Source organism: Flavobacterium sp. LPB0248 (assembly GCF_013388355.1).
Taxonomy (GTDB): Bacteria; Bacteroidota; Bacteroidia; order Flavobacteriales; family Flavobacteriaceae; genus Flavobacterium.
This window is the reverse complement of sequence record NZ_CP058246.1, coordinates 1268571-1383913: the sequence shown is the minus strand read 5'-3', so window position 1 is coordinate 1383913 and position 115343 is coordinate 1268571. Positions and strand designations below refer to the sequence as shown.

The window sequence follows — 115343 nt, the reverse complement described above, 5'->3', positions numbered from 1 at the left end:
ATTGCGCCTGCAGTTCAAGCGTTAAAAGTGATTACCGCTGAAGAGATTTTAAAAAAAGAGACATTAATTAGCAAAAAACAAGATTTAGCTCAAGCTCATGGTTTTATTGAGAATGACGGTTACATTTCAATAGAAAGTAAAAATTATTCAAAAGCAATAAACTCAGATGCTGTAAAATGGACTATAATTCCAAATCTTGGTAAAACAGATTCGGGAATAACAATAAAACCTTCAAATATTCAGCCAATTGAAATCTCGGAACAGTCTCCAAGATTAGAATACAACGTTCATTTTTTTAGTAAAGGAAAGATAAAAGTAAATGCCTATTTTTCGCCAACAATTAATTTTAAAAAAGGAGACGGCTTGAAATATGGAATTGGCTTTGATAATGAAAAACCGCAAATAATGAACCTCAACTCAGATTCTTCGGAAAAAGCTTGGGCAGAATCTGTTGCGAATAATATTAAGATAATAAGCTCAACGCATGAAATCGAAAAAGCAGGGAATCATGTTTTGAAAATTTATGCAATTGATCCTGCTGTAGTGCTTCAAAAAATTGTAATTGAAACCGAAGAAGGGAAAGTTTTGCAGTCGTATTTGGGACCGCCAGAGAGTTTTAGGAAGGAATGACAAAACTAAACGAATAAAAAACGATTAACTATTTAAACCAAAAGATATGAAATGTATTAAACCTTATTTATTTGCCGTCACGGTTTTGCTGACTGTCAGCTGTACTTCGCAAAAAGAAACTACTTCATTAAAAGATGCTTACAAAGATGATTTTTACATTGGAACTGCTTTAAGCGCGAATCAAATCGAACAAAAAGACAAAAAAGAAGATTCTTTGATTCGAAAAGAATTTAATGCCATTACAGCAGAAAACATCATGAAATCGATGTACATGCATCCGCAAAAAGACAAATATGATTTTACTTTGTCTGATAAATTTGTGGCGTATGGAGAAAAGAATAAAATGTTTATTCACGGACATACTTTGATTTGGCATAGTCAATTGGCACCTTGGATGGAAAAGATTGCCGACAGTACAGAAATGAAAGCGTTTATGCAAGATCATATTACGACGATAGTTTCTAAATACAAAGGCAGAATCAACTCTTGGGATGTTGTAAATGAAGCGTTGAATGAGGATGGAACTTTAAGACAATCTGTTTTTTTTAAAACACTTGGAGAAAAATATCTGGTGGATGCCTTTAAATTAGCTGCAAAAGCAGATCCTAAAGCAGAATTGTATTACAATGATTACAATATTGAAGAACCTGCAAAAAGGGCAGGAGCAATTGCCTTAATTAAGAAAATAAAGGCTGAAGGCGGAAAAGTAGACGGCGTTGGGATTCAAGGACACTGGAGATTGCAAAGTCCATCAATTGAAGAAATTGAGAAAAGCATTTTGGAATATTCAGCATTAGGAATCAAAGTAGCTTTTACAGAATTAGATATTACTGTTTTACCAAATCCGTGGGACTTAAAAGGAGCAGATGTAAATCAGAAATTTGAAGGAAATCCTAAAATGAATCCATATCCAGAAAAATTGCCAGATTCCATTCAAAACAAGCTCGCAGAACGTTACGAATCGATTTTTAAGCTATTTTTAAAACATAAAGACAAAATCAGTCGTGTGACTTTTTGGGGCGTTTATGATGGGCAATCTTGGTTAAATGACTGGCCAATAAAAGGAAGAACCAATTATCCGCTTCCGTTTGACAAAGATTTAAAACACAAACCAGCTTATGATAGTATCTTAAAGTTGAAAGAAACTAAAGAATAAGTACTAAAAAAGCGTAAGTTTTGAGAAAATAACCAACAATCGGTTGTGATATGAAAAATAACTTAAATAAAGTAAACTAAATTTGCATAATATGTTTTTTTGTCTAATTTTACACAACCGATTGTTTTGGATAAAACCAACACAATATTGTCATTTCGACGAAGGAGAAATCACACTAGAAACTCCACACAGAATGTCGTCAATCTTTGTCGATTCTCGCGTGTGATTTCTCCTTCGTCGAAATGACAAAAAAAGAACCTAACTAGCTATCTAAAATGACCACAAACCCACCAATGACTAAAATTTCACAAAAACTATCCATTAAAGAAAAAATTGGATACAGTTTAGGAGATCTTGCTGCCAATCTCGTTTTTCAGACTTTGATGACGTATCTGGCGTATTTCTACACCGACATTTACGGATTATCACCAACAGATTCGTCGATCATTATGCTGATTGTTGGATTAGTAGCCGCTTTTATTTTTAATCCGATCATTGGGGTTTTGGCAGACAGAACAAGTACCAAATGGGGAAAATTCAGACCCTGGATTTTATTAACTGCAATTCCGCTTGGAGTAGTGGCGCTATTAGCATTTTCAACACCTGATTTCTCCTATAAAGGAAAAGTAATTTATGCGGTTATCACCTATACTTTGCTGTTGCTTTTTTATGCCGGAAACAATCTGCCGTATTCTGCTTTAAGCGGTGTTATTACAGGCGATATGAAAGAACGAAACAGTATGTCGTCCTATCGTTTTGTGGCGGTTATGTTTGCCCAGTTTTTTGTTCAGGTTTTTATGCTTGGTATTATCAAAAGTGCGGGAAACGGAGATAAAGCTATCGGAATCGAAAAAGTAATGACTGCGCTGGCCATTATTGGAACAATCATGCTTTTAATTACGTTTTTAACTACAAAAGAAAGAATCATTCCGAAACCAGAACAAAAGTCAAGCGTAAAAGAAGATTTAAGCGATTTAATCAAAAATAGACCTTGGTTAATTATGCTTTCGCTAACGACTTTGGTTTTTGTGACTTTAGCGATGAAAGGTGGTTCGTATGTATATTATTTTGAGAATTATGTTGATAAAGAGCAATTAGCCATTTTTATTCAGCCTATTCTAGATACTTTATCCAATATCGGATTGAATCATTTTGGAAATGATCCTGTTTCAGCAGGTTTTGGTTTATTCAACGCAGGCGGAATTATCTTTATGATTGTAGGCATTACACTTTCTAAAAATCTGGCAGACAAATACGGAAAAAGAAATGTTTTTGGGGTGTTTTTATTCATTTCGACTTTATTCATTATTGCATTCTATTTTTATCCACCAACATCAATTAGTCTGATGTTTTTCTCTCAAATTCTACACGGATTTTTCTACGGAATCACAATCCCGATTCTTTGGGCAATGATTGCCGATGTAGCCGATTATTCAGAATGGTTAAATAACCGCCGTGCAACTGCAATTATATTCTCGGCAATGATGGTTGGGCTAAAAACGGGATTAAGTGTTGGAGGTGCTTTGACCACTTTATTTTTAGGTTATTTCCACTATGTTCCAAATGCGCCTGAACAGTCTCAAACTGCCATAAACGGAATCAAATTACTAGTGAGTATTTTCCCTGCAATCCCTTTTTTAATTGGAGCTGGAATGCTGTTTTTCTATAAAATCAATAAAGAAATGGAAGTGCAAATTGAAACAGAACTAAAAGAAAGAAGAACTTAATTATTTAAACAAAATATAACTATGCCTGAAGATAGCATTGAACACATTAATTTTGAGGAAATTAATGACCTGGCGATTTCAAAGCCTTTAGTATCCCATATGTACACAGCCGATCCTTCGGCACATGTATTCAACGGAAAAATTTACATTTATCCATCTCATGATATTGATGCTGGAATTCCGTTTAATGACAATGGAGATCATTTCGGAATGGAAGATTACCATGTTTTTTCTATGGAAGATATTGCATCAGAAGTAGTTGATAATGGTGTTGCGTTGCATGTAAATGACGTTGCTTGGGCTGAAAAGCAAATGTGGGCACCTGATGCAGCTCATAAAAACGGAAAGTATTATTTGTATTTTCCAGCTAAACGCGCCAATGGAATTTTCCAGATTGGTGTTGCCATTTCAGATTCGCCAGTTGGACCTTTTGTTCCTGAAAAAGAAGCAATAAAAGGAAGTTACAGCATTGATCCAGCCGTTTTTGAAGATGAAGATGGCAAACATTATATTTATTTTGGAGGAATATGGGGCGGACAGCTTCAGAAGTACCGTAATAATCAGTACGATCAAAATAACGAAGAACCTTTGGCAGAAGAAAAAGCTTTAGGGCCAATCGTAGCTTTGTTAAGAGACGATATGCTTGAATTCGCCGAAGAACCGAAAGAAATTAAAATTTTGGATGAAAACGGAAATGAGATTCTTGCAGGCGATAACGATCGTCGTTTTTTCGAAGCTTCGTGGGTTCATAAGTATAACGGAAAATATTATTTCTCGTATTCAACAGGAGATACCCATTTTATCTGTTATGGTATTGGAGATAACCCTTATGGGCCGTTTACGTATCAGGGAAGAATTCTGAATCCTGTAGTAGGCTGGACATCGCATCATTCAATTTGCGAAGTAGAAGGCGAGTGGTATTTGTTTTATCACGATTCGAGTTTGTCAAAAGGAGTAACGCATCTGCGAAGCATGAAAGTAACCAAAATTGATTATCTAGAAGACGGTTCGATTATCACGATTGATCCATACGGAATAAGAAGATTATTTGAATAAGATATGAAAAGAAAAACAGGTTTAAAAATTGTTACAGCAGTCATTTTGATGAGTGCATTTTCTTCATGTAAAAAAATTTCACAAAAATCACAATCGGTTGTGTATTCCGATTATGCTTCTTTTGATTGGTTTGATTACAGAGGAAATGACGATGCATATCAAAATCTAACAAAATCTGATGTCGATTATTTAAATCCTGTTTTAGCTGGTTTTTATCCTGATCCTACGATTTGCAGAGTGGAGGAAAAGTTTTATCTCGTCAATTCTTCTTTCTGCTATTTTCCGGGATTGCCCATTTTTGAAAGTACCGATTTAGTGCATTGGAAACAAATTGGAAACATCATTGATCGCCGTGAACAGGCCGATTTTGGAAACTCTCGTTTGTCTGGCGGAATGTACGCGCCAACAATTCGCTATAACAAAGGAAGATTTTATGTGATTTGCACTAACGTAAGCGGAGTTGGTAATTTTATTGTTACCGCTAAAAATCCTGCAGGACCTTGGTCAAACCCGATTGTACTTCCAGATGTTAACGGAATCGATCCGGACATTTTTTTTGATGAAGATGGAAAAGTTTATATTACGCATAACGGCCCTCCGCCAAATAATATTTCGCTTCATGATGGCCATCGTGCTATTTATATGCTGGAATACGATTTGGAAAAACAAAAAACCACAACAAGTCCCAAATTAGTTATTAACGGCGGAACCGATATGTCTAAGAAACCAGTATGGATTGAAGGCCCGCATGTGATTAAAAAGAACGGATTTTATTATCTGCTTTGCGCACAAGGAGGAACAGGTTTTAACCATTCTGAAGTAATTTTTAGAAGTAAAAATATTTATGGCCCATACGAAAGTTATGTCAACAATCCCATTTTGACGCAGACGCCTTTAGATCCGAATCGTAAAAATTTGGTTTCGACAACGGGTCATGCTGATTTTGTAGAACTTCCAAACGGAGATTGGTGGTCAGTGTTTTTAGGATGCCGACCATACGAAGGAGATTTCTACAATATGGGAAGAGAAACCTTTATGATGCCTGTAGAATGGAAAAACGATTGGCCAGAAATTGTCGGTGGAAATGAACCAATTCCGATGATTCATAAACGCCCAAATCTTCCGCTTTCTAAAGAAAAAATAGAGCCATTGAATGGGAATTTTGTTTCGAAAGACGATTTTGACTCGAGTAAATTAGATCTTAAATGGAGTTTTATCAGAACGCCAAAGGAAAAATGGTGTGATTTGATTAATGGAAATTTACTAATTAAACCAAGACCAGAATCGATTCATGCCGAAACGAATTTTTCTTTTATTGGAAGAAGACAGCAACATTTAAAATTTGAAGCTTCAGTAAAGTTTGAATTCAATCCAAAAGATAATTTACAGGTGGCAGGTTTAACCGCTTTTCAAAACGAAAAACATTATTTTTTAATTGGAAAGCGAATGAATGCTGATCATAAATTGGAAGTTTTTGTAGAAAGAACAGCAGATAAAATCAATAATGGGAAATCGGAAATTATTGCGAAAAAAGAACTTTTAGATTCTGGTAAACCATTGTTTGTAAAGATTGAAGGAAACGGAAGATGGTATAGCTTTTATTATAAAACGACAGAAAAACAAGATTGGATTTTATTGATAAAAGATGTTGATGGGGTTATTTTGAGTACAAAAGAAGCAGGAGGTTTTGTAGGAACGTATTTAGGGATGTATGCTTCGAGTGAGCATTTTTAGAGGTAAAGTTTTAGGCTTAGTTTTTTACGCCTAGTTTGTCATCCTGACGAAGGAAGGATCACACTCGGGATTCGACAAAGATTGGCGACACTCTGTGCGGAGTTTCTAGTGTGATCCTTCCTTCGTCAGGATGACAAAACTGTGGATGAACTTTTAACGTTCTTTACGGAGTTGCTTGCGAAGTCCCAGAGGGACGAAATATTTATAGAAGGTTTGTTTTGCAGATTTACAAAAGCCCCAGCGGGGCAATATATTATTATGACAAATGTGTCGCTCCGCTGGAGCTTTTAATCTGTAGCGATTGGAATTTTCTATAAATATTCCGCTCTTCCAGAGCTTAAAAAAAATAACATAATTCATTTGAAAAATAATTTTTTATAAAAGATTTTTAGCTACTTTAGCATAACAGAACGGAACAGAACGGTATGCTAAAAGAAGAAGAAAAATTTGAGTTTATAATTAATCACGATAGTGATATTCCGAAGTACCAGCAGTTGGTTGACGGAATTACGAATGCTATTGCCGAGAATATTTTACAGAAGGGAGATTTGCTTCCGTCGGTGAATGTAATCTGCAAGACGTATCAGCTTTCGAGAGACACGGTTTTTAAGGCTTATACGATTTTAAAAGACCAGAATACAATTGATTCTGTACCCAATAAAGGCTATTATGTGGCAGGCGAAACGAGAAAAGTGCTTTTGGTTTTGGATACGTTTAAGGCTTATAAAGAGGTTTTGTACCATTCGTTTGTGAATAATCTGCCAGATAATGTGATTACAGATGTGCAGTTTCATCATTATAATATTGATGTTTTTAAAACGATCATCAATAACGGAATCGGGAAGTATTACAAGTATGTAGTCATGAATTTTGATCATAAGGATATCGCTCCGGCTTTGTCTGCAATTTCAAAAGATAAATTGCTTTTGATTGACTGGAATATTCAGGCAAAAAAGACAAATAATTATGTTTTTCAGGATTTCGGAAAAGCGTTTTACGAGTCATTGACAGAAGCAGCCGATTTGTTTAAAAAGTATAAAAAGATACAATTTGTATATCCGGATTTTACGAATCATCCGTGGGAAACGGTGGAATATTTTAAAAAATTCTGTGCCGATTTTGGTTTTGAATATGAAGTGATTACAGATCCAAAAAAGTTCAATATTGAGAAAGGAATTGCTTATATCAGTGTAAGCGACAGGATTTTAGGACACTTTTTAGAACAGTGCAAAGAAAAGGATTTTGAACCTGGGAAAGATGTTGGATTTTTATCCTACAACGAAACCCCAATGAAGAAATTTATATACAAAGGAATTTCGGTTGTATCAACTGATTTTAAAGAAATGGGAACCAAAGCAGCGGCATTTATTACGCGTGACGAAGAAACGAAGTGTTATGTGCCGACAAAATTAATAATAAGAGAATCATTGTAGTATGTATTATATCGGATATGATATTGGAAGTTCTTCTGTCAAGGCAGCCTTGGTAGAAGCAGAAACAGGCAAAAAAGTAATCGTTTTGAATGAACCGCAGAACGAAATGGAAATCCTTTCGATTCACCCAGACTGGGCAGAGCAAGACCCTGAAATCTGGTGGCAGCACATTTGTACAGCGACTAAAAGAGCGATTAAAGAATCAAATATAGACGCTTCTAAAATTCAAGGAATTGGTATTTCGTACCAAATGCATGGATTGGTGATTGTGGATGAAGCTGGAAAGGCGCTCAGAAATTCAATTATCTGGTGCGACAGCCGTGCAGTTGAAATTGGAAATAAGGCTTTCGCCGAAATTGGAGAAGAAAAATGCATGTCGCATTTATTGAATTCGCCAGGAAATTTTACCGCTTCAAAGCTAAAATGGGTGAAAGAAAACGAGCCTGAAGTTTACAATAAAATCGCTAAATACATGCTTCCGGGAGATTATATCGCTTTGAAATTAACGGGTGAAGTAACGACTACCAAAAATGGTTTGTCTGAAGGAATGCTTTGGGATTATAAAGAAAATAAAGTAGCCGACTGGCTTTTAGAATATTACGGAATCGACAAATCATTGACGCCAAAAATCGTCGAAAATTTTACAAATCAAGGAATTGTTACAGAAAAAGCTTCTGCTGAATCTGGTCTTCCAGCAGGAATTCCGATTGTGTACAGAGCAGGAGATCAGCCTAATAATGCTTTATCTCTGAATGTTTTGAATCCGGGAGAAGTGGCTGCGACTGGCGGAACTTCGGGAGTGTTTTATGCCGTTAGCGAAATGTCTTCGGGAAAAAGCACAAGAGTAAACAATTTTGTTCACGTAAACTACGAAGTGGAAACACCAAGAGTGGGTAAACTTTTAAATATTAACGGAGCAGGAATTCAGTACAGATGGCTTCGTAATAATATGGGGAATGAAAGTTATGAGGTAATGAACGAAAAAGCTTCAAATGTTGAGGTTGGATCAGAAGGCGTAGTAGTCATTCCGTTTGGGAATGGTGCTGAGCGTATGTTCAATAATAAAACCATCGGAACACACTTTTTAAACCTCAACTTAAATATTCACAACAGCGCACATTTGTTTAGAGCTTCTCTTGAAGGAATTGCGTTTTCGTTTGTGTATGGAATGGAATGTTTGAAAGATGATAATGCTACGATTAATGTGATTAGAGCTGGAAATGACAATCTTTTCCGTTCGGAGATTTTCTCTAATACCGTGGCAACTTTAATTGGTCACGAAATCGAAATTTACAATACAACTGGAGCGGTTGGTGCGGCGAGAGCGGTTGGTTTAAAAGACGGTGATTACAGCAAGTTTGGAGCTAATGTTAGCGACAACGATCACGTAATGACGTTTTTACCACTTCATAACAAAGAACCTTACGAGACGGCTTATAAAAAATGGAAACAAGAATTAGAATTAATATTAACAAATAAATAAAAAAATCAAATGATAGTTTTAGGAGATAAAGAATACTACAAAGGTATCGGCCAAATTAAATTTGAAGGGGCAGCATCTGATAATCCGTTGGCATTTAAATATTACAATCCAGACCAAATTGTAGCTGGAAAAACAATGCGTGAGCACTTTAAATTTGCAATCGCTTACTGGCATACTTTCTGCGGACAAGGTAGCGATCCATTCGGACCAGGAACACAACAATTTGCTTGGGATGCTTCATCAGATCCGTATCAAGCAGCAAAAGATAAGGCAGATGCTGCTTTTGAATTTATTAGCAAAATGGGATTCGATTATTTTTGTTTCCACGATTACGATTTGATTGCTGAAGGAGCAACTTTCGCAGAATCAGAAAAACGTTTGGCTTTTATTACAGATTATTTAAAACAGAAAAAAGCAGACTCTGGAATTAAATTGCTTTGGGGAACTTCAAACTGTTTCTCAAATCCAAGATTCATGAACGGAGCGGCTACAAATCCAGATTTTAATGTAGTAGCAAGAGCTGGTGGACAAGTAAAATTAGCTTTGGATGCAACTATCGCTTTAGGCGGAGAAAACTATGTATTCTGGGGTGGTAGAGAAGGTTATATGTCTTTATTAAACACAGATATGGGAAGAGAATTAGACCACATGGCGCAATTCTTGGCAATGTCTAGAGACTATGCAAGATCTCAAGGTTTTAAAGGAACTTTCTTTATCGAGCCAAAACCAATGGAGCCATCTAAACACCAATACGATTTTGACTCGGCTACAGCAATCGGATTCTTAAAAAATTATGGTTTAGATAAAGATTTCAAAATCAATATCGAAGTAAACCACGCTACATTGGCACAACATACTTTCCAACACGAATTGGAAGTGGCTGCAAAAGCAGGAATGTTAGGAAGTATCGATGCAAATAGAGGAGATTACCAAAACGGATGGGATACAGACCAATTTCCAAATAATATCCAAGAAACTACTGAAGCAATGTTGGTTTTCTTAAAAGCTGGCGGATTGCAAGGTGGTGGAGTTAACTTTGATGCAAAAATTAGAAGAAACTCTACAGACTTAGAAGATGTTTTCTTAGCACACATTGGTGGAGCTGATACTTTTGCAAGAGCTTTATTGACTGCTGATAAAATCATCACTTCTTCTCCTTACGAAAAATTAAGAAAAGAAAGATATAGCTCATTCGATTCTGGAAAAGGAAAAGACTTTGCTGATGGAAAATTAAATCTTAAAGATCTTTATACTATCGCTCACGAAAATGGAGAATTGAATCTTCAAAGCGGTAAACAAGAATTGTTTGAAAATATCATCAATCAATATATTTAATTGATTTAGATTTTAAATATTCAACCTAACAGATTTCTAAAATCTGTTAGGTTTCTTAAAAAATTTAGTGAGACAAAAAATCTAGAAAAAGTTTAAATTTTTAAACATGATAGTTATAGAACGTTAAAATGTTTAAAAATGTTTTTTTAGATAAAAACTTCGAAAATGTGTATTAAGATTATGGCTTTTTTACATTGAGATTAACGAAAAATAGATTGAAGGTTTAGTTACTATTTTTTAAAAATTGAAAAGAATAAAAGTCAGTTTGATAAAATAATAAGTGAGTTTTTTTTATTGAAGGTTTTTTGAAGAGCAGAATCAATCGAAATGCACATTTTTCACTCACTAGAATTTGGACACACTGCAGTGTGTCTCTACTAATTTATCTACACAAAGAAAAAAACGTACAGTTTTGTCATTTCGACGAAGGAGAAATCTCCGTAAGTAGCTCCACAAAGTAAATAACTAATCTTTGTCGAGTTTCTCGCGAAGATTTCTCCTTCGTCGAAATGACAAACTATGCGGTTCATTCGATGATAAAGAATTATTTATAACAACTAATAAACCAAAAAACTTATGAAATTTTTTATTGACACTGCTAATCTTCAAGACATTGAAGAAGCGCAGGCTTTAGGCGTTTTAGATGGTGTAACTACCAATCCGTCTTTAATGGCAAAAGAAGGTATTACAGGAAAAGCAAACATCCTGAAACATTATCTTGACATTTGTAATATCGTAGATGGCGATGTTTCGGCTGAGGTTATTTCGACTGATTTTGAAGGAATGATAAGAGAAGGAGAAGAATTAGCCGCCTTACATCCTCAGATTGTCGTGAAACTGCCAATGATTGGTGATGGTGTAAAGGCCTGCAAATATTTTTCTTCAAAAGGAATCCGTACCAATGTAACTTTGGTGTTTTCTGCTGGTCAGGCGTTATTGGCAGCAAAAGCTGGAGCGACTTACGTTTCTCCATTTTTAGGGCGTTTAGATGACGTTTCAACAGACGGAATGCATTTAATTGCTGAAATTAGAGAAATCTACGATAATTACCATTATCAGACTCAAATCCTTTCAGCTTCTGTAAGGCATACCATGCATATTGTTAATTGTGCCAAGGTAGGGTCAGATGTTATGACTGGACCGCTTTCTGCAATAAAAGGGCTGCTGAAACACCCTTTAACTGATATTGGTTTAAAGCAATTTGTAGAAGACGCAAAAAAGATGAATTTATAATCTTTTCATTTCCATTTTTATAGTTTTTAAACTCTCTTCCAGCTATTTGGAGGGGAGTTTTTTTATGTAATAAAAGCAACCGATTGTCTCTGCTTTTTATTTTGTAAGAAATATAAGCTTTTGGTTCTGGTGTGGTGACTTTCAGATTATAATATTTTTTAAGTCCCGTTTTATAAGGGATAACAAAAGATCTAATTTAGGAGGAATTTTTATACAGTCACTACAACGTTTTAGTGTTTCTTTAAAAAAACTTATATTTTAACATTTTATATTTTTTTTAAGATTTTGAATCAAACGATTTATTATCTCTAACGTTTTCGTAATATTAAACACTGTTTTTGTTAATTATTCAATATTTTATAATTATTTACGTGTATAATTCTTTTTTTGAGTGTATTTTTTTTGAAATTGATAAAAAAAATTAACGCAACCGATTGTGTGTTGTTGTTTTTTGCATATATTTGTTTTGACTATAAGTTGTTATTTGTTAGAAATGTTAAAATAAAAATGGATAGCAAAGTCAATCAAAACGAAAACTAACTAAACCAACTATTAACTCATTAAACCAATTATTTATGACTAACTTTTTAATTACTAAAAGCAGATCTAAATACTTTAAGAATCTGGGGATCTTAATCCTGATGATGGTATTTTCTGCTTCGGTAAATGCGCAAATTACTGTTACAGGTACTGTATCTGATGGTAGCGGACCAATACCAGGTGTCAATATTATTGTAAAAGGAACCAAAACAAGTACGGTATCAAATTTTGACGGGACGTACACGCTTCAAGCTATTCCCAATAATAGCATTTTGGTTTTTAGTTTTATTGGATATAAACCGCACGAAGTTGCAGTGAACAATAAAACTAAAATTGATGCTGTACTGGAAGAGAACTTAAATGACTTAAAAGAAGTTGTTGTTATTGGATACGGAACCGCAAAAAGAGCAGATTTAACAGGAGCTATTTCTTCTATATCTAGTGCAGCAGTAACGCAATCTGTTTCTACAACTATAGATCAGGTATTACAAGGCCGTGCGGCAGGGGTGCAGATACAACAAAATAGCGGTACTCCTGGAGGAAGCTCTTCGGTACGTATTCGTGGTATAAGCTCTATTACAGGTTCTAATGAGCCAATTTATGTAATTGATGGTGTGATTATAGATGGTAATTCAGGTTCTTTAAATACAAATCCGCTTTCAGGAATTAACCCTAATGATATTGCTTCTATCGATATTTTGAAAGATGCGTCTGCAACGGCTATTTATGGTTCTAGAGCGGCAAATGGAGTAATTATGGTGACTACCAAAACGGGTAGAAAAGGAGATTTGACTTTAAATTTTGACACTTATGTAGGATGGCAGCAAATGCCAAAAGAATTGCAGGTGCTTAATTTAAGAGAGTACGGAACACTTAAAAATACTCGTGCTGATTTAGGAATCGTTCAAAGAGACCCTTATTTTATTCGTCCTGATTTATTGGGAGAAGGAACAAACTGGCAAGACGAATTATTTCAAACCGGTTTAATTCAGAACTATAATCTATCTGCTTCTGGCGGTTCGGACACTACAACTTATGCATTAGGAATGTCTTACTTTGATCAGGAAGGAACAATTATTGGTTCTTCTTTTGATCGTATGACAATTCGTGCAGTTGTTGACTCGCAAGTAAAAAAATGGATGAAAGTTGGAGTAAACTTAAATGCTTACAAAACCAATCAGGTAACTACAGTTAATGATGATTCGGTAATTTTAACCGCTTTAAAACAGACACCAAACGTAGCAGCTCGAAATGCTGATGGAACTTTTGACGGACCAGATACAACAGAATTTGTTCAGACAAATCCATTGGGAATTGCAATGCTGAAAGACAATCATGGAAAAGACTATGGAATTAGAGGAAATGTGTATGCAGAAATTGGTTTTACAAAAGATTTAAAACTTAAAACCCAGTATTCTATAGATTATGGTTTCGGGAATAGATATACTTTTAATCCATCATATACTTTTGGAGCATTATCAAATGAAGTTAGAGAAGGATCAAGAACAAAATCTACTAGCGAAAACTGGATTTGGACTAACACTTTGACTTATAATAAAATGTTTGGGAAACATAATGTTAATGCATTAGTAGCCCAAGAGTTTCAAGAGCAAAACTGGGAAAATCTTTATGGTTACCGTTCAGGTTATTTAACAAACGGAGCTACAGATTTAAACGCTGGAGATCCAACAACGGCTAGAAATTCAAATGCAAGTTCTACAAAATCGCTTAGTTCTTATTTTGCAAGAGCAACGTATACATTTGATGATAGATATATCCTAACAGGGACAATCAGAAGAGATGGATCTTCGCAATTTGCTGAAGGCAATAAATGGGATTGGTTTCCATCTGCTTCTTTAGCATGGAAAGTTTCAAACGAATCATTTTTAAAAGACAATCAAACTATTAGTAATCTGAAATTACGTGCAGGATGGGGAGTAACAGGTAATTCAAGCGTACCAAATAATGCTTATACTTCTGTTTATGGAACTTCTGCAACCAATTGGGGAAGCGGACAAATTGCAACTAATACAGCAAATCCAGACCTTAAATGGGAAAAATCAAACCAGACTAATATTGGTTTAGACATCGGACTTCTAGACAATAGAATTGAGATTACAACAGATGTTTACTATAAAAGAACAGATGATTTATTACTAAGATTATCACTTCCTGCTTATGTAGGTACAACGGGTCAGGGAGCTACATCACCGCCTTTTGCTAATATCGGATCTCTTGAAAACAAAGGTTTCGAGTTTACGATAAACACCATAAACATGCAGAGAAAAGATTTTCTTTGGAAATCAAATTTCAATATCTCTATGAACAGATTTAAAGTATTGAAATTAAATTCAGAATCGGGTGTCTATGACCAGACATTGCAGCAAGGTTCTGATGTAACAGTGGTTACTCGTACTGCAGTTGGACAGCCATTAGGACAATTTTACGGTTATAAAGTAATTGGACGTTTTGAAAAAGCAACAGATTTTTATTATAAAGATGCTAATGGAGTGGTAAAACCAACCGCATTGCCAGAAGGAATGGCAATTGGAGAAAATGGAGTTTGGATTGGAGATTACATGTTTGAAGATGTAAATAAAGATGGTGTAATCAACGAAAAAGATGCTGGATATATTGGAAATCCTAACCCAGATTTCACTTTCGGTTTCAATAATAGTTTCTCATTCAAAGGATTTGATGTGAGCATTTTATTCACAGGTTCTTACGGAAACGATGTTTTAAACTACCAAAGACGTTGGTTAGAAAATCCTCGTGAGAATACTAACTTGTTGAAATCAGCTTTGGGATACGCACAATTAGAATTAATCGATCCGAATGGACCAAACGATTATCGTAACGTTCAAATTGTTGGCGGAGATCCTTACATGCCTAGAATCGCGGCTTCATCTGCGGCTTCAGCTTCAAATTATCGTTTAAGCAACAGATTTGTAGAAGATGGATCTTATGTAAGACTTAAAAATATTTCGATTGGTTATAATCTTCCAAAGGATTTGTATTCTAAATACGGAATTTCAAACATCAAAGTATATTCAAACATGCAGAATGTTTTAACCTTTACTAAATATAAAGGATATGATCCTGAAGTAGGTGCAATGTATCAAAACCAGCTTTTAAATGGTATCGATAACGGACGTTATCCTTCGCCTATGGTAACTACACTTGGATTAACTGTTAATTTCTAAAAACCGCACAATGAAAACAAAGAAAATATTTTACACGGCTTTAATTATTGCATTGCCATTTGTTTGGACGAGTTGCAGCGACATTTTAGACGTTGAACCAAATGATGTAATTACAAAAGAGAATTTTTATAAAACGGAATCTGATTTTCAGGCCGCAACAGGACCTTTATACAACAAAGTTTGGTTCGATTTTAATGATAAATTCTATTACGGATTAGGAGATGGACGTGCCGCAAACATGTACGCACCTTTCTCAGATTACGTTTATCCGTTTACAGATTTAACAGAAACGGGATTAACAGGACCTTTGGTTTCGGCTTGGGCATCTTTGTATAATGTGATTCAGCAATCTAATAATGTGATTATTGGAATTTCTGGAAGTTCGATGAACGCAACTGTTAAAAACAAATATATTGCCGAAGCTCGTTTTATGAGAGGAACGGCATATTGGTATTTGGCTTCGTTATGGGGAGATGTTATCATTTCAACAGATCCGAGCGAATTGGTAAAAAATCCAATTGTAAACAAAAATCCAATGAAAGATGTTTACGAATTTTCTATGCGTGATTTAGAATTTGCGGCCAAATATCTCCCAGAAACAGCAGGACAAGCTGGACGTTTAACAAAATATAGTGCATACGGAATGTTGTCTCGTGTTTACTTATCGTTTTCGGGAGTTAGCGACAATCCAAACAGCGGAACGCGCAATCAGGAATATCTAGATTTAGCTAAAAAAGCAGCAGAAAAAGTAATGAGTTCTGGGCCTTACAGTTTAATGGCAAATTATGAAGATTTATTCATGATTGACAATAACAATAATACAGAATCGATGTTTGCGCTTCAATGGGTTCCTAATGGAGATTATGGAGTAAACAATACCCAGCAAGCCTATTTTGCATTAGGTTCTGATATTACAGGAGACGATGCAGCTTGGGGATATTGGACAAGAGCTTCTTATAATGTTTTACAAGAATATGAATCAAAAGATCTTCGCCGTAGAGCAACTTTTATGGGAGATAATGACCATTATGCCGAAATCAATAAAGCAAACGGCGGTTATACTGTAGATCACAGTGCTGATTTCTTAACGATTAAAAAAGGTGTTGTAGGTTCTACCAAAGATAATTCTAAAATTACCCGTATGAATTCTGCTTTAAATACGTACATGTTACGTCTAGCAGAAGTATATCTGAACTATGCAGAAGCAGCTTTAGGAAACAATGCTTCAACTGCAGATGCAACAGCGATTTCGGTTGTAAATAGACTTCGCACACGTGCAGGTTTAGATCCAAAAACAATATTGACTTATGCTGATATTATTCACGAAAGAAGAGTTGAATTGTGTATGGAAGGACAATATTGGTACGACTTAGTTAGAAGAGCTTACTACAAACAACAAGAAGTAATCAATTATATAACAGGACAAAACAGAGGAACAGTAACTCCAATTTTGTACGACACAGCAACAAATACAGTTACGGTTGACGCTTCAAAAGCAACAAGTCCGAGAGCAATTGGTGTAATCGATGCAACAATTTTCACACTTCCATATCCAGAATCTGAATTGGTTCAGAATCCGTTATTGAGAGAAAATCCAGTTCCGTATCAATTTACAGAAGAGAAAATAAAAGACTTATTCTAGTTTCAGAAATAAAAAACTAAAAGACATAAATATGAAATATATTTTAACTAAAAAATATTGGGCACCAATTGCACTGTTAAGCATGATGGTTTTCGGTATGCTGTTTACTTCTTGCGACAACAACGATTCAGAAGGAAGCACAATTACAATTACAAAAGTGTTTTTAGAAGACGTAAATTCATCTGTGCCAGACAGAGAAGTAACTTTTGCCCGTTTAGGACAGCTATTGCGTATAGAAGGTTCTGGATTTTCAGGATTGAAGAAAGTTTATATAAACGGATATTCAACTTACTTTAATGTAGTTTTTGTTTCTAATAATTCGATGCTGGTAAGCGTTTCTGCAGATACCCCGATTTTAGATGCAGATCCGTCAGTGCGAAATACAATTCGATTTGTAAATGACAATAGCGAATTTACTTTTCCTTTTGAAATTAGAGCAGGGAGACCAGAAATTACGAGAATTTCAAATACAATGCCTAATGCAGGAGAAAAAATTACAGTTTATGGAAGTGGCTTAACGGAAGTAAGCAAAGTAGTTTTCCCGGGCAATGTTGAGGTTACAACTGGAATTGTTTCAGATGAAGAAGGAGAATCATTTACAGTTGTGGTTCCAAATGGAGTTTCGGATAATGGAGGTTCAATATTCGTACAAGGATCAAATGGAGGAGTATATTCTCCAGCGTACTTTAACTGTAAAAGAGCTATTATTTTAGATTTTGACGGAAGAGGACAACATAGTTTCTGGGGAACACCACCAGCAACCGGTATGATTTTAGGAACTGATTTGGAATCGGCTTCAATTGGCGCAGGAAATCTTTCTCAAGGTAAATACGTACCTCATCGTCCATCTCGTCTTACTTCAATTGCGGCAGCTACAGGAAGAGCAACAGAAGTTTGGACAGGAGGAACAGGTGTTGATAACTGGAGAGCTCAATTTACTCCTTTTATTCCTGCAACCACACCGTTGGATAAAGTAGCATTTCAGTTTGATATCTATGTGCCAGATGCATGGAAAGATTCAGGATATTTAAAAATATGTACAATTAATAATTTCAACGCAGGAGCATGGTCTGGAGGAGTGTATAATTATATTCCTTGGTTAGTTGATGGAAAATCTGTCGCTTTCCAGACTACAGGATGGGTAACGATTACTATTCCTTTAAACAAGTTTTATCAATGGTCTAAAGAAGCCTCAACATTTGAAACTGTTTTAGCTTATCGTGAAGCCGCAACATTTCAGAACTTTGGTATTTGGTTCGAAAATTTGGATGTAAAAATGAAAGATGTACTAGGAAACACAAGTGAAGAAGAATTTCCTTCAAAAGCAACTTCTGTAAAAGTGTACACAGACAACTGGAGAATTGTGCCATTAGACGCACCAGTTTATAATGATTTCCCTAACTAAAAAATGACCAAAATGAAATATATAAAGATATTACCTGTAATTGCTTCATCATTGTTGTTATTCGCTTCTTGCGATGACAACTTGATGGAGTGGGGAAAAGACCCAGAACATGGCGAAGTAACTGGAGCTGAGCTTCCGCTGGCTTTAGTAGAGAAAATAAGCCGTTACGAACCATTAAAAAACTATTCGGATTTTTCATTAGGAAACGGAATCGGAATCAGTTTATACATGAGTGACCCAGTTTATAGAAAAATTGTAAACGAAAACTTTGATGAAGTTACACCAGGTTACGAAATGAAGCATGGAGCGATGGTAAATGCCAAAGGAGAAATTGATTTTGCCAATGTAGATGCTTTTATCGCTGCAACAAAAAGCGCGGGATTAAAAGTTTTTGGACACACTTTAGTTTGGCATTCCAACCAAAATGCAAGTTATCTAAACGGTATTATTGCCCCAACAGTGATTCCAGGTTCAAGCGGAACAAATGTTTTGGATATTGCAGGTTTAAAAAGCGGTTCATTTACAAACTGGTCAAAAGGAAATCAAGGTCAGGGAATTACAGTTGTTGATAACGCCGGTTTAGCCGCAAATTCTAAAGCTGTTCAATTGATTTCCTCAACATCGTCAACCAATTATTGGGATCTGCAATTAACATCTCCTGCGGTATCTGTTGTGACGGACCATAACTACGAAGTTTCTTTCTACATCAAATCAGATAAGACTGGTAAAGGGCGTATTTCTTTTGCTGGGCTTAAAAATGCTTATCCTTGGATTAATTGGGATGGTACAAGTACAGCAGAAGCATTTGCTACCACTTCGCAATGGAAACAAATTAAATTTAAATTAAATGCCAGTGATTTTGCAGTTGGAAGTAATAGCTTAAAATTAAGTTTTGATTTAGGACCTATTCCAAATGTAACCTATCTTATTGATGTTAATACACTTGCAGTTGTAGATCTTGATGCTTCTGCAGGACCAGTAAATCTAATTGCCAACGGAAATTTTAATTCAGGTATTACAGGCTGGAGTAAAGCCAATGGAGCAACAGATGCTTTAAGTGCAGGAACAGGAGCTTCAAATGTTTATGAAGGAAGTGGATCAATGAAAGTAGTAAACGCTACATCTGATGCTTCAAACCAATGGAAAACTCAAATTCAGACCACTTTTACTTCTGCATTGGTAGCAGGAAAAAATTACACCATTTCTTATATGATTCGTTCTGAAGCTAATGGTTCTGTAAGATGTTCAACAACACCATCAGGAGTAGCAAGTTATCAGACAGATCAAGCAACGACGACGACATGGAAACAGATTGAATGGAAAATTACAGCAAAAGGTGGTGAGACAGGTTTTGGTTTTGATTTAGGAGGAACCGCAGGAACCTATTATATCGACAATGTTTTAGTATCTGATGGATCATCTACGGGCAATGTGCCAACAGCTCCAATTACAATTGAAAAAACAGATGCTGAGAAAACCAAAATTATTAGCGATGCCATGACCGATTGGATTTCTAAAATGATGACACACTACAAAACAAGCGTTTTCTCTTGGGATGTAGTAAACGAACCAATGAAAGAAGACGGAACACTTAGAGATGGAAGCGAAGGCGATACTGCAACAGACTATTTTTCTTGGGTAAAATATCTAGGAAAAGACTACGCTGTAAAAGCATTCAAACTAGCACGCCAATACGGAAATACAAGCGATAAACTTTTCATAAACGATTATAACCTAGAATCTAGATTAGACAAATGTGATGGAATAATCGAATATGTAAAATATATTGAAAGCCAAGGCGCTCAAGTAGACGGAATTGGAACGCAGATGCATATTGGATTAACAACAGACAAAGACAAAATTGCTCAGATGTTCCAAAAACTGGCAGCGTCAGGAAAACTAATTAAAATTTCTGAATTAGACGTAAGATTAGGTACAGCTACGCCAACAGTTGCGCAACAAGCATCTCAAGCAGAAATGTATCAATATGTTATTGATATGTACAAAAAATATATTCCCGCGGCACAACAGTATGGAATTACAATTTGGGGAGTTTCAGACAATTCTAAAGAACACGAATACTGGCTTCCAAACGAATCTCCAAATCTTTGGGATGCAAATTATGTTCGTAAACATGCCTACAAAGGCGCAGCAGACGGACTTGCAGGAAAAGATGTGAGTTTAGGTTTCTCAGGAGAATTAGTAAAACCTTAAATATTTAATTAGTAATTATCCATAGTGCAAATCTGTAAAAATGGTTTGTACTATGGATTATTTATTTTCTTAATCTTACAGCTCAAGATCTATACGAGCAAAAAACAAATCGAAATGGCTTTTACTCATAAAACAAATCGAATCAGTTTTTTTATAAAAAACAGCTTCCTTCTGATGGCTTTACTGACGATCCAGTCTGGTTTTTGTCAAAACATACCCCATCTTCAGAAAAAAGGAAACAAAACACAATTAATTGTAAACGAAAAATCATTTTTGATTCGTGGAGGAGAACTTGGAAACTCTTCTGCCACAAGTATGGAAAGCATGGAAACCATTTGGCCAAAATTGGTAGACATGAACCTCAACATCGTTCTTACGCCTGTTTATTGGGAATTGATAGAACCAGAAGAAGGTAAATTTGATTTTCAGTTAGTAGATGATTTAATTCTTCGTGCAAGAAAAGAGAATTTAAAACTTGTTTTTCTGTGGTTCGGATCTTGGAAAAACAGTATGTCAAGCCATGCTCCAGCATGGATAAAACTCAATCAAAAAAAATATCCTAGAGTTAAAGACGATAGCAACAAAAGTCATGAGATCTTAACGCCTTTTAGCGAAAACAATCTTCAAGCCGATTTAAATGCTTTCAAAAAATTGATGGCTCACGTTAAAGATTTCGATCAAAAAGAACAAACCGTAATCATGATTCAGGTTGAGAATGAAATCGGAATGCTGCCAACTGCACGTGATTATCATCCTTTAGCAAATGAAGCTTTCAAAAAAGAAGTTCCAAAAGAATTGTTGCAATACCTTCAAAAAAACAAAGAAAAACTCGTTCCCGAATTTTCAGAAATCTGGAAGAAAAACGGATACAAAACAAAAGGAAACTGGGAAGAAGTTTTTGGAAAAGGACTTCATACCGATGAAATTTTTATGGCTTGGTATTTCTCAAAATTCACTAACATAATCGCCAAAGCAGGAAAAGATATTTATCCGATTCCGATGTTTGTAAACGCGGCTCTAAATGCACCAGAAAAAAAACCGGGACAATACCCAAGCGCTGGACCTTTGCCACATATTATGGATGTGTGGAAAGCGGCTGGAAATGCGATCGATTTTTTAGCGCCAGATTTTTATAATCCGTCGTTTAAACAATGGAACGATTTATTTACCCGTCAAGGTGATCCGTTATTTATTCCAGAGCATCGTTTTGATGAAACCGCGCCTTTTAAAGGTTTATATGCTATCGGACATTATGAGGCGATTGGGTTTTCACCATTTTCTATAGAATCTGTTGCCGATGCCAAAAAAGAACCTTTAGGAAAAATATATGATTTAGTGCAACAGTTAACCCCAACAATTGAAGCCAATAAAGGACAAGGGAAAATTGACGGTGTTTTGTTAGACAAAGAAAACAATACGCAAATCATTAAAATGGGCGATTACGAATTCACTTTCAAACATGATTATACCTTAAATTGGTCTGATGGAGCAAAAGCTGAAACTTGGCCAATGTCTAGTGCGATTATTATAGAAATTGCCAAAGATGAATTTTACATTTCAGGATCAGGAATTGTAGTTACTTTTAAACCATTAAAAGGAAATGTAAATGCTGGAATTTTAAAAACCGATCAAGGCAAGTTTGAAAATGAAAAATGGAAAACCATCAGACATTTTAACGGAGATCAAACCCATCAAGGCAGACATTTAAGAATATCAGTTGGAGATTACGAAATTCAAAAAATAAAATTATATACTTATGAATAGGTTTTTTTCGCCGCGAATTCACGAATTTTTTTTTAAATCTTTGTCTGTAGAGTAATTCAATTATACAAATTAATTTGTGTAATTGAAGATAATTAAAACACAAAGATAAGAATTAGAAAAATTCGTGAATTCGTGGCTAAAAAAAATAAAACAGATTATAATGAAAAAAATAATATTAGCATTTCTAATAACTTTTAGCATCAATGCGCAAATAAAACTTCCGCGATTGATAAGCGACGGAATGATATTGCAGCGCGATACAAAAGTTAATATTTGGGGTTGGGCGTCGCCAAACGAAAAAGTCGAAATCGAATTTAATCGTAAAACATATAAAACCACAACGGCTCAAGACGGAAAATGGTCGATTCAGCTTCCATCTCAAAAAGCAGGCGGACCTTTCGAAATGACTTTAAAAGCGTCCAACACAATTGTCTTGAAAAATATCCTTTTTGGTGATGTTTGGTTGTGTTCTGGCCAATCGAATATGGAATTGCCGATGGATCGCTTAAAAGACAAATACAAAGAAGCAATCGCAAAATCTGAAAATTCAAACATTAGACAATTTTTGGTTCCCGATGAATATTATTTCGAAAAAGAAAGAAACGATTTTTCATCTGGTTCTTGGGTCGAAGCAAATCCTGTAAACGTTTTACAGTTTACTGGAGTTGGCTATTTCTTTGCTTTAGAAATATACGAAAAGTATAAAATTCCAATTGGGTTAATCAATAGCGCTTTGGGCGGTTCTCCAGCAGAATCTTGGATTAGCGAAGAAAGCATTAAAAAATTTCCCGAGTATTATGAAGAATATTTAAAATTTAAAGACGGAAAACTCGAAAAACAAATCGACGAAAATGACCGAAAAGTAAGTTCAGAATGGTATAAAAAACTGAATGAAACCGATCTTGGACTGAAAGAGAAATGGAGGAATTCTGTTGAAACTTCAGATTGGAAAGTAATGAACATTCCAGGTTATTGGGCCGATGGAGAACTTGGAAAAACAAACGGTTCGGTTTGGTTTAAAAAAGATTTTGTTCTGGAAAAAGTAAAAGAAAATCAGGCAAAATTGATTCTAGGAAGAATTGTAGATGCCGATTCAGTTTTTGTAAACGGAAATTTTGTTGGAACAACTTCATATCAATATCCGCCAAGAATTTATTCTTTTAATGCAAATGTTTTAAAAGAAGGTAAAAACGAGATTACAGTTCGCATCATTAATAACTCGGGCAGAGGAGGTTTTGTAACCGATAAACCTTATGAACTGATTATTGGTGATAATACAATTGACTTAAAAGGAAATTGGAAATACAAATTAGGTTCAAAAATGGAACCGCTTCCTGGACAAACTTTCGTGCGCTGGAAACCGGTTGGACTTTACAATGCGATGATTGCACCTTTGAAAAATTACCCAATAAAAGGCGTTTTATGGTATCAAGGCGAAGCCAATACCAAAAAGCCTTTGGAATATGGACCTTTGATGGAAACTCTAATAACAAATTGGCGAGCACAATGGAAACAGGAAAATTTACCCTTTTTACTAGTGCAGCTTCCAAATTTTATGGATCCAAAAACAGAGCCTTCAGAAAGCAGTTGGGCAGCTTTGAGACAGCAGCAGTTAAATACGTTGAAAGTTCCGAACACAGGATTAGCCATAACCATAGATTTAGGCGAATGGAACGATATTCATCCATTAAATAAATATGATGTCGGAAGAAGATTAGCGCTTCAGGCAAAGAAGTTGGTTTATGGTGATAAAAACGTAACAGCTTCAGGTCCGCTTTTTCAATCGATGAAACAAAATGGAAACAAATTGGTTTTAAGTTTTTCGAATGTTGGATCTGGCTTCATGATTAAAAAAGAAAATGAATTAAAAGAATTCGCTATCGCGGGAACTGACGGAAAGTTTGTATGGGCAAAAGCGATTATTGAAGGTGACAAAATCGTAGTTTGGAATGACTCGGTTGCAAATCCTGTAAAAGTTTGTTACGCTTGGGCAGATAACCCTTCTGAAGCTAATTTATACAATAAAGAAGACTTACCAGCTTCGCCTTTTGAAGCAGAGTTGAAGTAGATTTTATTCATTTTATAGCAGTTTTTGTCATTCCGAGGAACGAGGAATCACACTCGATAATCGCCAAAGATTGGCGAATCGCTTGGCGGTGTTACTTGTGTGATTCCTCGTTCCTCGGAATGACAAACTCTTCGAATATCTCAAAGAAAATTTTTAATTAACATTTAAATTTTCTACGAGCATTTTCAAAAAAGCCGTAACCGCTTTTTTCTCATATACTTCCTTCAAAGAAATAAGCATCGCAGTTCGTGTCATATTTTTGCCTTGAATTGGAATGGCGTACAAATCTTTCTCGTTTTCAATAGTGGTTTTAGTCAAAATAGTATGCCATTTTCCTGTTTTAATCAATTCTAGTAATGTCGGAATATCGTTTATTTCAATCGTGACATTTGGGTGTAAATTACTTTTTTCAAAAGCTTTATTGATAAATTGTGTTGTGCTGAAACCACTCGACGGAAGTGCAAGAGGCAAAGAACTTGCCTCATCTAGAGAAATACTTTTTTTATAAGTTAAAGGCGTCTCTGATGCTGTAACCAAAGCCATTGGCGAAGTAAACAATTCGAGATATTTAAAATGCGCTTCGGCAGCAATTTCTTCAAAAGTCAGAATTACATCAAGTTCAAAATGATTCAATTTCTGAATTAATTCCTGCGAAGTTCCAAACACAATTTCGAATTGAATTTTAGGATATTCCGAACTAAACAAAATTAAAGCTTTTGTCACCACATGACGTAATGCATACGTTACGCCAATTGCTACTTTTCCCGTTTCCAGATTATTTAAGTCTTTTAGTAATTCCAATCCGTCAGAAGCTTTGTTGACAGATTGTTGGGCATAAACGGCAAACAGATCTCCAGCTTCGGTAAGCGTAATTCTTTTCCCGATTCGGTTAAAAAGCGGAACCTGCAATTCGTCTTCCAGTTGTTTAATTTGCTGCGATAATGTGCTTTGACTAATGTAAAGTGCCGAAGCCGCTTCGGTAAAATTCAGTAATTCTTTTGCTTTGAGGAAATATTTTAGCTGTCGGAGTTCCATTTCTAAATCGGTTTTATCGATTGATTTTATCGAAAAATAAGGTTTTACAAATATAGAAATTCTTAAGAACTTTGTCATGTTGCAAAATTAAAGCAGAAACAAAATGGAAATTATAGCATTACAAGAAGGAAATTATGTTGCCAATTCTAAAAAAGAATTTAAACTTTTGTCAGACGGATCAAACGATTCAGGTTTAAAAATGGCCATTCAGCCTTTTGTGATTATCACCGATAATGATGTTGTTTTATTAGATTTCGGATTAGGATTTGTCAATAATGGCGTTCCTTTTATTTATGAAATTTTACGAAAAAACAATATCGAACCTCAACAGATAACAAAAGTTTTGGTTTCGCATTTGCATAAAGATCATATTGAAGGAATTGGTTATTTTGAAAACGGAAATCTGGTTCAGAATTTTCCAAACGCAACGATTTATATTCAAAAACGTGAAATAGATTTTGCTTTAGAACAAATCAATAATCCGTCTTACGTTCCTGAAATATTGAATCAGCTCGAAAAACTTCCAAATGTGGAATTATTAAATGCTGACAGCGGACAAATTACCGATGAAATTTTCTATGAAGTTTCTGCTGGACATACCCAATTTCACCAAGTTTTTTGGATCAAAGCCGATGACGAAATTGTTTTTTATGGAGCCGACGATTTACCGCAAAAAATATATTGGTCAATGCATGTTGCCTACAAAACCGACTTTGACGGAAAACGTGCTAGAGAATCTCGTAAAAAATGGGAACAGCAGGCAAAAGATGAAAACTGGAAAGTGCTTTTTTATCACGATATGAAAGAGCCAATTCTAGAATTTATCGAAGAAGAAATGAAATACGTATCATAAATAGAAGATTTGAAATCAATTCCGGTTTTAAAACAATAAAAAGAAAAGTCAGATTAAATAAACTAATCTGACTTTTCTTTTTAGAAAATATTAAAATTGAGACTGAAAAGGAATTATCTCAGTTTAAGATCGTAACGTTCATCACGAAATGTTTTTCCCCATTGATTTACTTCTGTTGATTCAGTAAGTTCAAAACCAGCCATTTTATACATTTCAAGCGCTTTATCTTGCATACTAGTTGTTAGCAGAAATACATTTTTGAATTTTTGCTCTTTACAGAAATCTACTGCATCAGTCAATAATTTTTTACCGATTCCAAGTCCTCTAAAAGATGGATCAAGAAGAAACCATCTTAATTGCGCTTCATTTTCTGGCTGATGCTGAATAGCAATACAGCCAACAATTTTGTTATTATATTCCGCCATCCAAATACGATCCTTTTCTGGCGAATAATTTTCTAAGAAATGATAAAAAGTCTTGATCACATACTTTTCAAATTCATTAGAAAAATTCGATTCATTACCATAAATAAATCCATGTAGATAAATAATATAGCCAATATCACCAGGATTAATTTCATGACGATATGTAATATCACTTCGAAGCGGTTTATTTTCAGACAATAAGTTTTTTACCGTATGCATCGAATTAATCAGATTCTCTTTTTCGAAGAAATTCAGATTTTCGATTTTATCTTCAATCTGCTGATCTACTTTTTTATTTAACGAATGTAACAATGCTTTTCCTGAATCGCTAAGCTCAATGTTAAAAGCACGTTTATCATCTACAGAAGCAATTTTTGAAATAAGATTTTCTTTTAAAAAACGCTTTAAAATTCGGCTAACATATCCTTTATCGAGATTAAGGATTTCAGTAATGTTTTGTGCCGTAATAGTTTTGCTTTCGCTGATTTCGTACAGAATACGTACTTCAGTCAATGAATAATCACTTTCCAGATAATGCTGGCTTAAAATATCTAAGTGAGAAGTATAGAATCGGTTAAAACTTCTAATTTTTGAAGTTGTAGTATTCATGATTTGTAATAATGTATTGTTGAGGTACAAATATATAAAATTAGTTGCTTTTGTCAACTAAATTTGATTTTTTTATTTTTTGAGAATGAAATTTTGAAAAGAATAAACTCATTTTAATGCATTCCCATTAATTATTTGTTAAGCGCTTTTTTCACTCAATTCTGCTTTTTATAGGAGAAAGATTGTTATACCAAACAAAGTATTTCATTTTTTACGCGAAACAGTACAAACACTTATTTTTCAGTTTGCTTTTGACTTCAAATGTTAATAATATGTTTCGCTTTTGAGTGGTTTTATTAATGTAAACGTAACCTAATCGACCTACCCTCAGCTTTAATTTTGGAGACATATAAGAAGAAACCAATACTTTATATATGCCATTTTTTAAACAGCACGATCATTATCAAGAGGAAATCAGAAAAAGTGTTTTGACTTACACTTTTGATTTGATTATTCATACCAAAATAATGTATCATGTATAAAAAGTTTACAGACGAAGAACTTGTTGAATTATTAAAATCGGGCAAGGATAAAGCTTTTGATGAACTTTATTTTAGATATCGAGATCTGCTTGTTCGGTTTGTATATCTCCGAATGAAATCGATTGCTGTTTCAGAAGAAATTGTGCAAGAAGTTTTTACCTCTATATGGGAAAGACGCAAAACAATTGTGATCCAGAAAAGTTTTGCGGCGTACATCTACACTTCGGTTCGCTACATGACTTTAGATTACATCAAATCGCACGAAGTTACCGATCAATACATTCAGGAGGTTCTAGATAAAAATACTGCTTCGCAAACCAGTTATAATGCTATTGAAGATTTTATCTATTATGATGAATTGAAAAAAGCGGTTGACGAAGCGGCATCGTTACTTCCTAAAAAATCAAAAGAGGTTTTTATTCTTAGCCGTGTAAAACATTACACCAATAAAGAAATTGCCGAAGAATTGAATGTTTCAATCGAAACCGTAAAATACCATATTACGTATGCGCTCAAATTTATGCGTACGCATTTGGGCGAATTCAATTAAAAGTAAACTTCAGATTAAGAATACAGCTTTTTTCTTAACAGAAGCGTAACCTTTTGCGCCTACCTAAAATTACAATTCCCAAGACATACTATTAAAGACATAAAGAAATTATAATGCCTGAAAATTCAAATAACGAAATCAAAAATTTTTTAGAAGGAAAGTACTCTCCGAAAGGACAAGAAATGTGGAACAAATGGTACGATCGTACTGATGATTTTTTTGATAATATGGAAGTGGTTCAATCTGACCGCTCAAAACTGAAAAAAGAATTAAGACAAATAAAGAATACGAATAAAGTTATTTCTCTTTCATACAAAAACTGGGCTGTTGCGGCTTCTTTGGTTTTCCTAGCCGGATTATCAGTGTTTTTTTACTCAATATCAAATACTGTTGAAAACAAGCAATTTACAGTAAAACTAGGCGAACATGCTCAGATAAAATTAAGTGATGGAACAAAAATCTGGCTAAATGCAGGAAGTGTACTTAAATATCCAAAAGAATTTAAAGGCGATACCAGAGAAGTGTATTTAAGCGGAGAAGCTTTTTTTGATGTAGCCAAAGACAAAAAACATCCTTTTATTATTCATACCAATAAAATGGATACCAAAGTTCTCGGAACCAGTTTTAATGTTCAAGCGTATCCAGATCAAACGACGCAAGAAGTTTCGGTTGCAACCGGAAGAGTAAACGTGAAATCGACTGTAACAGACGAGAATGTATATGTAACTCCAGGACAGAAAGTGGTTTTTAAATCGCAAAACAACAAGCTTCAAGCTTTTAAAGATGTTCCGTTGAATACCATTTCGCTATGGCGAAAAAATATTATGGTTTTTGAAGAAACACCTCTTTCTGAAGTTGTAGCCACAATCAATCGTAATTATAATGTAGCGATTGAAGTCAAAAACAAGAGTTTAAACGATTTAAAGATTAGTGCTTATTTTAAAGAACTACCTGCCGATCAGGTAATTGGATTGGTGTGCAATATCGTTAATGCCCAATACAAAATAGATTCTGGGGTTTACAAAATCGAATAATTCTTTAAACAACAAAAATAAAACTACGTAGCAAACTATAAACAAAACAATTACACTAAATCTAAAAACTATGAATGAAAAGCAAATGCGGTATGCCAGCATAAGGACAATAGGGACAAAATTATTCCTATTTATGACTTTGTTTTTTGCCGCACTAACAGTAAAAGCTGGGAATGTTGACATTAACAAAAGAGTGACTTTAAAAGTTGATAATGAGAGTATAAAAAATATATTTCAAAAAATTGAAAATCAGGTTGATGTGCATTTTATGTACGAAAGCAGCCAAGTAAATGCCAATCAGAAATTAAGTTTAAAACTGAATAACGTAACATTAGAGCAGGCGCTGGATAAAATTTGCGGAAATGCTCTTAGATATGAGATTGTGAGCAACAACATTGTAATCAAGAAAAATCAGAAAGTTGCTTCTGCCGATCAGAATAAAATTATGGTTTCGGGAACTGTTTTTGGCGGAGATGATAATATGCCTTTACCAGGAGTTGGAATTAAAGATAAAGGTTCAGACGCAGCAACAGCAACAGATTTTGACGGAACATTCAAATTAGAAGTAAATGCTTCAGAAGCGACACTTGTTTTTTCTTACGTGGGTTATCTAACACAAGAAGTAAAAGTTACTAGTTCGCAAAACATCACGGTAAAATTAGCAGCCGACGTAAAACAGCTTCAAGAAGTTGTAGTTATGGGTTACGGAAGTGTGAAAAAAAATGAAGTTTTAGGAGCGGTTGGTTCTGTTTCTATGAAGGAAACTTCAAGCAGAACATACAACAATGCAGCCGAATTGTTGCAAGGAACGGTTGCCGGAGTTACGGTAATTAATGATGGTGGTGATCCGACTGCGGCTCCAACAATCAACATTCGTGGTATTGGATCTTTAAACGCTGAAACGCCTTTAATCGTTTTAGACGGAATTATTTACAGTGGTTCTTTAAATACTATAAATCCAAATGATATTGCATCGATAAACGTTTTAAAAGATGCGGCTTCTGCAGCAATTTATGGTGCAAGAGCTTCTGGAGGGGTAATTTTAATTACTTCTAAAAAAGGGGTTTCAGATAAAATTAATGTGAATGTAAACTACCAAGGAGGTTTTCAGAATGTTGCAAAAAAATTACAAGTTTTAAACGCTGCAGAATATGCTGATGCTATGAATTTAGCAAGAGATAATGCTGGTTTGCCAAGAATTCCTGCTTTTGATCCTGCATTTGAACCAACAGCTAGAACAACAAAAACCAACTGGATGGATGAAATTTTCCGTACAGGAGAAATTCAAGATTTGTCGCTTTCTGTTAACGGAAAAACAGAAAAATCTAATTTCTTTCTTTCTGGAAGTTATAGAAAAAACGAAGGTATTTTGCTAAATACGTATGGAGAACGTTATACGGTAAGAGCAAATTCTTCTTTCAAATTGGCAGATAATTTCACAATTGGAGAAAATATTTCATACTCATTAACAGATGGACAGACTGCCAATACTTCAAGTTCGTATACAGGAGCAATTCAAGCAGCAATTTTGTATCCGCCAAATGCAACAATTTATAGAGAAGATGGTTCAGGTCAGTTTGGCGGTGTTCCAGAAAAATATATTGGTTCTTATGGAGACGTTATCAATCCGGTAGCGTATTTGAAAAGATTAGACAATAAAAATCCTATTTCAACAATTTTGATTAATCCGTACGCAGAATGGGAAATTGTTCCAGGATTAAAAGTGAAATCGAACTGGGGTTACACTAGAATTCAAGATAATGCGTCAGATTTTACAGTAAAAGTTACAGAGCCAGGGAAAATCTTCGATTTCAACAGATTGACGCTAAAAAATATAACTACTACAGATTTATTGAGCGAGCAGACTATTTCTTATGAGAAATCATTCGGAAAACATAATCTGAAAGCTTTGGCTGGATATACGTATCAAGAAACAAAAAGAGACTTTTATACCATTGAAGGAACTGGTTTTGACAACGAAGATCCATCACAGCGTTATTTATTAAATGCAAAATTAATTCAGCAGACCGCAGCAGGAAGATCAGATGAAATTATTTCTTCTTATGTAGGGAGAATTAATTACGATTTCAGTCAGAAATATTTAATCTCTGGAATTGTTCGTCGTGACGGAACTTCAAAATTATTAGAAAATAATCGATGGAAAGTGTATCCTTCTGTTTCTGCAGGTTGGTTAATTTCTGAAGAAAATTTCATGAAAGGTATCGAGCCAATCATCAGCAACTTAAAACTTCGTGCAAGCTGGGGACAAATTGGAAACTTAGGAAACCTTGGGCCATATCAATTTAGTGTGCCTTTGGTACAAACTCAGGCTTTAATTGGAGCAGTGCCATCAATTAATTATGGTTATGCTGAAAGCGAATTGTCAAACCCGAATTTAAAATGGGAAAGTTCTGAGCAGACTAATATTGGTTTAGACTTCACGATGCTAAATAATAGCTTGGTTGGATCTGTTGATGCTTATGTAAAGAAAAACAAAGATATGTTGGTTCGTGACCAATTGCCAGGAGTTTCTGGAACACCACAAGGAAGAATTGTAAACTCAGGAGATGTTGAAAATAAAGGAATTGAGGTGAGTTTAACGTACCAAAAAACTCGCGGAGAATTTAAATTTGATGTTACGGCAAACGCTGGATTTTTAAGCAATAGAATTGTTTCTATTAAAGACGATTTGAATTCATTAGAACCACTTGGTTTAAGCAGAGTTCGTAGTTTGCCATTAGCTAATATTTATCAGGTTGGAAGTCCAGTTGGAGCATTCTACGGATATCAGACAAACGGATTATTCCAAAGTAATGATGAGGTGAAAGCGTATGTAAACAAAGATGGTGTAATGTATCAGCCAAACGCGGTTGCTGGAGATATTAAATTTAAAGATGAAAATGGAGACGGCGTAATCAACAATAGCGATAGAGTAGTGTTAGGAAGTCCTTTTCCAAAAACAACGTATAGTTTGAATGCCAATTTCAGATACAAAGGATTTGATATGAACATCTTTTTTAACGGAGCTGCAGGAAACAGCGTTTTCAATGCGGTAAAACATACAGGTTTAAATGCTTCTTTCCCAGGTTACAATTTATTGTCTGAATCTAAAGAAGCTTGGTCTCCAACAAACACCAATACTAATGTTCCTGTTCTTTCCTCAACAGATAACAATAACAACTTCGGACGTATTTCTGATTTGTTTATTGAAGATGCTTCTTTCTTAAGATTGAAAAACGTTTCGATTGGTTATACCGTTAAAGAAAGCTGGTTGAACGGAAAAGCGAAACTGAGATTCTTTATTTCGGGACAAAACTTATTTACGATTACTAATTATTCTGGAATGGATCCTGAAGTTGGACTTAAAAACTTCGGTATGGATTTAGGACGTTATCCGCTTTCTCGTATTTACATGACAGGTGTTAACGCAACTTTTTAAAAAATAAAAAACAATTAAAATGAAAAAAATAAGTCTTTTATTATTGAGTTTTGTGCTTTTGGTAAGCACTTCGGCTTGCGAAAGCGAACTTGATGTTGTGCCGCAAGGAGCTCCTTCGAGCGGGAATTTCTGGAAAACACCAGCAGATGCAAAAGCAGGAGTAAATGCAATTTACGCTTTATATTCTGATGATAATATGTACGGTCGTGGTTTCTTTTGGCTGAATAATGCCAGCGATGATATTGGGACTAAACCAAGACAAAATGCAGAAAGAATTAAAAATTTTATTGTAGACGGATCAGAATCGGATACTAAAGATATCTGGAGAATTCACTACGAAATTATGAAACGCTGTAATGATGTGATTCGTAATATTCCAAATATTGCATTGGATGACAAAACAAAAAATGGAATGTTGGGAGAAGCTTATTTTAATCATGCTGTTATGCATTTAGAATTAGCATACCATTATGGAGACGATCGTGCAGGAATTCCGATTCAGGACAGAGAAAATCCAACAAATGTTTATGTGCCTCGCGCCAAAAATGTAGCCGAAAACTACGCTTACATTGCTGCAGATTTAATCAAAGCAGCAGATTTGTTGCCTTATTTTGATCAGCTTACACCAGACAATTACGGACGCGCACACAAAACTGCCGCTTGGGCTTATTTGGTTCGTACCTACTTGTATGCAAAAGATTGGGACAATGCCATCAAATATGCAAACATGATCGTGGCTAGCGGAAAACACAAGTTATTAGACAATTTTGAAGATGTATTTAAAATTAGCAACAACTGGTCTTCAGAATATATCTGGTCTGTAACTTCAAGTGCTGAGAATACTTCTTTAGGTTCTATTTTTCCTGGAGTTTGTTTAGAAGATAAAGGTTGGGGAGTTTACAATGGTTGGGGAAATTTCTATCCGACAAAAGAATTATTTGATACCTATGTGCCAAACGACAAAAGACGTAGTGCTACGATTTTACAAAAAGGAGACAAATTTGTTTACTTCGGAGAGACCGTAACTTTTAATGAAGGAAATCACGTAGTAAGTTCAAGTAATAGAACTGGTTATCAATTTAAAAAATATATGGAGCCATTCAGTTATCCAAAAACAACATCGGGCGGAGTAGATATTCGTTATGTAAATGCGAATGGAGACAAGCCTTCAACAGCTTTAAATGTTCCTCTTTTACGTTATGCTGATGTGATTTTGATGTTAGCGGAAGCGAAATTAATGAAAGGGCAAAATGCAGATACAGAAATCAATATGATTCGTCACCGTGCAGGTCTTACAGATATTTCTGGAGCTACAATGGTCGATTTAAAAAGAGAAAGAAGATGTGAGTTGGCAGGGGAGTGGACAGACCGCCATTTTGATTTAGTGCGTTGGGGAGATGCAAAAGAAACGTACGCGAAACCATTGCACCATTATAACGGAAGTGTTATTTATCCTGCTCGTAATTTCAATCCTGCAATTCATCATGTTTGGCCAATACCGCCAGATGAAATCGCAGTAAGCAAAGGAGCTTTGACTCAAAACCAAGGCTGGTAATACGTAATTTCATTGTGTTTTTTTAGTTTTTTACACTGCAGTCTTGGTCAGGAGACTGCAGTTGTAAAAAAGCAAAGCTTGTCATTCCGAGGAATAGCAAGTTGTACGCATTCACACAATCTTTGTCTAGTTACTTACGAAGATTTGCTTCGTCTGTTCGCTATAGCTCGAGTCTCCTCCGTCGAAATGACAAGATTACTTTTTACTATGTGTATTTAGACAAGTGAAACGCCTTTATGCATAAAGAAAAGCTATGTTTCTATGTGTTAAAAAATAAATAGCATAAACCAAATTCTAATAAAGTTGCCTACAGCTTTAAAAGAATAAAAATCATTTTCGATGAAAAAAATAATCACCCTTTTTTGCCTTCAATTTTGCTTGTTCGTTCAAGCGCAAGAATACAGTTCTTCAAATATTCATTCTCATAACGATTACGAAAGTAAGTTGCCATTTTATGGAGCTTATTCTAACGAAACGGGCGTTATAGAAGCCGATGTTTTTTTAGTAAATAATGAATTGTTTGTGGCACACACTTCTAAAGAAATTGCTTCTCACAATACGCTAAAGAGTATGTATTTGGAACCGCTTTCTAACAAATTAAAAACGTTGGAAGGAAAAGCGTATCCGAGTAATAAACCATTGATTTTAATGATTGATATTAAGTCTGATGCCGATTCGACTCTAAAAGCAATTACACAACAATTAAAAACTTTTCCAGATATTATTTCGAATAAAAACATAAAAGTGGTTATTTCTGGAAACAGACCTTTGCCGTCACTTTGGAGAGAATATCCAGATTTTATTTATTTTGATGGAAGATTGAATGAAAATTATACTTCAGATCAATTGGCGAGAGTTGAAATGATTAGCGAAGACTTGCATGAAATCACAGTTTGGAACGGAAAAGGTGTTTTGACGCAGCCAGATTCTGAAAAAATTCAGGCAATTATCAAAAAAGTCCACGATCAAAACAAAAAAGTGAGATTCTGGGCTACGCAAGATAACGTGAATACGTATATGACTTTAATGAATTTAAAAGTTGATTTTATAGGAACGGATAAAGTAGACGAACTAACTCAATTTATAAATAACATTAAAACGACATTTTACCAGAATACAGAATTTCACCAAGCTTATGTTCCTAAAAATGTTTTCAAGAATAAACGCCCAAAAAACGTTATTCTCTTAATTGGAGACGGAATGGGATTAGCGCAAATTTATTCTGGTTATACGGCAAACAAAGGCCAATTGAGTTTGTTCAATATTCCAACTCAAGGATTCTCGATTACAAAAGCTTCAGATAGTTATATTACAGATTCTGCGGCAGGAGCAACAGCAATGGCAACGGGACATAAAACCAATAACCGTTTTATAAGTGTCGATGAACAAGGGGGACTGCTTCAAACCATTGCAGAACAATTGGCAAAGAAAAACTATAAAACGGCCATTATTTCTGCTGGAAATATTACAGATGCAACTCCAGCTGCATTTTATGCGCATCAGCCAGAAAGAAGTTTTAGCGAACCAATTGCGAACGATTTTCTTTCGAATTCCTCAGATATTTTAATTGGAGGAGGGCAGAAAGAATTTATTTCCAGAAAAGACGGTAAAGATTTGTCTAAAACTTTAATCGAAAAAGGATATACTTTCTCAGATAAATTCTCGACTTTAGATACCATTAAAAACAGCAAATTTGTTGTTTTAGAAGATGCAGCCGTTGTTTCTATGAAAAATGGGAGAGGAGATTTTCTAACAAAATCTTTAGCGAAAGCGACAAGCACTTTTTCGAAAACAAAAAATCCGTTCTTTATTATGGCCGAAGGCGCTCAAATTGATTACGGCGGACACCAGAATAATGTAGAATATGTTGTGAGAGAAATGCTTGATTTTGACAAATTGGTTGGCCAAGCAATGGAATTTGTAGATAAAAATCCGGAAACTTTGTTAATCGTAACGGCAGATCACGAAACGGGCGGATTATCATTAATTGACGGAAGCATTGAAAAAGGTTACGTTCACGGAAGTTTCAGTACAAACGATCATACAGCAATTCCAGTTCCTGTTTTTACCTACGGACCAGGTTCTGAAAAATTCATGGGAGTTTATCAGAATACAGCGATTTATAACAACATTATGGAGTTGATTGGAGGAAAATGATTTTTTAAATAAATTCAAATTAAAGGAGCTTTTTAAAAGGGAGCTCCTTTTTTAATTATAGAAATATGTCGCTCCTCTGGAGCTTTTTATTTTGTGTTTTGAATCTTAACTATAAATATTTTGCTCTTCCAGAGCTTGAAAGTGTTTTGAAAAAGTCCCAGCGGGACGAAATATTTATAGAAAAAGAATTACGGTTTAAGAAGGAGCCCCAGCGGGGCGAAATATATTATTTCGGCTAATTTTAAACGTTACATTTTATTTGTTTTCCTTTCAACAAATTAATGCTAACTGTTGCCGTATCGGCATCTGGAAATCGTTTAAAAATTGATTTATCCGGAAATAATCCAGCTTCTGCAGCAATTGCATTAAAAACATCAATTTCAACAATATATTGATCCGAAAAACCATGTGTGGCATCATAAGCTGTTGCTGGAGTTCGACCTAAATTATGGGTAGTAAGTTTCGGACTTATTGTGTGAAGTTCAATTAGAAGTAAACCAAATTTATGTACATACGGTGACCACTTTTGTAAATGTTCTAAAAGATTGTCTTCAACAAGATTATTGCTAATTCTTTTTCCTCTGTAAGCAAATGCACCAGTTGAGGTACTGACTCTGTTTGGATTAATATGTTTAGGATCTTGCCAGATTCTGTTGTGGTCTAAAAAAGTCCTCACATTTAGAAGATCTTTCAAATCAATATTATAGTTTTCTTTCAGATCTTCAGCCAGTAAATCGGGACGGCCAATATCTCCCCAAATTACTTTTGCCCAAATATCTGCATTGATCAGATTGGCTCGAGTTACTTTCAACGCGGTTTGATTGTAATCTACTCCAACCAAAAATAACGGATATTCATCAAGCATTTTTCCACGTAAAGTTTGTCTGTCGATTACCTCGAAAATATGCTGTAGAAAAGCGCCATTTCCGCATCCCATATCTAGAATTCCTTTTGGCTGTTCTTCAATAGGAAGATTAAAAAGCTTGATCAGAATTTCATCGACTACTTTAAAGTAAGTGTCGTGAGCGCCACCGCTTCCCCAAACGTTCATTTCGCGATCTACATGAAGTTCGTTTTCACCTTCGGCAGTTCTTAAAACATTTGGATCGCCAAAAATCAATTCTTCGATTTTGGCAAAAGTTGGCAGATAAGAAACTGTAACGCCATAAGCACTGGCTCTTTTAGCAAAGAACAAACCTGTTTCGGTAAACTGATAATTGCCATTTTTTTCTAGAAACCAACCTAGGTGAACAAAAAAATCTAATATTTTTTTAAAATTTTCGGGCGATTTATGAAATTCTTCGGGTCTAAAAGAAATTTCCATAAAATATTTATGAAACATTCCGTTCATTGCAAGACGAACTATTGTTGGTCCGATGAGATAACCTTCGATATGCTTTAAAATCTGTTCCTGAATACTGTTTTTCAGTGGATCTTTTGAAGGTTCAATTCCGTATCGCTTTTTATATTTTTCAAAAATAATATTGAGTTTTTCAAAAGGAACATCTTCAAACAAACGAGGATGAAACCGAATCGACAACTGAAGCAAATTCACAACATCTTCGTAGAGATAAAATAATGAAAAAGCTATTTCTGTTTTTTCATTCATTGAAATTGTGATTTCCTGTGTTTTGTTATCGACTTCATAATCTAGAAAACCCTGAGAAGCCACAACCCGTAAACCTACGTTCAGATAACCTTCATTGGCTTTAAAAGCAGAGGTGATCTCAGATAATTTGAGCTTTTCTTTGTTTAATATAAATTCTAAAACAGATTTGTTTTTGAATGCCATGGCCACAGGAGCAGTAACTAATCCGTCGAGATGCCTAAAAATGGAACTTAAAAGTTGTGATTTATCGGTCATAATACACAGAATGAAGATTAGTTTAAAAATAGTGAATTTTTTCTTAGTTAGGATGGAAGAATTATCTGGATGAAATTATCGTCTTACTGAGGTAATTTTGAAGTCGTGTTTTTTATATGATGTTTCTTTAGCTCTAAGTATAAAGCATAAAAAAACCTCAATATTATTATTGAGGTTTTAAATTTTACCAAGAAATATTTACTCTTAGTTTTCGACGCATTTTTTAAGCGCAGAAGAGATTGTTATTTGATGTTTTTAGATTAGTTCATTTTTCATGCATTTCAATTTTTTCGAATTCTAATAATTTGTTTATTAATTGGTAATACTCTGGATAGGTAGTTTTTACATGTTCATAAAAATTATCTGCAATATCTTTTTTGTATTTATCAATAAGTAGATGGAAGTATCCTGCTTCTGATGCTAATTTGTAGTGTGGATCTATAATTGTACCAATAGACATTTTTAATTTATCAGCGATGACAGCCCAAAAATATTGTTCCCATATAACGCACAGTTTATGAAGAGGAACAATAGATTTGAACTTCTTTTCATTATGTTCCACAAACCTAAATACAGAATCGCAGTAAAGCTTATTAAATTCAAGATTGTTGCAACCATAAATTCCAAGGTTTACGGCTTGTTTTTTATCGTGGTAACCAATAGGTAAATCAGTTCCAAGATCTTCTATCAATTCAATATAAGGCATATAGGTTTTATGATAAGCGTCTATATGAAATGGTTCAAAATTCTGGACATACAAGTCATTATTTACCAGTTTTTGAGATAAAGGTTCAAATAAAATAACATCTAAATCAACATGTAAAAAAGGCTCTTCTTGAATACTGTAAGCTTTTATTTTGCCGAGTGCCCATGAACCCTTATCATATTTTTGCAATTCATCAAGATCAGTTCTTATTGATTCAAAAGGTAGCCCCAATTTTTCTATCCAAACCTTACTTGCGCTGTCGGTAATCATTTCCACTCTTCCATAATGTTTATAGCTATTGAGAACAGACATTACCATGGAAGACAACATGAATTGAGCATTAAACCAATTACCTGGTTTTTTTAATCCGTTACCGGTATCCCAATAACTATAAACTATTTTCATTTACTTTATATGAATAATTATACTATATTGTGGTCCACTAGATGTTACGGTTGCTCGGAGACTACTTCCTGTACTTGAAAAATACCCATTTGTACTAAGGTACCCTCCTGTCATATAAAAATAATTTGATGAGGTTAAACCAACTGTGGGTGTATATAGATCTAGAATAAATGTACCATTAGAAAATATAAGATTAGTATATGTGGTACTGAAATTAAAACTAGCTCCATTGGCAAGTGTAGGAAGGGTAATATTAGCAACCGTAGTCCCGTTGGCTTTAATTGTCATGTATGTTGCACTAATTGTGCGTCCTGTATCATTCCATATAACACCAGTGTTTACAGTACCTCCTCCACTAGATCCTCCTCCAGAAGATGCTGCTGTATGATTGTAACCTCGGAATTCAGACATTGAATGAGGTGCTGTACCATTAGGTTTACTTGGTGAATTGGTATTAATAGTGCTAATTTCACCTACTGATGCTTTATACAAGGAAATTGATGCGCCATTTAATCTTGGTTTTCCAAGTTCATTGGTTATCTGATCCAATGATATTGATCCGCTTGATGGTAATGCCATTATAGATTTAAGTTTAGATGTTTAAAGATAAGTTTCAATTTTTTATCCTGTTCTTCAATTTGGGTCTGTTGTTTTTTAATTGCTTCAAATAATACAGCAACAGCATTTTGATATTTTACAGCTTTTGTTCCGTCTTCGCGTGTAAGAACCAATTCTGGGAAATTTTCTTCAAGTTCTTGAGCAATAAATCCAACATTATCTTTTTGATCGTTATCAATTCTGTCGTATACAACTCCTCTTGAAGCTTGAATTCTTTCGATAACATTTTCAATAGGTCTAATATTTTCTTTAAATCTAGCATCAGAAAAAGCAGTAACATCTCCAGTAACTGTTAAAGAAGCACCAGTGATTGCTCCAGAGAATGCAGAATAAGCAGAGTAATTACTGTCTGTTAAGACAGTTTTCCAAGAAGTCCAACCAGTATTTCCGCTAGCGGTGGTGTTACCTCTAAATTTCATTCCACTGCCATCTCTCGAAATCGTTAATTGCTGTCTGCCATCACTTGAAGCCATATGTAATGTTGATGTATAGCTATACCCAGAAGAAGGTGTTTCTTCTCTAACAATAGTTGAAAAGCTACCTGGTAGATTATCAATTTGAAAACCTCCTTGATACGGAAACCCTGTAGAATTTCCATTTAAATTTCCAACAAAAGTAGGAGCAGTTACAGTTCCTGTAAATGTTGGAGAAACCAGTGGTGCTTTTGAAGAATCAGCAATAGTAATATTTGCAGAACCATCAAATGAAACGCCATTAATAGTTCTCGGTGTTTGCAATCTAGTAGCTGTAGCGGCATTTCCTCCTATACTGAACGTTTGTGAGATACCTGTTAACCCTGAGCCGTCTCCAGTAATTGTTCCTGATGTCCAGATTCCATCGCCAATAGCAGATTTTGGAGAGCCATTACTGCACCAAACCATTTGATGTCCGCTAGCCATTGTTCCTCCAGTGGTATTATTTGTATGCTTATACGCAAGACCATAGAGAGTGCCAAAATTTGAACCATCAACAGAGCTTCGATAAGCTGTTCCGATAGACCAAATTGATTGTGTTTTTGTTGAATCGTAAGTACCAAAAATACCTTCTGAGCGATCAGTACCAGGAAATATAATATCTCCGCTCATTGTTCCGCCAGCTAGTGGTAATTTTGTTGAATCAGCGATTGTAATATTTGCAGAACCATTAAATGATACTCCGTTAATTGTTCTAGCGGTCTGTAAAGAGGTTGCTGTTGAAGCATTCCCTGTTAAAGCTCCAGAAAAAGTTGGTGCAGTAACTGTTCCTGTAAATGTAGGAGAGGCAAGGGGAGCCTTTAAAGCATCATTTCCATTTAATTTATTAATAGCTGTTAAAATTGAATCGGTCGCAAGGATGGTACCCGTTGTTGAGCTATATCCAGTCAATACTGAAGCAATTGATCTTGCGTTTGAAAAATATAAATTGCTAGATTCAGGAACATTCGCTGTGGTGAGAGGCTGCCAAGTTTTATCTCCTCTCCAATATTGAGAAGTTGTACCCGCAGTAATACTGCTTTCTTTTGTTGAATCAGTAATCGTAATATTTGTTGAACCATCAAAAGAAACACCATTAATTGTTCTAGCAGTTGTTAATTTCGTAGCTGATAAAACATTTTTGGCGGTATCTGCGGTATTGTCAACACTTGCCAAACCAACATCTGCTTTAGCCAATGCTACCACACCTGTTTTACCTGCAACACTGTCTACGGCACCACTGGTAATATAGATATATGAAGATCCTCCCCAACGATATGTTTTGTTTGAATCTTTTGCAATGTATATTTTCCCACTTTCTCCAGTTGCAGGAAAACTAGCCAAGTTTGTAAATTCTAATACATCATCAACATAGCTTGGTAATTGAGAAGTTGGAATAATTCCGCTGGCATCAAGAGTTGCAACTCCATTGGCAATGCCTTTTTCACTAGAAGCAATTCTTGTGGTAGAATCAGCAGCATTGATTGTAATATTTGCTGACCCGTCAAAAGAAACACCATTTATGGTTCTTGCAGTTGCCAATTTTGAAGCAGAAGAAGCATTTCCAGTTAATGTTCCTACAAATGTTGGAGCTGTTACAGATCCTGTAAATATAGGAGATGCTAAAGGAGCTTTTAGATCATCATTTCCATTAAGTTTATTTATGGCAGATAAGATAGTATCTGTTGCTGAAATTGTTCCAGATGCAGAGCTATAGCCAGTTAATGTTGAAGCAATTGAACGAGCATTAGAAAAGTACAAATTAGTAGATTCGGGAACATTAGCAGTATTTAAATTCTGCCATGTTTTATCTCCTCGCCAGTAATGTGTGGTAGCACCAGCGGTAATGCTGTTTTCTTTAGATGTATCAGTAATTGTAATATTTGCTGATCCGTCAAAAGAAACGCCATTGATTGTTCTAGCGGTTGTTAATTTAGTGGCTGATAAAACATTTTTGGCAGCATCTGTTGTATTGTCAACATTTGCCAAACCAACATCTGCTTTAGCTAATGTTACAACGCCTGTTTTACCCGCAACACTGTCTACAGCCCCGCTAGTAATATAAATATATGAAGATGCTCCCCAACGATATGTTTTATTGGTATCTTTTGCGATATAGATTTTTCCTGTTTCACCAGTTGCAGGAAAACTTGTTAAGTTTGTAAATTCTAATACATCATCAACATAACTTGGCAATTGAGAAGTTGGAATAATTCCACTGGCATCAAGAGTTGCCACTCCGTTTGCTGCGCCTTTTTCGCTAGAGGCAATTCTAGCAGTAGAATCGGTAGCATTTATTGTAATATTTGCCGATCCGTCAAAAGAAACTCCATTGATTGCTCTAGCAGTTGTGAGTTTTGTAGCAGATAAAACATTTTTGGTAGTATCTGCTGTATCGTTCACATTTCTTAAGCCAACAGCTGATTTGTCAAGAGTTTGCCAAGTTTTATCTCCTCTAAAGTATTGAGAATTTGTACCTGCAGCTAATGACGGCTCTTTTGAGTTTAATTGAGCTTGAATACTTGAAGTTGCATCGTTGAAAGCCTGTTGGTCTGCCGATTGAAATTTTCTGTTTGCCGTTTCTGTAATTTGATCTGCAGTATAATTTCCAGTTCCAGGCTGTCCGCCATCGACAGATCCCGCGTAATTGTAAGTGATGCTTACCCAAAAGTCTTCACCAACAATCATTTCATCAAGTATTTCTAATGAAGTAGAGGTGTTCATTCGATATTGTAATGGTGCACCAGGAGTACCGTTTAAGGTAATACCATCTACAACTACAGCTAAAACATTTAATGCCGGTTCTGATAAAGTAAATATTTTTGAACCTGTAAATTCAAAATTTTCTTTTCGAAATTTATTTGCACCTAACCCTAATTCACTAGCACTATTAAATGTTAGTTCACCTTTTTCATTAGTAATTAAGATTTTGTTAGGGTCATTTGTTTCTAAGTCGGATACTCTTATCCTGTTATGATTTGTATACATTTGAATTGATTGAAATTAATAATTTTACTTGTTTTCGAAAAAATAAAATAGGCTCTAAGTTTTAACTAACGGTTTGAATAGCGTACTGTATCCATCCATTTGCTGTTTTTTCATATATTAATGCTCCAGAAGCGATATTAAGGCAAGGCACTTTAAATCCAGTTTCTGCTGAAGGATATGCTGTATTTAGCTGAGAATTATTTAATGCTGTAGTTGTAGTATTGTTTATCGTATTATCAATATCTCCAGCAACTTGATAAAAATGATTAAAAGAACCATTGAATACTTTTACTAATCCCTGTTTCTTAATATTGATTGTGTTGCTATTTGCTTTGCTGTAAAAAGAAACTAATGGATCTGGTGAAGAGATTGTAACAGGAAATTGTGAATTATTAAAAACTTCAAAATTAAACTCTGAAATATCTTCAAGTTTGATTGAAATTGGTATTGGCGCCGAAACAATAAGTGTTTTTCCTAAATCCTCTTCTGTAACATTGTAAACACCTTCTTCGGTATTGTAGTCAGTAATATGTTTGTATCTTGTTTTAAGTACAAATCCTCTAGTTGCCAAAGTATTTAGAGTTGCATAAAGCGGGTCCATGCTTTCATATTCTATCCCTTTTTGCTGGGTGTCATTAAAAATAGTCTTGTCATAAAAAAAAGAGAAACCTCTTGCGAGACCATTTCCGTAGTAATTAAAAATACCTAATTCCAAGACAGGAAACTGGTAAAAGTCTGAATAATTATAGTTATTGATTGAAAAACCAGCCCTAGAAGAGTTTTGATAAACGGAAAAATAATTATCCCAAAATCCATTTGAGTTTGAGGCTTGGATGATTTCGCTCATTGAAGGAACAGTCTTTTCTGATGGCTCTTTTATAGCCAATAGATTGCTGTCATTTAAGGTTGGGATTAGACCTTTTCCTATGTTGATTAATTCTATAATATGTAAAATTTCTGCATTATAAGGTAATTCCATATTTTTTATTTATTAGATTAAATGTTTCTTTTTTCTTTTTTTTCCGGTCCTCCTCATCCAGAAACATTACCGAATTTTCTTTGTTGTTGTAAAGTTTTTGAGTGTACACTTCTTTAATTTTTAATTTGTTAAAAAAGCAGTTGTAGCCAAAATCTAAATCTTGGTTTGCTTGAAGTTTTTCATCAAAAAAAACTTTAGTTTTACTTTTTTTTATTTTAAAAAGTGTACTTGAGAAGAGCGGGTATTTGAAGGTTTTGGGTTTACGTTTTATATGACTAATAAAAGTGATAATCTCATTGTCATTAAAACTTTCTTGTAGTAAATCATAAGTCAAAATTTGCACGTCGTCATCACTAAAGATAGCTTCATTTTGATCCGAATTATAAAATAGTTTTAGAAGTTTGTTTCTGGCAACAGATGCATTGATAACCTCAGAATTGATGTAGTTAATGTTTGGATGTGAAATTTTATACTTTTCATTATTCATCCATAGAATTACTATTTTATAGTCTAGTTTTAAATAATAGTGGATTAGGTTTTTAAAACTATGAACCCGACTTAAACGGTTGTCAAACCAGCTAATTATATAAACATTCATGTCATTTTAACTCGAATAAATATCTCGAAAAACAACAATATTTGTTTTGCTGTCGGTGTCTAAAATTGTTTTTTCTTCATCGGGTAAACTTGAAAAATATTCATTAAGCATATCGGCTGTAATTTCTGATGATTCACCAACATTCAGATTATTGATGTTAATGTAAATGTTCCTTACGAAATTGTTTTGATCAGAAGTTCCATTTCCAGGGTTATTTCCTAATGCATTGTCAATACCTTGGAGATGGCCTTTTAAATCATTGCTTGTCGCAGTGTAATTTGTGGCTTCTCGTTTTACATTAATATTTTCTTTACTATGTTTAATAAGTTTTGTCATTTTTTATATTGTTTAAATTGAACTGTGATTACTTTTATGAAGCGGTAAATGTATAGGCATTACTGTTTGGCGACGTATTCCCAACAGCGTCTACAGATCTTACGGTCCATGAATTATATCCTGTAAAAATCCAAGCACCATATAAGGTTATAGTGGTCGCAGAAGTCACTGTTTGCTGAACATTACTAGAGTAAATTTTATAAGAAACGGGACTTGAAGGATCTGTTACAGCATTCCAGTTTAAAGTAAGTGCTCTTTGCGGGTTGTTAAATATTCCCGTTAATGTAGGAGCTGGAGGGGCTGTAGTGTCAGAAATTACATATTGATACACATTGGAAAATATTGACGGATTAATTGCGTCTTGTATTTGGTACCAAGTCGTTACTGAAGGAATTCCAACATTTCTGGGTGAAATAGATGAATTAGTATCATTTGACCAAGGTCCGTTTGCAGAGACTGTGCTTTTTTTAACAGTTACAGCGGAAGTTGAGTATCCTGTTCCGTTTAAGGTAAAATAAAGATACCCAGAACTATAACTAGTAATAGTTATCGAGGGAGGTATTGTGGAATGATTGTAATTGTAAAATTCACTTATGCTATGGGGAGCAGTGCCGTTAGGTTTTGCACTGCTTGCCACATTGATATTTGTTGTGGATAATGTAGTAAGAGAAGCATTTGTTGAAGGTATGGTTTTTTCAGTGCAAATGTTGCCTAGTGATAATGAACCGTTAGAATTTAAAGCCATTACGTATTTATTTTGGTTAATAAATAATCTATTTGAGCTTGCTGTTCTTTTATAGCTTCAACTAATAAAGGCACTAGTTTAGCATAATTGACAGTTAAGTAGTTTTCGCCAGATTTAGAAACTTCATTTCCTTCTTCTGTAATTTCTCTATCAAATGGTGCAGTAGTCACCACTTCTGGTAAAATTGCTTTTACTTCTTGAGCAGAAAGACCAATTTGCAGATCTGTAGACTTATAGCCAAAACTTTTTGCCAAACTATTATTTTTATAATAAAAACCATTTAAAGTTTTAATTTTATCAATGGCATTGGTGATATTAGCCTTTCTGGTTTTTAATCTTTCATCAGAATAATAAGCTATTACATCTCCAGTTGCTGCAATATTGTTATTAACTAAAAGTTGCTTATTTCCATAAATTTCTACGTTTGTAGTGTTCTGCATCCAAATTCCTCCACCAAAGGTAGAATTATACCAACCAGAAGAGCCTCCAGACCTAAACCATCCATCACACGAGAATGAGTTGGCAACTCCAGCGTCAAATCCAGCCGCAAATCTTGATCCAGTGACAGCTCCAGAAGTCCAAATACCTGAACCAATAGCTGTTTTAGTAGTTCCTGCTTCCATTACCAATAATTGATGGCTAAGTCCAGCTATTGACTGACCGCCAACATTAGGATGTGTCCAAGCAAGCCCGTAACAATTATTAGTGCTGGTTCCATCTGCAGATAATTTATAGGCATCGCCCATAGCATAAATTCCCTGATAACGCGTTGAAGAATAGACGCCAACAACACCATTACCATAGTTGTCATCAATATATAGATTGCCATTTGCTCGATCTGTTCGATCAGAAATTCTTGATGAGTCTACTCTAAGACCGTAAGTATTTGCTCCATTCCACCCCATTAAAGAAGGATAAGTAGGAGACCAAGGAATTTGAGCATTGGAATTATTTACAGATGTGCTCGAAGGTGATACTGATGCTGAAGCGTCAAAAATAGTATGGCCAGCACCATAATTATTCCAGTTCATCTGGTTGGCTATTGTTGCAGTGTTGGCGTTTCCAGATAATGACCCAACAAAGTTTGATCCAGTAAATACTCCTGTTGCGCTAATACTTGCAATATTTGAACTTTCAGAACGAAATATCCATCCTCGATTAGTAGCACCTGCCATGGTAAAATAAGTTGCCCAATCTCCACTAACTGATCCATGTCCACCATAATTTGATGTTGTTGCAAACATTAAACCATAAGAAGGCATACTATTTGTCGCGCCAGCGTATAAAGAAAGACCTTGCCCATTTCCTGTAGTTTGAGCCACGCCTAATGCAGAACTTGTAGTTAGACCTGATGTTAAGAAATCGCCATTAGAGGCAAAAATAAATTTTGAACCTGCATTTGTCGCATTTCCAAAATGAATTCCAATTGAATCTGCTCCATTTTGACCGGCCGATCCCTGGAAATAACTTAATCCGTATCCGTCAGCATCTCCAAATGACCAGATTCTGTTTCGATTATTTACTGCATAATTAGTAGTTTGAAAACCAAGACCAGAGCTAACAATTCCAGAAAATGATGAGTAAGTTGCATAATTGCCATCTGTTATAAATCTTCCCCAGTCCCCCCAAGTATTTACATCTCCATTATGTGTTCTAAATCTAACATCTGCTATTCCTGATCCGTAGTTTGAATTTAATTGTAAGCTATAACCACCAGATCCAAAATGTATTAATTGGCCACTCAAAGGGCAATTATTTGAGTATGAAAATCCAGATTTGTTTTCTCCAATAGTATTGGCATCATATCCAGGTGCATTTACCCAGCCATCATACCATCTGTTTGTTGCAGTTGTTGCTAATCCTAAAGAGTTTATAAAATTTGCAGGGGTATAATATCTCAAATATTGATCATCAGATGCATAAATTCTATTGATAGGCGTAGCTCCACTATCTCCAGAAACAGTATTGATCCATCCTGCCTGGATATAGCCATTGCCATCTGTTCTCACAATTTTATTCGGTTCATTGTTTGTTGATGAATGAACGGCTAATCCTCCTGCAGTATTTGCATTTCCAGTTACATTGATAGTCCATGTTCCTGAAGCTCCCGAACCTGTCGTAGAAGCTTTAGAATTTAATTGTGTCTGAATCGAGCTTGTCGCGTCATTAAATGTTTGTTGACTTGCAGACTGAAATTTTCTTGATGCTGTTTCAGTAATTTGATCTGCATTGTAATCACCAGCTTGAGCCGTAACCGCGCCATTTCTTCCAAAAACTTTTGTTACTTCACTAGTAGGAGATAATAATTCCTGCCAATCATTTAAAATCGCTGAATTTGAACCTTTTAAAATGAATGATTTACTTAAATCGGTTCTTACGGCAATGTCTCCAGTTTCTGCAGTTAATGCTAACATAGCTGCTTGAGATGCTACAACAAAAGTATCATTTACTGTAATGGCAGGAAGTTGAGAAGAGATTAATTTTCCGTCTGCTCCTAAACCAGCATAACCATTAGCAGTATTTTTATTTGAAGAATTTTCAGGAGTAAATGCTAAAGAGGCTTGTTTTGCATTCCAATTTGATTTTTCGGTATCAGAAACAAATCGATTTTCTGAATCTTGCGCAATGATATTTGGTGAATGGGTAGCGGGGTGCACATAGTTTGAAAGCGTCCCCAATCGGGTAATTTCATTATCAGAAATTAAACTTTTACCAGCAACTTTGTCAACTTTGTTGCTCTGCAATGTTTTACCCATTTCTGCAGTTAAAGCTTTTGTGCTTCCTCCTGTTGTAAGATCATTTACTAATATTGTACTTAAAGAATTTTGAACTGCTTCAATTGCGTCACCTAATTTCTGGAGCGTATTTAAATCGATATTATCAGAAACAAGTAACTCATTTGCATCATTAATTAAGTCTTTTAAAACTTTTCCTTGTCTTGCATCCAGAGCTTTACCTGGAACAATGTAATCAAGGGAGTTGTAACTAATTTCGTTTATATCACTGAATTCTAATTCACCATTGTTGTTGGTCTTTAAAATTTTGTTTTGTTCATTTTTTTCTAAGTCAGCGACTTTGATTCTGTTATAGTTTGTGGCCATTTTTTAATTGTTAATTGTAAGTTATTTAAAACCGTTCTGTGTGAGTGATATACACGTAAATCCAAATTCCACATTCATTTTCTTTGACTAAAAAAAATTTTTGATGGTCAATTAAGAAATGTTTTTCTGTAGAATTTGGATTAAATACTTATGCGACTCTTATAGGAAAGAACAATTTTTAGTTGTCAAGTTGACATTCCACTTTAATAATCATTTGCCAGAGGCTGTTTGTAGTTATGAGTTAAAATTCCATTTGCAAAAAAGGTGTGAAATGGATTTAATGTCATTGGATAGATATTTCGTTTTTCTAAATTGATTGTTACAGCAGTAACTGGAATAATTTCTTTATCGATCGTATACAAATTATCTCCAATTAGAATGTCTCCCAAAGGAATAAATTTCCAATAACCATTACGCTGAACTAACTGTAGGTGAGTGGGAGTGGCCTCAAACAAACCATCGTTCACAATAATTGTTTTATGGGCAACTTTATGAGAGAGTTTTGTTATTGGAGAAGTAATTCTATTTTCAGATAAGTGATCACAAGACCATTTGTATAACTCTTCAGCATTATTGGTATCATTAAGGGTTTCAATTTCAGAGGAAAGCAATAGTTGATCAAGAGTCAGTTCTTCAATTGCTTTTCTTGTGCCATCAGGCAATGTGATTAGAGTACCTTCAACGAGACATCCACTACTTCCACCGCCGCCGCCAGTTGGTGGTGTGTAAGTAACTTCACATGTTCCTGCATTGTTTGCGTGAGTCTGTACGTTGGCAGCTAGCCAAGCATCGGCTTGGGCATTGGCGTCTGCAAGACTTATGGTAGAAAAAAATAGATTTGCATCGGCGGTAAGTGTCACGATGCTGCCACTGTATCCAGGTCCGCAGTTATTTTTTTTGGCGCTTAGTCTTTTTTCTACGCTATAATATCTTACGCTAGGAGCGCAAGTGGTAGTATCTAAAACGGGTGCAATATAATCTGGATCTGTAACTACATTTGGTTTTGTTGGCTGTCCTGTCGGGCTTCCGTCATCAACATAGTATAATTCTAGTGCCGCAAAAGATTTATATCCTGTATTTCCCATATTTTTTTTGGTTTTTAATATTTAATTACGATTCGCCCTGTAGACGAATCTTTAATGTAAGTGATGTATCCGAGATTAGTTACAGCTTCAATGTTTTTAGCCAAATTGGTCCCTTGAATTGGTACCTTTTTAGAAAAGTTCTTTTGATCAACTAGAGTTCCGCCAACATTAATGATGTCATAACCTGATTTTTGCATTGTGCCACCGAAATAAGTAACTATTTCTACATCTATATTTCCTGTTTGGACAGTTCTATACCATGAGCCAGCCATTCTTATTTGAACAGTACTTAAAGTAGGGTAGTCTCGTGTTATTTTACTAAAATTCACAAGGCAACTTTCTACACCATTTGCTTGTGTATTATCACCAGCCCACATAATATAAGAATCTGCTGCTAGGGCATTTGTTGGAATTTCGTTATTAAACCCGTGACCCCATCCCATCCATTTATTATCTAAAGAGGTTCCTGAATTAATAATTCCAGTATAAGTGTCAAAATCTTGTCCTGCTCCGAGTGCCCATTTATATCTAATGACCATGTAGTTGAAAGGAGATAGTGTTACATCGGGTTCAACAACACAGGAAGGATTTACTCCTCTCCAAGCTGTGATTCTGCAAGATCCAGCGTTATTAGCATAGGCCTGAACGTTTGCTGCCAACCATTCATCGGCTTTTGCATTGGCATCTTCGACACTAATGTTGGATACAAACTGATTTGCATTTGCGTTAAGCGTGACGGAAGTACCCATGACTCCAGCAGCGCAATCATTTTTTGCCGCAGTCAATGACCTGGCTATATTGTAATATTCCATACTTTGTTTATAATTGATTATGATTTGTCTCAACTTAGCGAAGGTTTGCTTGAAGCAATAACTAAGTTTGATGAGGTAAAAAAGACACTTTTACACATTTTTTAATCTCACTTTTTATAATTTAATTTCGTGCTGTAAATTGAATTTTGTAAAAAAGCAATAATTAAATAAAGCAGATTGTCTAGAAGTATGTAGACGGAGAATGCGATAAAGGAGTATTAAAGCCAATAGGAACCACGCCAAATAGGCTGATAAATTTGTGGTTCCTAAATAACTATTTAAAAATTATGACAAAGAATTATTCTTGTTCTTGTTTTACAATTTCGCCAGTTTCAATGTTCACGCGAATATCTCCGTGTTCATCCTTAATAGCTTTTTCCAATTCGTTGAAGTTTTGTTGCTGAACGGCAATCTGACTTAAGATATCTGCTTTTTGAAACTCGTATTGAATAGATAATTCTCCCAACGATAATCTTGCCTTATCCATAAAGACATTAAAGTCTTGTAGTTTTTTTAATTGCTCTGCTTTGATTGTTTTTGCTTCTTCTTTATTGATTGTTACGTTTTCCATTTTTTTTATTATTTAGTTTTTTGTTTTTATTAAAATTGTTAGAAATATGAATGTTATGCTACGATTCCTCCATCGGTAATTGACCAATTGTTTGGGGTTCCAGTAAGAATTGTTCTGGCTGCTGCACTAGCAGAGGTATATTTAGCGGAACCAAAAGAAATATTTAACGAAGGTTTTACAGGTCTTGAACTCCAACCATTATAGATAGCGTCTAAACTGGCCGATGAAAAAAAGGAGGGTGCATTTGGCATAAAATATGAAAAATTAGTTACATTACTAATGTTCCAATTTCCTATGTTTTGGTTAAATGCTGTAGCTCTACTAAACATAGAACCCATATTTGTCACGTTTGAAGTATTCCAATTTCCTATATTTTGATTGAATGACACGGCATCACTAAACATAGCATTCATATTTGTTACAGAAGATACATTCCAAGATCCAATATTTTGGTTGAATGTCGAAGCGCCACTAAACATACTGCCCATATCAATTACAGATAGGGTATTCCAAGAGCCAATGTTTTGGTTGAATGTTGTAGCTGAAGCAAACATAGTGCTCATATTTGTTACTTTTGAAACGTTCCAATTTCCTATGTTTTGATTGAATGCTGCAGCCCTATTAAACATAGCGTTCATATTTATTACAGAAGAAGTATCCCAATTGTTTATGTCAGGGCTTTCGCCATTGTTGAAGCCCTTAGCTTTAAAGAATGAATACTGCATATGCATTACTTTTGATACATCCCAAGAACCTAAGTTTTGGTTGAATTTAGTAGTTGATTCAAACATGCTGGACATATTTGTCACATTTGAAGTATTCCAAGAGCCAATTGGTTGGTTAAATTCAGAAACAGAATTATCAGCAGCAGCAAACATACTGTACATGCCTGTTACCGCAGAAGTATCCCAATTATTAATACTTGGACTTCCACCGTTATTAAATGCAGTAGCATAACCAAACATCCACCCCATATTTGTTACCTTGGATACAGACCAGCCTCCTAAATTTTGATTAAATACAATAGCTCGAGAAAACATAGATTCCATATTTGTGACATTTGAAGTATTCCAGGCTCCAATGTTTTGGTTGAATGCTGTAGCTGAATTAAACATCATACGCATATTTGTCACCGCTGAAGTATTCCAAGAGCCAATATTTTGGTTGAAAGCTATGGCTGAATTAAACATACTACTCATACCTGTTACAGCTGCTGTGTTCCAGTTGTCTATAGGTTGATCAAATGCTGTAGCTCCGGAAAACATATTATCCATACGTGTCACAGCGGAAGTATCCCAAGAACCAATATTTTGATTAAATACTTTAGCTTCAGTAAACATGGTATTCATATCTTTCACATTCGAAGTATTCCAAGAGCCAATGTTTTGGTTGAAAGATGACGCTTTGTAAAACATACCGCTCATATCTGCCACAGCAGAAGTATTCCAAGAGCTAATGTTTTGATTGAATGCCGAAGCACTACCAAACATAGAGCCCATATTTGTCACAGCCGAAGTATTCCAAGAACCAATGTTTTGGTTAAATAATGAAGCCCCAAAAAACATATAGCTCATATTTGTCACAGTCGAAGTAATCCATGACCCAATGTTTTGGTCGAATAATGATGCACTATAAAACATACAATACATATTGGTAACCGCAGATGTATTCCATTCCTCAATTTTGTTTATCGAAGTTATTGATGTACATAAAGAAAAACAATAAGCTAATGAAGTTGTCCCTTCCAAATTTAATACATCAGAAACAGCAGATAGATTTAAATTTGCACACCCGAAAAAGTAATTTCCTTGATTAGTTCCAAGTCTTAATCCTCCCCAAGAGCTTATAGATAAAATTTTTAATCTATCACCATTATTATTAAACTGCCATCCTTTACAAGTTCCTGTAATTGTAATTGTATATGTTCCAGGAGTCGCATAAGTATGTAAGGTTTGAGCTTGGTTGTATGAAGTGATATAATTTGAGGAACCATCTCCCCAGTCTATGTTAAAAGCATAAGTGCCGTTGTAAATTAAAGGTAATTTTACTTGCGAAGCAGTACTAGAACCTGTAGAAACATTATCTGTTTTCCAAGTAGAAACAAATGGAAGAGCTGGAGTAGTTTTACTTAGTCCATATTCATAAAATAATAATGGATTCATAATTATACGTTTGAAATTCTTAAATAATCTGTAGTGCCAATGCTTGAAATTGTGGCTGTACTTCCAGCAGCTCCGTTTAGTGTGGCAGTAGCATTAACTTGTACCAATGTTCTGCCTGATGCCTGCACGAATGTTATTGTACCTGTACCATGCTTTAGGTATGATGCATTAAAGTCTGTACCGCCATTTACGGTAATGTTTATTGTACTTGTTCCATTATTAATGATTACGTTTTTACCCAATTGTTTTTTACTATTTGCATCAAGTGTATCAGTTGTAATACTCGTCGTTGTAGTAATTGTAATTTGTGTTGGTTCTACGGCACCAGCAACAGATGTAGTAACAGATCCATCGGCCATTAAATATTGCGAACTTGTACCACCGGTTTTAATAAATGAATTAGCGTTAATGTTTCCTAAAGGATCTATTTTAGTAAGGATTGCACCATCTTTAATTACTTGAAAAGGAGTCCCTGTAGAAGATGAAGCCTGCTCTATTTGAACACCAGTATTTCCTGAGCTATTTACTACTTTCAATCCAACACTTCCGCTTCCTCCTGCTGAAGTAACACATAATGCAGAGCCAGTAGCTGCCGGTCCCAATGTTATGAAGTGAGCTCCAACACCTGCTCCCATGTTTTGAAAAAATGCCATTGCATTTCCAGCTGTTTGGTTTCCAGAAGAAATTACAGTAATTCCTGTTGAACTGTCCTTTACATCAACATACATACCTCTTTGGAAATTATTAGTTGTTTCAATTTGTAATCCAGCTCCACTCTCAATAAAACCGCCTGAATTAATTAGAATTCTACTAGTAGCTGCTCCTCCCACACAAAAATGTTTAAAACCATCTATAATTTCATTGCCTGTTTTATGTACAGCTGTTGGAGTTGTAGGTAAATCTGCAGTACCGCCCAAATCTCCTTCCAATTTTATTTTTCCCTTTATTAGGGTAGTTGCATCAGGAGTTATATCACTATTTGCTAATACAAATGCTGTAGTCGCAATTTGTGTTGTATTGGTACCAGCTGCGGCTGTAGGAGCAGTAGGTGTTCCTGTTAAAGGCGGTGAAGCCAAATTTGCCTTTAGATTCAAAGCCGTTTGTGTAGCAGTAGAAACAGGTTTATTTAAATCGTTTGTGTTATCAACGTTAGAAAGACCAATAGCTGTTTTATCAAGAGTCTGCCAAGTTTTATCACCTCTAAAATATTGAGTCGTAGTTCCTGCAGCAATAGTGTTTTCTTTTCCTGATAAATCGACTTCAGCGCCAATCTTCTTTTCAACCCCATCACTACCCATTACATACAAATCAGTAGTTCCAGCTGTTTTAGCGTATAATTTTGCATGACCAGCCATTGCAGTTGCAGAAGTTGAAGCTGCTAATGTTAAAAAGCCATCCGTAATATCTGCTTTTTCGTTTAAGGTTGTAAAAGAAGTTCCAGATACGTTTCCGTCGTGTGTGATAAATGCTTTTTCTACTTGTATTTTTTGAATACTGATTGCTTTTCTATTAACATTTTCAGCATTCGTGTCAATAGTAGAAGTAGTGGCGTTAGAAGTAGAGTTTTGAACTAATTTTAAGCAGTTAGCACTATTACTTTTGATGATGGTTAAAACATCTTCAACAGAATCATTGTGAGTCAGTTTTAATGCTCCATCTTTAGTTTCATTACCAGAAGTATGAATTACTTTTGTGTCTTCAGCGTAAACAGTATCGTCAAGAGAACCATCTCCTTTTACAAAATCTGTATCTAAACCGCCTGAAGTAATAAAGTTTTTAGCAGTTACTTTTCCTTCAGTATCAATTTTAGCATTTACAACATTATCTTTTGATACTTGCAAAGGATCACCAGTTGCAGTTGCAGAAGAGTTGACTTGTAAACCTGCTCCAGATCCAGTGTTAGATACTTTAATACCAGTTCCCGTTGCTGTATTTTGAACTGCGATACCGCTTCCGGCACCGCTAACTGTTACGTCCAGTACTTTAGCGCCAGCATCGGCACCGCTGTTTGTTAATACAATTCCGCTAGTTGAGGTAGGCGTAGTGTTGTTGAAAGTTAAGATTCCATTTTTAGTTTCATTTCCTGAAGTATGCAAGAAACTGGTAAAGTCAATTTGCTGACCAGAACCACCTCCTGGATTTGAATTTGGAGCTAAATTTTTATACCAATAATCGACTTCAATGTTTCTATTATCAATATTGCCCGAAAAGGTAATTTTGGCCATTTCATAATTAATGATGTAATCTCCATCATTTCCTTGGCCTTCTTTCTCTAGTAATAATTGCCCGTTTTTAAATACTTTAACGCTGTAATTAACTGGCGCATATTGCAAAGTAATGGTATCGCCAACAAATGAGTCAAAATGCTCTTTTCGTGGCATATAGTTATTTCCGGTAATGATACCAATATTCTTTAAACCTGTATACAAAAGGGCAGGGGTTACGTAATGCTGATTATCGGTTCCTGCTTCGACCATTTGAAAATCGGCTTTGTCTTCGTCAATATGAACGAAACTTTTAAACACCTCTTGGAAGTCTTCCTGCGATGGAATATCTCCTTTTTCGAATTTGTAGCCAATGTTAGTTCTGTCTGTTGCCATGTTGTTTGAAATTTATTTTCTTTCTGTAAATATTATTTTTGATTAGCTTGATTTTTGAACCCCAATGCAATTAATCATTGGGATTCATTAAAAATTAAAGTGTTAGTATTTTTTCTTCACTACTGTACATACCTGAAGAGTTCTCGGCAAGTACTTTGAAATGGTGATAGATTCTATCGCCATCATCATTTTTAATAGTCAATTCATCAGTTTCCAGTTTGGTTTCCAGTAATGGTAATGTTACAATCTCTTCATTAGAAACTTTTTCCTGAATTTTATCCCAGTTTCCTTGATTGGTCATTTTGTATAAATGATACTTACCATTATGAACCGTTTTCTCCCAACTGAAAACAATAGGTTTCAAGACAGATTCATTAGCTCCTGTTACATCTCCAGAAGCTGTTAATACAGGAGATTCTGGAGCAACAGCATCTGCAATTACTGTTGCAGTAATTTTTGATGGCTGAGATGGCGTATAATCAATATTAACAATAGGATTAAGCTCTGTTGAACTTGGATCGGCGTACTCAATTTCTCTAGAAACGGTAACTCTGTAAAAAAGACCATCTCCAAAAGGAACACTTTCTAAATCTTCAAACTCATCGTAAACCGTCCAAACGCTATTAAACTCAGTAGATAGGGTATCCTCATTAATCAAAATTTCTTTGACAGGAGTCATGGTTCTAATTGATTGTGCATCAAGCATATTCTTGGCACGATAGATATTTATTTTTCTGATGTTATATTCTGGTTTGTAAGCATTTAATTCTATTTGAATAGAAGGTTTGATTCCTAAAATCTGATTTTCCAACACAGGCATAATTCGCTTGATTTCTGGCGTCTGCGGCGGATTTGAAGGAACGAGTTTTACAGGACCTAAAAACGTACTAAATGGGCTGAAATTCAATTTGATATCCATTTCACGAACACCATAGAAATAAGTGCTTTGTGAGTTTCCATCTAGATTAAAATCTGTAAATTGTGTTCTAAATTCGGCAGCATTTGTGATTTTCATCATCGGTGCAATGTCCAGATCAGGATTTGGATATTTTAGAATATTTCCATTTTTATCTTTAATCGTTTGCTTTTTATTAATAGGCACATAGTCATTATCCCTGATGTATTCGTAAATAATTGGAACTTCTGTTAGTGGCACAAAAACAGAATGAATGGCTTGTTCAACAAAGTGAATTGCCAGCAAGTTTCTTTCAATTCCATCTTTTGTAGAAATAATGATATCATTTAGATGAGTAAGAGCCGTAATTTTCTCAACAGGTGTTTGTGACGGTTGTGAGTCGTTATGCCATTTAATAAACTCATTGATCGAATCAATTAACCATTGACTATCTGGTGTTGGAAAACGATAAGCAACTGATGGCTCAACATCTGCTGGATATGCTTCATAACTTATTGGTTTTCTAGGAGACAAAACATTTGGTTGCTCATCAGGACCTAATAAATCAGTTGGATTCAAGAGATTGTTTTTATCTAGTAACTCTTCAAAATTTAAGAAATTCTGCCATCTGTTGGTAAAATACTTCTCATTGTTTCCGCCTAGTTTATTTAACTCTTCACGAATTGTTTTAACCGTTTCGGTTTTATACAAAACATTTAATAAAGCATCATCACTGGCTCTGTAATACAGCATTCCATATGGTTTACGCGTATATCTGGTTGTAATGGTATATGTAGATCTGTTGAAAAAGTCAGGTCTAGTTGCATATAACGGCCCTTTTACATCTTCAGGTTTAACAGGTTTTTCAATTCTAACCGCATACATTGGATTTGGCACACTAATCTTAGAGTCGTAGTCATATAAATTTGAATGGCTGCTGATTCCAAAAATTGAGTAATGTGTGTTTTCTCCTTCTCTTGGCTGAATTTTTGCTGCTGTAATTCCGTTTGAAGGATCGGCAAAAAGATAAACTTTATAACTTGGATAATAATTTATTTCCTGTTCTTGTGGCTGATGCGATTCATTCTCTTTAATAATGATATGATCATAAGCAGGATCCATTTCCTGAGTTATATCTTCTTTTATTTTGAAATTAGGATCAGTAATAATTAATTCTAAATCTTGATTTGTTCCAATATTATCTGCGCGTACAACTTTAAACTCTTTTCTAGATTTTACTGGAATTGGATTAGAACCCACAAAACAGCTCTTAGTAAATAAACGGACAGTACCGTTTGCCCATTCAACTGAATTTCCATTATTTTGATTGTATTGAGGATGCTGAGCTAATTTTAACCCTTTGAAAGTAAGTTTGTATAAACCAAAATGTTTTTGTTCATCGTCAGGCAGTAGAATTGGGTTTTCATTTTTATCTAATACATATTTGCCGTTTTCATCTACCTTAAAGGCTTTTTCCAGAACCTTTTCGATTACTACTCTCTTGCTCCAGATTCCTCGAGTTTTTTCTACCTGTAAACTATCGTTACCTTGGCTGTCTTTTTGCAGAACAAGTTCTCTGTGAACTGTTTTTAAAGCTTCTGGCAACTGAATCTGCAAGTTAATTGGACTTGGCTGATTCCAGTTAGCAGATGTCAGCATATTCTCAACCAAAGAACATAATTCGTTTACGGGTTTTTTAATCTCCTTAATTTGCTCTGAATCGATTGTAGCATCACCATCGGAAACAAGGCGGTCAGTCACTTCTTTTTTAAGTACTTCAACTGTGGCATAATTAAATGTTTCGCCAGTACGAACAACATTAATATTTTGAATGACATAGTTTTGTTCTCCAACCGTTAAAATCCCTCCAATAAATCGGTCTTTATTAGTAGTGGTCAAACCAATTTTAATTTCTTCGCCACTGCTAAAAATTTTGTATTCCTGAATTGTAATAATTGAAGTAAGTTCACTTGTTGGGCTGTCTTGAATATCAGTGATTTTAGCATGTTCAATCTGAGGAAGACTATCCCTGAAATAAAGTTTAAAATAATCTGCAAACAGCTCTTCATTGTCTGGATAAATTTTATCAGAAAGTAAAGCTTCTGCATTGGTTACTCCGTCAGGAATAGTATAGCTTAATAATTCCTGAATCGCATAATATTCGAAAAGAAGTCGGATATAAGTTTTATCTGCGATAGATTTATTGTCTAATATTGTTTTCAGTTTAACCTGTTCGCTCATTGAGGTGAACATCAACGGATTTTCTTCAGTAATTAACAACGAATTAATACCAGTTGGAGGCAACAACGTATTTTTCGGCTTAATATGAGAAGTAATTTCCAATTGTCTTCCAGATGTTGCTCTTGAGAAAATATTGATACCATAACCTTGATATACATACGTCTGCAAACCTGTTTTCTCCTGACGAACATTTAAAAATGATTTCCCTGAATCTGGAATAATAATTGGAGCCGGCTCAAAAGAACCAGTAGTCAAATCTTTTTTAACGTTGAAATACGCCGTATCAGATGATAATTCTGGTTTTTGCCAATTGGCTTCGCCTTTAAATTTATAATCTACTCCTGCATAAATAGGGAATGTAAAAGAGCTTCCATCATATTCTTCTGTAGAATTAAAGAATGCAGTATCTACACTGTAATCTTTGATGTCACTCATAAACAAACTCACGTATCTTTTTTTGCCATCAAAACTGTATCCTTCAGGATCTGTAATTTTTGGGGTCTGATTGTCTTCGTCTGAACCTGCATTAAGACCTGGTAAAAAATTACTTAATTGTACCGGAAGAGGCAAACGTTCTGTGTTAACAGAAGTTGGAATACTCATAGAAAGGTGTTGTACTTCTTTTTTTACAGAATCACCTTCTAAATTTTTAAATGTAATGTACTCTGCTAAATAAATATATTCGCCAGAAAGAACTGTTTCATCAATATCAATGCATCCTAAACCTAACATTCTGGCAACATGATAATCATTGGCTGCAATGTTTAATAAATCGAGATTTGATATTTGAGTTGAATTTTTGGCAAATTCTGCTTCTTCTCCAGGTTGAGGGTCATTGACAGGAATACTATCATTAAATTGGATAGTTTCTAAAGCAGTCGGATTAGTACCGTCAGCACTTAAGCCAATGTAACTTTGAATAACTTCCTTAATGTTTTTATCCTCTTCATCTGTTACTCGTTTCCATTTATCTTTATAGTTATTTACGTTTACGTATTCATTATCATTAAATTTCAGCCATTTTCCGTGAACGCAATTTAATTTAGGTTCTAACTGTTCAAATGCCTTATTATCATCAAGAGTTAAAGCATAGCTTCCTTTAAAATCCCAAACCCCATTATCATTTGCATGTTGGATGAAATCTCCGTAAAATTCAAAATTGATTTCGCTTACAAGGCAATTACTCGCTTTAAATCGAATACTTCTTCCATTTTCTGCTACAACGCGAATTGAATTAACTTCTGTAGAAGAGTAGGTCTTACGATTTGTAACTCTCTTTGATGCTACAAAAGTATTTTCAGCAACAGATAATGTTTCTAATTTAACGGTACCAGAGTTATTTGCAGAATTGAATTTAAGCTCAGCGGCAAAAAATAATTCGCTTTTATTTTCAATCTCGATAATTTCGTTTCCGTAAGCCTGAATAAAACCAGATGGGTTTAGCATCGGATCAATACTCGCCCTTGCCAACAGATATTTTGCTTTGTTTTTGAAGTAAACATAAATTGATCTTTGGGGATCTGTTGTTTTATAAATCCACAATGCCTTTTGAATATCTACTGACTTTGGTTTTTTTGTTAAATCTAATTTATGAGCGACTTTAGTATAAGCAGCTCTATATACTTTAACGAAATCTTCGGGTTTGTTGAAATTAGAACCAGAATTAGCACCTTTATACAATTGACCTTTTGGAAGATGGTTTGTTCCTAATTCTCCAGCCAAAAGCCAGCGAAGATGAATTCCTTTTGTACTGTCAATACCTTTAGAACCAGCAGCAGCAATTTGTAAACTAGTAGATTGTAAAGCAGTTTTTCCTGAATTAAGGTCAACAATATAAAGTTCTTTACCAACATCAAAACTGATTTGAAATCCGTTTAGGTTACTAACATTTGGCAAAGCAATCTTAGTAGAATAACTGCCAAGTGCATTAGGAGTCCCTTGTACTCGAACCGCTGCATCTATATTTGCAAGAGCAGGTACAACAATTGTATCTTGAAGTTTAAAAACTAGTCCGCCTAGATTGCTCGCGTTGTGAATTCTAGTTCCAGCAGGCAAAGTAAGAGCGACTCGGCTTTTGTTTCTAAGAACCAAAGTTCCTGCACTTTCGTTTACGGCAAGTCCTTTTTTCAAGACCGGATAAACTAATTTATTTTGGCTAATAACTACATTAGACAAACATCCAATTTGAGCAATAGATAAAGCACTGCCTAATTGATTTAATTCAGACCCTAAAGTGCTGAAATCTGGAACTCTAATATAATCTGTATCCAGCATTGAAAGACCGCTGTTTTTTACAACAGGAGCTTTTCCTAAAAAGGTAGTAATTGGTGTTACTAATTCAGAAGCATTGTTTACGGTGCTTGTGACACCGTAAACAAAAATATGTGATTTATCATTGAGATTTTGATATAAGCTTTTTAGAGAATCAATGTCGTTGACTTGTAAACCATCTGTAACAACCACAATGATATCTGGAGTTACGGTTAAGCTGTTTACAACCGCTAAACCAGATGCCCAGTGATCAGATTGAGGATCGGCAGATCTTGAACCAAAACCATTAATCCAACTTAAAAAACTGGAAGTATTGCCAGAAATTCTTTTTTGAATAACATGCTCTGATCTAGAATTGCTATCGCTATTAGACATTCCGATTAACGAAAGCGTAATTTTACTCTGAGCCTGAGAATTGATAAATGAAGTCAGCCCTTCACGTATTTGCTGCGCTTCATTACCATTTATCGAACCCGACTCATCGACAACGATAGCGATATATGTTTCGCAACCTGTGGATTGGCTTTCTTGAAGATTTATAGAACTCATTTTTATTGTTTTTTAAAGATTTATATTTTCAATAGTTAAAGTTACCGGCTCCGCAGCACGAACTGTTAATGGCGTTGAATACTGGGCAATAGACCCATTATTATTCCACATTCTGTATTCGAACTTGATATTTAAATTTTGATCAGTAATTTTTTTACTGTCATTCATAATTAATACCTGAGCATAGTCTTTAGAATGAAGTGCTTTATAGTTTGCTTTCATTACCCCAGCATCGTCAACTACAGAAATAGTTTTTTGAATTTCTTCTAACGGAATTTTAGGAATATTGAACGGTTCAGGATTACGGACTAAAAGCGCTATAACTTCACCTGTATTGGTATCAATAATTCGGTTCACTTCTGTAGATTGAGCAGGATCAAGAGGAGACATTTTTAAAACTCCCTCAACAGCGCGATCAAATAAATGCTGATATTTCAAAGCAAATGCATCGCTTAATGGATCTTCTTCGCCAAAAATGATATTGTTTAGAGAAGTAATCTGATCTTGACTTAAGCTTAACGGAACATCAAATAAAGCGTTACGTACTGGTTCAGTGCTTAATTTATAACTGTTTACCTGCTCTGCAAAGTCTCTGTATCGTGATGTTTGGAATCCGAATTGATGCACTAATACATTTTCATTATCAGTTGGCGTGTTATCCTGATTTTCATCAAAATAATTTTTAACTAAAACCGTGTACAGTTTTGAAGGTTTTAAATCGGTTAGTTTTACCTCATATCCATATGATTTTGGTTTAATAATGTCTCCAATTTGAATTGAACACCTCAATTCAGGTCTGCTTCCCTGAATCATGTTTTGCAACATTTTAATGTTTAAAGGAATTCGAGGATCATTATCATCCACCCATTTTATATTTTTTTCCTCTGCTTTAGGATATGGCGTTGCTTCTGTTGGTAATGGATACTTAATAAGAACATCATTTAAAGGATCTTTGATAATAAGATTCATCAGCCCTTTAATTTTTGGTCTTCCTGCTCCATAATCATCCCAATCTGTGAACATATGATATACATAAGGATTCTTGAAGAACATTGTGATCTTACACTGTTCGTTTCCATAGAATGAAGGTTTAGATAACAATAAACTTCCATCAGCATTTGGGTAAGAACGGTTATAATCTAAATACTGTCTTAATGAAGTCAACGGTGATTTTGATAATTCTGTCAGTTCATTTTTAACATATGGTTTTTGACCTGGAGCAAGATCTTCGTCAGGAACAGGGTAGTGGCCAACAGGGCCTAATGTTTTGAAACCATAATAGTAATCGAATTTGACTGGCACCCCATCATCTACTTTATCTGCTAAAGTAAATTTTAAGCAGTAAGTTGAATTTGGCCTCCAAATTGGCTGAGCCGTATTTTGAATTGCAGCTTCCATCGCTTTATTATCTTCAGCAACAGCTTTAGCATCAGGAATAGTTAAATTGTGTTCTGCGCTTTCTTTTGTCAGCCATTTAATTTCTTGAACGTAAGTAGTATATCCTAGTTCATTGTCCTCATCTGGATTTCCTCCTGCAGAACATAGAATAGCATTAATTGTCAATAATTTTGAAGACTTAATTGCTCTTATGTATTCCGATTTTGTAACAGTTTCTAATTCACTCAGATTAGCAGTTGAATTAGTCAAAGCAGATGCAGACGATACTATCGAAACAGTTTCTGTCGGATGTAAAGAACAGTTATCAAACTGATCATTAAACAGAGAGAAATAAATTCCTTTTTCATTTTGCTTAGTAGAGAGCATTAAAATTTCATTCACTGATGGCTCGTTCTCAATATGAAGGACTGTGGCTTTATCATTTGTGCTTGCTCTTTCAATTAAGCGGAGAAGCTGTAATGAAGTATTCAATACAAACAGATATTTTTCATTATAAGCGATAACTGAATTGTCAGCCAGCGTTTTACTTGATAAATAAACTGGAGAATCAAAAATTGCATCATTTTTAACAACAGTAACTGCAGTTCCGTCAACTTGAGCCAATCCGAATTTTCCGTTTGTTAGTTTAACAGTAAGCAAGACTTTGCCATTTGCGATTACTGCATCGATAACTTCAGAAATTGATGGTTCAGAAACTAATTTGGTATCTGTAATCGTAATTTCTTTTGTACTTGGATTAATGCCAAAGTGAACGATTTTTTTGTTTTTTGTAATTAGACTAAAATCAGTATTATTATGCTGAAGCACTTTTAGCGCTACTTCATCAATCTTTATGCGATGAATAATAGAGCGATCAGTTCCGTTAATCCAGTTAATTTGAGTTTCCGTTTCTAGCGCATTAATCCAAAGCAATTCATTATTTGATAATGGCAATAATTTATTGAAACCAGTAGAATAAGTATTTAAATACTGCATTCCGAAAGTTCTGTTTAATTCAGAATCAAGTTCAACAATTGCAGTTGTTTTAGTTGGAGCTACGCAACCTACAATAAAAGTATCATCGATAACAGCTTCTCCAATTCCTTTACACTGAGTAGCATCTAAAGCTTGAGTAATTAATAAATTATTATTTACAACCTGCATTGATGTCACTAAACCATTCAATAAACGCTCTCTTACCAGATTTCCTTTAGCATCAATTTGTGCAATGACAGTCGTATTTGGAGTCGGATGAAATGAAACTAAATAAGTGTCATTGTATTTGAAAACTTTATTAAAAGCATAATTTGTGTTTCCGTTATATCCGTAAAAACGTGTAAATGTTAATGGAGTAGGAATTCCAGTTGGATTATCGTTACCAGCATTTGCTTTTAATTCAGCTAATAGTGTCATTAAACGATCATATTCAGCTATATTGCTTGGTTCTGACACAATAAATTCTCCATCTGTTGAAGCATATGTATCGTTAAATAAAGCAGCAATTTTATTTCTAACATCTAAAATAGCATCAGCATTTGCAGCGACAGGACTAATGACAACTCTATCAATTTTCTTTTTCAATAAAACATCTCCGTTTTCATCAAATAAAGTTATTGGCGATCTTAGTTCAGCTTTAGTGTAAGCAATCTCATTTAAAGCTGGCGAATTTTTAGTCTTACATATTTTAACTTGTTCATATCGAGGTAGCTTAGCGCCTTTATCGAAAACAGAAGTATAGGCAGTTATATTTACTGTTTTAGCTTGAGTTGTAAGTTTTAAAGTTGGTTCAATAGCAGCTTCAGGGAAAATAATTTCTAGTTTGTTATAGTTTTTGAACGAAAGAGATCTTCTAAAGCCAAAAGGATTACTTTTTGCAGAAACGCTCATAAAATCTCCCCCAGAAAGCTTGCCATCCACGATTTCAGGAGTTTCACCAACGAGTTTAAAGAACAGACCATTGATTCTATCTGCTTCATATTGAGTAGGTACATAGTAACGTTTTCCTATTTTTTTATTTAAAAAATTGACAGACTCTTCTTCAATGCTATTAGAGACACAGAATAATTTAGAAGGAGTAATTCCAAATTGTTCAGGAACATGCCAGCCAGGTTCACCTGCACTTAAATAAGAGAATGGATTTGTTGCCAAAACACGAATACTGTCATATTGATCTATCACTTTTTGCCATTGCGCCCAAGGCAAATTCTCTACACTCGCTCTTGAATCTGAATCCACAACAGCTTGAAAAGGATGATAAGGCACCCAAGAATTTCCATTGGCAGAACTTATCTCAATTGATTCAATCGAATATTGGTGTTTTACTTGACGGAGTTTTCTACCTGCTTTTGATGTCGCTTCAGGAGGCATTAAATCAGTATAATTTTTTGCATCAGCTGTATATCCTCCAATTATTTTAGAAAGACTAGAATTAGGCAATACTCCTTTAGTCAGTTTAATATCAATGTAGGTGTCTAATGGAATTATTTTAGAAATTGATCCTGGAGCAGGCATAGTATCAAAGTAATTCAATAAGAAAGCCTCATTGGTTAGCATGTGAACTCCTTTTACAGAGTCGGCAGTTCTGTTATCATTAACATCTCCGTGAGTTCCCTTAGGAAGCGGACTGTAAGGCGTGCGATCAACGATTCTGTTAATATCCCATTGTAACTCAATTAAGAATGTCTTGCGGACTCTGACAAAAGCAATTTTTACACGTACGCTTAATTCTAATTTGGCATAAATTAGGAATGGTTTAAATGATTCTACAGAGAAAATGGTATCTAAAACAATTTCAACGTTGATAATCCAGATTTTAATCTGAATTCCTCCACCAGCAGCGATGTAGCCACCCATTTGAGGACGTTTGAACGAAATTTTTCCGCCCATCTCTAAGTAAGCCCATAATTTAACCTTAGCAGGCCCGAAACTTTTCTCGAGTTTAAAGTCTAATCTGGCACCGGCTTCGATTCCCTGAGCAGATAGCATAAGAAATGCTTTTGCAGTAAAAAGAGTTAGAATTCTCGCTGTAATTGGATCTTTTTTAGAACCAAGATTGATATACCAAGGTTTTTGGTTTTTAAAGAAGAAACCAGCTTCTAATAAGGCATGCAATTGGATAATTTCTCCACCGTCTTTAGGCATTTGGAAGTTTGCTCCAGCAGCAAGTTCAAGAGAATCATCTCCAAAGGCAACCATTGCAAAGAATGGAGGAGTGCTTTGATCTTTCTCAATAGGACCTAGTCGATCACCAAGAACATTTAATCCTGCTTCAATATAAAATAACGTAGGTAGAGAAAGCAATAACATTGCTCTCATATTTAAAATGGTACCTCCCGTAGATTCAAAGGTTGCTCCAGCTCCAATAGAAAATGGTGATTCATACTGTAAGGAATCTGGAGGTCCGCTGAATTTTCTAATATTAATTCCTGCTTTCGGATGTTTGTAATATTCGTACCAAGAATTATCTACTGTTAAACCGGCAGCTTTTTTGGTAGCAACATATCTAAATCCTAATAAACCTCTAAAACCAGTAATAGACAAAAATCCAAGCGGAATTCCGGTAGGCAATTCAATACTTGCATCGACTAAGAAAGCAGGATATTTAGGAGCAAAACGCATTCCCACACTTCCTGTAATTTTTGCTTTTGGTAACTTTAATGAAACCTCTCCCATAAATTCTGGAGAAACTCCAGGTTCAGGAAGCGAAATCATACCATGAATAATTGCCATCGCAGATTCTTCTGTTGCAGTTCCTGGAATCATCAAATCGACTTCGATAGTCTGGATTCTTATGAAGGAATCTGCTTTTTTAGATGGATCACCATCTACATTATCTGTAGTGTAATAGTATTTAATGCCTTCACCACGTGCATCTAATCCAAGCGGATTGACACTGATAGCGCCATCAAATCCCCAGAAATTATATTTACGTCCATTAATTTGAGTTGAACCAAAGTTAATATTGCTCACCGCCATCTGAACTGGTCCAAGATTTAGAGGAGGCAAATTAATAGGAATCGGAATAGATCCGCCTTCCACTTCTATGCTTCCATCGCTATAAATTCGAAGTTTTTCAATATCAAACCCCTGACCTTTCATCAAAGTATTCATCAATCCAGGAGGGAACGAAACATAACACGAAGTACCTACATAATAGTCATCATCCTGTTTCCCAAGTTCGAAACTGTGAAAATCGAAATTTACTAAATTGAGTAAAGTAGCTTTAGGTTCACTTGCTTTATCAAATGAAGCCGTTAGGTTAAAATCTCCGTCATCATATAAGTGTCCTTCAATATCTACAATAAATGGATTATTACCTTTCTTAAATTTTGGAATTTCTAATGCGCCCTTTATGTTAGAAGAGATAACTCTATTTTGTTTGAAGGAAATATCAAACTTGTTAAAACCAACTTTGAAACTATTACCTAACTTGAACCACATGTAATCAGTTTCGCTAACAGGATTTCCTACAATTAAGGATTCTAATCCAATTGTTCCAGAAATTCCGCCTTCAGTTCCAATTAATAACTGTTTACCAGTAATTTGCAGTGTAGCGCCGTTTTCTTTTTTGAACCATTTTTTAGGTAATTCAATTTCTGCTTTTTCAGCATACACACCTCTAAATGCAGCACCTCTTCCGTCAGCATCTGCTTCAGGAATATTTTTGTCTCTGCTTAAATCTACTTTTAATCCTGAAAACTCTGCAATTAATCCAGTGTTTCCGATCATAGATCTATTTAAGCTAAAACTCGAGATATTATTAAAGATAAATCCACGATTAGAAGAATATTCTAAGCTGCCAACATCAAATTTTAAATAACTAAAATAATTTTCTGGTAATGGTTCATCTAGAGCTATATCGGTAACATTTTCGTTACCAGTGTAAACTGGTTGTAGCCATTTATGAGGAAATTGAAGACCTACGCTAATTTCGTTAATAGCCATTCTAAACTGAAGCGTTAATGCTTCTTTGATGTTTTTTTCGATATTATCGAAATAGTGGGCAAACAATTTCTTTAAACGATCTAATCCTTCACTGCCTACATTTAAAAGGTTTTCGTAAGCAAATTTTAGCAAGTCAATGTCAAGACTTCCAATTTGTTGTGATAAGTGTTCAACTTGATTGTCGAAAGATGCATTTGCATCGTTTAAAGTTGCTAAAGCGTCTGTATGTACAGTATTGAACTGATTAACAAAATCAACCAATGCATTTGCACCTGGATAAAATGTATTGATAAGTTCATTTAAAAATGTTTTTTCGTTTATTTCTGCTAATTCAAAAAGAATGCGTAAAACGGACTCAACAGTATTATCAAATGATTCAAAATTGAAATCATTGATATATTTTAGAATAATCCAAGAATAATCAAAACTGATTGGAATTTCGGTATTACCATCTACAGTTGGATTCAAAACTAATTTTAAATCTTGTGCAAGAGGAATATCAAGTCCAAGAGAGTTGTACGTGGTTAATGTCATGCTGTAAAAACCAGAAGAGTTGTCATAGCTTTGACTGGCAATAAGATTTTTTACAAATACAGAATCAAAAAGACTGGCAAGTGCATCTCTAATTGCCTCGAGCTCATTTGGAATCTTGTCCAATGGTAATAATTGGCTTAATGACGGGTGCATTATTTGATTTGACATATTTTTAAGTTTATTTCTTTGTTAATGGTTTGTCGATTACAATTCAAAATTTATCTTCTATTATGCCTAATGATTTATCTTTTGAAAAAGGCATAAGTATTCTGTATTCCTTGCTAGAGAGAAAGGACAGGAAGAGTTTTGAAAAGTATTTTTGATTTTGTTTTACTACTTAATGTTGAAGTAGTTTTTTTGATGCATGTTGCTATTAATTAGATATTTGTTTCTTTTTGACATTGCAAAGATTTACAAAAAAAAGTGCTTTAAAAAACAACTGCAAGGTTGTTGAACACTTGTATTGTAATACTTAACAGAGTTGTACAGAAAGTGGACAGCTATGCTTTTTTCAAGGTGAAAAAGCTAGTCTTTGAATGAAAAGAAAAGGGAAATTTCTCAATATTTAGAAATTGAGATTGTGAGCTTGAATTAAGCCTTTTTTAGAAAGTTAGAGATATAAATCTCAATAGGAATAAGGATTTTAAATACGCTTACAGAACGATGGTATCCGAAAAGATGTCTTTACTTTAGAAAAGGGAAACTATCTTTTACTGCGCTTAAAATAAAGCGCAGTATTGGGATAGTATTTTGTAAAAAACTAATTGTAATATTCGATTTTTCTTTCTGCAACCAAAGTCGGTTCTCCATCTGGTGTTCCTTCAAGGAACATATTGCATTTTATCCAGTTGTTGTGACTGTCGTATTCGTAGGTGTAGTAACTTATCTTTTGAATGATAACTTGGTTTGGATAATCAGGAATGTATTCTCTTTTTATAATATCGCCCTGTTCATTAAATGTTTTTACGAAATTTTTAGTAGGATTGGCTATTTCTCCATTTCCTGTTACATAATACTTTACTGTTTCTACATAATCTTTAATAGAATTGTAGCTATAATCTTGTTGCGCAACAACTTTTCCACATCCGAACATAATAATCTTGGTAATGCGTGATTTTGAGTCGTATTCATATTGTAATTGTAAGTCTTTACAATAAGAGCACTCAGTACCTAAAAAATGATATGCTATTTGATTCTTAGCATATAAACCAACTGTAATTTTTTGATTTGTAACTTGTCCTTTCTCATCATAGATAAATGTTGTTTGATTTACTAAGTCAATATCATTGGCTTTTTTGTTCATAGTTTCTTTACCAGTCCTGTATACAAAATACTCTTTCTCATTAATAATTCTTCCTGCATTGTCAATTTCGTATTCAAATTTTTCTTCTTTATAATCAGGCCAAATCTTACCATCTTCTTCAGACACTTCATCTGCTTTAGGAATGCTAATTTGATTTAATTTGATTAATAAATTATAATCCATCACAGGATAATACTTTTTTAAAGCAGATCTTAATTCTTTTTTTTCTATCCAGTCAGCTTCATTATATTGATATTCGTTTTCTGTTTTAGAATCATCTTCTATATAGTTTAGACGTGGAAAAACAATACCTGATCTTTTTTGAAGCCTTTGAAATTTATCAAAATAGAAATAAACAGGACCTCTAATTCCATTATTGAAGACAGCATCTGTTTTTTTATATTCTGGAATATCCTCTTTTGGTTTACTTATTTTGAGATGAACAGATTTTACAGAATCTTTTAAGTTTTGATTACTAATCGCATTGTATTTGTCATAAAATAAGTTATTGTAATTTTGACTCTTTTGAGAGTTGACAATATTTGATAATAGTAATACGCTAATAAAAATCAAAAAGCTAATTGTTGTTTTCATAAAAATTTAGTTCTCAATAAAGGAAGGAAATTTACTGTATTTTTAGATGTAATTGTCATCTTTTTTCATAGAATATTATTAGAGTACTTGAAATAATGTTTTTACTTTAATTCGTTTGTCATCAGTTATTTTTTCAAGTATATTTTCAATTTCAGTAAAGACGGCTTTTAAAGGATCGTTCGATTCGAGAAAAGCTATTTTACCATTTTCATACAAAGTAGGCTTATAATTTATTTCAACAAAACCCTCTACTGAACCACCAACAACTGCACCAAATAAACCACCTTTAAATTCTGCATCTAGTCCAAAGTTTAAACTACTGTCAAGTTTAGCTTCAAACCCTGTTAAGGACGCTATAAAACTGAAAAGATTTATGATTTCAGTTATTGCATAATCTTCATCTTCATCTAGTTTGTAATTGTTCATGTAAGAATTAGCATTAAAAACTCCCATAAGAAATCTCGCAGCAACAATAAAATAATTCCCATCTGGATCTCCTTTTGAACTAATTTCGTTGTCTATAAATAAATTTAAACTATCGAGATTACTTCCGGGAATTTTCTTCTTACCATATATAAGTTCATATTGTTTTTTTCCTTCTTCAGTTTTCTGTTTTTTTAATTCGTTAAAAATTTTAGCTTTTTTGGCTTTAATATCGGTCTCCAATAGCTGACCCAAAGCCTTGTTACCTTCGAAAATTACATATTTCAGATATAATTTTTTTAATTGAAATTCAAGTAGATTTTTTAGTAAATAATCTTCATTAAAGTCAATGTTCATTTTTAGATCTAAGTTCAATTCTGTTTTTGTATGATTAAGGAATTTTTCTACAAATGCAACAATTGTTTTTGCTTCCATTTTTACAATATTAGCCTTTTTCATTGCTTGAATTATTTTGTCGCATATAGAGTTGTCACTTATTGTTACATTGTTAGCTTTTCCATCAAAATCAAAGATTCCAACTTGTTTGTGAAGTTCAAGGCCTTTAAAAAGTTTAAAAGCCACGATAGAAGTAAAAGCGAAATCAAGTCCTGCTATCCACATATTATGAAATGTAGGCATGTGTAGACGATATTTTCCGTCGGTTTTAGGAGAATCTGCATCACCTGAATAAGCTCCAATATGTAATGAGACTTCTTTCGATACATTATTGCCACTTAAATATTTTAACGTAAAATCGTCTTCATTGTAACTAATATCACTAAAATTAAAATCATCACTAGTCAGGGAGTCAGGAGAACCTGTTCTTGTAAATTCATATAAAGTTCCTAGCATAATTCCCTTTTTATCAAATTCTATTTTGTCAAAAAGTTTTCCTATATAAGTGGGTTGAATTTCAGAGCCAGGGATGAGACTTTTAAAGATGTTATTTATGAGTGAAAGATCAATTTTTGCATCAATATAATATTGATTTTCAATTTTTATTTTCGAAAATACGCGTCCCTTATTTCCTTTTGTATATGGGGCATCATCATATTCTGCTTCATAGCTATAAGCAGCTCCTGCATTTATATTTATATCTCCGTGAACACCAATTGAAGGGATTTTCTCAAAAATGTTATACACAGAACCATAGCTTTTAGTCTCATTTTGAATCGTAGGATGTTCGACATTAGAACTAGGTATATCTAATCCTTTTTTTAACTTGGTACCGATCAGTGCTCCAACTTCTGCATCAATTCCTAAATTGTATTTTACTTCTAGTTTGGTTATATAGTGTTTAGGGTCGAGATTTAAAGATTCTAAGCATGTAAAAATTTTAGATGCTGATTGTAGTACTTGTCCAACAAAAACATTCATGACCATTGTTAATAGAGCTGTTTCATTTTGCCTTATAGGAAATTCATACTCTGAGCTTTGGGTTAATGTTAATCCGGCTGCAGCTTCGAAACCTGCAAAAGCACCAAACAGTTTTTTTGAACGACCATGTCCAGAATATTGACCAATACCATAACTAAATCCTTCTACATGTTCCACACTTAGTTCAAAAACCTGTTCATCAGTGTATATTAAAGTAAGTTCAGTTGCTTTTGTCATTTTACGAGAAATACTTCTTTCTACTTTTGCCTTAGTTTTTACAGGAATTCCCCATGTGATCCCTATGCCGCCACCAAATTTTCCACCAAGTCCTCTAGGCCAGTAATCGACCAATGTCTGTATAGCAAAATTATATGCAGAGACAAAAAAATCTACAGTTTCATGGTATAAAGAAACTGCATCTTCTTTTACTTCTTCTACTATTTCAGATAGGGAATCCATGGAATCAGACATAAGATCAACAATATCACCTAAAGCTTCATTTTTAATGTAGTCCATAGCGGTTGAAGCTTCATTCTCCGGTTCTTTTTTAACCAGCATTTCATCATGTCTAAAATTTAAAAAATAATACATGGTGTCTGCAAATTGTCTAGAAGGAATTCTTATGTTTTCTTCTGGAACGGTTGTAAAAGAAGTTGTAATTCCTAAAGGATCAAAAATCATTTTACTCTTTGCATTTAATTCTTCCATTTTTTTTAAAAAACGATAATAATTCGGTAATGCAGTATTTGGATTCCCTTCTTTGTACTCATTATCAAAAATATCCACCATGTCCAAATGATCAATTGTATATCTTTCGTAATTGTTAGTTCGAAATCCCCACTCATTTACAGGTTCGTTTCCTTTTTTTTCAGAATTGTAATAGTACAATAAATTATGATAAAATTGAAAACGAGCATCATCTTCTCTTTTGTCTTCAGGGAACGGGATTCTTTCTTTTAAAGTAAAGATTGGAACATTGTTGTAAGGATCCATAATAGCGTAATCTCCGCCTCCGTAATAATTGTCTAATACTATTTTAGATATAGTATCACCTTCTTTTAGTTTGTATAATTTAGCACCATTATCATCAAATAATAGAGGAGCAGTTTTGCTTAATTCGTTTTGAATATTTGTCATTGGAACACTTGCATTAGCAAATTCCAAATTATAATCTAATTTTGCGAAACCAATACTTTTTATGGGAGGAATTCCTTCAATTGCTCGTTTTGAATTTTTTGCAATTACTAATGGGTGCTTGTCGATTTCAGTTTGAAATTTTTCATTTGGAACACCATATACATGTTTATCATCATTTCCGGAATTGATATAAGAGAAACCGAATTCAGGTTTTGCCTCAATTGTAATTTCATCACCGCCTTCAATTATAATTTTATAATTGGGATGCGGATTGGATATATCACTACCAATATAAAAAGATGATCTTGAGCTTACTTTTCCAACATATTTTTTCTTTTCGTAATCAAAAATGTTATCTTGACTCAATGCAGCATCAATTGCTAATAAAGTTTTTGAATCAACAATTCCATTGATATCAATAGATCTATTTGCCGTAAAAATTCCAGTTCCTTGGAAAGTTTTTATTGCATTTTCCAGATTTATATCAAAAATTCCTGTTGCGATTAATTCATTTGGAATTGTATATTCATCGTATATTGCATCAATGGCCGTGAGAGCCATTTTTAGAATTGTAATATGCTTTCCAAAAGATTTGTATTTAAGTCCAAGTTTTTGATTAGCGACATCGTTTTTAGCTAATTTTACTAAATATTTACTAGTCGATAGTGGTTCATTTAACAGGATTCCGCCAATGTTGTCATTGGTGAGATTTTCATCTGTTAATGGTATATTGTTAATTGCGTTTTTGGATATATGTAAAGGCATAATTTATAAGGATTGAAGATTAGTTAATGCTTGTTAAGGTAATGGGCAAGTCATCATAAGTGATTTCTTCCAGTGAATCAGCAATTGTCATAAAATTTAGATCAGAATCTTTATTATCAACAAAAGTTGGAATTCCTAAGGTTAAGGTATATTCTTCAAGTGTAAAAGTTTGATAAGCTTTAGAAGTATATTTTTTACATTTTATAAATAGTGGTTGGTTAGGAAAACCACTATTTGTACTTAGTTGATATGCTTTTAAAGAATAGTATTCATTATGAGTTAAAGTAATCGACTCAAAAGTTTCAAATATAGCGTCATTAATACTTGCATCCCCTGATTTTGAATAAGTAAGAAACTTAACAGTATCAGATGTGTTTTCGGTATCAGAAATTGAATACTTAGTTAATTCAAAGTTTCCAATTTTTGATGTTTTAACGATCTGATTTAAAAATCCAGTATGCGGATTCGAAGTGTTTTCATAATCGTAATCTGCAGTATTAAATTTTATATTGAATTTGCCTTTTCCAATTATAGCAACTGGATTATCAGCTTTATTGCTTACACTTTTAAAGGCGACTTCGTCTTTGTAAGAAAAAAAGGTAACATGATTTTTATCGATAGCAATTCCTGCAGTTGGTAAATAAGCTTCACCTTTTTTAGAGTCAATTACTAATGGAAAATTTATGGAAGAATAAGTGTAAATTCTAAAATCTCCATCAATTAAATCATTGAAACCAAAAATATTATTCATCTTTAAAGAGAAAAAATTGTTCCATATAGATGAAATATTCTGCGTGTTATTTGTATCTCCTTTCGTGGATTTTTTTAAAAGAATATAGTTACTACCTAGTTTATTGTCATTATATTTCCAGTTTTTTAATTTAACAGCCTCTGACTCTTTGAGTAGTATTTTATTACTTCCGTCACCATCTGCAATTATAAAATGTTTCTTTTGGGTAGTATCTATTTCTGTTGAAATTTTGCCTACATAAGAGGATAGGAAATTTGCGTTTATCGGGCTTCCTATATATATTGGAATCTTGATATGAAACCACTTTTTACTATTATTATAAACTTGATTAGTAATTTTAAGAATTGGCCAATCAGTATAATAATTCATATCAGTATATACAGGATCCTTGACGGCACTGTCTGCTGAGTAAAAACCAACGCTTAACTCGTCTTTGAACTTAAAGAAGTGATTGTATGAAAAACCCCAATCATCTCTGATATCAATATAAACCGTATTTTTATTGTAAAACTTCTTTAAGAAGTTATCACCGCTATCGGCACCTTTTATTCGTAATCCTTGGTTTTTTGTGGCGCCATAAAATGCAGTAATATCAACATAGCTTAAGATTTCTTCTTTCTTAAATCGGTTGTTGAATTTTAGCTTAATTTTTTCGACGTCGGTTAAATTCTCATTAATAGTTAGCTTGTCAATTTCTAAAGTATGATTTGAAGCTTTTAATAGTTTTAATGTTGGCTCATAACCAATCATATCAAGGACAACTTCAATTCCTGCAAGAGTTGATCCACCAGCAAATTTTCCAATTTGGCATCCAGCTTCAACAATAAGCGGATGAAAGCTGTCTGTGTCATCAAAAAATATTTTTTCGATAAAAGTAGTATCGGGAAGATCCGAAAAGTTTAAACCTAAACAATCTGATTTCGCAATTAAATTGGTGCCATTTTTTGAATTCAGTTTATCCTGTACCTCTTTTATGACTTTAAGGATATTGCTAGAAGCCCATGTTCCATCAGATTCTGGAATGTTTTGAAGGCTATCAACTAATGATGATTTTTTAATTCCTCTGTAAATAAACATTTTTACAGGGAAGCCGCTCACATAAGTATTTAATGGAAGCAATGCGATGTTTAATAATGAAGGATTGCTATTTGGCATTGCCAATACTAAGGATTTTGTAATGGCATAGGCTGGAGCATCCTCAGATACCGAAAAATTATTATCTAAATTGTATTTTTCAACACTCCCTACGTCGGGTTGCTGTCCAAAAGCCAATTCTGCTAATTGATCCGTTTCTATTGAACTTTCTTTTGTAAAAAAATATATTTTTGACATATGTTTATTTTTATACTCTAAAATCTATTTGAAAAATTTTAGAATGAATTATTTTTAAAATTGTTTACCCGGTTCTAGAATAGCCTATAGAATTTTGCAATTGGTTTGACTGCATAATAAACCAGCACCAAAAGAAAAATCCTCCCCAGCCAAATCTGTACCTTTTGCCAAAAAGTCAAATAGTTCACAAATTTTGTGGTGTTGATGGTTTTTACTTCAGTTTCCTTAACCTGTTGAGATTTCCAGCGGGCGTAGAGTTCCTGCTCTTTAAGTTCGCAGTCTATGTTAAGTTTGTTGTTCTCAAGACGAACCTTTGGGCTTTTTAATGTACGCCCTGGTTCGGCCTGAGTAACATTCTTAACAACTACTTTTCCGTTTTGACATTCAAGTAATGCTCTATAAGAGCTGCTGTCTTTCTGAATTTTAAAAACAGTATCATGTACTGTTTCTTTGATAGTAATAGTTTTTGCTTTCTCTTCACTTAGAACCGGTTTCGGGCTTTTGCACGAAACCAGAACTAAGACTAAAAAAAACAAAAAAATAAGACGTTTTAAATTGTTCATGATAAGTTATAATTTGTTTGTTGCTGATTTTTAGAGTCTTAAAAAGCCTTTGATGCTTTTAATTTCCCTTTTTCTTCTGGCTACTTTATAGCCTTCTCGACCTCCCATATCGTTTGTATTGCCTTCAATGGTGTAGATAAGTGTTCCTGCAACTTTGTCGACAATTCCGGCATGACCAGTTCCGTTTTTAAAGTCTAGGATAAAAACATCGCCTGGTTGAGGTTCTTTTTTAATTAAGGATTTGCTTGAGTTGTATTGGTCCAATACACCGCCAGTTTTTTTTAAAGGGTTTTTGACTCCTAATTGTAATGCCGCTTTTTGAGTACACCAGTAAACAAAGGCCATGCACCATGGATATCCTTTTGCGAGTCCGACACTTCTCAAATAAATTTCGACTTCAGGACCAGCATTGCTGTTTCGTGGCATTTCTTCAACACCAACCTGAGCAATTGCAATTTCTAAGGTTTTTTGGGCTAATGTCATTGCTGTTTTCCGTTTAGTTGTTTAAATTTTTGCAGCTCATCTACTAACTGCTGATTTATCAGCATGAGCTCCTTATGTTGTATTTCCATTTTTTTTATGGTTTCGGTTGCTGAGGTTAATCGGGCCGTTAGATCATCAAGTAAGTCACGGTAGTATTTTACGGCGCTCACGGCATTGTCAAGTTCGGCGGCTCTGTCCTCGGCCAATGATTTTCTCATCGAGAAAAACCACGTAATAAATGCGGCAAAAAATGCGGTAAGAGTGGGGTATAGAAACTGTTCCATTGAATGTTTAAAAAATATATGTTAGGATTGAATTTTGTTTTTGGGAGAAACAGCTTTTTTAGAGAATGTTATTTGGAAGAAATTAGGCCTAATTTTCTGTTTTAATCGCTGCAGTTGTTTCCTTTTGTGGGTACAAAGATTGATGTAAAAAAGCAGTAAAAAAAACAAATGAAAGGTGCTTAAACACTTGTATTCTGGTGCTTTACATAGTTGTTCAGTCAACGAACAACAAGCTTTTTTACTGCAAAAAAAGGCACATCTTTGCAGAGCAATTCAGACGAAATGGTTGTTATAAAACAGACATAATTGTTTATAAAGTTTTAGTTTGATTTTGCAGCAGTTCTTCAATTTTTTTGAGTTCAGAAGTAATCGGAGTGCAGAGAATCTCGTACAAGGTGGTACGGGAAATCGGATAAACAGGATAAACGTATTTACGCCAGACTACAGTAGTTGGAATATCTTCGGTTTTGTGTTTTTGATACAATTCTTTAATAAGCTTGTAACGTAATAGTTTATTTTTTTGGATTCCGAGACTTCTGTTGTTTGAAATTGCCATAATGATTGAGGTAAAATGATTAAAAGAATTGTTTTTTAGATTAAAGTAATATTGTCTTTGTGGTATAAAGAATAATTATAAATGCTATCACAGATAACCAAAACCATTTGATCCTAATATATCAATGGCTGCTCTTCTTCTAATGCCGAAATGTTCCGGAGCTTCGTCCTGAGGTAATTCTGCTCAAAGAATTTAATAGAGCAGAGTCCGCGCAACAATCTTGTTCCAGAATTATAAAACACTGGAACATCTCGGGAAAAAGAATGGTTTTGAGTTATTTGATTAGGGCAGTAAGCGCCCGCTTTTTCGGTTCCTGTTTTCTTAATTTTTTGATAAAAACAGGAACCTTTTTATTTCATACCGTTAAAATAAAATGATATGTTTTATGATAGAATTGGACTAGCTAGCAACTTGCTAGTAATTTAGTTTTGATGAAGGCTTATATTTAAAAAACAAGTACTCTTAATCAAAATTTTAATACTTGTTTTTTATGAAGGCGGGTAGATTTTATGAAAACCAATTTCAGTTCAAATCTGCGTAAACAATATGATTTGCTAACCTGTTAATTTTTAGGACTTATGATGAGGTCTTTTTTTACGCTCATTTTGATACTGTTTAAAAGTAGAATTTATCTTAAAATTAATCCATTCGCGAAAAGTCATTATGGGTTTTAAGTTTGTAGCAATTAATAAAGCTCCTAAAAGTAAAGAAGCATAAATGTCATTGTTTGGATACATTGATTTATAGTTTTTGGGTTATTTTGGTAGTATTGATTGAGTGCTTTTGAGAATTAAATCATAATTTATTTTCTTCTATAAAAGGATCTTCGTAGTAAGGTTTAAAATCATACTTTACAATAAGTTTAGTCACTTCTTTAATCTTTCTCTCTAGATCCTGAGAGACGGGTCTGGGTTCAGCTTCGGCATTTTCTAAAATATGCATCCATTGAAAACGTTCCTGATTGATGCAAATACGCTCTCCTGGAGTAAAGATTTTAATTTTTTCTGAGCAAAATTGAAGTGCTGTGTAAAGCTGTGAAATGCGTTCTTTAATTTGATTATTATTCATTTTTTCGTAATTGTAAAATGGTTTTTAATTTTTTTAAATCATATTCGATAAGATTTCTTTCAGCACTATTTGGATTTTTAACGAGCCAGGATTCCAATTCCTGTATTTTTTCAATTATTTGTGAAATAGTCATTGTGATTTGGTTTTAAGATTAAGTAATGAGTTTTTAATAGTGGCATTCATAGGATAAAAGTTATTGTTTCGTAAAAAAGTATTTCTAAATTTCTGACAAATATCGAAAGTTATTTCGAATATTAAAATAAAAACGAAACTTTTTTCGATTTATTTTTTATTATATTGATTTTTTTATGTGTTTAAAAAGTATTTGTTTTGACGATTGAGATTGGTTTTGTTTCAGAAATGACAGAGTGTATAAGGAAATACAAGTGTTTTATAAATCAAGTAGTATAAATTCGAAATATCTTTCGTTTTTTTTATAACGATTTATTTAGATTTGATTTTAAAGAAATTAAAAAAGAGTAGACTTGTGGGGTTTTGGATTAAAATGAAAAATTAAGAATATTTCCAGAGAGGTATGAAAAAAGCCCAGATCACAAAAAGAATTTTTAAGAACGGGCTAAAATTATTGAGGCTTTTTAAATCAGTTCTTTAGTAAAATCAGTTAAGAGATTCTTTTTCGCAGATTAGCAATAATTCTAATATTTCGATACTGATTTTTCCTTCTAGAAATAGTCTACGCAATAATTTTAAGTACTCTTGTTTTTTGGTAAGCATGATTATGTTTATTATAGGTTAAGTAGTAAAATTCGTAATATTCAATATCCTTTATTTGAGGTTTCACGTAAAGCACTTTTTAGCTAAAATTGCATGTCAAAAAAATCTCTTAAAAATTAACATTTAGAGATGAAATCAAGAATTGCTTTTATTGGGTTAAAAGAATAAATAATATGTCGTTTTTGATAAAACAAACTTCGAGGATTGATTTTTATAAAAAAAATGTAAAGTCTATGTAGTTATCTTGATTGTTGGTTAGAAATTTCTTCGAATGGTTTTTATAAGGCTTTTATTATTTATTTAACATTTTGCTTAATAATAAGACTGCTGTGTTTGTTTAGAAGAAAAAGCCTGTAAAAATAAATTGCTACAGGCTTTTTCTTTATTGGAATTTCAAGAGAACGTATTTAAATTGCTTATGACAATTTTGATTCTTCTTTTTGTTGCGAAAAGAGTTGTAAATTTAATTGGAAGACAAAGATGTGAACTTAAAATGCTTAATAAAAAAGAATGCAAGGTATTTGAACATTAATGTTCGAAGTTTTTACAATCTTGTACAGCAAAGTATGTTGCTTATGGATAAAGATTATGAAGCTGCCCTTTGGCTTAATTCTTCAATTTTTTTAAGTTCGATTGTTATAGGAGTACAAAGGATTTCGTACAATGTAGTTCTTGAGATCGGGTAGATAGGGTAAATGTATTTTCGCCAGACTACCGTTGTGGGAATATCTTCAGTTTTGTGTTTTTGATATAATTCTTTGATAAGTTTATATCGAAGTAATTTATTTTTTTGAATTCCCAAGCTTCTTTGATTAGATATAGGCATAGTAAAAGGATTAAATGTTTGAAATAAATGAGTTAAAGTAATTTTAATGAAATTGATGTTCTGTCAGGAAAAATATCTTGAAGAAGTGGTATATTGTTGTTGTTTATTAGGTTTAAGATCTATTGGCAATTCTCTTTTTTCGCTCGTTTTGATACTGTTTGAAAGTTGTGTTTATTTTGAAAGCTAGCCATTCGCGAAACATCAAAATTGGTTTTAAATTGGTTGCAATAAGTAATAATGCCAATAGAGCCGATGCGTAAATATCATTGTTAGGCTGCATGATTTTGTTTGTTTTGCTGGTTAAAGAAATCGAAAGCATATCCTTGTAAAAAATCTACAGAAGACATAGATAGAGGAATATTGGTTCTTACTCCATTATCGTCAATTTTGCTTGCTTCTATAAACCAGCTTGAGCGCACGGGTTTAAAAGAGGAAGCAATAATTTCTACACCATCTGTAAATTCTTCATTATTAAACTCTTTTGTTAGTTTTTGAAGTTCTAAAACTCTTGAGCCTTTTAAGTTTCCTTTAGCGTCTTTTTTTAAGAGGTTAAAAACAATTTTGACCAACGAGGCTGTTTCTTTACTAGTAGAAAGAGAAGAGATGTAATTTTGTACTTTTTCGATTCCAATAGTCACAGTGTCGTCCCAGCCTTCGTTTATGCGATAACCAATTGTAATTTCTTCTTTATCATTAGAAAAAGTGTGTGACATTTGTTTCTCTTTAAAGCCGTATACTTGATTTTTTAAATCTAGAATAGTTTCAAATAATTGAAAAGTTTCGGTTTTGGCATTTCTCATCATTTCGGAAGTCTCATATAATCTTGAAAGCGCTTTCGGAATAGTTTCGGCTACTAATTTTTTATAAGCATCTCTTTCTTCATTCTTTTTATTTTCCATTCTGTTTAATGCTTCTTTTAATTCTTGCGCAGAAAATTGAGATAAATCTACAGATTTGCTAATAGTGTTTATTGGAGGAGTGTTCATAATAATTTTACTTTTATTGTTAAAATGATTTAGTTAAGTATTACAATTTCGTCTTTAAAAGGATCTCCGTAATAAGGTTTAAAATTATATTGTACGGTGAGTTTGGAGATCTCTTTTAATTTGTTTTCAATATTTTGAGAAACAGGGCGTGGGGCAGCGGTTTCGTCGTTTAGAATATGCATCCATTGAAAACGTTCCTGGTTTATGCAGATTCTTTCTCCTGCAGTAAAAGTTTTGTTTCTTTCCGAACAATATTGAAGCGCGAGATATAGCTGGGCAATACGTTCTTCGATTTGATTTTTATTCATTATTTTTTATTTAATAGGGTTTGTAATTTTTTGATGTCAGATTCGATTAAATTTCTCTCTGGGCTATTCGGATTTTCGATAAGCCAATTTTCCAATTCCTGGATTTTTTCATTGATTTGATTTGCTTCCATTTTATTGATTTAAGTAGTGATTGATAGTTTTTTTATTTTATTAATGATTAATATTACACTTTGTTCGTAGTTTTATTCCTGTTTGAGGTAGTGGGGATTTTATTCTTTTTATTTTGCTTTTTAGTTATGTATTCTATTTTTAATCAATGTTTTATGGTGATGATTTGGTTTTGTTGCTGTTTTTTGGATTCATAAATTTGTTAACGTTTCTGTTGTTTTTGAATTTTATTTTTCTTTACTTTGCAAATATAATGTAAAATAATACATCAAAACAAATTTTTAACGTAAAAAAATACGCTTTTTTATGGGGTCAACAGAAAGGATGAGAGAGTATCTTGATTACAAAGGGATTACTAAGTATAAATTTTGCAATGATTTAGGATTTTCCAATAAATTTTTGGATAATAGCAGTAATATGGGAACGGATAAAGCGTGTAAAATTTTACACTACTATCCGGAGATTAATTCAGAATGGCTTTTAACGGGTAATGGGCCTATGATAAAAGAAGATAATACAAGTGTGTTAATTATGAATACAGGTAGGAAAACAGTAGATTCTATTCATATGACCCAAGAGATACCGCTGTATGATCTTGAGGCAGTTGCTGGGTTAAGAGAATTGTTTAATAGTGGAGAACCGCAAAGAGTTTTGGATACTATAAAAATCCCGAATCTGCCTAAATGTGATGGTGCAATTTCGGTTACTGGAGATAGTATGTATCCTTTATTAAAATCAGGTGATATTGTCTTGTATAAAGAAACTGAATTTGAAAATATCTTTTTTGGAGAAATGTATCTTTTAAGTGTAAAGCTAAACGATTGGGAAGAATATATTACTGTAAAGTATGTCCAAAAATCGGATCAAGGGAGTGAATATGTAAGATTAGTAAGTCAGAATTCTCATCATCAGCCCAAAGATATCCATATATCAAAAATTTCAGCATTGGCACTTATAAAAGCTAGTATTCGTATCAATACTATGATGTAATGGTTTTGTATGCTACGTACCACAATATGTAAAAGAATTTGCGTTTTACTTAAAAAACAAATTCTTTTATTTTTATAAATTTGTTAATAATCCGAAACAAATATCAGATTCTTTTAGGTATTATTTCGTAACACTTTTTTTAGATGAGCACGATAAATGAAAAGATCAATGATATAGCTGTAAAAGAATTTAAAGGAAACAATAGTTCTTTTGCAAAGGCAATGAATACTAGTGAGGCTAATATTCGTAATTACAGGAAAGAAACAATGCCAAAGCTTGATTTTATAGTTAAGTTGCATGATTTATTCGAAATCAGTTTTGAATATCTGCTTTCTGAAAATATTGAAACGGGCAGTTATAAAAATCAAGATTATAATGGCAAAGCTCAGGATCAAGATTTAATGCAAAAAATGCTTGGAGCCGAAAATACTCTACTGAAAGAAAAAATTGAATTTTTATCGGAACAGATAGAATTCTATAAGGGAAAAATTGAATTTTTATCGCTCCAAACAAATTCAAAAAATACGCAGACTACAAAAGAAATTGCTGATGGATTAAAGATTATAGACGAAATAGAAAACTTATTTATAAAGAAGTCAGTTAAGTAAAATTTTAGTTAACCCAGAATTTGGTTATTGGGTGAATAAAAAAAGCAAAAAAAATAGAAAGGAAAGAACCGATTAGGAAACTAATCGGTTTTTTTTATGGTAGAAAAGTTCCTAATTCTAGGTTTTGTTACCATCTAAAAGTATGATTTTAATGTTTAAAAATTTATGAATCATCTGTCTTAAAATTTAACAATTACTGAATTCTAGAAATCGTAAAATGGAGCCTTTTTTTGATAATTAAAGATTAAAAATCAATAAAAACGCTACCAAAATTCAGTCAAATCTTTATAAAATCCCCAAAAACTATATTAAAAGTCAAAATGACAATAACTTGATAAAATCTAGTATTTACTGCATTTTTCATTTTATTTTGGCTTTAAAAAAGAGATTTATTGAAAAAAAATTTTACTAAAACGTTTTTGTAAGTTTTGCTTACATATATTTGCGATGTACTAAAATATTCAACAATAAATTTTTAGCCCGATGAAAAAGATTACAATTAGAGATATTGCAAAACAGGCAGAAGTTTCTATTTCTACTGTGTCTTTTGTAATCAATGGTAAAGGCGAAAAAATGGCCATTAGTCCAACGGTGATTAAAAAAGTTCAGGATGTAGCGCAAAAACTGCAATATAAACCAAGCATGATTGCGAGCAGTTTGCGAACAGGAAAAACTAGATCTATCGGACTTATTGTGGAAGATATATCCAATCAGTTTTTTGCAGACTTGGCAAGAGTAATTGAAGACGAAGCAAAAAATATAAATTATCGAGTTTTTTATTGTAGTACAGGAGACGATAATGAGCGTTCTGAAGAATTAGTTCAAAGTCTTTTGCAAGCTAACGTAGAAGGTTTTATAATTACTCCGACCCGAAATTTAGAAAAAACCATCAGCCAACTTTTAAAACTGCAAAAGCCAGTGGTTTTGATCGATAGGTATTTTGCAAATCAAAAAGTAAGTCATGTTGTAATGGATAATTACGAAGGATCTTATTCGGCCACTAAATTTTTGATTGATAAAGGAAGAAAGAATATTGCTGTTGTAAATAACGAGTCTGGAATGATTCAGATGAAATTAAGGGAAAAAGGATATGTCGCAGCGCTAAAAGAAGAAGGAATTTATAACGAAAATTATACGCTTCACTTAGATTTTCATGCAAGCGAACAGAGCAGAATTGAGGCGATTATCAATTTCTTTCAGAAAAATAGAGAGATAGATGCGGTTCTTTTTTTAGCCAATTATCTCGGACTTGCGGGACTTCAGGCTTTTAGAACTTTGAAATACAAAATTCCCGACGACATTTCGGTCATTAGTTTTGATGATCATGACAGTTTTAAACTGCATACCCCCACAATATCTGTGATTGCCCAGCCCATAGAGGAAATAGCAGTAAAATCGATACAGTTATTAATGAGCCAAATGACAAACCTTGATGATTTTAAAGTAGAGAAAGTTCTAAAGAAAGGAACTTTGATTATCAGGGAATCCGTTTAAAATTGAATTTTAAAAAGCTGAGGCTTTTTTTTAACCATTTTACTAAAACGTTTTAGTAAGAATAGAAATACAGTAGCAATTCAAAAAGCTGCTAGGAATAATATTGCAAACAGAGTACAATTTTTTATTAATTATTTAAAAACAAAAAAACAGATCAAATCAACAAAACAAAATCAAAACCAATAACCAAAAAGAATGCTTATGAGACGAATATTAGCAGTGTTAGGAGTGATATTGCTTAGCAGTTTAAGTGCTGCCGCGCAAAATCGATTAATAACCGGCATAGTTACAGATGTAGAAAACAAGGGAATTGTTGCTGCATCAATCGAAGTTCAAGGAAAGCCATTTAGTGCTGTTACAGATGCCGAAGGGCGATTTAAAATGAATGTACCAGAAGGTAAAGTTACCCTTAATGTATCTTCTATAGGGTTTCAAACAAGATTAGTAGTACTTCAGGAAAAAGAAACAAGAATTGCTGTTATGTTAGTTGAAACTACACAGGAATTAAAAGATGTTGTAGTAACTTCATTTGGAGTTAAAAAACAAAAGAAAAGTTTAGGTTACGCAGTTGGAGAACTAAAAGGCGAGGATCTGACAAAAAATAAAGAAATTAATTTAGGAAACGCTCTTCAAGGTAAAATTGCCGGAGTAAACGTTTCGGCGCCAGTTACAGGACCTTCAGGTTCTAGCCGTGTTGTAATTCGTGGAGCAACTTCTGCCTCTGGACTTAACCAGCCGCTTTATGTTGTTGATGGAATTCCGATTGATAATACACAGCAAGGAAATGCCAATATGTGGGGTGGTGCCGATAAAGGTGACGGTATGTCTTCTTTCAATCCAGATGATATCGCTTCGATGTCAGTTCTTAAAGGTAGTGCCGCTTCTGCTCTTTACGGGTACAGAGGATCAAATGGTGTTATCTTAATTACAACCAAAAAAGGTAAAAACGGAACAGGAATCGGAGTAGATTTTAGTACAAATTCTTCCTTCAATACGCCTGCGAGTCTTTTAAAATGGCAAGATCAATATGGTGCTGGAGCTCCAGATGCGAACGGGGTGCCAACCAGATTTAACAATTTACAAGAACTTAGAGATTCCTATTATTTTGCATGGGGAGATAAATATGACGGAACACCTTCTTTATCTCTTGATGGTAAGACACGCCCTTATCAGGCTTATGGAAAAGATAATGTGGAGAATTTCTACAGAACTGGATATTCTTTCAGTAATACTTTAGCGATTTCTGGAGGAAATGAGTCAACAAACTTTAGATTGTCTTTTGGAAATACTAAAGATGAATCTATTTTACCAGAAACTACTTTTGGAAGAAATAACGTGGCTTTGAGTTTAAATTCGGCTCCAAATAAAAGAATTAGCATAGAAAGTAATGCTCAATATATTTCGGAGAAAAGTCATAATCGTCCATATTTAAATGATTCGCCAAGAAATCCGTCTTTCCCAACAACATTTATGACGCCGGGAACAGATATCAGATGGATAAGCAATCCTTATGATGCAAACGGCGGAGAAGAAGACTTTTTTGGAGCCAACGTATATCATACCAATCCATATTTTGCTACAAAATCGCCACTAAACGATGACCTTAGAAAACGTTTTATTGGTTCAGCAAAAGTAAATTACAACATTACAGATAAAATTTATGCTAAGGCTGTTATTGGTATTGATGATATTAATTATGAATATACTGAAATCGAGCCTACTGGAATAAATTACAGCCCAGGCGGATCGATCGAAAACAGAGTTGAAACTCGTTCTGAAGTAAATGCTTCTGGTTTCTTAGGCTACAAAGGAGATATTGCTAAAGACCTTACGTTGGATGCTTTTATTGGAGCAAACCGTCAGCATAATAGATACAGCGGCATCAAAATGAAAGGAAATAATTTTATTGTTCCGTTCAAATATTTCTACGGAAATACACAGCCAGATAAAACAGAAAAATTATTCTCAGAAAGCGAAGTAAACTCTCTTTTCTATTCTGCAGATATTGGATACAAAGATTTCTTATTCTTGAGTTTAACAGGTCGTGAAGATTGGTTTTCAACTTTAGATCCTTCAAACAATAGCACTTTCTATCCTTCGGTAAGTTCAAGTTTCATTTACTCTGAAGTTATCGGTCTTCCTGAGTGGATTTCTTATGGTAAGATTAGAGCGGGTTGGGGTAACGTTGGAGGAGCATTGCCAGATGCTTATGCTTTAGCATTGACTTATACTACGCCAGACGGACAGACAGATTCATTAGGGCAGCCAATTTTAGGTGTAAATGGAGAAACAATTCCAAATAGAACTTTGAAGCCTTATAATGTAAGTACAATCGAATTTGGTTTCGAAAATACATTTTTCAATAACAGAGTAAGTACAGATTTGACTTTCTACAGCAAAAAAACAACCAATGATATTACAGATGCCGATGTTTCTCAGGCTTCGGGATACAGAACAACAAAAATCAATGTTGGAGAAATCTTAAACAAAGGGGTTGAGTTTGCTATTAATGTGAAAGCGGTTAAGACGCCAAGTTTTTCTTGGAACATAGGTTATAATTTTGCTTATAATGATAGCGAAGTTTTAAATCTTTCGGATAAAATCACAACAAAAACATTAGAAGGAAACAGAGACGGAAGAGCTAATGTAGTTTTAGAAAAAGGACAGCCATTTGGAGTTATTAAAGCATACGATTATTTAAGAGATGCAAATGGAAATATTGTTTTGGATACAAATGGTAAATTCTTAAGAGGGAATTTAATTATTGCTGGTCAAGGTGTTGCGCCAACATCTATGGGACTTTCAAATGATTTTTCATATAAAAACTTTACACTTTCAGTTTTTGTTGATGCAAAATTTGGAGGAGAAATCTACTCAGCTACAAACCAATTAGGAACACGTTACGGATTGTCTGAAATTACACTTCCAGGTCGTGAAAACGGTATTGCAGTAAGCGGAAAAGATATTAACGGAAATCCAGTTAATACCACAGTTTCGGCTTATGATTACTGGAGAAGTTATAGTGATGTAACCTCAAACTTTGTTTACGATGCCGATTTTGTTAAGCTGAGAGCAATTTCATTTGCTTACAACTTCCCAAAAGCATATTTGCAGAAAACACCATTCCAGTCTGTTAGTTTAGCTTTCTCAGCTCACAATTTATGGACTATTTATGACAAAGTTCCAAACATCGATCCTGAGTCAAATTACTCAAATAGTAATGCGCAAGGTATGGAAAGAGCTTCTATGCCATTGACAAGAAACTATGGTTTTGCACTTAATGTCAAATTCTAATTCTAAAAAGATGAAAAATAGATATATCAAAATATTTTGTATCGCAATTGTTGGTGCTTTGACATTGGCTTCATGCGATAAAGGATTCGAAGAAATGAATAAGAATCCAAATGCGTTAACAGATCCAGCTGTAAAATCAATGTTTACACTTGCTGAAATTTATGTAGACGGACAAGATTTTTCTAATACAAGAGGAAACAACTTATACGCAGCACAAATTGTACAGCAGTTTTCTTCACTTGGAGGGCCAGGTTCAAAATACAGTTATTCTTCGGAGTATTCAGCTGCTCTTTTTGGCGAAACTTACGGAAAAGGATTAAATCAGATTTTCCAATTATTATCTGTGGTAGAGAATACGCCAGAGAATTCAAATATGATTCAGGCATGTAGAATCATGAAAGTTTTCTTGTTTCAAAAATTGACAGATACTTACGGTGAAGTTCCTTATTTTGAAGCAGGAAAAGGATACAACGGAAATGTATTTTCTCCTAAATATGATACACAAGAAGCTATCTACAATAATCTTTTAAAAGAATTAGACGAAGCTGGAACTGCTCTTGATGCAGGAAAGCCATTTGTTGGAAATGCAGATTTGTATTATCAGAGCGATGTTGCAAGATGGAAAAAACTGGCAAACTCTTTAATGTTAAGAGTAGCAATGCGTTTGTCTAAAGTAAATCCTGCGAAAGCAAAAGAATTTGTTGAAAAGGCCTATGCTAAAGGAGTTTTCACTTCAAACGATGACAGTTTGGTTTTAAAACACGATGCAGGTCCTGCAGGAGTAAAAACCAATCCAATTACTTCTTCTTGGGTTAGAAACGATTTGAACGGAGGAGAATCGAACATTAAATTCAGTAAAACGTTCATCGATTTATTGAAAAATACAAACGATCCACGTTTAAGAATTTACGCAAAATTGGAAGCAACTGGAGACAATAGCCCAGCAAGTCAGCAAGGTTTGGCAAATGATGCAAAAGAATTTCCAGGAGGAGACAAAAAATTATTTTCAGATCCAAATACTTCTACAGTATTGCGTTTAGACGCTCCAACATTGATCATGTCATATGCTGAGGTTCAGTTTTTATTGGCCGAAGCTGCAGTAAAAGGATGGAACGTTGGCGGATCTGCTCAAACGTATTATGAAAATGGAGTAAGAGGCGCTATGAATATTTTAGCAATTTTTGGAGATAAAGTGCCTTTGGTTTCTCCAGCAGAATACAACACGTACATTACAACATATCCATTTAAATCTGCAGGAACAGAAGCGCAGAAAATCGAACAGATTATCACTCAAAAATGGATTGTATTATTATTCAACGGTTTTGAAGCATTCTCAGAATACAGAAGAACAGGTTACCCCGTTTTAGTTCCTGTTAATGATCCAACTGGAGATACAAAAGGAACGATTCCGAGAAGATTAATTTATGATCAGTCAGAACTTATTACAAACGAGGCTAATTATAAAGAAGCAATTCAACGTCAAGGTTTAGATTTAATGACCACAAGAATCTGGTGGGATAAATAATTTTTAAATTGGTTGGTTAGTTAAGATAAGTCGGGTAATGAGCATACCCGGCTTATTTTTAAAATCTGTAATTGATTGATCTGAGAAGTAAATATTTGAAAAGTTATTTTATAGATTCAAATACCCTTTTTTTCGCATAAAACAAATTTGGTTCTGCTGAAAAAGATGGATTTTATATTCTGTATTTTAAAATTTCAAAATAATATACTTAAAGTTTATTTCAGTTATTTGAGTTTAAAAACAATCCATATCAAAATCAAAATAAAGCATAAGGCAGTGGTAAAGAAGATATTTCTAGTTGTATTTTAGAGTTACTAACAAAGAATAAATTCTAAAGAGAAGGAATAAAGCGGTCAGTTGTTTCCTTCTCTAAACTGCCAAATTACCTGCCTTTTTTAGTAATTTTAAAAGGTATTAATAATTACTCAGTAAAATGAATTATCAAAAACAACTTCATTGGATAATGTCCTTATTTCTGACAGGTTTTACATCAATCGCCTTTTCGCAGAAAATTGATCTAAAAAGCAATTGGACGTATCGTGAAGAAAAAACAAAAAAATGGTATTCGGCCAGCGTTCCGGGAGAAATTCACACCGATTTGCTAAACAGTAAATTAATACCAGATCCATTTTACAGAGATAATGAGAAAAAACTGCAATGGATCGAACGTAAAAACTGGGAATACAAAACTGTTTTTCAGGTTACCGCAAATATGCTGAAAAAGAAAAACACAGAACTAGTTTTTGACGGATTAGATACTTATGCATCAGTTTACTTAAACAATCAATTAGTTTTAAAAGCCGATAATATGTTCCGTCAATGGAGAGTTGACGTTAAAAAAGTCTTGAAATCAGGAAATAACGATTTGCGAATCGTATTTCAATCGGCTCAAAATGTAGTTGATTCGCTGGCTAAAAAAGATTATCCATTTGTAATTCCAGACAATCCCCGTGCTTATGTACGTAAAGCACAATACCATTTTGGCTGGGATTGGGGACCAAAATTCACAACATGCGGAATATGGAAAACGCCGAGATTTGAAGCTTACGATGAAAAAGAACCTGAAAAACCGTATGTGTTAAATCGAAAAATTGAATTGATACAAGAGCCAGATAGTTTGGGCAGATCTTTCTATTTTAAAATTGACGGAAAACCAGTTTATATGAAAGGAGCCAATTACATTCCATCAGACGCTTTTCTTTCGAGAGTAACCAAAAAAGAATATGAAAAAATAGTTTTATCTGCGAAAGAAGCCAACATGAACATGCTTCGCGTTTGGGGTGGAGGTATTTATGAAGACGATTATTTCTATGATTTATGCGATAAATACGGAATAAATGTCTGGCAGGATTTTATGTTTGCAGGCACAATGGTTCCTGGAGATGACGCTTTTTTTGATAATGTAAAAAAAGAAGTTCAGTATCAGGTAAAAAGATTGCGCCATCATCCGAGCATTGTTTTGTGGTGCGGCAATAATGAATCTGATGAAGCCTTTAAAAACTGGGGTTGGATGAAAAGTTTTAAAATTTCAAAACAAGATTCAACTCGTTTGTGGAAAGATTATACGCGTTTGTTTCATGACAGTATCCCGAAATGGATAAAAGAAGTTGATGATAAACGTCCGTATTTAAGTTCTTCGCCATTATACCATTGGTCTAAAGCTAAAAGCATTACTGAAGGAGACAGCCACTATTGGGGAATTTGGTGGGGATTGGAAGATATTGAAGCCGTTCAGAAAAAAACAGGAAGATTTGTGAGCGAATACGGAATGCTGTCTTTACCAAATTATAATTCAATTGAAGGTTTTACTTCACCAGAAGACCGAAATTTATATTCAGATATACTAAAAGCACATTTAAAAGCGGGCAAAGGTTTTGAAAAATTAGATACCTATCTTGGTAAGTATTTCATCGATCCATCAAAAATAAAAAAGATGAATTTGGAAGATTATGCATACTTGAGTCAGTGTCTGCATTATTATTCTATAAAAAATATCGTTGGAATTCATCGTTCGAAAGCGCCTTATAATATGGGAACTCTAGTCTGGCAATTAAACGACTGCTGGCCCGTAGCAAGCTGGAGTATTACCGATTACAATAACCGACAGCCCAAAGCCGCTTGGTACGCTATAAAAGAAGCCTACAGAGATGACATAAAACCAGAAACTGATTTTAGACATCCAAAAGATCTGGCATTAGAAGATCCAAAAATCAGCTGGGAAATAAAAGGAAATAGCGTAATTATAAAAGCTCAGAAAATGGCAAAATACGTTTGTATCTCGATGAAAGACTATAATGGAAAATGGAGCGATAATTATTTTGATTTAAAAGCAGGAGAAGAAAAAACAATTTCGTTTGAAGGGAAAATTGCGAAACCTGAGATTAAGATTTATTCTTTGTTTGAGGTTTTAAAGAGATACGAGTAGAGGTTCGAAGTAACAAAGATACAAAGGGAAAAAGGTTTTTCGTAGAGACGCATTACATTGCCTCTAACAAACAGATTAAAAAATAAAAATATATGAGAATACTATTTAGCGGTTTTTTGGCTTTGAGTTTACTTTTTGCCAATCCGATAATTTCACAGCAAAAAAAGGCAAAACAAGCAGAAGTAAATTATACGCAATATGTAGATCCACTTATTGGTTCAGCAGGTCATGGTCACGTATTTGTGGGCGCAAATGTTCCTTTTGGAGCGGTACAGTTGGGGCCAGTAAATATTTTTGAAGGCTGGGATTGGTGCAGCGGTTACAACTATGCCAGCAATACCATTTTAGGCTTCACACACATGCATTTAAGCGGAACAGGAATTGGCGATTTAAATGATATTCTGGTGCTTCCTGTCAGTGGAAAAGTCGGTTTGACCAAAGGAACAAAAGAAGATATGGTAAACGGTTGCGGTTCGTATTTCTCTCATAAAAACGAAGTCGTAAAACCAGGATATTACAGCGTTTTATTAGATAAATATAAAGTTAAAGCCGAATTAACAGCCAGCGAAAGGGTCGGTTTTCATAAATATACTTTTGAGAACACAAACGATTCACACATTTTAATTGATCTAGCTGATGGAATTGGCTGGGACAGACCAGTAAAAACGTTCATTAAAAAAATAAGTGAAACTAAAATAGAAGGTTACCGTTATTCGGCAGGTTGGGCAGCAGATCAACGTATTTATTTCGCAATGGAATTCTCTGAGCCTATTACAAATATGATGGTTTATGACAGTACAGCCGTAGTTAAAGGAACAGAAGGAGAAGGCTTGAAAATAAAAGCTGTTTTAGATTTTAAAACCTTAAAAAATAAACAGATTCTGGTAAAAGTTGGGATTTCTCCAGTTAGTACAGAAAATGCATCAGCCAATATAAAAGCAGAAATTCCGAATTGGGATTTTGAAACGATTGTAAAATTAGCAGATTCAAAATGGAACAAAGAATTAAATAAAGTTCAAATAAAAGCAGACGAAAAAACAATGAAAGTTTTCTACACTTCATTGTATCACACCATGTTTGCACCTTCCATTTTTAATGATGTCAACGGAGATTACCTGGGAACAGACAAAAAAGTCTACGAAAAAGCCAATTTTACCAATTACACTACTTTTTCGCTATGGGATACTTACCGCGGATTACATCCATTATATACCATTACGCAGCCTGAAAAAATCAATGATATTGTAAAATCGTTTTTAGCGATTTATCAGCAGCAAGGCAGATTACCAGTTTGGCACTTAATGGGCAATGAAACCAATACGATGAACGGAAACCATTCTATAGCCGTTATTGTTGATGCTTATTTAAAAGGATATCGTGGTTATGATGTCAATTTAGCGTACGAAGCCATTAAAAAAACGGCCATGCAAACGCGTGACGGAATGGATTATGTTCAAAAACTCGAATATATTCCTGCTGATAAACTATTAGAATCTGTTGGAAACGCTTTAGAATATGCCATAGATGATTATTGCATCGCCTTAATGGCAAAAGCGTTAAACCAAACAGACGATAATTATTATTTCACCAAAAGAGCCAATTTATACAAACTGTATTTTGATAAAGAAACCACTTTTATGCGTGGTAAATTGGCAAATGGAAATTGGAGAACACCATTTAATCCGCTTTCATCAGCGCATCGCAAAGATGATTATGTGGAAGGAAATGCATGGCAGTACACTTGGCTGGTGCCGCAGGATCCGTACGGTTTAATTGATTTGTTTGGAAGCGAAGAGAAATTTATCGCAAAACTGGATTCGCTTTTCCTGCTGACTGACAAAGTAGAAGGAGAAGATGTTTCGCCAGACATCAGCGGTTTAATAGGACAGTACGCTCACGGAAATGAGCCCAATCATCATATTCCGTATTTATATGCTTATGTCGGACAGCCTTGGAAAACAGCCAAATTAATTAGAGAAATCGATGAGAAATTCTACTCAACAAAACCTGATGGATTGTGCGGTAATGAAGATTTAGGGCAAATGTCGGCTTGGTACGTTTTATCTTCTATGGGATTCTATTCGGTTAATCCTGCAAACGGGATTTATGTTTTAGGAAGTCCGTTGGTAAATAATGCTGTAATTCATCATAAAAAAGGGATTTCATTTACGATAAATGCAGTTAACAACAGCGCTTCAAATATCTATATTCAAAAAGCAGAATATAACGGAAAGCCTTATACAAAATCATATATCACGCAAGAAATGATTGTAAAAGGTGGAGAATTGAAATTATATATGGGAAGCAAGCCTTCGCAAACATTTGGAGTAAAAAAAGAAGATAGACCGCTTTAGTAGTGAAAAGTAAAATGTGAGATGTAAAATGCAAAGCGCAATTAGACAGGTCACATTTTACATCTCGCATTTCACAAAACACAATTCACAAGAATATGAAAATAAAAAGTTTAATTTTTTTTGGATTAATACACTGCTGTATTTCTATAAATGCGCAAGTTAAAGAACCTGTAGAATATGTAAACCCGTTAATGGGAACGCAGTCTTTGCATAATCTTTCCAACGGAAATACGTATCCCGCAATCTGCAGACCTTGGGGAATGAATTTCTGGACGCCTCAAACTGGAAAAATGGGCGACGGGTGGGCATACACTTATACCGCAGAAAAAATCAGAGGATTTAAACAGACGCATCAGCCATCGCCTTGGATGAACGATTATGGTCAGTTTTCGATTATGCCAGTTACAGGGAAATTGGCTTTCGCCGAAGACGAACGCTCGAGCTGGTTCAGCCATAAAGCTGAGGTTTCAAAACCGTATTATTACAGCGTTTATTTGGCTGATCATGATGTTACAACCGAAATTACGACAACAGAAAGAGCAGCGCATTTTCAGATTACATTTCCAGAAAATGAAAAATCTTCTATTGTAATCGACGCTTTTGATAAAGGTTCTTATATCAAAATAATTCCTTCAGAAAATAAAATAGTCGGCTATACAACTCGCAACAGTGGGGGAGTTCCTCAAAATTTCAAGAACTATTTTGTGATGATTTTTGACAAGAAGTTCTTAACCAATTCAACTTGGATTGATAAAGTTTTAACTGCTGATAAATTAGAGGCAGAAGGAAATCATGTCGGTGCTGTGGTTGGGTTTCAAACCAAAAAAGGAGAAAAAGTAAATGTTAGAGTGGCATCTTCTTTTATAAGTCAGGAGCAGGCCGAATTGAATCTGAAAAACGAATTAGGCGCATCGACTTTCGAAGAAACGGTTGCGCAATCGAAAGCGGAATGGAATAAAGTTCTAGGGAAAATTACTGTAGAAGATAATAATGCAGATCAGTTAAAGACTTTTTATTCTTGTTTGTACCGTACGGTCTGTTTTCCTCAGAAACAATATGAAATTGATAAAGATGGAAAAATTGTACACTACAGTCCATACAACGGAAAAATTCTTCCGGGATACATGTACGCAGGAACTGGATTTTGGGATACTTTCCGTGCCTTATATCCTTTGCTGAATCTGGTTTATCCTTCTATAAATAAAGAAATGCAGGAGGGATTAATCAACGATTATAAAGAACGCGGATTTCTGCCAGAATGGTCAAGTCCAGGTTTTAGAAATGTGATGGTTGGAAATAATTCTGCTTCTGTAGTTTCTGATGCTTATATGAAAGGATTACGCGGTTACGATATCAATACTTTATACGAAGCTTTATTGCATGGAGCTAATAATGAAGGGCCTATGGATGCTGTGGGAAGAAAGGGAGTTCAATATTACAATACTTTAGGATATGTTCCTTACGATGTAAATATCAACGAAAATGCAGCGCGAACTTTAGAATATGCTTATGATGATTTTACGATTTGGAAATTGGCAAAAGCATTAAATCGTCCGAAAAAAGAAATCAGCTTGTATGAGAAACGAATGCTGAATTACAAAAAGCTCTACAATCCGTCAGTAGGATTAATGAGCGGACGAAATAAAGACGGCAGTTTTCCAGCCAATTTTAATCCGTTTAAATGGGGAGATGCTTTTACCGAAGGAAACAGCTGGCATTATAGCTGGAGTGTTTTTCACGACATTCAAGGCTTGATTGATTTAATGGGCGGAGAGAAAAATTTCACAGCAAAATTAGATGCAGTATTTACCACACCTCCAATTTTTGACGATAGTTATTATGGAGCTGTTATTCACGAAATCCGCGAAATGCAGATTATGAATATGGGACAATACGCGCATGGAAACCAGCCAATTCAGCACATGATTTATTTATACAATTACGCAGGAGAACCTTGGAAAACACAATACTGGTCAAGAGAAGTCATGAACCGTTTGTACAAACCAACTCCAGACGGTTATTGCGGAGATGAAGATAATGGACAAACTTCTGCATGGTATATTTTCTCAGCCATGGGATTTTATCCAGTTTGTCCAGGAACAGAAGAATATGTTTTGGGAACGCCTCTGTTTAAGAAAACAACTTTACAGTTAGAAAACGGAAAACAGCTTATTATCAATGCACCAAATAATTCAGAAACCAACAAATATGTAAACGAATTAAAATGGGATAATACTCTTCATACCAAAAATTATATCAATCATTTTGATGTATTGAAAGGGGGAGAATTAAATTTTGATATGACAAGTTCTCCTAATTTTAAAAGAGGAACAACAAAAGAAGCTTATCCATATTCTTATTCAACTTCAAAATAAAAATATATGCAGTCACGTAGAAAATTTATAAGAAATGCAGGCATTTTTTCAGCAGGATTATTGGCACTTCAAACAGAAGCTTTTGGGTTTAATTCAGATACTTTTCAGTTTCCGCTAAAAGATTTTGTTTCTAAAAGACCTCCTGTTGCTGAAAGAAAATTTACAAGCAAAGCAATTGAAGCTGCTATCGTACGCATTAAAAAACAAATTGCAAATCCAGAATTGGCATGGATATTCGAAAACTGTTTTCCAAACACATTAGATACAACAGTCGATTTTGAAATTATTGACGGAAAACCAGATACGTATGTAATTACAGGAGATATTGACGCGATGTGGCTTAGAGACAGTACAGCGCAAATCTGGCCGTATATTCCGTTTGTAAAAGAAGATCCGAAACTGGCAGAACTGGTAAAAGGCGTAATTAATCGTCAAGCGAAATGTATTCTGTTAGATCCGTATGCGAATGCTTTTTATAAAGATTTTACGAAGGAAAGCGAATGGAAAAATGACCTTACTAAAATGCAGCCCGGAATCCATGAAAGAAAATGGGAAATTGACAGTTTGTGTTACCCAGTTCGATTAGCACACGGATACTGGAAGGAAACAGGAGACATCAGTTTATTTGATGCCAAATGGAAAGAAGCGATGCTTTTGATTCTGCAAACTTTTAAAGAGCAGCAGCGAATGGATGGTAAAGGAGGACCTTATAGTTTTCAGCGTCAGACGGCTTGGGCGACAGATGGCGTTCCTTTAGGCGGTTATGGTTATCCTGTAAAACCGTGCGGATTAATTGTTTCGACTTTCAGGCCAAGTGATGATTCTACTTTGTTTGGTTATCTGATTCCGAGTAATATGTTTGCTATTGAAGTATTGGGCTATTTAATTGAAATTTTCTCTTTACCTGCTTTAAAAGACAATGATTTGGTTGCGAAAGCCACAAAATTAAGAGACGAAGTTCAAAAAGGACTTAATGAACACGGAATCATCAATCACCCAAAATTCGGAAAAATTATTGCTTTTGAAGTAAACGGATACGGCAGTTTCCACATGATGGACGACGCTAATGTACCATCTTTATTGTCATTGCCTTATTTAGGTGCTATTGCTCCAAATGATCCTTTGTACCTAAATACACGAAAAGTGGTGCTGTCTGAGAATAATCCGTTTTTCTACAAAGGAAAAGCAGGAGAAGGTATTGGTGGTCCGCACACAGGAGTAGATACGATCTGGCCAATGAGTATTGTTTTGAGAGCCATTACAAGTGTAGACGAAAAAGAAATAAAAGCTTGTATCAGCAATTTAATCAAAACCAATGCTGATACAGGATTTATGCACGAATCGTTCCACAAAGACGATGTGAATAAATTTACCCGTAAATGGTTTGCTTGGGCGAATACATTATTTGGCGAAATGATTGTACACACCAGTATTCATTATCCTCAAATTTTAAAAGACAAAAATATCTAGTACTAAAAAGCTAAATAAACATAAATGAATACATCACATGCCATTGGGCTGGATATAGGAGGAACGCATATTACAGCTGCGGTTATTGATAAAACAGAAATGAAAGTGCTTGACTTTTCACTTTGTAAAGAATCTTTTGATTCAAATATGCCGGCAGATCAGGTTATGAGTATCTGGAAAAAAGTAATCAGCACCGCAATAGAAAATTCTAATATAAAAGATATTACAGGAATCGCAATTTGCATGCCTGGACCATTCGATTATAAAAACGGAATTTGCTGGATTAAAGATCAGTCTAAATACGAACATTTTTACGGATTAAACATTCGAGAATTGCTTTTGGAGACTCTTGGTTTTCCTGCAGATTTTCCAGTTCTTTTTGAAAATGACGCTGTTTGTTTTGGAAAAGGTGAAGTTTTTAAACAACAGGAGAATCTTTCTAAAAAAGTAATGGCTGTAACATTAGGAACTGGATTAGGAGCTTGTTTTATTGATAAAGGAACATCAATCAGTTCGGGTAATTCTGTTCCAGCTGATGGCGAAATTTACAATTTGCCTTATAAAAACGGAATAGCAGAAGATTATGTTTCGGTTAGAGGTCTTTTATCATATTACAAATTTTTAAGCGGTAGCGATCTCAATAATGGCTTAGAACTTTATAATCTAGCAAAAAATGGAGACCAGCAGGCAATTGAGGTGTTTGAAAGAATGGGAGAGGACTTAGCGACAGTTGTAATTCCGTGGATAAGAAACTTCACAGCAGATCATATTATTATTGGCGGAAAAATTGCCAATGCAAGCGATTTATTTTTATCATCATTCAATAAAATAATTCAGGAATCTGACTTTAAAGTTGAGGTTTCCATTTCAAATGACAATGAAGTTGCAGCATTATTAGGAGCGGTCAGTTTCCTTTGTGATTAAAAACAAAAACGGATGAGGTATTAACTCATCCGTTTTTTGTTTTAACTGGTATTTTCAATCCCTCTTTTGTTTTGATAAAAACTAAGCTAAAAGCAATAAAAAAAGCCTTTAAATACACGTATTTAAAGGCTTTTACTTTTTAAGTTTCTTTTGAAACTTTATCTGGCGGAGAAAGAGGGATTCGAACCCCCGGACCTGTTACAGTCAACAGTTTTCAAGACTGCCGCATTCGACCGCTCTGCCATTTCTCCAGTATGTTGCTCTCATTTTCTGATTGCGAGTGCAAAGATAAGTTGTTTTTTGAATTGTGAAAATTTTTTTGGAACTATTTACAAAGAAAATGATTGTCTGAGAAAAAAGAAAACCTCTGATAAAGCTAAAGGTTTAACAGTGAGGCGAAAATGAAAAGAGCTAAATTTGGAGGTTTTGGTTTGCTTTGCGAAATATTTTAATTTTTCCAGAGATTCAGTTGTTTTTACTCTGCGAATGGAATCTTAAGTAACAAATTTGAAGATTTGCGACATATAGCTAAAACCAAATAAAAATGATGACTCTTATAGCAATATTTTTTCCGTGTATTTCCTTTCTTTTAAGAGGTAAAATTTTGACATCCCTACTTTGTTTAATTTTACAGCTTACTTTAATCGGCTGGTTGCCTGCTGCAATATGGGCTGTTATATCACTTCAGAATTCTAGAGCCGACAGACGTAATGCAAGATTAATTAAGGCAATGCGAAATAGATAATTGTTTTTATGCATGTTGTTTTATAAAACAACATTGCTTTAGGATTGAAGAGGTCAGTTTAAAATAGGCATTGAATGTAGAGTGGAAATTTAAAACATTTCCATAGGTATATTATGGTAAAAAAGAAAAACCCTTAACATAGTTAAGGGTTTTAAATTTCAGCGGAGAAAGAGGGATTCGAACCCCCGGACCTGTTACAGTCAACAGTTTTCAAGACTGCCGCATTCGACCGCTCTGCCATTTCTCCAGTATGTCGCGATCATTATCTGATTGCGGGTGCAAATATAAGACGGTTTTTCGGTTATAAAAACTTTTTTCGGACTTTTTTTTAAAGTTTTTTAAGATAATTTTCAAGTGTCTAATTATCAGTATTTCCGAAATTGCTATTTTTAAAAAATTAGTCTAAATCGTCTAAAATTGGCGTTGGTTTTTTGTGTTCATCAACAGCAACAAACGAAAAAGTTCCTGAAACTACCGTTTCGCGAAGTTCAGAATACATTTGTTCCATAAAAATATCAACATGAATTTTACAGCTTGTTCTTCCAACGCTATCTACTTTTGCTACTAATTCGATTAAAGTTCCCGCAGGAATCGCTTTTTTAAAGTCAATTTGTCCTGTAGAAATTGTAACTACTTTTTTACGGCTGAAACGTGTTGCACAGATAAAAGCAACTTCGTCCATTAAATGAAGAGCAGTTCCTCCAAATAAAGTGTCATAATGATTTGTTGTGCTCGGAAATACCGCTTTAAAAATACGGGTTTCTGATTTTTGAATTCTTTCTTCTACTGTCCCCATATTAGTAATTAACATATTCTGTAATTTCAAGTCCGTATCCAATCATACCCACTCGTTTTGTTTGCTCTGTATTCGAAACCAATCTAATTTTAGAAATATCTAAATCATGAAGAATTTGAGCTCCGATTCCGTAATCTTTGCTGTCAATAATTACTTTTGGAGCTTTTAAAGTTCCGTTAGCTTGTAATGATTTTAGCTCAGAAATTCTGTTTAAAAGATTAACTGCAGTCATGTCTTGATTAATAAAGATAACAGCGCCTTTCCCGTTCTCGTTAATCACTTTAAACATGTCATCCAATTGCTGTTCAGCATTATTAGTCAATGTGCCTAATAAATCATTATTTACCTGAGAAGAGTGAATTCTTGTCAAAATAGGTTCACCAAGATTCCAAGTTCCTTTAGTTAAAGCGATATGAATTTGTTTGTTGGTAGTTTGCTCGTACGCTCTTAAACGGAAAGTTCCGAAACGAGTCTCAATATCAAAATCTTCTTTTTTAACGATTAAGCTATCATGCTGCATTCTATAAGCAACCAAATCTTCAATAGAAACTAATTTCAAATCAAATTTCTTTGCCACTTTGATCAATTCTGGCAAACGTGACATTGTTCCGTCTTCGTTTAAGATTTCGCAGATTACACCAGCAGGTTTAAATCCTGCAAGACGTGCAAAATCAATTGCTGCTTCCGTATGTCCTGTTCTTCTTAAAACACCGCCTTGTTTAGCAATTAAAGGAAAAATATGACCAGGACGGGCTAGGTCGTGAGGTTTTGTATTTGGATCAACTAATGATTGAACTGTTTTTGATCTATCTGCTGCAGAAATTCCAGTTGTAACCCCTTGACCTTTTAAATCAACAGAAACCGTAAAAGCAGTTTCCATGTGATCTGTATTGTTGGTAACCATAGCACGAAGATCTAACTCCTTGCATCGGCTTTCTGTAAGCGGTGTACAAATTAAACCACGTCCGTGAGTAGCCATAAAGTTGATCATTTCTGGAGTAACTTTTTCGGCAGCAGCTAAAAAATCACCTTCATTTTCTCGATCCTCATCATCGACTACAATGATTACTTTACCTTGACGAATATCTTCTATAGCTTCTTCAATGGTATTCAGTTGTATTTTTGTTGTTGACATAATTATTTTTGCTTTTGAGCAGGTAAAAACTGCTCAGAGATTTTCTGAAATAGTTGTGAAATTGGAGTTGTAATCGCATCAAAATTAATTAAACCATTATCGTTTGTAGCGCGATAGGTTAATAATATGGCAAGCGGCGACAAGACAAAAGATGACATCCATGATCCCATAAATGGAGTCATACCGCCTTCTTGAGATAATCTTTTTCCGAATGTATTGATGAAATGGAAAGTAATAAAGATTAAAACGGCAAATACAATAGGAAGTCCAAGTCCTCCTTTTCTAATAATAGCTCCAAGTGGAGCTCCGATAAAGAACATTAAGAAACAGGCAAAAGCAATAACGAATTTTTCGTATAATGCATTATAGTGCTTGTTGATTTCTCGCTCTTTTTCTTTTAAATCTTTCTGTGTCGTTTCTATAGAATAAATATTGCTGGTAATATTGCTTCCAGCCATCTTTAGAATATCAACTTTATCTTTGTTAGAATAAATAGATAAAACATCATTCGGAAGCGGCTTCTTCTTGTTTTTTTGAGTGTCTGAAGAGAACTTTTTAATTCCAACTCGCTGATTAATATTCTCAGAAAAAGAAACAATTTCGTTGTCTAAATTTTTGTTCAAAGAATCTAAAGTATAGCGCAGTTCGTTAACATTTAACATTCCATTTGTTCCTGCAATGCTTTCTTTGCTGTCATCCACTTTGTTTAACTCAGATAAATCGATATTGATGATCTGTGTCTTAAATTTTCCTTTTATAAAAGGCATTTTAGCACGATCCTCATATTTTTTTGGAGTAACATCTTGGTAGTAATAACCGTCATTTAAAACCAGTTTTAAAATACTGGATTTTTCATTACTTACTAATACTCCGGTTTTAGCTTTAATTACGGTTTTATTTTCACCCATATTATTCGCTTTCTCATGAATAGTTACACCAGTCAAGTGATTGCCGTTTTCGCCGGTTTTTTTGTTTACTTTAATGTTATAAGTGCCAACATCGTTAAACTGACCCTCGGCAATTGCCATAGCTGGTTTTGCTTGAGCGATGTTTTTTCTAAAATTAACAAATTTATATTCGGCATAAGGAATGACGTTGTTTGCAAACCAAAAGGCAACAATACTTAAAACGAAAATAAAAATAATCAGTACTCTCATTGCTCTTTGCAGTGAGATTCCAGAAGATTTCATGGCTGCGAACTCATAATTTTCGGCAAGATTTCCGAAAGTCATGATCGAAGCTAATAAAACCGAAAGTGGTAAAACTAACGGAATAATTCGTGGCATAGAAAAAAGCAGGAATTTCACGACCAATATTAAGTCGAGATCTTTACCTGCTAGTTCTGAAATAAATAGCCATACTGTTTGAAGTATGAATATGAAAAATAAGATTACAAATACCGTAGTAAATGTAAGTAAGAATGTTTTTAATAAGTATTTGTCTAGTATTTTCAACCTTCTGATTAATCTAATTTATTGATGTAGTATTTCGGGTATTTACTCGCTACAAAGGTAAATTGATTTTTTGATAATGGCTGATTGGTTTTAAAAGAATTAACGGTTAAAGTTGTTTTTGTTCCGTTTTTTCCAGTTTCAATCAAATTGTAGATGTGTTTTGTCTGAACGTCAACACCTAACAAAATTTCTTTTCTTTGGTCTTTTCCGCTAGTTGGAACCAATTTGATATATTGAATTTTTCTTCCCTTTACATTCTGAACAATGTCCATGTTGTATTTGTAGCCAGAATTAAAGAAAGTAAGCATTTTTGAAGGAGTGATTGCATTATCATCTTTCTCGTTTACTTTAGAAATAGTAACTTCTTCGTCTTCAGGAACAATAGTGTAGGTTTTCTGACCGTCAAAAATTTTAGTAACGCCCATGAAATTCAAAACATATTGGTTTCCTTTCATCGTTACATTTCCTTTACTGTCTTGATTGATGTTTTCTTTGGCGTTATTCAAAGAATATTTAAAATCGATAACAATATTGTCGTAGCTTTTTATTTTAGAAGTCACTTCGTTCAATAAATCTTTTGCTTTTTTATCTTGAGCCTGAATAGAAGTGAAGCTCAAAAGCAAAATAATTGCCATTTGGAAACACTTTTTAGTCATGTTTGTGATAGAATTGTTGTTGATTTCTTGAATTTTTGCTTTCATGATTGGATTAATTTTGTTCATTATTAAAAAATTGATCAAGAGCATTTAAATCTAAGATGTTTACACTGCGTGCTTTACTGCCTTCAAACGGACCAACAATACCTGCTGCCTCAAGTTGATCGATCAAACGACCAGCTCTGTTGTATCCTAATTTTAATTTTCGTTGCAATAAAGAAGCAGAACCCTGCTGTGCATTGACAATAATCTCTGCCGCTTCTCTAAATAAAGTATCTCTTTCGGAAATATCTATATCAAGATTAATGCCACTTTCTTCTCCAACAAACTCTGGAAGCAAATAAGCTGTAGCGTAAGCTTTTTGTCCGCCAATGAAATCTGTAATTTTTTCTACTTCTGGAGTATCAATGAAAGCACATTGTACACGGATTACGTCGTTTCCATTAGTGTATAATAAATCTCCGCGTCCAATAAGCTGATCTGCACCTTGAGTGTCCAAAATAGTTCTAGAGTCAATTTTAGAAGTTACTCTAAATGCTATTCTGGCAGGGAAATTGGCTTTAATTAAACCTGTAATAACGTTTACAGAAGGTCTTTGGGTTGCAATAATCAAGTGAATACCAATAGCACGGGCTAATTGAGCCAAACGTGCAATAGGAACTTCGACTTCTTTTCCTGCAGTCATAATCAAATCGGCAAACTCATCGACAACCAAAACGATGTAAGGTAAAAATCGGTGGCCAGCTTCTGGGTTTAGTTTTCTAGATTTGAATTTTTCGTTGTATTCTTTAATGTTACGAACCATCGCATCTTTTAATAAAGAATAACGATTGTCCATTTCGACACAAAGTGAATTTAAAGTATTAACAACTTTTGCATTATCAGTAATAATAGCATCTTCTGTATCTGGAAGTTTAGCTAAATAATGTCTTTCAATTTTATTGAAAAGCGTAAGTTCTACTTTTTTTGGATCGACCAAAACAAATTTTACTTCTGCTGGATGTTTTTTGTATAACAATGAAGTTAACACGGCATTTAATCCAACAGATTTTCCTTGTCCAGTTGCTCCAGCCATCAATAAGTGAGGCATTTTTGCAAGATCGACAACAAAAGTTTCGTTTGAAATGGTTTTTCCTAATGCAATTGGCAATTCCATTTCGGCCTCTTGGAACTTTGCAGCTCCAATAACGCTTTTCATAGAAACCATAGTAGGGTTTTTGTTCGGAACCTCAATACCGATAGTACCTTTTCCAGGAATTGGTGCAATAATACGAATTCCTAATGCTGATAATGACAAAGCAATATCATCTTCTAAACTCTTAATTTTAGAAATTCTGATACCAGCTTCTGGCACAATTTCATATAAAGTAACCGATGGTCCAACGGTTGCTTTGATTTGTGCAATTTCAATTTTGTAGTTACGAAGTGTATCTACAATTCTGTTTTTATTTTCTTCTAATTCTTCCTGATTGATTGTAATTCCTCCAGTTGAATATTCTTTTAATAGATCAATGGTTGGGAATTTGTAATTGGATAAATCTAAAGTTGGATCAAATAGTCCGAAATCGGCAACTAGGCGAGAAGCCAAGTTTTCTTCGATAATATCTTCTTCCTCTGCTTTTTCAATTACAAAAGCTTCATCAGGAGAAACTAATGGAAGTTCTTGTTTTGGAGTAATTGGCTTTAAAACTGGATTTAATTCAATTTCAGACGAATGAGAAATAGTTGGCTTTAAAGCTTCTTTGTTAAGTTCGAATTGCGTGTCAACTGTTTTGATGTGAATGTCATCTATTTCAGGATCGCTTTCTACCTCTTCTTTAATAGCAAATTCTTCTAAATTATAAGCACTTTCAGGTTGATTTACCGCTGGTTTTAAAGTATCTAATTCTGATTTGAATTCTTTTTTAGTAGAATCAAAGTATGATTGAATTTTTTCTGGCGATAATTTGATTTTGAAAATCAGATAGATAATTAAACCAAAAAGCAATGTAAGCAAAGTACCTGTTTTTCCGATATAATCTTGCAGAAATAGATTTAGTTCGTAACCAATTGTTCCACCTAATTCTGGTGCAGAAGTGGCAAAGAAACCAAACAGTACAGAAACGATAATAATGGCAAAAATATCCCAGAACCATGTGTTTTTTAGTTTTTGGGTCGAAAGTTCCAATGCCAAAAACATTCCGGTTAGGAAAAATAGACGTACGAAAATAAAAGACGCAAGTCCGAAACCTCTGTAAATAATTAAATCGGCCAAATAAGCTCCGAATTTTCCGAGCCAGTTTTCAGCAACTTCAGTACGATCACCAAGCTGATTTACGACACTTTGGTCATTCTGCCATTGTCCGTTTACATAAAAAGAAATAAATGCGACTAATAGTGCAATAGAAAAAAGAACCAAAAGACAGCCTAAAACAAACCTTTGCTGTTTAGACATCTTAAATGATCTTTTAACTCCTTCCTGTTTTTCGTTTTTTTTATCTACAGTTTCTTTTTTATTTTTTGCCATTCTTGCGTTTTCCTTTGCCTAAATAAATTTTGGAATATAAATAATCAAACCTATTGCAATTGCGGTCATCGCGGCAAAAAATACCGCTCCGGCAGCAATATCTTTAATAAATCCGATTCGTTTGCTGTAATCAGGATGGATAAAATCGGCAATTTTTTCTACTGCCGTATTTAATCCTTCAATGCTTAAAACCAAACCGATGGCAAATGTCTGGCATAGCCATTCGGTTTGAGAAATATGAAAATAGAATCCAGCAATGGTCATGATAATTCCCAAAGAGAATTGAACCATGATGCTGTGTTCTGTTTTAATTAATTTTACAGCCCCGTTAAAAGCATACGTCATACTTTTTAAACGGCCTGTAACAAAAGTATTGTCTTTTTGAAACTCCATTTAAAGGAAAATATTATAGTGCTGCTAAAGCTGCTTCGTAATTTGGTTCGTTTGCAATTTCTGCTACTTGTTCTGTATGAACGATTTTTCCGTTAGCATCCACAACAATAATTGCTCTTGAGTGTAAACCTGTTAATGGTCCGTCAACGATTTCTAATCCATTTGCTTTACCAAAAGCACCAGTTTGAAAATCTGATAAGTTTACCACATTTTCTAAACCTTCAGCACCACAAAAACGTTTTTGAGCAAAAGGTAAATCTCTAGAAATACATAATACTGTAGTGTTTTCTAATCCGCTTGCACTTGCATTGAAAGTTCTAACTGATGTTGCGCAAGTTCCTGTATCAACACTAGGGAAGATGTTTAAAACTAATTTTTTACCTGCGAAATTGCTTAATGAAGCAACAGATAAATCGTTTTGTACTAATTTGAAGTCAGCTAATTGCGATCCAACTGCTGGTAATTCGCCTGATGTATGAACTGGATTTCCTCCTAATGTGATAGATGCCATGATTTTTGTTTAAAATTAATGAGGCTCAAAAGTAAGGATTAATATTTTAATCTAAAAGTATTTGTTAAGGGTTTAAGGAGAGATTAAGGATGGTTTTTTGGTGGCCACGAATTCACTAATTTATCAAATAATTTTAGATTTTAGAAGGTAGATTTTAGATTTAGTGCGATTGTGATTTTACCTTTGTCAAAGTTTAAAACTTTGACAAAGGTTTGATTTTGTTAGTAGAGCTACTTGTGTGGGCTTCGACTTCGCTCAGCCTGACAAAAAAATCGATAAACTGCGACTGAATACCGCGCTGACCACTAAAAACTGACCACTGTAAACAAAAAAAAGCGTCCCTAAATTAGAAACGCTTTCTCAGTCTTGTTTTTGTATTTATTCTTGGGAAGGAGGTCGACTTACTTATCGATTGAGCCTAATACACGTTTCATGAACGTATTTAAAGCTTCTTTTTTATCTGTTCCTTGAGCAACTAATTTTTGTACTTCAAGGGCACCATACATATTCGAAATCAATTCACCGATTACATCTAATTCTTCGTCTTTAAGAGAAGGAATTTCGGTCATCGCTTCTAGAACTTCGATCGTTTCTATGATATAATCCTGATCGTTTTCTTCGATGAATTGTGTTAAATGCTTAATTACAGGTAATTTCATGTTTAGATTTCTTAGATTTTAGACTTTAATAGACTTCTTAGACTTTCTATAAATTTTGCAACATCTAAGTTGTCTAAAATCTAAGTAAGTCTAACGATCTAAAATTAAACAATAGCGTTTACTAAGTCAATTAAAACTTCTTGTTTGTTAGTTTGCGTTTCACCAACTAATTGTCCGTTTACGAAAGTGGCAAATGTTGGCAAGTTGCTCACATTAGCTAATTTTCTAGACTCTGGAGAGTTTTCTGCATCAACCAAAACAAAAGTGATAGCTTCATTTTCTGTTGCTAATTTTTTGAATTTTGGTTTCATAATACGGCAATTTCCACACCATGAAGCTGAATATTGTACTACTACTTTTTCGTTTTTAGCAACTAAATCTGCTAACGTATCTTCGTTTAAGTCGATTAACATAAGTTTTATTTTTTGAGATTCTAAGGTGCTAAGATTCTAAGGTTCTGAGTTTTTGAACCTTTGTGGATTTTAGCAACTATAATTTTTTGAGATTTTTTGAGAGAGGATTAGATTTCTAAGTTACTAAGGCCTAAGAGTAAATCTTAGAACCTTAGCATCTTAGTATCTTAGAAACTAATTAAAAATTAGTTTGCACTTAAGTATTCAGCAGTACTGATTCTGTCTGCAGACATAGCTTCTTTACCAGCTTCCCAGTTTGCTGGACAAACTTCACCTTTAGTTTGGATGTGTGTGTAAGCGTCAACCATTCTTAAGTATTCGTTTACGTTACGTCCTAATGGCATATCGTTTACACTTTCGTGGAAGATTTTTCCAGTTTCGTCAATTAGGTAAGTAGCTCTGTAAGTTACGTTTGAACCTTCGATGATAACTGAATCAGTGTCTTCGCTGTAGCTTGTAGATTCGATATCAAGAATACCTAAAATGTTAGCTAAGTTACGATTTGTATCCGCTAAGATTGGGTAAGTAACACCTTCGATTCCACCATTGTTTTTTGGAGTATTTAACCAAGCAAAGTGAACTTCGTTTGTGTCGCAAGAAGCGCCAATTACGATAGTATTTCTTTTTTCGAATTCAGGTAAAGCAGCTTGAAAGGCGTGTAATTCAGTTGGACATACAAAAGTAAAATCTTTTGGATACCAGAATAAAAGTACTTTTTTATTGTTGTTTACTGCTTCTTCAAAAATGTTGATTTTTAAATTGTCACCCATTTCTGAGATAGCATCTACTGCAATACTTGGGAATTTTTTTCCTACTAAAGACATAATTTTCGTTTTACGTTAAATATTTATTTCTGGTGCAAAAGTAGGGCATAAGTACAGGTTCTTACAATAAGATGTGATTATAAAAACTTATAAGTTGATAAATTTTGACTATTTATACTTTTAACTTATTGAATGTCAATATTTACGGGTAACACGCCTGAGGAACTATTTTTTTCTAAAAATTGAATTGCTGCAGTTTTTTGAAATTCTTCAAAATCTTGGTACGCCTGAATTAGTCCTGAAGCCTTTTTCAGATTCGGAATTAAAGGCAACGCATACGGATTTCCGAAAACAAATACGATGCATTTTTTGGTCTGCAATAATTCAGAAAGTAGTTTTAAAACTTCGTTATCAATTTCGAAATTATTTAGAGGTTTTGCTTTTGGAACAAATAATGAAATCAAAATCGTTTCGAAATTTTCTAATTCTTTTTGGATTGATGAAATATCTGAAACTTCGAGGCTTTCAAAAGCAAATTCTGGAGAACCAAGTTTTGAGTTCAGCGTCTTGAAAAATGTATTTTCAGTATTTTTATATAAACTCAGTTTAGCGAGTTTATTGTTTTTCTGTGCTTCAAAAGCTAGTTCAGCACTTGAGTTGTCTATAATTTTAGTAATGGCATTTTGTGCAATTTCTAAGTTTATTTTTGATGTTTTTTTGAAATCCAATTCACCAGAAACAGCAGTACTTCCAGAAAGAATTCCAGCTTTTTCTTTTGCTTTCATGATTCGGTTGTAACTTTCGAAAATACGTTCTGGAGAAGCATTTTTATAAATCGCTTCGATTCCTTCTGGAACATTTTCGGCGAAACATAAAATATCATTTCCTGCATTAAAAGCTTCCCATTCTAATTGACCTTTGGTTTCGTACAATTTAGAAACGCTGTGCATGTTTAAAGCATCAGAAATTACTAAACCGTCGTAACCTAATTTATCACGCAAAAGATCTTGAATAACAGCTTTTGATAAAGTTGCAGAAGTATCTTTTCCGTCATTTAAACTTGGAACTGCCAAATGTCCAATCATAATCGAATCGACATTATTTTCAATTCCTTTAATGAACGGATATAATTCGTTTTCCATCAATTCTTCTAAAGTTTCCTTTAAAACAGGCAATCCTAAATGTGAATCCACATTGGTATTTCCATGTCCTGGAAAGTGTTTCAGACAGCCTAAAACGCCAACTTCCGACATTCCTTTTAGATATTCAATTGAAAAATCGGCAACTTTATTTTTATCTTCTCCAAAAGAACGATAACCAATAACCGGATTGTTTGGATTGTTATTAATGTCTGCCAAAGGCGATAAATTATACTGAATTCCAGCGGCTTTTAAATCTAAACCAATTTGTTTTCCAACTTCGTAAACCAAATCGGCTTTGTTTTCTGGCAAAGCGCCAAGTGTAATCGCATATGGATATTGAGGAGTTTTTTCAATTCGCATTGCCAATCCCCATTCTGCATCAATGCTAATAAGAAGCGGAGTAGAAGCGGCTTTTTGATAACGAGCGATTAAAGTTTTGATTTTTTCGTAGCTATCATCGTTGAAAACTACTTTTTTCTTGCTCTCGTAATTGGTTGCAGCGCTAGCACGGCTATGGAAAAAGGTCAATCCGCCAATATTATGTTCTTTGATTAAACGTTCTGTCTCTTGAATGTTTTCTTCAGTATCGTTGATAAAAACGGCAGGAAAGAAAAATTGTCCTATTCTTTGGCGTAATGCTTCGGCTGTAATTTTCATTATTATAAAGGCTTTTTCATACAAACTTTATTATCCATTTTTTATAATAAAGATAATTTGGAATGATGGTATAATTTGATTTTAAAATCAGTTGTGTTCTTCCTAAAAAGGGCACAATTATTCTTATTTGCTTACTTTAATTTAGCTTTCTTCTGTTTGGCCAATTGCTTTTTGGTTTCAAGCGCTTTTTCCAATCGGTTTTTGAAACGGAAAAGTTTTGGTAAACCTTCTAAGCGATCTACGAGAGTGATTTCTTCGTAAACTAAAATAGCTTTTTCTAAAATCCTGATTTCATTATCAAGATCATTTTGGTTTTTGTAGATTGTTGCCAGTCGGTCATAAGGATGATTTCCTTTAAAACCTTCTTTGGCATTTGCTTCATACAGCTCAATAGCTTTTTCAAGATTTCCGGTTTTTTCGAACTCAGCTCCTTTCAGATTTCGTTCGGCCTGCAAATTTTCATTGATTTCCATATGTAAAAGTTTGATTTGGGGGTTAAACTTCTTCAGATTTCTTCCCAAAATCTTTTGGGAAAGTTAAAAAACGTGATAAAATAAGACCTGGAATTGTAGCTATAAGAACCCATATAAAGAAGTTATCATAGCCTAAATATTTCTGAATATAACCGCTCAGCATTCCTGGAAGCATCATTCCTAATGCCATAAAACCAGTTGCAAGTGCATAATGTGCCGTTTTTGATTCTCCCTCAGCCACATGAATCAAATACATCATAAATGCTGTGAATCCAAAACCGTAACCAAATTGTTCTACAATCACGACGGCATAAATATAATAAATTGAAGTTGGGTGAAAAAATGCCAGTAAAATGAATCCGATAATTGGTAAGTGCATCGCTAAAAACATGGGAAACATCCATTTGGTAAGTCCATGCCTAGAAATTGCAATTCCTCCTAAAATACCACCAATAGTTAATGCTGCAACACCACAGGTTCCATAAATTATTCCCACAGCTTCGGTATCCAATGCCATTCCGCCCAATTCTTTTGAATCTAATAAAAATGGACTAAGCATTTTAAGCAATTGTGATTCTCCTAATCTGAAAACAAGAATAAAAGTCAGAATTAATCCGATTTGTTTTTTCTTAAAAAAGCTGACAAATATGGTTCCGAAACTTTGATTTGGTATTTCTTTATTGCTTTTTACAGCATTTGTTTCATTTTTTGGTGTAAAAATGAAATTGTAAACGGTAATAAATGCCATTAATAAACCAACACAAATCATAGTGTAAGACCAAGCCTTTGTATTGTCTCCATATTTATGTTCTAAATATCCTGCAAAAAGGACTACTAATCCGTTTCCTGCAAGCATAGAAAGTCTGTAAAAAGTACTTCTGATTCCAATAAAGAAAGATTGTTTGTCTTCTGGTAGAACCAATAAATAAAAGCCATCACTAGCAATATCATTAGAAGCTGATGCAAAAGCTGCAACCCAGAAAATGGACAATGTCATTATGAAAAATCCGTTGAGCGGAATAGTAAAACCGACCAGCAAAAAAGCAATAGAAATTATGAGCTGCATTAGTAGAAACCATTTTCTTTTGGTTCCAATAAGTTCGATAAGTGGGCTCCAAAGTGGTTTTATAACCCAAGGGAGATATAACAAACTGGTGTAAACACCGATATCCTCGTTAGAAATTCCTAGATTTTTGTACATAATTACCGAAACCGAAATAATTATGGCATACGGTAATCCAGAAGCGAAGTTAAGAAGCGGAATCCAAAACCAAGGTTTGTTATCTATTTTCATTTGGTTGATTAGGGGTATAGTTTTTAAATGGCTTTTTTAGGTCTATAGCAGTTGGGGTGCTTTCGTTTGCATAATAATCAATAAAAGTTACAGCGCAGGCTTTGTAAAGATTCAGTTTTCCTGCTGCAATAGCAAAAGTGATTTTTCCGTCAACTTCTTTTATAGTTACTTTTTCAACGATTTTTGTTGCGTCGTTAATGTCAATTTTCGAAACGTGATCGCCTCCATAAACCACCATATAACGAACTTTTGTATTTAGCGGACTTTGGAAAGTAAAATTATATTTAATGCTGTCTTTGCTATACTCCAAAACTTTTGGCGTATCAATAATTACGTGTCTTAAATTAGGAACTGCTGCAGGAAGTGCAGGATATTTGTATTGGTTTTCTTCTAAATGACGAACTACATCGAAATTTTTACCCATAAACCATTTTGAACTGAAATAGGCACTTCCGGAAACATTTTTAAAAGTTCTTAGAAAATCAATTTGAGTTGGAATTTCGGTCATATAATTCCAGCTTTTATCACCATCACCTCTAATTTTGTATGTTGCATGTCCGATGTAAATAGCAGTATTAGGATTAGCATTTTCAGACCACCATTTTACCAGTTTAGAATAAGAAGCTCTTGTATTGTTCATGCTCCAATACAATTGAGGCAAGATATAGTCGATCCAATTTTGATCCATCCATAACATCGGATCTGCGTACAGATCATCATAATTTGATGTAGATTGTGTTTCAGAACCTCTTGGATCCTGAGATTTGTTTCGCCAAACCCCAAACGGACTAATTCCGAATTGAACCCAAGGTTTGCTTTCTTTTATAGTTGTAGAAATAGCGTGTACAAAGTTGCTCACATTTGCACGGCGCCAATCAGAAAGGCTTAAACCTGCTCCGTATTTTTTGTAAGATGCACTATCGTTAAATACTTTTCCAGGAACCGCGTAAGGATAAAAATAATCGTCAAAATGAATCGCGTCGATATCATATTTGTCTACAACTTCTTTTACCACTTTTGTTAAATGCGCCTGAACTTCTGGCAATGCAGGATTATAATAATATTTTCCAC

78 protein-coding genes and 2 tRNA genes (2 of these 80 cut by a window edge) are annotated in these 115343 nt (G+C 34.2%); 32 read left to right on the top strand and 48 right to left on the bottom strand.

Features of this window, described 5'->3' with window-relative positions; translation table 11 throughout:
* The 15 genes from LPB248_RS05700 to LPB248_RS05630 form a co-directional block, all read left to right on the top strand.
* Nucleotides 1–630, top strand: the 3' end of a protein-coding gene (locus tag LPB248_RS05700) for a glycosyl hydrolase 115 family protein (RefSeq protein WP_255463024.1). It extends 2004 nt beyond the left edge of the window; only the last 630 of its 2634 coding nucleotides appear in the window; its start codon lies beyond the left edge, outside the window; it ends in the stop codon at nt 628–630.
* A gap of 46 nt (nt 631–676) precedes the next feature.
* Nucleotides 677–1786, top strand: a complete 1110-nt coding sequence (locus tag LPB248_RS05695) for an endo-1,4-beta-xylanase (protein WP_177210593.1) — start codon at nt 677–679, stop codon at nt 1784–1786.
* Nucleotides 1787–2079: 293 nt separating this feature from the next.
* Nucleotides 2080–3513, top strand: a complete 1434-nt coding sequence (locus LPB248_RS05690) for an MFS transporter (protein ID WP_177212510.1) — start codon at nt 2080–2082, stop codon at nt 3511–3513.
* Nucleotides 3514–3534: 21 nt separating this feature from the next.
* Nucleotides 3535–4569, top strand: coding sequence for a glycoside hydrolase family 43 protein (locus LPB248_RS05685; RefSeq protein WP_177210592.1), 1035 nt, complete (start codon nt 3535–3537; stop codon nt 4567–4569).
* 3 nt (nt 4570–4572) lie between these two features.
* Entirely contained in the window at nt 4573–6303 is a 1731-nt protein-coding gene (locus tag LPB248_RS05680) for a glycoside hydrolase family 43 protein (protein WP_177210591.1), read from the top strand.
* A 425-nt stretch (nt 6304–6728) separates the two neighbouring features.
* On the top strand, nt 6729–7736 hold the full coding sequence (locus LPB248_RS05675; protein WP_177210590.1) for a GntR family transcriptional regulator: 1008 nt from the start codon (nt 6729–6731) through the stop codon (nt 7734–7736).
* Nucleotide 7737: 1 nt separating this feature from the next.
* The gene (locus LPB248_RS05670) at nt 7738–9219 is read left to right on the top strand and encodes a xylulokinase (RefSeq protein WP_177210589.1); all 1482 of its coding nucleotides are present in this window, start codon (nt 7738–7740) and stop codon (nt 9217–9219) included.
* A 9-nt stretch (nt 9220–9228) separates the two neighbouring features.
* Complete coding sequence (gene xylA, locus LPB248_RS05665) at nt 9229–10554, top strand: xylose isomerase (protein WP_177210588.1); 1326 nt, start codon at nt 9229–9231, stop codon at nt 10552–10554.
* A 576-nt stretch (nt 10555–11130) separates the two neighbouring features.
* Nucleotides 11131–11787, top strand: coding sequence for a fructose-6-phosphate aldolase (gene fsa / locus LPB248_RS05660; RefSeq protein WP_177210587.1), 657 nt, complete (start codon nt 11131–11133; stop codon nt 11785–11787).
* Nucleotides 11788–12362: 575 nt separating this feature from the next.
* Nucleotides 12363–15530, top strand: coding sequence for a SusC/RagA family TonB-linked outer membrane protein (locus LPB248_RS05655; RefSeq protein ID WP_177210586.1), 3168 nt, complete (start codon nt 12363–12365; stop codon nt 15528–15530).
* A 10-nt stretch (nt 15531–15540) separates the two neighbouring features.
* Nucleotides 15541–17172 (top strand): RagB/SusD family nutrient uptake outer membrane protein, encoded by a 1632-nt coding sequence (locus tag LPB248_RS05650; protein ID WP_177210585.1) that lies wholly within the window; start codon nt 15541–15543, stop codon nt 17170–17172.
* A gap of 31 nt (nt 17173–17203) precedes the next feature.
* A complete protein-coding gene (locus LPB248_RS05645) occupies nt 17204–18577 on the top strand; it encodes a glycan-binding surface protein (RefSeq protein WP_177210584.1) in 1374 nt (457 codons plus the stop codon).
* 12 nt (nt 18578–18589) lie between these two features.
* A complete protein-coding gene (locus LPB248_RS05640; RefSeq protein WP_177210583.1) occupies nt 18590–20791 on the top strand; it encodes an endo-1,4-beta-xylanase in 2202 nt (733 codons plus the stop codon).
* Between the two features lie 114 nt (nt 20792–20905).
* Complete coding sequence (locus LPB248_RS05635; protein WP_177210582.1) at nt 20906–22555, top strand: DUF5597 domain-containing protein; 1650 nt, start codon at nt 20906–20908, stop codon at nt 22553–22555.
* A gap of 160 nt (nt 22556–22715) precedes the next feature.
* Nucleotides 22716–24623 carry a sialate O-acetylesterase gene (locus tag LPB248_RS05630; protein WP_177210581.1) on the top strand — a complete coding sequence of 636 codons (1908 nt, stop codon included), beginning with the start codon at nt 22716–22718 and terminating at the stop codon, nt 24621–24623.
* A 153-nt stretch (nt 24624–24776) separates the two neighbouring features.
* On the opposite strand, the gene LPB248_RS05625 is transcribed toward LPB248_RS05630, so the two are convergent.
* The gene (locus LPB248_RS05625; protein ID WP_255463023.1) at nt 24777–25736 is read right to left on the bottom strand and encodes a LysR substrate-binding domain-containing protein; all 960 of its coding nucleotides are present in this window, start codon (nt 25734–25736) and stop codon (nt 24777–24779) included.
* A gap of 25 nt (nt 25737–25761) precedes the next feature.
* Between LPB248_RS05625 and LPB248_RS05620 the strand changes: the two genes are divergently transcribed.
* Nucleotides 25762–26511, top strand: coding sequence for an MBL fold metallo-hydrolase (locus tag LPB248_RS05620; protein WP_177210580.1), 750 nt, complete (start codon nt 25762–25764; stop codon nt 26509–26511).
* 113 nt (nt 26512–26624) lie between these two features.
* On the opposite strand, the gene LPB248_RS05615 is transcribed toward LPB248_RS05620, so the two are convergent.
* Nucleotides 26625–27545, bottom strand: coding sequence for a bifunctional helix-turn-helix transcriptional regulator/GNAT family N-acetyltransferase (locus LPB248_RS05615; protein ID WP_177210579.1), 921 nt, complete (start codon nt 27543–27545; stop codon nt 26625–26627).
* Between the two features lie 474 nt (nt 27546–28019).
* On the opposite strand from LPB248_RS05615, the gene LPB248_RS05610 reads away from it, so the two are divergent.
* The 5 genes from LPB248_RS05610 (at nt 28020) to LPB248_RS05590 (ending at nt 36762) form a co-directional block, all read left to right on the top strand.
* Nucleotides 28020–28577 (top strand): RNA polymerase sigma-70 factor, encoded by a 558-nt coding sequence (locus LPB248_RS05610; protein ID WP_177210578.1) that lies wholly within the window; start codon nt 28020–28022, stop codon nt 28575–28577.
* Nucleotides 28578–28690: 113 nt separating this feature from the next.
* Nucleotides 28691–29611 (top strand): FecR family protein, encoded by a 921-nt coding sequence (locus tag LPB248_RS05605; RefSeq protein ID WP_177210577.1) that lies wholly within the window; start codon nt 28691–28693, stop codon nt 29609–29611.
* A 70-nt stretch (nt 29612–29681) separates the two neighbouring features.
* Complete coding sequence (locus LPB248_RS05600) at nt 29682–33050, top strand: TonB-dependent receptor (protein ID WP_177210576.1); 3369 nt, start codon at nt 29682–29684, stop codon at nt 33048–33050.
* 19 nt (nt 33051–33069) lie between these two features.
* Entirely contained in the window at nt 33070–34605 is a 1536-nt protein-coding gene (locus LPB248_RS05595; protein ID WP_177210575.1) for a RagB/SusD family nutrient uptake outer membrane protein, read from the top strand.
* 339 nt (nt 34606–34944) lie between these two features.
* Nucleotides 34945–36762 (top strand): alkaline phosphatase, encoded by a 1818-nt coding sequence (locus tag LPB248_RS05590; RefSeq protein ID WP_177210574.1) that lies wholly within the window; start codon nt 34945–34947, stop codon nt 36760–36762.
* A 241-nt stretch (nt 36763–37003) separates the two neighbouring features.
* Here LPB248_RS05590 and LPB248_RS05585 read toward each other — a convergent pair whose 3' ends face one another.
* The 30 genes from LPB248_RS05585 to LPB248_RS17045 all read right to left on the bottom strand — a co-directional run bounded on the left by LPB248_RS05585 (nt 37004) and on the right by LPB248_RS17045 (nt 83217).
* On the bottom strand, nt 37004–38626 hold the full coding sequence (locus LPB248_RS05585; protein WP_177210573.1) for a class I SAM-dependent methyltransferase: 1623 nt from the start codon (nt 38624–38626) through the stop codon (nt 37004–37006).
* Between the two features lie 265 nt (nt 38627–38891).
* Nucleotides 38892–39737, bottom strand: coding sequence for a DUF6734 family protein (locus tag LPB248_RS05580; RefSeq protein WP_111422169.1), 846 nt, complete (start codon nt 39735–39737; stop codon nt 38892–38894).
* Complete coding sequence (locus LPB248_RS05575) at nt 39738–40316, bottom strand: hypothetical protein (RefSeq protein WP_177210572.1); 579 nt, start codon at nt 40314–40316, stop codon at nt 39738–39740.
* A complete protein-coding gene (locus LPB248_RS05570) occupies nt 40316–43795 on the bottom strand; it encodes a tail fiber domain-containing protein (RefSeq protein ID WP_177210571.1) in 3480 nt (1159 codons plus the stop codon). The genes LPB248_RS05575 and LPB248_RS05570 overlap by 1 nt, the downstream gene beginning before the upstream one ends.
* A 61-nt stretch (nt 43796–43856) precedes the next feature.
* A complete protein-coding gene (locus LPB248_RS05565; protein ID WP_177210570.1) occupies nt 43857–44774 on the bottom strand; it encodes a hypothetical protein in 918 nt (305 codons plus the stop codon).
* A complete protein-coding gene (locus LPB248_RS05560) occupies nt 44758–45372 on the bottom strand; it encodes a hypothetical protein (protein ID WP_177210569.1) in 615 nt (204 codons plus the stop codon). The genes LPB248_RS05565 and LPB248_RS05560 overlap by 17 nt, the downstream gene beginning before the upstream one ends.
* Before the next feature lie 6 nt (nt 45373–45378).
* The gene (locus LPB248_RS05555; protein WP_177210568.1) at nt 45379–45708 is read right to left on the bottom strand and encodes a hypothetical protein; all 330 of its coding nucleotides are present in this window, start codon (nt 45706–45708) and stop codon (nt 45379–45381) included.
* A 34-nt stretch (nt 45709–45742) separates the two neighbouring features.
* Complete coding sequence (locus LPB248_RS05550) at nt 45743–46453, bottom strand: hypothetical protein (protein WP_177210567.1); 711 nt, start codon at nt 46451–46453, stop codon at nt 45743–45745.
* Entirely contained in the window at nt 46453–49554 is a 3102-nt protein-coding gene (locus tag LPB248_RS05545; protein ID WP_177210566.1) for a tail fiber domain-containing protein, read from the bottom strand. The genes LPB248_RS05550 and LPB248_RS05545 overlap by 1 nt, the downstream gene beginning before the upstream one ends.
* Before the next feature lie 203 nt (nt 49555–49757).
* Complete coding sequence (locus LPB248_RS05540) at nt 49758–50639, bottom strand: DUF5977 domain-containing protein (protein ID WP_177210565.1); 882 nt, start codon at nt 50637–50639, stop codon at nt 49758–49760.
* Nucleotides 50640–50653: 14 nt separating this feature from the next.
* Complete coding sequence (locus LPB248_RS05535; RefSeq protein ID WP_177210564.1) at nt 50654–51484, bottom strand: DUF5977 domain-containing protein; 831 nt, start codon at nt 51482–51484, stop codon at nt 50654–50656.
* Between the two features lie 265 nt (nt 51485–51749).
* Nucleotides 51750–52022 carry a hypothetical protein gene (locus LPB248_RS05530; RefSeq protein ID WP_177210563.1) on the bottom strand — a complete coding sequence of 91 codons (273 nt, stop codon included), beginning with the start codon at nt 52020–52022 and terminating at the stop codon, nt 51750–51752.
* A gap of 53 nt (nt 52023–52075) precedes the next feature.
* Nucleotides 52076–54184 carry a BspA family leucine-rich repeat surface protein gene (locus LPB248_RS05525; RefSeq protein ID WP_177210562.1) on the bottom strand — a complete coding sequence of 703 codons (2109 nt, stop codon included), beginning with the start codon at nt 54182–54184 and terminating at the stop codon, nt 52076–52078.
* 2 nt (nt 54185–54186) lie between these two features.
* Complete coding sequence (locus LPB248_RS05520; protein WP_177209578.1) at nt 54187–56784, bottom strand: hypothetical protein; 2598 nt, start codon at nt 56782–56784, stop codon at nt 54187–54189.
* Nucleotides 56785–56878: 94 nt separating this feature from the next.
* Nucleotides 56879–62740, bottom strand: coding sequence for a VWA domain-containing protein (locus tag LPB248_RS05515; protein ID WP_177210561.1), 5862 nt, complete (start codon nt 62738–62740; stop codon nt 56879–56881).
* A 12-nt stretch (nt 62741–62752) separates the two neighbouring features.
* Nucleotides 62753–69763 carry a hypothetical protein gene (locus LPB248_RS05510; RefSeq protein WP_177210560.1) on the bottom strand — a complete coding sequence of 2337 codons (7011 nt, stop codon included), beginning with the start codon at nt 69761–69763 and terminating at the stop codon, nt 62753–62755.
* 592 nt (nt 69764–70355) lie between these two features.
* Nucleotides 70356–71492 (bottom strand): hypothetical protein, encoded by a 1137-nt coding sequence (locus LPB248_RS05505; RefSeq protein WP_177210559.1) that lies wholly within the window; start codon nt 71490–71492, stop codon nt 70356–70358.
* Between the two features lie 78 nt (nt 71493–71570).
* Entirely contained in the window at nt 71571–75194 is a 3624-nt protein-coding gene (locus tag LPB248_RS05500; protein ID WP_177210558.1) for a hypothetical protein, read from the bottom strand.
* Between the two features lie 19 nt (nt 75195–75213).
* Nucleotides 75214–77277, bottom strand: a complete 2064-nt coding sequence (locus tag LPB248_RS05495; RefSeq protein WP_177210557.1) for a hypothetical protein — start codon at nt 77275–77277, stop codon at nt 75214–75216.
* A 74-nt stretch (nt 77278–77351) separates the two neighbouring features.
* A complete protein-coding gene (locus LPB248_RS05490) occupies nt 77352–77840 on the bottom strand; it encodes a hypothetical protein (RefSeq protein WP_177210556.1) in 489 nt (162 codons plus the stop codon).
* Between the two features lie 30 nt (nt 77841–77870).
* The gene (locus LPB248_RS05485; protein ID WP_177210555.1) at nt 77871–78323 is read right to left on the bottom strand and encodes a CHAP domain-containing protein; all 453 of its coding nucleotides are present in this window, start codon (nt 78321–78323) and stop codon (nt 77871–77873) included.
* Entirely contained in the window at nt 78320–78607 is a 288-nt protein-coding gene (locus LPB248_RS05480) for a methyl-accepting chemotaxis protein (protein WP_083219804.1), read from the bottom strand. Before LPB248_RS05480 ends, LPB248_RS05485 begins: the two co-directional genes overlap by 4 nt.
* 310 nt (nt 78608–78917) lie before the next feature.
* Nucleotides 78918–79163 carry a hypothetical protein gene (locus LPB248_RS05475; protein WP_177210554.1) on the bottom strand — a complete coding sequence of 82 codons (246 nt, stop codon included), beginning with the start codon at nt 79161–79163 and terminating at the stop codon, nt 78918–78920.
* Nucleotides 79164–79732: 569 nt separating this feature from the next.
* Nucleotides 79733–79900 (bottom strand): hypothetical protein, encoded by a 168-nt coding sequence (locus LPB248_RS05470; RefSeq protein ID WP_177210553.1) that lies wholly within the window; start codon nt 79898–79900, stop codon nt 79733–79735.
* A 58-nt stretch (nt 79901–79958) separates the two neighbouring features.
* On the bottom strand, nt 79959–80231 hold the full coding sequence (locus LPB248_RS05465; protein WP_177210552.1) for a hypothetical protein: 273 nt from the start codon (nt 80229–80231) through the stop codon (nt 79959–79961).
* Nucleotides 80232–81552: 1321 nt separating this feature from the next.
* Nucleotides 81553–81792, bottom strand: coding sequence for a hypothetical protein (locus tag LPB248_RS05460; RefSeq protein ID WP_177210551.1), 240 nt, complete (start codon nt 81790–81792; stop codon nt 81553–81555).
* Between the two features lie 112 nt (nt 81793–81904).
* Nucleotides 81905–82072 (bottom strand): hypothetical protein, encoded by a 168-nt coding sequence (locus tag LPB248_RS05455; RefSeq protein WP_177210550.1) that lies wholly within the window; start codon nt 82070–82072, stop codon nt 81905–81907.
* Nucleotides 82062–82778: a DUF3164 family protein gene (locus LPB248_RS05450; RefSeq protein WP_177210549.1), complete on the bottom strand. Its 717-nt coding sequence runs from the start codon at nt 82776–82778 to the stop codon at nt 82062–82064. Before LPB248_RS05450 ends, LPB248_RS05455 begins: the two co-directional genes overlap by 11 nt.
* Nucleotides 82779–82807: 29 nt before the next feature.
* Nucleotides 82808–83086 carry a hypothetical protein gene (locus LPB248_RS05445; RefSeq protein ID WP_177210548.1) on the bottom strand — a complete coding sequence of 93 codons (279 nt, stop codon included), beginning with the start codon at nt 83084–83086 and terminating at the stop codon, nt 82808–82810.
* Nucleotides 83086–83217, bottom strand: coding sequence for a hypothetical protein (locus tag LPB248_RS17045; protein ID WP_255463021.1), 132 nt, complete (start codon nt 83215–83217; stop codon nt 83086–83088). The genes LPB248_RS05445 and LPB248_RS17045 overlap by 1 nt, the downstream gene beginning before the upstream one ends.
* Nucleotides 83218–83521: 304 nt before the next feature.
* Here LPB248_RS17045 and LPB248_RS05440 point away from each other — a divergent pair, with 304 nt between their 5' ends.
* The 10 genes from LPB248_RS05440 (at nt 83522) to LPB248_RS05395 (ending at nt 100674) form a co-directional block, all read left to right on the top strand.
* Nucleotides 83522–84205, top strand: a complete 684-nt coding sequence (locus LPB248_RS05440) for a helix-turn-helix transcriptional regulator (protein ID WP_255463020.1) — start codon at nt 83522–83524, stop codon at nt 84203–84205.
* 143 nt (nt 84206–84348) lie between these two features.
* Nucleotides 84349–84813 (top strand): hypothetical protein, encoded by a 465-nt coding sequence (locus tag LPB248_RS05435; RefSeq protein ID WP_177210547.1) that lies wholly within the window; start codon nt 84349–84351, stop codon nt 84811–84813.
* Nucleotides 84814–85296: 483 nt separating this feature from the next.
* Nucleotides 85297–86307, top strand: a complete 1011-nt coding sequence (locus LPB248_RS05430; RefSeq protein ID WP_177210546.1) for a LacI family DNA-binding transcriptional regulator — start codon at nt 85297–85299, stop codon at nt 86305–86307.
* A gap of 201 nt (nt 86308–86508) precedes the next feature.
* Nucleotides 86509–89601, top strand: a complete 3093-nt coding sequence (locus tag LPB248_RS05425; protein ID WP_255463019.1) for a SusC/RagA family TonB-linked outer membrane protein — start codon at nt 86509–86511, stop codon at nt 89599–89601.
* Nucleotides 89602–89611: 10 nt separating this feature from the next.
* Complete coding sequence (locus tag LPB248_RS05420; RefSeq protein WP_177210544.1) at nt 89612–91126, top strand: SusD/RagB family nutrient-binding outer membrane lipoprotein; 1515 nt, start codon at nt 89612–89614, stop codon at nt 91124–91126.
* A 463-nt stretch (nt 91127–91589) separates the two neighbouring features.
* Entirely contained in the window at nt 91590–93551 is a 1962-nt protein-coding gene (locus LPB248_RS05415) for a beta-mannosidase (RefSeq protein WP_177210543.1), read from the top strand.
* A 92-nt stretch (nt 93552–93643) separates the two neighbouring features.
* Nucleotides 93644–95905 carry a GH92 family glycosyl hydrolase gene (locus LPB248_RS05410; protein WP_177210542.1) on the top strand — a complete coding sequence of 754 codons (2262 nt, stop codon included), beginning with the start codon at nt 93644–93646 and terminating at the stop codon, nt 95903–95905.
* Between the two features lie 95 nt (nt 95906–96000).
* Nucleotides 96001–98280: a GH92 family glycosyl hydrolase gene (locus LPB248_RS05405; RefSeq protein WP_177210541.1), complete on the top strand. Its 2280-nt coding sequence runs from the start codon at nt 96001–96003 to the stop codon at nt 98278–98280.
* 6 nt (nt 98281–98286) lie between these two features.
* The gene (locus tag LPB248_RS05400) at nt 98287–99750 is read left to right on the top strand and encodes a glycoside hydrolase family 125 protein (RefSeq protein ID WP_177210540.1); all 1464 of its coding nucleotides are present in this window, start codon (nt 98287–98289) and stop codon (nt 99748–99750) included.
* Between the two features lie 24 nt (nt 99751–99774).
* On the top strand, nt 99775–100674 hold the full coding sequence (locus LPB248_RS05395; protein WP_177210539.1) for an ROK family protein: 900 nt from the start codon (nt 99775–99777) through the stop codon (nt 100672–100674).
* A gap of 163 nt (nt 100675–100837) precedes the next feature.
* Here LPB248_RS05395 and LPB248_RS05390 read toward each other — a convergent pair.
* Nucleotides 100838–100925, bottom strand: a tRNA-Ser gene (locus LPB248_RS05390).
* A 293-nt stretch (nt 100926–101218) separates the two neighbouring features.
* Here LPB248_RS05390 and LPB248_RS05385 point away from each other — a divergent pair.
* A complete protein-coding gene (locus tag LPB248_RS05385; protein WP_204251877.1) occupies nt 101219–101419 on the top strand; it encodes a YqaE/Pmp3 family membrane protein in 201 nt (66 codons plus the stop codon).
* A 162-nt stretch (nt 101420–101581) separates the two neighbouring features.
* Here LPB248_RS05385 and LPB248_RS05380 read toward each other — a convergent pair.
* From LPB248_RS05380 to LPB248_RS05310, 15 genes are all read right to left on the bottom strand, one after another.
* Nucleotides 101582–101666 (bottom strand) — tRNA-Ser (locus LPB248_RS05380).
* Between the two features lie 150 nt (nt 101667–101816).
* Nucleotides 101817–102215, bottom strand: a complete 399-nt coding sequence (locus LPB248_RS05375) for an acyl-CoA thioesterase (RefSeq protein WP_095931760.1) — start codon at nt 102213–102215, stop codon at nt 101817–101819.
* Between the two features lies 1 nt (nt 102216).
* A complete protein-coding gene (gene ribB / locus LPB248_RS05370) occupies nt 102217–103350 on the bottom strand; it encodes a 3,4-dihydroxy-2-butanone-4-phosphate synthase (protein ID WP_177210538.1) in 1134 nt (377 codons plus the stop codon).
* A 2-nt stretch (nt 103351–103352) separates the two neighbouring features.
* Nucleotides 103353–104804, bottom strand: a complete 1452-nt coding sequence (locus LPB248_RS05365; protein WP_177210537.1) for an LptF/LptG family permease — start codon at nt 104802–104804, stop codon at nt 103353–103355.
* 8 nt (nt 104805–104812) lie between these two features.
* Nucleotides 104813–105505, bottom strand: coding sequence for a LolA family protein (locus LPB248_RS05360; protein ID WP_111377989.1), 693 nt, complete (start codon nt 105503–105505; stop codon nt 104813–104815).
* Nucleotides 105506–105512: 7 nt separating this feature from the next.
* The gene (locus tag LPB248_RS05355) at nt 105513–107966 is read right to left on the bottom strand and encodes a DNA translocase FtsK (protein WP_177210536.1); all 2454 of its coding nucleotides are present in this window, start codon (nt 107964–107966) and stop codon (nt 105513–105515) included.
* Between the two features lie 18 nt (nt 107967–107984).
* Entirely contained in the window at nt 107985–108359 is a 375-nt protein-coding gene (locus tag LPB248_RS05350; RefSeq protein WP_177210535.1) for a diacylglycerol kinase family protein, read from the bottom strand.
* 13 nt (nt 108360–108372) lie between these two features.
* On the bottom strand, nt 108373–108870 hold the full coding sequence (gene tpx / locus LPB248_RS05345; protein WP_177210534.1) for a thiol peroxidase: 498 nt from the start codon (nt 108868–108870) through the stop codon (nt 108373–108375).
* 401 nt (nt 108871–109271) lie between these two features.
* The gene (locus tag LPB248_RS05340; RefSeq protein ID WP_008462029.1) at nt 109272–109529 is read right to left on the bottom strand and encodes a DUF6952 family protein; all 258 of its coding nucleotides are present in this window, start codon (nt 109527–109529) and stop codon (nt 109272–109274) included.
* 104 nt (nt 109530–109633) lie between these two features.
* Nucleotides 109634–109942 (bottom strand): thioredoxin family protein, encoded by a 309-nt coding sequence (locus tag LPB248_RS05335; protein WP_008462030.1) that lies wholly within the window; start codon nt 109940–109942, stop codon nt 109634–109636.
* 185 nt (nt 109943–110127) lie between these two features.
* On the bottom strand, nt 110128–110766 hold the full coding sequence (locus LPB248_RS05330) for a peroxiredoxin (protein ID WP_012024184.1): 639 nt from the start codon (nt 110764–110766) through the stop codon (nt 110128–110130).
* A 125-nt stretch (nt 110767–110891) separates the two neighbouring features.
* Nucleotides 110892–112505 carry a glycoside hydrolase family 3 protein gene (locus LPB248_RS05325; protein ID WP_177210533.1) on the bottom strand — a complete coding sequence of 538 codons (1614 nt, stop codon included), beginning with the start codon at nt 112503–112505 and terminating at the stop codon, nt 110892–110894.
* 131 nt (nt 112506–112636) lie between these two features.
* The gene (locus LPB248_RS05320) at nt 112637–112978 is read right to left on the bottom strand and encodes a hypothetical protein (RefSeq protein WP_177210532.1); all 342 of its coding nucleotides are present in this window, start codon (nt 112976–112978) and stop codon (nt 112637–112639) included.
* 22 nt (nt 112979–113000) lie between these two features.
* Nucleotides 113001–114272 (bottom strand): MFS transporter, encoded by a 1272-nt coding sequence (locus LPB248_RS05315; RefSeq protein WP_177210531.1) that lies wholly within the window; start codon nt 114270–114272, stop codon nt 113001–113003.
* On the bottom strand, nt 114259–115343 hold the 3' portion of the coding sequence (locus LPB248_RS05310; protein WP_177210530.1) for a glycoside hydrolase family 10 protein. Its footprint extends 490 nt past the window's final position; 1085 of the gene's 1575 nt are visible here — the last part of the coding sequence; the start codon falls outside the window, past its right edge; the stop codon is at nt 114259–114261. The genes LPB248_RS05315 and LPB248_RS05310 overlap by 14 nt, the downstream gene beginning before the upstream one ends.

What these genes read in the sequence shown, in the direction of transcription:
- LPB248_RS05355 (WP_177210536.1), bottom strand. Translation starts at nt 107,966, where the DNA reads ATGGCAAAAAATAAAAAAGAAACTGTAGATAAAAAAAACGAAAAACAG.
- LPB248_RS05560 (WP_177210569.1), bottom strand. Translation starts at nt 45,372, where the DNA reads ATGAATGTTTATATAATTAGCTGGTTTGACAACCGTTTAAGTCGGGTT.
- LPB248_RS05670 (WP_177210589.1), top strand. Translation starts at nt 7,738, where the DNA reads ATGTATTATATCGGATATGATATTGGAAGTTCTTCTGTCAAGGCAGCC.
- LPB248_RS05480 (WP_083219804.1), bottom strand. Translation starts at nt 78,607, where the DNA reads ATGGAACAGTTTCTATACCCCACTCTTACCGCATTTTTTGCCGCATTT.
- LPB248_RS05595 (WP_177210575.1), top strand. Translation starts at nt 33,070, where the DNA reads ATGAAAAAAATAAGTCTTTTATTATTGAGTTTTGTGCTTTTGGTAAGC.
- LPB248_RS05520 (WP_177209578.1), bottom strand. Translation starts at nt 56,784, where the DNA reads ATGGCAACAGACAGAACTAACATTGGCTACAAATTCGAAAAAGGAGAT.
- LPB248_RS05425 (WP_255463019.1), top strand. Translation starts at nt 86,509, where the DNA reads ATGAGACGAATATTAGCAGTGTTAGGAGTGATATTGCTTAGCAGTTTA.
- LPB248_RS05515 (WP_177210561.1), bottom strand. Translation starts at nt 62,740, where the DNA reads ATGAGTTCTATAAATCTTCAAGAAAGCCAATCCACAGGTTGCGAAACA.
- LPB248_RS05655 (WP_177210586.1), top strand. Translation starts at nt 12,363, where the DNA reads ATGACTAACTTTTTAATTACTAAAAGCAGATCTAAATACTTTAAGAAT.
- ribB (WP_177210538.1), bottom strand. Translation starts at nt 103,350, where the DNA reads ATGTCAACAACAAAAATACAACTGAATACCATTGAAGAAGCTATAGAA.
- LPB248_RS05465 (WP_177210552.1), bottom strand. Translation starts at nt 80,231, where the DNA reads ATGAATAATAATCAAATTAAAGAACGCATTTCACAGCTTTACACAGCA.
- LPB248_RS05330 (WP_012024184.1), bottom strand. Translation starts at nt 110,766, where the DNA reads ATGTCTTTAGTAGGAAAAAAATTCCCAAGTATTGCAGTAGATGCTATC.
- LPB248_RS05540 (WP_177210565.1), bottom strand. Translation starts at nt 50,639, where the DNA reads ATGGGAAATACAGGATATAAATCTTTTGCGGCACTAGAATTATACTAT.
- LPB248_RS05420 (WP_177210544.1), top strand. Translation starts at nt 89,612, where the DNA reads ATGAAAAATAGATATATCAAAATATTTTGTATCGCAATTGTTGGTGCT.
- LPB248_RS05350 (WP_177210535.1), bottom strand. Translation starts at nt 108,359, where the DNA reads ATGGAGTTTCAAAAAGACAATACTTTTGTTACAGGCCGTTTAAAAAGT.
- LPB248_RS05570 (WP_177210571.1), bottom strand. Translation starts at nt 43,795, where the DNA reads ATGTATACAAATCATAACAGGATAAGAGTATCCGACTTAGAAACAAAT.
- LPB248_RS05615 (WP_177210579.1), bottom strand. Translation starts at nt 27,545, where the DNA reads ATGAATACTACAACTTCAAAAATTAGAAGTTTTAACCGATTCTATACT.
- LPB248_RS05475 (WP_177210554.1), bottom strand. Translation starts at nt 79,163, where the DNA reads ATGGCAATTTCAAACAACAGAAGTCTCGGAATCCAAAAAAATAAACTA.
- LPB248_RS05550 (WP_177210567.1), bottom strand. Translation starts at nt 46,453, where the DNA reads ATGGCTTTAAATTCTAACGGTTCATTATCACTAGGCAACATTTGCACT.
- LPB248_RS05470 (WP_177210553.1), bottom strand. Translation starts at nt 79,900, where the DNA reads ATGTATCCAAACAATGACATTTATGCTTCTTTACTTTTAGGAGCTTTA.
- LPB248_RS05685 (WP_177210592.1), top strand. Translation starts at nt 3,535, where the DNA reads ATGCCTGAAGATAGCATTGAACACATTAATTTTGAGGAAATTAATGAC.
- LPB248_RS05650 (WP_177210585.1), top strand. Translation starts at nt 15,541, where the DNA reads ATGAAAACAAAGAAAATATTTTACACGGCTTTAATTATTGCATTGCCA.
- LPB248_RS05565 (WP_177210570.1), bottom strand. Translation starts at nt 44,774, where the DNA reads ATGGAATTACCTTATAATGCAGAAATTTTACATATTATAGAATTAATC.
- LPB248_RS05320 (WP_177210532.1), bottom strand. Translation starts at nt 112,978, where the DNA reads ATGGAAATCAATGAAAATTTGCAGGCCGAACGAAATCTGAAAGGAGCT.
- LPB248_RS05635 (WP_177210582.1), top strand. Translation starts at nt 20,906, where the DNA reads ATGGCTTTTACTCATAAAACAAATCGAATCAGTTTTTTTATAAAAAAC.
- LPB248_RS05610 (WP_177210578.1), top strand. Translation starts at nt 28,020, where the DNA reads ATGTATAAAAAGTTTACAGACGAAGAACTTGTTGAATTATTAAAATCG.
- LPB248_RS05490 (WP_177210556.1), bottom strand. Translation starts at nt 77,840, where the DNA reads ATGAACAATTTAAAACGTCTTATTTTTTTGTTTTTTTTAGTCTTAGTT.
- tpx (WP_177210534.1), bottom strand. Translation starts at nt 108,870, where the DNA reads ATGGCATCTATCACATTAGGAGGAAATCCAGTTCATACATCAGGCGAA.
- LPB248_RS05575 (WP_177210572.1), bottom strand. Translation starts at nt 40,316, where the DNA reads ATGGCATTACCATCAAGCGGATCAATATCATTGGATCAGATAACCAAT.
- LPB248_RS05315 (WP_177210531.1), bottom strand. Translation starts at nt 114,272, where the DNA reads ATGAAAATAGATAACAAACCTTGGTTTTGGATTCCGCTTCTTAACTTC.
- LPB248_RS05555 (WP_177210568.1), bottom strand. Translation starts at nt 45,708, where the DNA reads ATGACAAAACTTATTAAACATAGTAAAGAAAATATTAATGTAAAACGA.
- LPB248_RS05385 (WP_204251877.1), top strand. Translation starts at nt 101,219, where the DNA reads ATGATGACTCTTATAGCAATATTTTTTCCGTGTATTTCCTTTCTTTTA.
- LPB248_RS05435 (WP_177210547.1), top strand. Translation starts at nt 84,349, where the DNA reads ATGAGCACGATAAATGAAAAGATCAATGATATAGCTGTAAAAGAATTT.
- LPB248_RS17045 (WP_255463021.1), bottom strand. Translation starts at nt 83,217, where the DNA reads ATGGAAGCAAATCAAATCAATGAAAAAATCCAGGAATTGGAAAATTGG.
- LPB248_RS05410 (WP_177210542.1), top strand. Translation starts at nt 93,644, where the DNA reads ATGAGAATACTATTTAGCGGTTTTTTGGCTTTGAGTTTACTTTTTGCC.
- LPB248_RS05625 (WP_255463023.1), bottom strand. Translation starts at nt 25,736, where the DNA reads ATGACAAAGTTCTTAAGAATTTCTATATTTGTAAAACCTTATTTTTCG.
- fsa (WP_177210587.1), top strand. Translation starts at nt 11,131, where the DNA reads ATGAAATTTTTTATTGACACTGCTAATCTTCAAGACATTGAAGAAGCG.
- LPB248_RS05360 (WP_111377989.1), bottom strand. Translation starts at nt 105,505, where the DNA reads ATGAAAGCAAAAATTCAAGAAATCAACAACAATTCTATCACAAACATG.
- LPB248_RS05640 (WP_177210583.1), top strand. Translation starts at nt 18,590, where the DNA reads ATGAAATATATAAAGATATTACCTGTAATTGCTTCATCATTGTTGTTA.
- LPB248_RS05620 (WP_177210580.1), top strand. Translation starts at nt 25,762, where the DNA reads ATGGAAATTATAGCATTACAAGAAGGAAATTATGTTGCCAATTCTAAA.
- LPB248_RS05395 (WP_177210539.1), top strand. Translation starts at nt 99,775, where the DNA reads ATGAATACATCACATGCCATTGGGCTGGATATAGGAGGAACGCATATT.
- LPB248_RS05335 (WP_008462030.1), bottom strand. Translation starts at nt 109,942, where the DNA reads ATGTTAATCGACTTAAACGAAGATACGTTAGCAGATTTAGTTGCTAAA.
- LPB248_RS05445 (WP_177210548.1), bottom strand. Translation starts at nt 83,086, where the DNA reads ATGAATAAAAATCAAATCGAAGAACGTATTGCCCAGCTATATCTCGCG.
- LPB248_RS05450 (WP_177210549.1), bottom strand. Translation starts at nt 82,778, where the DNA reads ATGAACACTCCTCCAATAAACACTATTAGCAAATCTGTAGATTTATCT.
- LPB248_RS05680 (WP_177210591.1), top strand. Translation starts at nt 4,573, where the DNA reads ATGAAAAGAAAAACAGGTTTAAAAATTGTTACAGCAGTCATTTTGATG.
- LPB248_RS05495 (WP_177210557.1), bottom strand. Translation starts at nt 77,277, where the DNA reads ATGTCAAAAATATATTTTTTTACAAAAGAAAGTTCAATAGAAACGGAT.
- LPB248_RS05340 (WP_008462029.1), bottom strand. Translation starts at nt 109,529, where the DNA reads ATGAAATTACCTGTAATTAAGCATTTAACACAATTCATCGAAGAAAAC.
- LPB248_RS05430 (WP_177210546.1), top strand. Translation starts at nt 85,297, where the DNA reads ATGAAAAAGATTACAATTAGAGATATTGCAAAACAGGCAGAAGTTTCT.
- LPB248_RS05400 (WP_177210540.1), top strand. Translation starts at nt 98,287, where the DNA reads ATGCAGTCACGTAGAAAATTTATAAGAAATGCAGGCATTTTTTCAGCA.
- LPB248_RS05695 (WP_177210593.1), top strand. Translation starts at nt 677, where the DNA reads ATGAAATGTATTAAACCTTATTTATTTGCCGTCACGGTTTTGCTGACT.
- LPB248_RS05510 (WP_177210560.1), bottom strand. Translation starts at nt 69,763, where the DNA reads ATGTCAAATCAAATAATGCACCCGTCATTAAGCCAATTATTACCATTG.
- LPB248_RS05375 (WP_095931760.1), bottom strand. Translation starts at nt 102,215, where the DNA reads ATGGGGACAGTAGAAGAAAGAATTCAAAAATCAGAAACCCGTATTTTT.
- LPB248_RS05525 (WP_177210562.1), bottom strand. Translation starts at nt 54,184, where the DNA reads ATGAATCCATTATTATTTTATGAATATGGACTAAGTAAAACTACTCCA.
- LPB248_RS05605 (WP_177210577.1), top strand. Translation starts at nt 28,691, where the DNA reads ATGCCTGAAAATTCAAATAACGAAATCAAAAATTTTTTAGAAGGAAAG.
- LPB248_RS05440 (WP_255463020.1), top strand. Translation starts at nt 83,522, where the DNA reads ATGGGGTCAACAGAAAGGATGAGAGAGTATCTTGATTACAAAGGGATT.
- LPB248_RS05500 (WP_177210558.1), bottom strand. Translation starts at nt 75,194, where the DNA reads ATGCCTTTACATATATCCAAAAACGCAATTAACAATATACCATTAACA.
- LPB248_RS05455 (WP_177210550.1), bottom strand. Translation starts at nt 82,072, where the DNA reads ATGCAGCCTAACAATGATATTTACGCATCGGCTCTATTGGCATTATTA.
- LPB248_RS05690 (WP_177212510.1), top strand. Translation starts at nt 2,080, where the DNA reads ATGACTAAAATTTCACAAAAACTATCCATTAAAGAAAAAATTGGATAC.
- xylA (WP_177210588.1), top strand. Translation starts at nt 9,229, where the DNA reads ATGATAGTTTTAGGAGATAAAGAATACTACAAAGGTATCGGCCAAATT.
- LPB248_RS05600 (WP_177210576.1), top strand. Translation starts at nt 29,682, where the DNA reads ATGAATGAAAAGCAAATGCGGTATGCCAGCATAAGGACAATAGGGACA.
- LPB248_RS05580 (WP_111422169.1), bottom strand. Translation starts at nt 39,737, where the DNA reads ATGAAAATAGTTTATAGTTATTGGGATACCGGTAACGGATTAAAAAAA.
- LPB248_RS05545 (WP_177210566.1), bottom strand. Translation starts at nt 49,554, where the DNA reads ATGGCCACAAACTATAACAGAATCAAAGTCGCTGACTTAGAAAAAAAT.
- LPB248_RS05415 (WP_177210543.1), top strand. Translation starts at nt 91,590, where the DNA reads ATGTCCTTATTTCTGACAGGTTTTACATCAATCGCCTTTTCGCAGAAA.
- LPB248_RS05590 (WP_177210574.1), top strand. Translation starts at nt 34,945, where the DNA reads ATGAAAAAAATAATCACCCTTTTTTGCCTTCAATTTTGCTTGTTCGTT.
- LPB248_RS05530 (WP_177210563.1), bottom strand. Translation starts at nt 52,022, where the DNA reads ATGGAAAACGTAACAATCAATAAAGAAGAAGCAAAAACAATCAAAGCA.
- LPB248_RS05505 (WP_177210559.1), bottom strand. Translation starts at nt 71,492, where the DNA reads ATGAAAACAACAATTAGCTTTTTGATTTTTATTAGCGTATTACTATTA.
- LPB248_RS05325 (WP_177210533.1), bottom strand. Translation starts at nt 112,505, where the DNA reads ATGAAAATTACAGCCGAAGCATTACGCCAAAGAATAGGACAATTTTTC.
- LPB248_RS05485 (WP_177210555.1), bottom strand. Translation starts at nt 78,323, where the DNA reads ATGACATTAGCCCAAAAAACCTTAGAAATTGCAATTGCTCAGGTTGGT.
- LPB248_RS05645 (WP_177210584.1), top strand. Translation starts at nt 17,204, where the DNA reads ATGAAATATATTTTAACTAAAAAATATTGGGCACCAATTGCACTGTTA.
- LPB248_RS05460 (WP_177210551.1), bottom strand. Translation starts at nt 81,792, where the DNA reads ATGCCTATATCTAATCAAAGAAGCTTGGGAATTCAAAAAAATAAATTA.
- LPB248_RS05675 (WP_177210590.1), top strand. Translation starts at nt 6,729, where the DNA reads ATGCTAAAAGAAGAAGAAAAATTTGAGTTTATAATTAATCACGATAGT.
- LPB248_RS05630 (WP_177210581.1), top strand. Translation starts at nt 22,716, where the DNA reads ATGAAAAAAATAATATTAGCATTTCTAATAACTTTTAGCATCAATGCG.
- LPB248_RS05585 (WP_177210573.1), bottom strand. Translation starts at nt 38,626, where the DNA reads ATGACCGATAAATCACAACTTTTAAGTTCCATTTTTAGGCATCTCGAC.
- LPB248_RS05405 (WP_177210541.1), top strand. Translation starts at nt 96,001, where the DNA reads ATGAAAATAAAAAGTTTAATTTTTTTTGGATTAATACACTGCTGTATT.